Origin of the sequence: Nocardia miyunensis NBRC 108239 (genome assembly GCF_001613065.1) — a bacterium.
GTDB classification, from domain to species: Bacteria; Actinomycetota; Actinomycetes; order Mycobacteriales; family Mycobacteriaceae; genus Nocardia; species Nocardia miyunensis.
On record NZ_BDBQ01000058.1, the window covers coordinates 1 to 93,589 of the forward strand.

Genomic DNA, 93,589 nt, shown 5'->3' on the forward strand with positions numbered 1-93,589 from the left:
GGGGCACTCGGCTGCCGCGCAGGCGCCCATTCGGCATAACTCCGGCATGTGCTGGCAATCTCCTCTCGACGGGCTCCAGTTGTAGCCACGTGGTCGCCTGGTCAGTCAGCGGGGGAGTGCCCAACCGGTGAGCGTCCGATCGTGTGGTCGGCGGGTTCATGACCACAATGCGAATCGCGCCTGGCAGAGAACCGAATGTCGTCGCTGGATCTCGATCCTTCGATTCGCGGGACGATGCGCACGGACTCGCCGACAGCTATATGCAAGCAACAAGTTACTGTGCTGGTTTCGCTAAAGATGTTGGACTGCAACGATTTCCGGTAGGGTTCCCTAGCGTGCCCACACAACGAATGTCAGGCCGTCCCGCAGCAGGCAGAAAAGGACACAACGCGGCACCGCGCGCGAGGATCATCCGTTGAGCAACACAGATCCGGATTCGCAGGGCGAATCGCCGATCGCGTACGGGTCCCCGGTATCCGCCGGCTCACATGTTCGGCTGGATGCCCCCTCGTTCGCAGCCGATCCGCACCACGTCTATGAAGGCATGCGACGTCACGGCCCGTTGGTACCGATCGAGCTTGCCGCGGATGTTCCGGCGACGCTCGTGATCGGCTACCAGGTGGCCGTGCAAATCCTCAACGACGAGGTTCATTTCCCCGCCGATTCCCGCCGATGGGAGAAGAACGCCGCACCGGGCTGTCCGCTGATCCCGATGCTGGGCTATCGCCAGAATGCGCTGCGAACCGCGGGTGCGGAACACAAGCGTTACCGGCGCACCATCACCGCGGCGTTGGAGACCGTCGACCTGCACAAGGTACACGACGCGGTCACGCGGGCCGCCGAGGCGCTGATCAACAGCTTCTGCGAACGCGGTACCGCCGACCTGCGGACGGACTACGCGTTTCCGCTGACCTTCCGGGTCCTGAGTGAACTGATGGGTTTTCCCGAAGACGCCGCGGCCGAGGCTTACCAGGGGATGGCCGCGATGCTCGAGGGAGTAGGCGCCGAGGAGGGGCAGCAGCGTTTCGTCGAGGCTCTGATCGGAGTCGTCCAGCAGAAGCAGGCCGAGCCGGGCGGCGATCTGACCTCGGAGCTGCTGAAGCATCCGGACGGGCTCGACCTCATGGAGATGGTGAATCAGGCGGCACTGCTGTTCTCGATGGGCACCGAGCCACTCTGCAATCTCATCCTCAACGCATTGCTGCTGTTGATGTCCGACGAGCAATACGGCGGTGAGGTCCTCAGCGGCGCCATGGCTACCCGGGACGCCATCGATGCCGTGCTGTTCGAGGACCCGCCGCTGGCGAACTGGTGCGTGAGCTACCCCGTACAGCCGCAACTCGTCGGCGAAATGTGGCTGCCGGCTGATCAACCGGTGGTCATCAGCTTGGCCGCGTGCAACAACGATCCCGTCGTGGGCGGTGACCGCAAAGGCAACCGGTCGCACCTGGCGTGGGGGGCCGGTCCGCACGCCTGCCCGGCTCAGCCGCTCGGCCTGGCGATCGCCTCGCAGGGCATCGACCTGCTGCTCGATGCCCTGCCGGATATCCGTCCGCAAGTTCCTGTGCAGCAACTGGATTGGCGGCCGGGGCAGTTCCACCGTGCATTGGCGACGCTGCCGGTTCGGTTTCCGGCTTGCCCGCCAATGCGTCTCGCCTGACGGTCGAGGCGACGGCGGCGGGGTCCTGTGCGGAAGACCAACGCGCGCAAGGATGTTCCGATAATCTGCAAGGTGTCCCACGGTGACTCATCGAAAGGCGGATCCCACGATGACAACGACCTCGGAGCACTCCACATTCTCGACCGGGCAGGGGGCTCGCGAGATCGACGCAGTCGTCGTCGGAGCCGGATTCGCCGGTCTCCACATGCTGCACAAGTTGCGCGAACTCGGACTCTCGGTGCAGGTGTACGAAGCGGGCGACGGACTCGGCGGCACGTGGTACTGGAACCGCTATCCGGGCGCCCGCGTCGACGTGAAGAGCATGTACTACAACTACTCCTTCGACCCGGAGCTCGAGCAGGAGTGGGAGTGGACGGAGAAGTTGCCGCCGCAGCCGGAGTTGCTCCGCTACATCAACCACGTCGCGGATCGTTTCGATCTGCGTAAGGACGTGCAGTTGCGGACCCGGGTCACCGCCGCGGTCTACGACGAGTCCGCCGCGCGGTGGCGGATCACGACCGATCGGGGCGAGGTCGTCTCGGCGCGGTTCGCGATCATGGCGACAGGCTGTCTGTCGGTGCCGAAAATGGTGGAAGTTCCGGGCATCGACACGTTCCGGGGTCGCAGCTTCCACACCGGCGAATGGCCCGAGCAGGAGGTGGACTTCACCGGCCGACGGGTCGCGGTGATCGGCACCGGTTCCTCTGGGGTACAGGTCATTCCGCTCGTCGCCGAAGCGGCCGAGACGCTCACCGTGTTCCAGCGGACCGCGAACTATGTTCTTCCCGCCGGCAATCACCCGATCGATCCCGAATTCCAACACGGGATCAAGTCGCGCTACCGCGAAGTGCGCAAGGCCAACCGGGAATCGTCGTTCGGCATCGCGCAACCCGAGGCCACCAAGGGGGCGCTCGAGGTGAGCGAGGAGGAACGAAATGCCTTCTACCACAGGGTATGGAACGACAAAAACAGCGAACTGGTAAGCATGCTGGTCGGATTCACGGACCTACTCGCCGACGAGGCCGCCAACGAGACCGCTGCCCAGTTCATCCGCGACCGCATCGCCGAGATCGTGACGGATCCGGCTGTCGCCCGTCTGCTTCAGCCCGCCGGGCTCTTCGGCGTCAAGCGCCCGGTCCTGGGGACGAACTATTACGAGACCTTCAATCGTCCCAATGTCCGGCTCGTGGACGTCTCCGCGAACCCGCTCACCCAGGTCACCGTGTCCGGACTCGAGACGGCCCAGGAGAGTTTCGAGTTCGACGACATCATCTACGCCACCGGATACGACGCGATGACCGGTGCGCTGGACGCGATCGACATTCGCGGCCGGGGTGGTGCGTCGCTACGGGAGAAGTGGGCCGCCGGGCCCGTCACCTACCTCGGTCTCGCCGTGGCGGGCTTCCCGAACCTGTTCACGCTCACCGGCCCGGGTAGCCCGTCGGTCCTGTCGAACATGATGGTGTCCATCGAGCAGCACGTCGACTGGGTGGCGGACGCGATCGATACGATGCGGTCCAATGCCGTCACGACCATGGAGGCCGAGGTCGCCGCGGAGCAGGAATGGACTCGGCACGTCGACGAGGTCGGCAACATGACGCTTTATCCGAAGGTGGACTCCTGGTACGTGGGGTCGAATGTGCCCGGCAAGCCGAGGGTGATGTACGCGTACATCGGCGGCGTCGGAGCATATCGCCAAAAATGCGACCAGGTCGCCGCCGACGATTACGACGGTTTCACTCTGACGCAGTGACCGAGGCGCCGCCGGTGCCGGGGGCCGATCGTCGGTGCGTCGGGTGCGGTGATCATCACTGATTCCCTTGGGAATCAGTCGAATTCGCCGTGTCGGATGTCGGAGGTGAAGGCTGTCCATTCGTCGGGAGTGAAGATGAGTGCTGGGCCGTCGGGGTTTTTGGAGTCGCGGACGCCGACGTGTCCGGCGGCGAGCCAGGCGACCTCGACGCAAGCTTCTTTGGCAGTGCTCATGCTTGATTTGAACCACTGTGCGTCGGTCAGATTGATCATCACTGTTCGTGTCTCCTTGCTACCTGCCTGAGCAGATCTCTCGACGGTTTTTCCTCCAACGCGGCGCTCTTGATGGCCTCATGGATCTCTCGATAGCGTTTCACGTCGTCGCTTTCTTCGAAAAACATTGTGCCGATCGCACCTTCCGTGTAGACGATCGGCGGCTCCGCCGTGAATCCACGACTGTCGGCTGGGAAATCGAGCATGATGTACGGCGGCACACCTACGCCTTCAGGGGGGAGGCTGGCCGACAACGACAGGATGCGCACACTGACATTGGGGCGGGTACCCATATCTGCGACATGTCGCGCCTGTGCGGCCATAACTGCTGGTGATCCGACCACAGTATGGAAGACGGATTCATGGATTATGAACTCCGCGGTAACCGGACTGCGGTGCCGAGTGAGAATCGCAGCCCTGCGGATTCGAAGGTCTACGCGCCGCTGGATGTCATCGGGTGTCTCATTCGGAAGATAGTTTCGCTCAATGGATTTCGCGTAACTCAGAGTCTGCACCAGACCTGGGACGAGGAGCGGCTGATAGAACGACAGCCGTGACGCCCCGGCCTCCAAACCCAGATAGGTGTTGTATCCGGGAAACAACAAGTGCCGCGACGCCTGCCACCACGACTTCGTAGCCATCTGCTGCGCAAGGGCTTTCAACTCCTCCACCCGCTCAGCGGCCAAGCCGTACAGCTCCCCGAGTGTCTCGATATCTCTCAATCGGACTTTGTCGTTCTGCCCCTTTTCAATTCGGCCGAGTGAAGTTTTGCCCATCTCCATGAGTTGGGCGGAACGTTCCAAAGTGAACCCGGCCCCTTCGCGGGCGTCCCGAAGTGCGCGGCCCAATTGGCGGCGCGGAAGTGTCGAACCGGGCTGATCGTCCTTCGTCATGAGTTCCCCTTCCCTCCTCGGTCCGAAACGCAACGTCCGATTCGGACCAGAATCCGGTCCGATTCGGACCTTATTCTAGGGGAGATCGGACCGGATTCTGGTGGTACGGACGTGTTGTTTCAGGCCTGTGTTCGTAACTGTCGCAACGCTGTTCGGGTGACGCACCATTGCCGCATGGTTCGACAGCGTGGATGTCTCTCGATCGCACAGGCCCGGGTGCTGCGGGTGCTGAGTTGTGGCCTGTTCGAGCGCGATTTTATCGTCACCGGGGCGCGCAGGGGGCGTTATGAGATCACTCGACTGGAACGAGACGCGTTGGCGGCCAACAGGTCCGGCCATGGACGACTGGACGCCTGAATTACTCCGGCAAATTCTGTACCGCGCGAGGAATGCGAAAAATGTTGTATTACACAGGAAGTGGGGACGATCTGGTGATTCCGTCGGGGGTGTGCGACCGTGCCGAGCCGGAATTGGCGCATCGGCTCATGCAGCAACATCACATGTGCCGAATGGATCAGTGCGCATGGAAATGGGTCGCCTATGGAACGCTCGTGCGGCACGGCTGTATCGTCGCGCCACAATTCAGTCCGCGTCAGCGCGCCCATGCACGCGGCATCAAATTTCCGGCAGCTCGCTCCGCAACGCCCGCCGATCCCCCTGCGCCGCAGACCTTCCGACAGGTCCTGGACGCCATGGACAAGCTGGCGGCCGAGCTGCGTTCCGGTGGCCGGGGGTGAACGACGTGACCGCATGGGATGCGATATCGAGCGTGGTCACGGTGATCGCGGCCAGCGTGGCGGCACTGCTCGCGGTTGCTTGCGCATGGCCGGACTCCGAACGCCGCCGCAGACCCGTCCGCGACCCCACCCGCGGTGCACAAGTAGTTTGGCCCGCGCACTGGAGCTGTGAGCTCCCGGGCCGCCCGCTTACTCTCGCCGAAGCTCACCGCGCGATGCAGCTCCATCGCGAACACGACTGCGCCAGAAAGCGCGTCGCCTTGGCAATGCTGGTAGCCGAGGGCCGGATAACCCCGGATTCCTCGCGACACTATCGACAATGGGCCTGACCATGGACTCGAATTCCGCCGAACCGTCCTCGGCACAAATACGCGAAGTGAGCGCCCGCGCCGAACGAGCGGGATATCTGCTCGACTGCGACCGATGGTCATCCGCCGAATGGCGCCTACTCGACGCCATCGACGGCGAATTGCTCTACGAGGCAGAGACTCTCGACGAAATCGCCCACTGGCTCGGCACCTGACCAGACCGGCACGGACATTTTTTCCACCAATCGTCGGCCGGCATCAGTCCAATCTGATGCCGGCCCGGACAATCCGCATGGCGCGTCTTCGTGATCGCGCCGGAAATGCGCGAAGAACGACCACATTGCTGCCGACAGTCCGCTCTACGGGATGGTCAACAATGCCCCGCACGCGGATGACATGTGCGGCTGTGCAATTCACGAACTCCGGACCGCGGATGCGCTTCATGCCACCGCGCTCGACGAAGTGGGACGGGCAGATGGCGTGTCGCTGGTCGCGCATACCGGTGATGAAGATCCGGTCGGCTGTCAGAGTCGTGGTGGTTCTACGTCTCCGGTCGCTCACCGACGAGCTGCCTTGCCCGCCGACCGTGGGCCCGGGCGGTTCATCAGGCCTTGCTTTGCGTCGATCGCTGGCGGTAGGCACTGGGAAGCTGGACCTCACCCGTGCACGAATGGTATTGGGCGAGTGTTGCTTTGCTAGTTGGGGTTTTCGGCTGGCAGGGAGATTTCATCAGATGTTGCTTTGCGCGCGGATCGCATGGCGGTAGGTTCCGGGCGCCTGCCCGCGGTCTCGGCGGAATGCGCGGCTGAACGCTGGTACCGAGGTGTAGCCGACCGCGCGGGCGATGACCTCGAGGGTGTCGTCGGTGTCGCGGAGGCGGATCGCGGCGAGGTCCATTCGCCAGCGAGTCAGGTAGCTGCCGGGGGTCTCGCCCGCTACGGTGCGGAAGCGGCGGGCGAGCGTCGTGCGCGACACCGCCAGTTCGGTCGCGAGCAGGTCCGTTGTCCAGGCTCTGGCCGGGTCCTGGTGGAGTTTCGTCATCGCGACGCTCACCAGCGGGTCGCTCAGCACACCGAGCCAGGAACCCTTCTCCTGCACCGGTTCTCGGCACAACCAGACTCGCAGGAGTTGGATGAGCAGAATGTCGACCAGGCGGTTGAGCACCACCGCGGTGGCGATCTGCGGAGTCGCCAGCTCGCGGGCGAGCAGGCGCACGGTGTCGTCCAGGCAGGTGCCGCCGTTGTCCGCCCGGATGTGCACCATCTCCGGCAGTGCGGCCAGGACCTGGGTGGACACCACCGGGTCGTACTCGTAGGAGGCGCCCAGGATGTGGGTGCGGATCTCGCCCTCGCCGAAGCGCAGCAAGCTCGCCTCGGCGCGGGCCCTTTCCGCCGTCGCGATATCGCAGGAATACGCGACGGTCTCCACATCGCTTCCCAAGGTGTGTTCGGTTCCGGTCGGCAGCAGCACGACGTCACCCGGCATCAACTGCTCGGCCTCGAGACCGGGGACACGCAGCCAGGCCGTACCCGCCGTGACGGCGTAGAACACGGCTCGGCCGATGTGCGGCCAGCAGATCTTCCAGGTCTCGGCGGCCTCGATCCGCGCGCCGAGGGCGCCGCGCACTCCGGCGACGGTGAGGACGTCGGCCAGTAGATCCATATATCCGACAGTACCGATGCTCGGTTGGAGATGAAACAAACAGCTATCTTCTCGGCTGTTTCGGTCATCGTCCGTATCAGCTCTCGCCCATATGGTTGGTGCTATGACAGAGGCTATCGATTTCCACGAGATGAACCGCAAGGTCATCGATGAGTTCCGCACCAACGAGGGCAAGGGATCCGGCATCTTCGCGGACGCGCCGCTGATCCTGGTGCACCACGTCGGCGCGAAGTCCGGCATCGAGCGGGTCGCGCCGCTGGTGTACTTCGCCGAGGGCGAGCGGCTGTTCATCTACGCCAGCAAGGGCGGCTCCGACGAGAATCCGGCCTGGTATCACAATCTCGTGGCCAACCCGGAGACGAAGGTGGAGGTCGGCACGGAGACCTTCCCGGTGACCGCGAAGGTTCTCCAGGGCGCGGAGCGTGACGAGTACTACGCCAAAATGTCCGCCGTGCAGCCGCAGTTCGCGGATTACCAGAGCAAGACCAGCCGTACCATTCCGGTCATCGAACTGGTACGCGTCTGATCGCATATCCGTGCTGACGTGCTGACCTGCCCACGTGCCGTCGACGGCTCGGTGAGTTCCGTCGATAGCGTGACAGGCGGCCAAATCGACAGCAGTCACCTTGCATTGCAGGGATTTTCGCGATCGCGGGGCCGACTACCTGCGTACGACGACTCGAGCGGCGTTATTCGTCCGTGCTGCGGAGCCCGCGATCGATGAAGCTGATCATCCACTCGTAGCTGTCCTGCGGATCGCCGGTCCAGTGGAAGCCGCCCGATGCCTGTAGCGTGGCGAATCCGTGGAAGGCGCAGCGCAGGGTACGGACGGCGTGATCCATATCCGCGTCGGGAATTCCGTAGCCGCGCAGGATCGCCGCGATCGAATCGATCACGCGCCCACTGGATTCCAGCAGCGGATCGTCCGGGCCGGTGAAACCGGCGGCGTTGATCGCCGCGTAGCGGCCGGGGTGCGCGGCCACGTAATCGCCGAAGGCGTGGGCGAATGCGCGCAACGCGTCGGCGCCCGAAAGGCCGTGCATCGCATCGCGAATGAGGGTGTCGGCCTGGGCCATGGCCGAAGCCGCGATGTCGTGCTGGAGTTCCGCCAGGCTCGCCACGTGCTTGTAGAGCGAAGGCGTTCGCACACTGAGCTTTTCGGCGAGCGAACCCATGCTCAGGTTGGCGAATCCGATCTCGTCGGCCAGTTCCGCGCCGGCGCGCACGACCTCGGCCCGGCTCAGTCCGGCCCTAGGCATGCTGTTGTCCGGCAAGGAATTTCAGGGTCAGCTCGGCGACCCGTTCGGCGGAATCGGCGTGCGGGTAGTGGCCGGAACCCTCGAGCACGGCGACCTGGCCGAGCCCGGCGGGCATGAGGGCGACGACCGCGTCGGCCTCGGCCTTCGGATCGGCCCAGTCCGGATCCTCGCTGCCCATGACGATCAGCGCGGGGCAGGAGATATTCGGCAGTTGCGCGTGCGCGTCGGCGGGGGTGGACTTGCCGGTCTTCATGAAGTCCGCGAAACGGCCGGGCTCGCGAAGTTTCGCCTCGAGCGCGGCCATGGCCTCGGCGTGGTCGGACGGCTTTATCGGGTAGGCGACGTCCAGGTAACTCATCCACACGCCGAGGCTCTTGAACAGCTGCGTGCCGATCAGCCGGAGCGCGCCGCGCCGGTAGCGCCCGACGGTGAACAGTTTGCCCAGCGGGAAGGTCTGGTTCTTGGTGAACGGGCCGAGCTCGATGACGGCGCTGACCAGTTCGGGGGCCTGAGCTGCGGCGATGGTGGCCGCGCCGCCGGAGAGCGAATGTCCGATGATGACCGCGGGGCCGCCCAGGTGGCGCACGAGCGCGAGCAGATCGCCCGCGACGTCGGTGCGGGAGATGGCCTCGCTGCCATCGTGCGAGGTCCAGTTCATGCTCGATTCGCCGTGCCCGCGCATATCCGCCTTCGCGACGCGGTAACCCGCCGCGACCAGCAGCGGGGCGAGGTGACGGAAGGCATTGCGGTGATCGCCCATCCCGTGGGACAGGACGATCAGCGGTCCCTCGCCGGTCACGTCGTAGGCGATCCGTCCACCGTCGATGGTCAGGTACTCGGTCATGTCAACTCCTGTGGAGCGAGTAGCTAAAGCTGATAGCCATAAAGCTAATCCAATTAGCCGAAGGTGTCAACTGGCTGCTCGCATCCGGTTGGTGACCAGGCTTTCGAGCGGTTCGCAAATGGCGGGTTGCGTGGCTCATCTCCGGTTTCGCGGTGCGGCCGTTGTTCATTGGGATGCGGGGGAAGTTGCCCGGCCGCTCGAATCAGGGTGATCGCAGGGGTTCCGGTGCGGCGGGTTGCGACCGGATGATGGCTGCCGTGCCCGACGATCAGCGACCGTTACGCCCGTCCGCGCCGGGGACCCGGCTAGTGTGTCCGGCTATGGTCCGTTTGCCCCGTTCGATAGTTCGCGCGCTGGTCACGGTGCTGTCCCTGGTTGCCGTGCTGGTCGTGGCCGGTTGCGGATCGAATGGCGGCAATTCTTCGGCTGCTCGTGACCTGTGCTCGCCGCCGGGGCAGGCGTCCGCGTCCGCCGCGCCGACGAATCTGGCGACGGGCGCGTCCGCGGGGGTCGATCGCTTCACGACCCAGACGACCACACCTCTCGATCAGATCGACGTCACCAAGTTGGGTCTGCTGTCGCCGGGTGTGCTGAGCGTGGGCACGCTGTCCGATGCGCCGCCGAGTATCTGCGTGGACTCCAAGGGGCAGTTCACCGGATTCGACAACGAGCTGTTGAAGGCGATCGCCGCGAAACTCGGTCTGCGCGTGCAGTTCTCGGGTACGGAATTCTCGGGTCTGCTCGCGCAGGTGGCGAACCGGCGTTTCGATGTCGGGTCGTCGAGTATCACCACCACGGACGAGCGTCGCAAGCTGGTGGACTTCACCAACGGTTACGACTTCGGATATTTCTCGCTCGTCGTCCCGAACGGCACTGCGCTGCACGGATTCTCGGACCTGCATCCCGGAGTTCGGATCGGCGTCGTGCAGGGCACGGTGCAGGACGAGTACGTGGTGAACACGCTGCATCTGGACCCGGTGAAATTCCCGGACTACAACACCGCGTACGCGAATCTGAAGACCGGGCAGATCGATGCGTGGGTGGCCCCTTCGGCGCAGGCCACGGGCGCGGTGAAGCCGGGGGACTCGACCTCGATCGTGCAGAATACGTTCAGCCTGGACAATTTCACGGCATGGGCTGTGCGGCAAGGGAATCAGCCGCTGATCGATGCGCTGAACTCCGGACTCGACGCGGTCATCGCGGACGGCACCTACGCCGAGCTGTACTCGAACTGGGAGCCGCGGCAGTTCCCGCCGGGGTGGAAGCCGGGCTCGAAGGCGGCCCCGGCGCCGCAGGTGCCGGATTTCGCGAAGATCGCCGCGGAACATCACACGTCGAAGACCACGCAGGCCGCGCCGAAATCGACGTTGCGGCAGTTGGGCGATACGTTCTTCAACTGGTCGTTGTATCGCAAGGCGTTTCCGGACCTGCTCGAGACCGGTTTGCCGAATACGCTGATCCTGGCGTTGGTTTCGGGTGTGCTCGGCACGATCATCGGTATGCTGCTTGCGGTCGCGGGTATCTCCCGGACGCGCTGGTTGCGTTGGCCCGCAAGGATTTACACCGATATCTTCCGTGGCCTTCCCGCCGTGGTGATCATCCTCGTCATCGGCCTGGGCGTCGGTCCCGTGGTGAAGAATCTGACCGGCGGCAATCCTTACTGGCTCGGCGCGGTCGCATTGGCGCTGCTGGCCTCGGCGTATATCGGTGAGATCTTCCGGTCCGGTATCCAGTCCGTGGAGGCCGGGCAGTTGGAAGCCGCGCGGGCCATCGGATTCGGGTACCGGCAATCGATGACGCTGGTCGTCATTCCACAGGGTGTGCGGAGAGTGCTGCCCGCGTTGATGAACCAGTTCATCTCGTTGATCAAGGATTCCTCGCTGATCTATTTCCTCGGCCTGCTCGCCACGCAGCGTGAATTGTTCGCGGTCGGAAGGGATCTCAATGCCCAGACGGGCAACCTGTCCCCGCTGGTCGCCGCGGGACTGGTGTATCTGCTGCTCACGATTCCGCTGACGCATCTGGTCAACTACATCGACCGTCGGCTGCGTACCGGCCGGGCCGAAAAAGTGGACGGCCCCGTGGAACCGGCCGGAGAATCCGTGGCCACGCAAGGACACGGAGCATGAGATGCCGAGGGGCGCAGCGTGAGTGACGAAGGAAGGCGAGGACATGGGTGAAAAGGAGGGAAACGGCGTGAGCGACAACGAGACCGAGCGTGTGGGCGGCGAGCAGCCCGACGCGGGCAGTGCGGCCGCGGGCGAATCGCGGACCAGCTCATCGCTCACCGGGACCGGCCTGCACCTGACCCTGGGCGGCAATCACGTGCTGCGCGGGGTCGACATCCACGTCGATGCCGGGAAGACCACCACCGTGATCGGCCCCTCGGGCTCGGGTAAATCCACCCTGCTGCGCGTGCTGAACCGGCTGCACGAACCCGATTCGGGCGATGTCCTGATCGACGGCGCCTCGGTGCTTCGTGAGGATCCGGACCGGCTGCGCCAGCGCATCGGCATGGTGTTCCAGCACTTCAACCTGTTCCCGCACATGAGCGTGCTGGACAACGTCGCGCTGGGACCGCGCAAGTTGCGCGGACTGTCCCGGGACGCCGCCCGCGCGGTCGCCATGGACCAACTCGAGACCGTCGGGCTGGTCGCTCGCGCCCACACCCGCCCGGCGAATCTGTCGGGCGGACAACAACAACGCGTCGCCATCGCCCGGGCCCTGGCGATGAAACCGGAACTCATGCTGTTCGACGAGGCCACCTCCGCCCTGGACCCGGAACTGGTCAAGGGCGTCCTGGCGCTCATGGCGGATCTGGCCTCGGGCGGTATGACGATGATCGTCGTCACGCACGAAATGGGTTTCGCCCGTTCGGTTTCCGACAGCGTCATGTTCATGGATCAAGGCCAGCTCGTCGAATCCGGTTCCCCCGACCATATTTTCGACGACGCTCAGACTCCGCGCCTGCGCCAATTCCTGTCCCAGGTGCTGTAATCTCTGCCTCCGCTTCGCTCCGGCGGGGCCGCGGCCCCTGAGGGCCGATTCTTCCCTCCCTCCGCTCCCCCGCTTCGCTCCTCCGCTCCGGTCAGTCCAGAATCGACCCGGGCCGCGGCCTCGAGGTCGGCGTTATCGGGGGTGGGCGGAACTCAGGTGACGTTGCGGTTCGGTGGCCCTGATTCGGTTGGTTCGGCATCGACCCGGGCCGCGGCCTTGGAATTGGCGTTGTCCCCGGCCTCCTCCACGGCTCAGTGGCTGCGCTCCCCGCTCCGGCAGCCGGAACCGAGCCGGGCCGCGGGCTTTGGAGTCGGCGTTGTCCGGGGTTGGGTGGAACTCGGGTTGGTGATGGTGGTCGATGCGCCGGGGTTCAGTTACCGCCGCTACTCCCGGATGAGGGGGCGTTGGCGTAGCGGCCGAAATCGCCCTGGGCGCCACTGTAGACATTGAGGTCGGTGCCGCCGGCGATGCCGGGGATCCTGCCGGAATCCGTTGTCTGCCAGAAGGTCCAGGTGGGCCAGTTACCGGGGACGTCGGGTTGGGGTTTGCCGCTGTAGTCGGCGATCCACAGGGGGTAGCGGGTGAACTGGCTCGTATTCGCCATCGCTGTGCGCCAGAAGCGGGGGTAGGTGTAGATGATCGGTACGCGGCCGGTGAGTGACTGAACCGTATTGAGGTAGCGCTGCGTCCAATTGATGAGTCCGGCCGGGGCCAGTCCGCCGGAAGTCTCGATATCCAGCACAGGCGGCAGGTCGAGCGTGCCGTTCTGGCCCAGGACCACCGAGGCGTAGAGCGCGGCCTGCGGTTCGGGCGGGAGGTTGGGGCGAGCGTAGTGGTACGTGCCGCGGGCGACTCCGGCCGCCCGCATCAGCAAGCTGTCCGGGACGAAGTAGGGGTTGACGTAGCTCAGCCCCTCGGTTGCCTTGAGCATGGCGAAGCTGTGGCCCGCGCCTCGCACGGCGAACCAATTGATCAGGCGTCCGTCCACGTGCTGCCACGATGAGACGTCCGGGCCGGTGGGCGCGGCGGTTGCCGGACCGGTTGCCGAAAGTATGCCAACGGCCGCAACTGCCGACAGCGATACAAGTGCGCGACGTACATGGGAACGAGCCGTGATGCGTCGATACATGGTCAAGAGAGTAAGCAAATGTTGCTGCCCTGACCAGAGTCGTGACCGAGTTCTGTGACAGTCGATAGCTCGAGATGTGCTGTTCAGCCCAGCCAGTCCAGTACCGAGGCCGCTGTCCAGGACTGCTGCATACTGCCCAGCGGCGCGCCGCTGAACGGGTCGTAGTACTCGGCGAAACTGCCGTCCGCGGCTTGGCGCAGCCCCTCCGCGCGCAGCATGAACGACCGCTCGGCCCAGCCCCGGCGGGCGAAGACCCAGGAGAACAGCCAGCTCATCACCGGCCAGACCGGACCGCGCCAATATTCGGTTCGGCGGAAATCCTTGGAGACCGGCGAGGTGGACGGCGGCAGGGCGTAGCGCAGATCCGGATGTCCGCAATAGCGCGGTCCCTCGAAGATGCGCAGCAGGTTGCGTTCGGCCTCGCGGGGCAGTCCACCGCACAGCAGCGGCGAGAACATGGCCAGCGTGTCCGTGCTGATCCAGGAGCCCAGCCGCAGGTCGTAGTCGCGCGCGGCGCCCGAACGCGGATCGGTCGTCGCGATCACGCCCGCGCGGAAGTAGGCGGCCCATTCGTAGAGCTCGCGCACATCGGCGCGGGGCAGCCGGTAATCCTCGCCGATCGAGGCGAGAACCTCACAGGCCAGGACGAAGATCGAGGTGACGAACACATCCTCCACAGCGAAACTCATCGACGATGCCAGTTGAAAATCGTCGTATCCACATCGGCGCATCTGCTCGACCAGCCACAGATACCGGTCGTATTCCCGGTCGGTGGGGCGCTGGGCCGGATCCACCAGCGTGTTGTCCGCACGCTCGTAGGGCGGCAGGTCGCCCGGGACGACGTTCTCGTAGGCGCGATCCCAGCGCGGGGAATTGTCCATTCCGGACTCCCAGCCGTGATAGATCGTGATGCGCCCGTTCTGTTTGGGGTCGCGGGAATGCGCCAGCCAGCGGTGCCAGCGCATCAGGTCCGTCCAGCGCCGGTCGAGGAATTCCTCGGCGACCGCGCGGGTGCTGCGGCCGTGGCGGCGCGAATGATCCAGGATGCGCTGCACCGCGATGGCGTGCACCGGCGGCTGGGTGATGCCGGAGGTGTCCGGTCCGTCGGGGGCGTTGGCCGCGAGCTTTCGGCACTCCCAGCGCGCGGGGCCCGGGAAGTATCCGTCCACACCGTTGGCGAACACGATGTGCGGGATCATGCCGTTCTTCCACTGCGCCGACAGCAGGGTGTCGAGTTCGACCACGGCGCGCTCCACACTCAGCGGGGCGAGGCCGACCGTGACGAACGCCGCATCCCAGCTCCACATATGTGGATAGAGCCGGGGCGCGGCGCTGGTCATCGTCCCCAGATCGTTGCCGCGTAACAGGTACGCGGCTCGGGCTGCCAGCTGTGTGGGGGTGAAACCGGGCCCGTTCATCCCCCCATTCTGCGACGACACCTTCAGATACGCGCGTTGCGCACCCCGGCTGTGCTGTGGCCGGTCCGTCAGCGGCTCGTGGTCGGCGATGCTCACCCTGTGCCTCGGTTCGTGAGTTGCGATGGTGAATGCGATGAACGCCACCATTGTGGATAACCATGATGCGTCCCCGCACGCGGACCGCTCGCGAGCCGATTACGGTGGGCCCATGCCCGATGCCGAGACCACCCGGCCGACCGCGCTGATCACCGGTGCCAGCCGGGGACTCGGCGCGGCGATCGCCCGCGAGCTCGCCCCCACGCACCACCTGTTGCTCGGCGCTCGCACGGCCGAAGCCCTGTCCGCGATCACCGCGGAACTGCCCGGCAACACCGCCTGGCCGGTCGAGCTGACCGACTACGGGGCGCTCGCCGACGCCTGCGCCCCGATCGAGCGCCTGGACGTCCTGGTCCACAACGCCGGTGTGGCCGATCTCGGCACCATCGCCGAATCATCGGTGCGGCAGTGGCGAAATACCTTGGAAGCCAACGTGATCGCCGTCTCCGAGTTGACCAGGCTGCTGCTGCCCGCGCTGCGAGCCGCCGAAGGCCATGTGGTCCTGATCAATTCGGGCGCGGGCCTACGAGCCAATCCCGGCTGGGGCGTCTACGCCGCGAGCAAGTTCGCCCTGCGCGCCTTCGGCGACGCCCTTCGCCTCGAAGAACCCGAATTACGGGTAACCTCAATACATCCCGGCCGCATCGATACCGACATGCAACGAGCCATAGTCGCGGGCGAGTCCGGCGAATACCGCCCCGAACAATTCCTCACCGCCGCCACCGTCGCACGCACGGTACGCACCGCGATCGAAACACCCCGCGACGCCCACCCCGTCGAAATCGTCCTGCGCCCGATCGCCCGCAACCCCGCGTAGCTGTTACTCGCTCGAGCGATGCCACTTCCAGATTTCAAGCGCAACAACTGATTTCGTCATCGCATGGTAACTCATCGGATGCGTCCGAAGCTTGCCGATGTTCTGACCCGAAGTCCTCGCGGCACCCGCCGACATGCTGAAGTAGCGGAGAGGCCGGGGAGCTTCCGTCAGCACTGGATAACTCGTCGGATATCTCCGAGACCTGACTACGTCGCCAACTGTCGGCCCGACACGAAAGTCCGGCACGTCGCGCACGGGGCGTTCGATGTCGTCGCGGATGGTGTGCACGACGTCAGGGGCCGGTTGTCGGGATTGGGCGCACATCATCGGAATGCTCAGCGCCGGATGCGTCGGGTGAGGGCTCCGGGCGAGCCAGCCGACGACGAACATGACCAGCAGGACCAGCCACATCGGTGATCGGATGGTGACGAGCGGGAATTCGATGTTCACTCGGTGACGGTTCTCGACGATGAAGATGATCGCGAGCACGGTCAGGATGATCGCCAGCCATTGGGTCAGCGAAACGCGGGACAGCAGCCGCCTCACCGTCATCCGGCATCGTCGCCGCTATGGGGTGACGATGTTGAAGTTCGGATCGGGTGTGTCCAGTACGGCGGTCAGCCGACCCAGCTTGGCCGGGTCTCCGGCCACCGTGATCTGGCCTGCCTGTATGGCCGCGGTCAGGTCCTGGCCTCCGGCGAGGACCGCGATGAGGGTCTGGCGGGTCAGGGTGAAAGTGGCATCCGGTGCGGGGCCGGAGAAGTCCGGCGGGACCACATGGTGCACCAGTACCCCGTTGCGGAGTTCGGCGCGGTAGGTGGTGTTCTCGTCGGTGACGACCCAGTCGTTCACCAAGTGCAGGTCCCACGCCCGGGGGCCGTTGACCAGAAAGGCCGCGGCGTCGAAGACCTGGTCGACCGACAGCGCGGCCGCCATCGACGGCGATGTTGTCCTGGTCGGGGTGCCGAAGTTGCCGTGCCGCAGTTCGTAGGCGCCCGAGAGGTAGAAGTTGCGCCAGGTACCGCTCTCGCTGCCGTAGCCCAGCTGATCGAACGCGTCGGCTTGCAGCGCCTTGGCCTCGACGTTGTCCGGGTCGGCGAAAACCAGGTGGCCGAGCAGCTCGACAGCCCACCGGTAATCGCCCTCGTCGTAGGCGTTGCGTGCCTTCGCCAGCAGAACGTCCGCGCCGCCGATCGCATCGACGTATCGCTTGCCCGCCTCGACCGGCGGATGCTGCCACAGATGCGCGGGATTGCCGTCGAACCAGCCCATGTACCGCTGGTAGATCGCCTTCACGTCGTGGCTGACCGAGCCGTAGTAGCCGTGCGTGTGCCAGGTCTTCTCCAGTGCGGGTGGCATCCGGAGCATTTCGGCGATCTCGATGCCGGTGTAGCCCCGGTTGAGCAGGCGCAGCGTCTGGTCGTGTAGGTAGGCGTACGTATCGCGTTGCAGCGCAAGCCATTCGGTGACCTTTTCGGTACCCCACATGGGCCAGTGGTGTGAGGCGAATGCGACGTCGGTCTTGTCGGCGAACAGGGTGATCGACTCGGTCAGATATTGCGACCAGACGTGTGCGTCGCGCACGACCGCGCCGCGCAGGGTCAGGATGTTGTGCAGGGTGTGCGTGGCGTTCTCGGCCATGCACAACGCGCGGTGATCGGGGAAGTAGAAGTTCATCTCCGAGGGCGCTTCGGTGCCCGGGGTCATCTGGAACACGATCCGCACCCCGTCGATCACCTCCTCCTGCCCGGTTTCGGTGATGTCCTTCGTCGGCGGGATGAGGCTGACGGTGCCGGTCGAGGTGGTCATGCCGAGTCCGGCGCTGATCTGTCCCCGCGGGCTGCGGGGCAGCGCCGCGCCGTACATGTAGGCCGCGCGGCGGGCCATCGCGGTGCCCGCGAACACGTTCTCCGCCACCGCGTGCTCGACGAACCCCGCGGGCGCCAGCACCGGAACCCGGCCTGCCGCAACGTCTTCGACGGTGGTTACGCCCATGACGCCGCCGAAGTGATCGACATGCGAATGGGTGTAGATCACGCCGGTGACCGGCCGATCACCGCGCTGCTGCCGGTACAACTCCAATCCGGCCTTCGCCGTCTCGGTCGAGATCAGCGGATCGATCACGATCACGCCGGTATCGCCCTCGACCAGCGTCATATTGGACAGATCCAGACCACGGATCTGATAGAAACCGGGCGCGACCTCGTACAGGCCCTGCTTGATCATCAGCTGTGCCTGCCGCCACAGGCTCGGATGCACCGAGTTGGGACAGGTGCCCTGAATGTACGAGAAGGAATCGTTGTCCCACACCACTGCGCCGTCCGCGTCGGTGACCACACCCGGTTTCAACTCGACGAGGAACCCGCGGTCCGCATCGGCGAAATCGGTGGTATCCGACTGCGGCAACGACTGCGCCGCTTGCTTCAGCCACTTCTCGGTGTGATCGGTCGGATCGGCCTGCTGAACTCCGCTGCCCATTGTTGCTCCTGTCCTAGAGCGAAAAGGTCTATGCGAAATCACATACTCGGCGGCGCCACCGATTCAATCGGTATCGGTCACGGGGCATGCGCCGACGGTCCGGCGGGCCATTATCGGGAGCGCCCACTTGCCGATCAACCGAAGCGTTCCGCCAGCATAACCACATCCCGTGCACCCGAGGCAATACCTGGAGCCCGCAATCGCATCCCGTCGGTCTCGCAGGTATCAATTCAGTAGCTAACTACTGGCAATCGTATATTTCATGGTGTGGCAATGTAGAGTCCGCCCCGCCCTAGATGGCCGAGGGGACCTCGCGGAGACGGGCTGCACTACGCTGAAGAGTCAGAAATCGTACCGGTCAACGCCGTCCGGTGTTTTCCGGAGAAAATTATACTCGCCGTTTTAGCGCATTCGAAGAATTCTCCGGTTCGGAGTTGAGGGGCATAATTACCATCTGCGAGAAAATTCAATAAAGTGACACTAGCATTAATTGTGCAAATGGACGGATATTTTGTCCGAACAGGTACATGGCAACTGTCGGTCTCGGCCGCGCAACGCGGCCGAGACCTCCCATGAAGCTGTTCCCTGTCCGTTCCGACGTCACGTCGGGCAGCCGACGACGCGCTGAAAAAACGGAGCGTCGACAGGCTCAGGCGACGACGTTCACCAGGCGGCCGGGGACGACGATGACCTTGCGCGGCGTCTTGCCGTTCAGGAACTCCAGGAGTTTTTCATCGGCCAGGGCGGCGGTTTCGACCGCTGCGGTGTCGGCGTCGGCGGGGACGCTGACTCGGCTGCGGACCTTGCCGTTGACCTGGATGGGGTACTCGACCGAATCCTCCACCAGGAGTGCGGGATCCGCGACCGGGAAGGGGCCGTGGGCCAGGGCGGTGGTGTGGCCCAGGCGTTCCCAGAGTTCCTCGGCGATGTGCGGGGCCATCGGAGCCAGCATCAGGACCAGGGGTTCGACCACCGAACGGGGTGCGCCCTCGGGGTGGTTCTTGGTCAGGAAGTTGGTCAGCTCGATCAGCTTCGCGCCCGCGGTGTTGTCGCGCAGGTTGGCGTAGTCGTCACCAGCATCGGCAATCGTCTTGTGCAGCAGGCGAAGTGCCTCGGGCGCGGGTTCGGCGTCGGTGACGCGCGGTGCGCCGGACTCCTCGTCGACCACCAGCCGCCAGATGCGCTGCAGGAAGCGATGCGCGCCGACGACGTCCTTGGTCGCCCACGGACGCGAGGTGTCCAGCGGGCCCATCGACATCTCGTAGAACCGGAAGGTGTCCGCGCCGTACAGATCGCACATCTCGTCGGGGGAGATGGCGTTCTTCAGCGACTTGCCGATCTTGCCGTACTCCTGGAAGACCCTCTCCTCGACGCCGGAAGCGTTGGTCCAGAAGAACTTTCCGTCCCGCTCGACGACCTCCGCGGCGGGGATGTACGTGCCGCGTTCGTCGGTGTACGCGAAGGCCTGGATATAGCCCTGGTTGAACAGCCGCCGATACGGTTCGGGCCCGGATACCTCACCCAGGTCGAACAGCACCTTCTGCCAGAACCGCGAGTACAGCAGGTGCAGCACGGCGTGTTCCACGCCGCCGACGTACAGATCCACCCCGCCCGGGTCGTTCGCGCCGTGTTCGGCCGGTCGCGGGCCCACCCAGTAGTGCTCGTTCTCGGGTGCGCAGAAGGCCTCCGCGTTGGTCGGATCGATGTAGCGCAGCTGGTACCAGGAGCTTCCGGCCCACTGCGGCATCACGTTGGTGTCGCGGCGGTACTTCTTGCGCCCGTCGCCCAGATCCAGTTCGACCTCGACCCATTCGGTGGCCTTGGCCAGCGGCGGGGAGGGCTCGGAGTCGGCGTCGTCCGGGTCGAAGGTGACGGGGGCGAAGTCCTTCACCTCCGGCAGTTCCACCGGCAGCATCGAATCCGGCAGCGCGTGCGCCTGGCCGTTCTCGTCGTAGACGATCGGGAAGGGCTCGCCCCAGTACCGCTGCCGCGCGAACAGCCAGTCGCGCAGCTTGTACTGGATGGTGCCGCGGCCGTGGCCGTCGGCCTCCAGCCGCTCGACGACCTTCGCCTTGGCGGCCTCGGTCTCCAGGCCGTCCAGGTAGCCGGAGTTCACCAGCGTGCCCTCGCCGGTGTACGCGGCCTGTGAAACATCCCCGCCCGCAACGACTTCCACGATCGGCAAGCCGAAGGCGGTGGCGAAATCCCAGTCCCGCGGGTCGTGTCCGGGCACGGCCATGATCGCGCCGGTGCCGTAACCGCTGAGCACGTAGTCGGCGATGAAGACCGGCACCTGCGCGCCGTTCACCGGATTGACCGCGTGCGCGCCCAGGAAGACGCCGGTCTTCTCCTTGTTCTCCTGCCGCTCCAGATCCGTCTTGGCCGCGATCGACTTGCGATAGGCCGCAACGGCTTCGGCGGGGGTCGAGGCGTCGAAGGTCCAGCGCGGGTCCACGTCGTCGGGCCACCGCTCGGCAACCAGCCGGTCCACCAGCTCGTGCTCCGGGGCCAGCACGACATACGTCGCGCCGAACAGCGTGTCGGGGCGGGTGGTGAAGACCTCGATGGTCTCCCCGTCTACCTCGAACCGCACCTGCGCACCGCGCGAACGCCCGATCCAGTTGCGCTGCATGGCCTTGACGTTCTCGGGCCAGTCCAGCAGGTCCAGATCGTCGACCAGTCGATCGGAATACGCGGTGATGCGCATCATCCACTGCCGCAGACGCTTACGGAACACCGGGAAGTTGCCGCGGTCGCTGCGGCCGTCGGCGGTGACCTCCTCGTTGGCCAGCACCGTGCCAAGCCCCGGGCACCAGTTGACCATCGAATCGGACTGGTACACCAGGCGATACGAGTCCACCACGGCGGCGCGCTCGGTCGCGGACAGCTCGGCCCAGACCTTGCCGTCCTCGGGAGTCCTTGCGCCGCTGTCGAATTCGGCGATCAGCTGATCGATCGGACGCGCCTTGCCCAGATCCGTGTCGTACCAGGCGTTGTAGATGCGCAGGAAGATCCACTGCGTCCACTTGTAGAACTCGGGATCGGTGGTGGCGAACGAGCGCCGCCGGTCGTGCCCCAGGCCCAGCCGGTCCAGCTGACGCTGCATGGTCGCGATATTCGACTCGGTGGTCACCCGCGGATGCGCGCCGGTCTGCACCGCGTACTGCTCGGCGGGCAGCCCGAACGCGTCGTAACCCAGCGCGTGCAGCACGTTGCGGCCGGTCATGCGGTGATAGCGGGCGAACACGTCGGTCGCGATGTAACCCAGCGGATGCCCGACGTGCAGTCCCGCGCCGGAGGGATACGGGAACATGTCCTGGATGAACAGCTTGTCGGCGGGGATCGCACCGCTGAGCGGGCCGACCGGATTCGGCGCGTGGAACGTCCCGCGCTCCTGCCACACCTGCTGCCATTTGCGCTCGATACGTGCGGCGAGGTCGGCGTTGTAGCGGTGTGCGGGCACCTCGCCGATGCCCTCGCTCCGTCCGCTCACGGCCGCGTCGGTCGGTTCGGTTGCGCGAGTGTCCTGCACGATCCTGCCTTCTACTATTCGAGCTCCCCGGATTCCACGTTGCTCATCAGCGTAAAGCGTGCGCACGTCAGCGCCCAAAAAGCCCCCGCGTATCCGTCGGGGACGGCCGCGCCACGACAGTGCCGGGTATGTTCCGGCAACCGCGATCGGCTCGCGCGGCCGATCGACCGAAATGAACCGTTCGATACCCGACGGCGCGAGAATTCCCGCTCGCACCCGCTGCCAACTGCGAATTCACCGGGGATCGAGCATCGTGGACCGTCGAGCGGGCCGGAGGCTCGGGCCGTTTCGGCGGCGCCGACAGCCGGTTATCGGGGGATTTCCCGATTGGCGGATACCGCGATCGATCGGGTTCGGGCGGCCGGATGGCTCAGGCGGGCTACCTCGATGTGCGGGCGGATATCCAGCTGGGAAGACGACCCGAGTGCGGTTGTCCATTGGTCCGGATCACAGTACGGCGGGACTCGGTCGGCGGTGTCTCGGTGCGGCATATTCCGAGCGGGAGGGCGACCCGGGTGCGGTCGCCCGTGGCACGCATCACAACCGGGTGGGTCGAGCCGGGTTCGAATCCGGTACGCGAGTACCGTCGTCGGGGTGTTCGTGGTGGCGTTGATCCTGTTCGTGCTGGCGGCGGTGGCCGTCGTCACCGGGGTACTCGGGCTGACCGGCTCACTGCCCCCCAATCGATATTTCGGCGTGCACACCGAAGAGGCCGTGCGCACCGAGGAGGCGTACCTGCTCGCCAACAGGGTGGCCGCACCCACTTCGATCGGCGCGGGACTGCTGCTGATCGCGGGCGGCGTGGTCGCGCTGGTGGCCGGGCCGATCGCCGGAATCATCGCCGCGGTCGTCGCCGCGGTGATCGCGCTGTTCACCCTCGGCGCGGGCGTGAACGCCGCCGGACAGGCCATCGCCCGGCTGGCTCCCGCCCCCGAGGTCGGCAGCTGCGGCAATGCCTGCGGCGCGTGCTCGCTGCGGGACGCCTGCCAGCCCGCGAACTGAGCGGGCTCGACCGTGCTGAGCCGTACCGCATTCCTGTGCTCGATCGGAGTTGCTGAAACCGCGCGGCGGCTGAGCGGCATCCGATCGACATGGGCCGCATCGCATCAGCGGGTCGAGGGTCCGGCCCGTCTGGTGAGCGGCGTCCGATCGTGGTGAGTCGCCTCGCACCGCCGTGCCCGGCCGGGGCCGCGGATCCCGCCCCTCGACTGATCGGTACTCCATCGATATGAATTCCCCCAGGCTGACAGTGGGCTTCGACCTGGATATGACGCTGATCGATTCCCGGCCGGGGATCGGCGCCTGTTATCGGGCGCTGTCGGAGCGCACGGGTGTGGCGATCGACTGCGATCTGGTCGTCACGCGGCTCGGTCCGCCGCTCGAGGAGGAGATCGCGAACTGGTTCCCGGCCGACGACGTCGCGGCGATCGCCGAACTGTATCGCTCGATGTATCCCGAGCACGCCATCGCCGGGACGGTGATGATGCCGGGGGCGCGCCGGGCGGTCGAGGTCGTGCAGGCCGCCGGTGGACGCGCGGTCGTGGTCACCGCGAAATACGAGCCGAACGCGAAACTGCATCTGAAGCATCTGGGCATTCCCGCCGACGCGGTTGTCGGGAACCTGTGGGCCGAGGGCAAGGCCGCGGCGTTGCGTGAATACGAGGCGGATATCTACGTCGGCGACCACACCGGTGACGTGCGGGGTGCGCGGACCGCGGCGGCGTTGTCGGTCGCGGTGGCCACCGGCCCGTGCAGCGCCGAGGAACTGCGCGAAGCGGGTGCGGATGTGGTGCTCGGCGATCTCACCGAATTCGAGAGCTGGCTCGCCGCACACCTTTCGGGGCGGTAGACCGCACCCGGTCCGGCCGAGGCGTCGCGAACTCCGTGGCACCGGGGATCTGCGTGAACCCCCAGGCTCCGGGATCATGCCTGGGGGTTCGTAGCGAGCGTGATCAGCTGGTCTTGCGGCGGAACAGCGATCGGGACCAGAGGTAGCCGACGACGATGAAACCGGCGCACCACGCGACCGCGATGATGCCGTTGTCGCCGATCGGGGTCCCCATCAGCAGTCCGCGAATGGTTTCGGTCAGCGGGGTGAACGGCTGGTACTGCGCGAATTGCCGCACGCCGGCGGGCATCGTTCCGGTGGGGACCAGTCCGCTGCCCAGGAACGGCAGGAACAGGATCGGCATCGGGGTGTTGCTCGCGCTCTCCGGATTCGCCGCGGCCAGGCCGAAACCCACACCGAGCCAAGACAATCCGAAGATCGTCAGCGCGATCAGCCCGAACGCCAGCAGCCATTCCAGCACGGTGGCGTGCGAGCGGAAGCCGATCGCCACGCCCACGGCCACCATCAGCCCCACACCCAGCAGGCCCTGGATCAGGGTGCCGACGACCTGTCCGGTCAGGATCGAGGAGTGATCGATCGGCATGGTGCGGAAGCGGTTCACGATGCCCTTGGTCATATCCGAGGCCACCGAAACCGCTATGCCCGCAACGAGATAGGCCGGAATCATCAGCATCATGCCCGGCACGATGTAGTCGATGTACTTCGCGCCGCCGGTGGCCTTGCCCAGCGCGCCGCCGAAGACGTAGTTGAACAGCAGGAGCAGAATCACCGGCATGAGGATCACGCCGATCGTCATGCCCGGATATCGCTTGGCGTGCAACAGGTTACGGCGCAGCATGGTGGCTGAGTCGGCCAGCGGGTAGGTCAGGGTGCTCATCGTGCGGTTTCCTTTTCGGGAGCGGATTGTCCGGTGAGAGAGAGGAATACGTCGTCCAGGTCGGCGGTGTGCACCGACAGGGCCTCGGGTTCGATGTGGGCGTCGTCGAGTCGATCCAGCACGGCGCGGAGGGATTTCACCGATCCGTCGCTGGGCACCGCGAGGGTCAGCTCGTCGGCGACACCGCCCAGCAGATCGACGGCGACGCTCAGTTCGGATCGGTCGGCGAAGCTCAGGCGGATGTGTCCGCCCGGCACCAGCCGCTTGAGCTGATCCGGGGTGCCCTCGGCGACGATGCGGCCGTGGTCCAGCACCGCGATCCGATGCGCGAGATCGTCTGCCTCGTCCAGATATTGGGTGGTCAGGAAGATCGTGACCCCGTCCGCGACGAGTTCGCGGATGATGTCCCACATGGCGCGACGGCTCCGCGGGTCGAGGCCCGTGGTCGGCTCGTCCAGGAAGATGATGCGCGGCCCTCCGAGCAGCGTCATGGCCAGATCCAGGCGGCGGGTCATCCCGCCGGAGTAGCCCGAGGCGGTCTTGTCGGCCGAGTCCACCAGATCGAACCGCTCGAGCAGCCGCTGCGCGATGCGCCGATTCTCGGTGCGCGGCAGATGGTGCAGATCGCCCATCATCAGCAGGTTCTCCCGGCCGGTGAGCAGCTCGTCCACCGCGGAGAACTGCCCGGTGACGCCGATCGCCGAACGCACCTGTGCGGCATCGGCGGCGACGTCGTGGCCGCCGACCCGCGCCTGGCCGCCGTCGGCGCGGATCAGGGTGGACAGGATCTGCACGGTGGTGGTCTTGCCCGCGCCGTTGGGGCCGAGCAGGGAGAAGATCGTGCCCTGCGGCACGGTCAGGTCGATTCCGTCGAGCACGATCTGCTCGCCATAGGATTTCCGCAGGCCGGAGACCGAAATGGCCGGTGTGCGAGAGCTGTCGCTCATGGTTTCCTCTCATCTATTAATACGCATGAATGCATGCGTCGACTGAGCCGTGTCCGCTGTGATGCGCGGACAAGGGGGTGTGGTGTGCGGTTGTGCGGGGCGGGATCACCGCCCCGATGACGTCAGATGTCGAGATCTTCGATGTGCGGATGGTTGGCGATACCGGCCACCCGCTCGTAGATCGGGTCGGGGACCTTGCCCTTCAGCTCCTCGACCGAGTCGAAGATGTCCATCGTGAAATCGCCCCAGTCCGGATCGTTGACGCCGAGCATGCGCCGCCAGTTCGTCAGATCCTTGATCCAGTTGGTGTCGGTGGGGTACTCCGACCACTTGGAGCCCTGCGTGTGCAGGACGATCTTGCCCTTGCGACTGCGGTAGATTCGGATGCGCTCGAAGGCGTCGTCGGTGTACTCGTGGGCCTCGGTGAGCAGCGAACCGGAGAAACGCACCTGGCGAGCGCCGTTGTGGCCGACGCGCAGCACGATCTCCTCGAAGCCCGCCTGACGTCCCTCCTCGAGCTCGATGAACCGGCGCAACGCCGTCACGATCGCGCCCGACAGGTTGCCGCCGACCAGCTCTTGTGCGCGCTGGAACAGGGGGAGGTCGTCGTCGGAGACGTATACGGTCTTGTTGGGCATGACCCCCACTATACGTAGACGTATACATACACACAAGGCTCTGGGTGGGCGATTCTCGAAACACGACTGAACCGCCCGCGCTCTTGCTTCGTAGTTCGGGGTGAGCGAGGCTGATCGCCCGCTCGGCGCACAGCAGGAAGGAGCGCCGATGTCTGCGACAGCCGTGGGATATCTGGTGCGGGCCGTCGCGGCCCTGGGCGTGCGACATGTCTTCGGTGTCGACGGGGCCAATATCGAGGATCTCTACGACGCGATCTTCGAATCCTCCGGCGAGGTGACCGGGGTGGTGGCCAAACACGAGTTCTCCGCCGCGACCATGGCCGACGGGTATGCGCGGGTCACCGCGGGTCTCGGCGTCGTGGCGGCCACCTCCGGCGGCGGGGCGATGAACCTCGTTGCGGGGCTGGCGGAATCGTTCACCTCGCGGGTGCCGGTGCTGGCGCTGGTGGGGCAGCCGCCGACCGACCAGGAGGGCGCGGGGGCGTTTCAGGATTCCAGCGGAAAAGCCGGGACCATCGATGCCGCACAGCTTTTCGATCAGGTGTCGAGGTATTGCGGCAGGGTGGAGTCGGCTCGGACGTTACCCGCGCATCTGGCGCGTGCGGTCGAGGCCGCGCGGAGTGGCGGACCGGCGGTGTTGCTGCTGCCCAAGGATGTTCAGCGCGCCTCGATGGAATCCGTTCCGGCCTTTCGGCCTGACCCGCTGGTGCGGATACGGGACGAGGCCGGGTTGGCCCGGGTGCGCGATGCGCTGCGGACCGCGCGGGACACCGGCAAGATCACCGTGATCGCGGGCGATCAGGTTGCTCGTGACGACGCGCGGGACGGATTGCGGCGGCTGGTCGCGGCGCTGGACGCCGCTGTCGGCGTGGCGCCGGACGCCAAGGACGTATACCCCTGGGACGGGCCCGGATTCTGCGGGGTGGCCGGGACCATGGGGCATCCGGAACTGCTGGACGCGGCTCGCGGTAGTGCGCTGTGCCTGCTGGTCGGTACCCGGATGCCGGTGACCGCGCGCGCCGGGTTGGAGTCGGCGCTGTCCGGGACGGTGGTGGCCGCGGTGGGTGCGGAGCGACCGTATCCGGACGCCGTCCATGCCACCAGTACGAACCTGGGCGCCGACCTCGCCGAGCTGGCAGCGGATTTCGAGAGTTCCGCGTCGTTGCCGGAGGTTTCGCCGCTGCCGGTGACGCCGCCCGCCGAGCCGTCACTCACCACGCTGTCGGTGCCCGAGGCCACCGGTCCCGGGCTGCGCTATCGCGAGATCGTCGAAATCATCGGCGCCGCACTCGAACCCGGTACCGATGTGTTCGCCGACGCCGGTAACACCGGAGCCGCGGTGGTGCATCATCTGCGGCTGCCGCGCGCTGGGCGGTTCGTGGTCGCGCTGGGCATGGGCGGGATGGGGTACGCGTTCGGAGCCGCGATCGGCTGCGCGTTCGCCCGCGCCCGGCGCGCGGTCGTGATCGCGGGCGACGGCGCGTTCTTCATGCACGGCACGGAGATTCACACCGCGATTCAGTATCGGCTGCCGGTGACGTTCGTGGTGTTCAACAACAACGCGCACGCCATGTGCGTCACGCGGGAGCAGCTCTATTACGGAGACCGATACAGCTTCAACAGATTCCAGCCCTCGGCTCTGGGCGAGGGCGTCGCGGCGATGTTTCCCGGCCTGCCCGCGTATTCGCCGCGCACCATCGAGGAGCTGGAGGACGCACTGCGCGCCTGCGTGAAAACCACCGGCCCGTCATTCATTTCGATCGACTGTGATCCCGACGAGATACCCCCGTTCAGTCCGTTCCTGTCCGTACCGAGGAGGCATTCGTGACCACCAGCCCCCTGCCCGCACTCAGCGATATCCCGGATCGCGAGATCCCGGGGATACTCCGCATCGAGAATTCCGATCGCGAGGAGACCACGCCGATCATCATGGACATGCTCCGGTCGGTCTATCCGCACGACCAGATCTTCGGGCAGTTCTGCCCGGTCCAGTCCTATATCGACGCGCCGCCGCGCGAGGTGTTCGAATACCTCGCCGATACCCGCAGCCTGGAGGAATGGACCTACAGCCTGCGTGGATTCACCGAGACCGAGGAGCCCGGACTGTGGCTGGCCAACGATCGGCTGGGTCCGGAGACCGAGATCTACACCCGCACGGTGGCGAACGCCGACGCGATGACGGTCGACTATCACTGCGCCTGGGATCAGGGCAAGCACCTGTGGATGATCTATCTGATGCGCGTGGTGGACGCGCAGGTGGTGTTCGACAAGCCGGGTTCGGTTGTGCTGTGGGTGAATTGCCGTCATCCGTTCTACGACGAGAATCCCTATCCCGAGGCCGCGCCGCCGAAACGTCCGGTGTGGGTGGGTGATTTCTGGGAGATGTTCTCCGCCGGGCATCAGCTCGAACTCGACAATCTCAAGGCGATCTGCGAATACCGTGCCGCGCACGGGCTTCCGATCAAACCCGACTGGATGAAGTGAGGCTTTCGATGGAATCGACCGACCCCGGACTCGCGCCGGTCAGCCTGATCGATGTGGCGAGCTATCTGCCCGGTGAGCCGGTGGGCACGGAGTATTTCACCCCGTACATGCGCTCGGCGCGGATGGCGAAGAACGTCATGTTCCGCTCCCCCGCGACGCGACATCACGTCGACCGTGAGGAGACCGCGATGGACATGGTGGCCAAGGCCGTCGAACCACTGGTGGAACGTCATGGGGCACAGGCGATCTCCGATGTCGATGTGCTGCTGACGCATACTCAGCTGCCGTACAACCCGATCGTCGGCTGCGGCCCGGAGGTCGCGCGGCGGCTCGGCATGCGGCCCTCGACGGTGCTGGACATCCAGAACAGCGGCTGCGCGGCCTTCGTGTACATGATGCAGCTGGCGCGAATGATCCTGCGTACCACCGACGCTCGGTCCGCGCTGATCGCCACGATCCAGAATTCGGCCGGGGCGGTGTTCACCCAGCCCGATATCCGTAAGCTCGCCCAGGCGCCGGTGCCCGGTGACGGTTGCGGCGTCGGATTGCTCGTTCGCAACGACGACGCGCCGATTCTGGACGTCGAGACGCGCACGTATCCGGAGTTCGCCGGGGATATGGATTTCAACACCGGCTCCGAGCGCAAATGGTGGGAGCCCGGCGAGGGACAGCCCTGCGTGAGCTTCACCGAATCCAAGATCACCAAGGTCTTCGCCCGGGGCAATCGCCTCGTGCCCGAGGTCGCCCTGGCCGTCTGCGACCGCATCGGGGTGAAGGGCCGCGATATCGACACCTTCGTCACCAACCAGCCCAACCGCCTGTTCCTGCGCAACTGGCACGACGCCCTGGAACTGCCGGCCGAACGTCATCCCGACACCTTCGACCGCTGCGGAAACCTTTTCGCCGCAGGCATTCCCGTCACCCTCGACATCGAGAACCAGGCGGGCCGCCTGCGCAACGGATCGATAGTCCTGATGTCCGCCTTCGCCCACGCCGGTGATTTCGCCGGGGCCGCGGCGGTGCGCTGGGGTGCCGCGCGATGAGCGTCGACCGCGCCGAGAGTCTGCCGCGACCGCCCGGGCTGCCGGGGTGCGCCGGGGTCGGCCGGTCGGTGAATGTGGCGGCGCAGGTCGCGTTCGCCCAGGTCCGTAGTTCGGTCGGGGTTGTTCACGGAGGAGAGGTGCGATGAGTACTCCGACTGCTGGGGATGGTATGCGGCCGTTGGTGATACGCGGCGGCGGGAGTTCGGAATGGCCGGTGCGGCACAGGGCTCGGGCCGTGGTCGGGCACGGAGAGGGGGCGCACGGGCGGGGCACCGGGGTTGGGCGGTTCGATCTGACGTTGAGTGAGAACCCTTTTCCGCCCTTGCCTTCGGTGTTGGAGGCAGTGAATTCCGTTCTCGCGCATGCGAATCGGTATCCGGAGTTCTTGCCCGATCGGCTGCCGCGGCTGATCGCGGACCGGGTGGGGGTCGATGCCGATCAGGTGGTGGTCGGCGCGGGGGCTACGGGCGTGATTCTGCAGATCATGCAGACGCTGGCCGGGCCGGCGCGGGGGATGGTGTTCGCCTCGCCGACCTTCGACGGGTATCCGATCATGGCGGCCATGGCGGGGCTGGAAACTTTCGCGGTGCCGCTGGACTCGTCCGGTCGGCAGGATCTGTGGGAGATGTCACGCGCGATCGACGAGCGGACGGCGCTGGTGGTGGTGTGCCGCCCGCACAATCCGACCGGGACCGTGCCCGCTGCCAGTGAGTTGAAGGCGTTCCTGTTCGGTGTGCCCCGGCATGTTCCGGTGATCCTGGACGAGGCGTATGTCGAATTCCTGAGCGTCGAGGAGATGCTGGATCCGCTCGAGCTCGTCGCGCGATATCCGAATCTGCTGATCGTACGGACGTTCTCGAAGGCGTACGGGCTGGCCGGACTGCGGATCGGTTACGCGTTCGGGCATCGGGATCTGGTGCGCCGGGTGCGTCGGCTGCAATTGCCGTTCGGGACGCCGGATACGGCGACCGCCGCCGTGGCGGCGTCCTATGCCGCGGCGACGGAGTTGAGCGAGCGGGTCCTGCGGATCACCGTCGGGCGTGAGATGCTGCGAACGACCTTGCGTCGCAGTGGTATTCGCGTCCCGCGCAGTCGCGCGAACTTCCTGTACCTGCCCGGACCGGGCATGGTCGAGACGCTGGCTCGCGCGGGGATCGCGGCGAAGGGCTATCCCGATGGCAGCGCGCGCATCGCCGTGGGTGATGCGGTCGCGGATCGGGCGGTGGAGCGAGCGCTGTGCGGTCCGGCGCTGGTCCGGGCCGAGCGGGCGGGCCATGAATCCGGTGTGTGGTCGCTGACGGCTCCGGCCGATCCCGGGCGGGCCCGGACCTCTTGAATCTAGCGACGCTAGACAACCTAGCTGCGCACTGTTATCTTTGCTTCAATACCTAGCGTTGCTAGATAGGAAGTGGGAGATTTCGATGCTCAGCACAACAGCCCAGGTCCTGGCCACGATTGCCGTACTCGGCAACGGCGTCGTCTACGGCACGGACGTCCTCGCCGGGATGGTCATGCGATCGGTCTACCGACAGCTCGACGACGAGACGATGACCGTCAGCGCAGGCTGGGGGCACTACTTCGCCGACCGCCGGATGCCCTTCGTCGGCGCCACCGGGATGATCGCCACCGTGCTCACCCTCGTGTTCGCCGCCGTCGCGGGACGCGCGGGCGGCGCGATTGCCGCCGCGACAGCCCTTGTCGCCCTGCTGATCTGGGGCGGCATCTACCTGCGCATCGCCAAACCGATCAACACCGCCCAGACCGCCGCCGCCCGGACCGGCGTCATCCCGGACAACGCCCGTGCACTGCAGGATTCCTGGGATGCCGTCGCCGGGTACCGAATCGCGTTGCAGGGCATCGTGATAGCTGCCCTGTGTGCCGCGATCGCCCTGCTCTGAGCGGTTGCCCTCAGAGCGAGCTGCTGAGGATCACCTGGTTGGTGATCGCATCGCGGATCTGCACCGAACGGATCTGGTCCGGGGGCACGGCGGTGGTTCCGTCGGGGGTGAGGGTCTGGCCCGGGTGGGCCGTCCACTGCGCCACCATCGCCTCGGTGCCGTCGGCGTGCTGCACCCACAGCGCACCCTGCCAGGTGTAGTCGGTCTCCGAAGGTGAATAGGTGCACGACATTTCGATACGCGTCCCGCCGGGCACCTCGACGAGTTTGTAACTCGCGGTGACCGGCGAGGGCAGCACCGGGGCCAGTTGCCGTTCGGCGACGACCTGTTCGGTCGACGGCTGCTCGGGGTGGCGCTCGATCGCGATGGTGATCGGGACGGCGATCACCACCGCCGCGGCGGCCGCCGCCACCGCCGCGCCGATCGTGATCCAGCGGTCCCGGCGGTGCCCGCGGGGTTCGGCGCGCGGCTGCTCGGCTTGTTGCTGATCCTGCTGTACGGCAATGAGTTTCGGTGCGGGGGGCGTATCGATCAGCGCCAGTGCCACTTCGGGATCGACCTGACCGAGAAGCCCCGGCAGACCCGATAATTCGGCCACGGCATCGCGGCAGGACGCGCACTCGGCCAGATGCGCCTCGTAGCGCAGCCGCTCGGCGCGGCTGAGGGATCCCAGGACGTACGGCGCATCCCACATCACGTAGTCGTCCCCGTCCGGGACCACCGCCTCGTCCTCCCCGATCCGGGGGACGTCCGTCACTTCGTCACCCCCATCTCCTGTAATGCCGAACGCAACGCGCGCATCCCGTAGTGCATGCGGGACTTCACGGTGCCCTCGGGAATGGACAGTTCCATCGCGATCTGCTGAGTCGACAGGCCACGGTAGTACGCGCGGACGATCACCTCGCGGTGGTCGGTGCTCAACCGGGCCAGTGCGTCGGTGATCAACCAGCTGTCCAGCGCTCGGTCCGCCTGATCGGGACTGGCCTGCTCGGGCGGATTGTCCGTGCGGAACTCGCGCCGGTTGCGAGCACTGCGATGCTCGTCGACGGCCATGTTGCGGGCGACGGTGAACAACCAGGCCCGCGCCGAGGCGGTCGACTGATCGAGCACATTCGGCCGCTGCCAGGCCCGCAACAGCGTCTCCTGGACGATGTCCTCGGCTCGGCCGGCATCGCCGACCTGGCTGTAGGTGTACCGCCACAGTGCCTGCGCGTGCTGGTCGTACAGCGCTCGCAGCAACTCCGCCTGAGCCTGCGACGCGCCGTCCGGGACCGGCGGCGCAACGCCTCGGAAGGGTTGGGTTTCCGCGCCCTCACTGGCCGCCCGCGGTGAGTTCGCCATCGGCTCAGCGTTTCAGGCGCCGCGGTGGGCGCGCGGATGTCGTGGCCACACTAGCTATATACGCAGTCAATTGCGTTCTAGTTCGATCGGATGTGTCGCTAATAGCGACAACGGTAGCGGCTGGCGGCGCAGCACCTGCGCCCACAGGTCACCGGGCTGCGCGATCGGGTCCGAGGGCAGCGCCGAGAGCACGATCCAGTCGCCGCGCTCGAGTTCGCCCTCCAGCTGGCCGAAGGTCCAGCCCGCGTATCCGGCGAAAATGCGGATGCCCTCGACCAGCGGCGCGATCGTGTCCGGATCCGAATCCAGATCCAGCAGCGCCACCCGGCCGTCCACCCGGCGCAGACCATCGATGCGATTGATCGCGGTACCGACCTTGACAGTGGTCAGACAGAGCGCGGCATCGCGTTTGACCGGCCCGCCGACGTACAGCGTGCGCGGCGAGGCGGCCAGATCCGACCAGCGCGGCAGCACATCCCGCACGGCGGTGTCGCTCGGGCGATTCAGCACGACGCCGAGGCTGCCCGCGTCGTTGTGCTCGACGATGTACACGACGGTCCGCCGGAACGACGCCTCGACCAGGTCGGTCGCCGAAACCAGCAGCGTCCCGGGCCGCACCGCCTGTTCCTCGCGCCGGGATTCCCGTCGAGAGCGGTCGCCGTGTTCCTCTGCGCGTGCCACCAAGCCATCATCGCACCGCATCCCCCCGCGCGCTGTGTTATCTGCCTCCGCTTCGCTGCGGCGGGGCTGTGTCTTTGGCCTCCGCTTCGCTCCGGTGGGCCGGGGCCCTCGTGACCCCGGTGCCTTCCCTCCCTCCGCTCCCCCGCTTCGCTCCTGGCGCTCCGGTCAGTCCAGGACCGGGGCGGGCCCCGGCCAGGAGTCGACGTGTTTCGGGGCGGGTGGAACTCAAGTGCGCTGAAATGTTCTGGCTCATGCACTCTGGCGGGATGGGGCCCTCATGGACTGGTCTTCCCTGCCCGCACAGTGTCTACGTTCCAGTCGATCCTGGACAGGGCAGGCCTCGCTCAGGATTCGGTGGCATTCGCGGTGAGGTGGATACCGGACATGCTGGACGTTCTGGCATCGGTTCGGGCGATATCCGACTCGTTTGTTCCGCTCTGGTCAGTCCGGAATGAATCCGGGCGGCGGCCTTGTTGTCGGCGTTGTCTCGGGCGGGTGGAACTCGGCTTCGCCGGGATGCTCCGCCTGATGCGCTCTGGCAGGATCGGGCTCTGTCGAGACTGCATTTCGCATACCTGGTGCGGCGGGCGCTGTAAGGCTGGCCGCGGGGTGATTCGGAGTGGAGAATCGCCCCGAGGGGCCTGGCCCCGGTAGAGCGAAGCGGAAGCGAAGGTATGGGGCGCGAAGATATGGAACGGCCCGAGGTCGTGCTCGAGAACAGTGATGTCGTGTACGACTTCTATCGGGAGCACCGGCAGAATCGGCTGTCGGCGTGGGGGGCTTATGCGGTGCTCGCGCGGCGGTACCGGCCGCGGATCGGGTATGCGGCGGGGGCTCGGGAGGCGTTGCGGCAGTTGATCTCGCAGCGGCGGCCGCTGTTGATCGTGATCAATCATCTGTCGCAGCAGGACCCGTACACCGTGGCCGCGGCGGCCTGGCGCAGCGGGTTGCGGCCGGTGATCGGGCGGACGCGGGTGCTGGCCAAGGACGAACTGTTCGTCGCGGACGATCTGCGGCGGCGGATCGACATGATGGGCGGAATTCCGGTCTTTCGCGGGAAGGACCACGGATTGCGGGCGGTGAACGCGGCCGGACAGCTGATGATCGACACCTGCGCCGAGCGGATGGCGCGCGGGGACGGTATCGCGATATTCCCCGAGGGCACCTGCAACGACGTGGATCCCACGCAGGTGCAGGCCGTCGGCAGCGGCGTCGGGCACATCGCGTTCCGGGCGATGAAACTGGGCGCGCGTCCGGCGCTGGTCAGTCTCGGGCTCAGCTACGGCCCGCGCGCCGATCCGGCGGTGGAACCGACCAAGCCCGAGGCGATCTCGGCCAGCTTCCACTTCGGGGTTCCGGTGCCCGAACTGCCCGCCCGCCCCGCCGAGGTCGCGCGGCTGGTGCGCACCGAACTCCAGCAGGCCCTGGACGGCGCGGTCGCGGCCTACTGACCCGCGCTCACTGCGGCAATTCGAACCGCGCTCGCGCCCACGCCGGGACCAGCGCCAGATATTCCGGCTGCGTCTGGACGACGTGCCGCACCATCGGGCACAGCGGTAGCACCCCGAACCCCTGCTCCCGCGTGTCGTCCAACGCGGCGTCCACGAGCTGGCGCGCATACCCCTTTCCCGAATAGTCTCCGAACACCTCCGTGTGCACGAAGGCCCGCTCCGAGACGGTGTCCTGATATTCCGCGATACCCGCGAGGTTCCCGTCGACGAACAATTCGAACCGATCCTCGACGGTGTTGTCGCGGACTTCCGGGCCGGATGTCATCGATCGAGCGTAGAACGTGCGGCCCGGCAACGTTGCACGGTACGGCCGATTTCGTCGGAGCAATTCTTGTCGAAGCGCGTTTCGCCTGATTTTTCCGCAGTGCGGTCGGTGTGACTCCGCTGGTGAGGCGATGTGCCCTGTGCTGTTGCGCCGAGATGTAGGTGCGAGGGAATCGGACGACACCCCTGCCATACCCCGGCGGTAAGCCCGCATGGGCTGTGCCCCAGGTCGATCGGCTCGGTGACCTCGCACCGCTGTGCAAACGGCGGCGGGCACGTCGCGGAATGATGCGATGAGCCGGTAATGGCCGGCGGTGCGTCGAACTGTCCGCGAGGTCCGCCCGGGTGCGGAGTGCCTCGCGCCCGCGTGTGTGCGGTTCGGGTGTGCCAGCCGGCAAACGCGCGGGCAGGCGTGCGCTGCCGCAGAATAGCGACATGCGGGAGCCGGAGTGGCGGCGGGTTGTGGTGGCGCCGGACAAGTTCAAGGGGTCGTTGACCGCGCCCGAGGTGGCTGCGGCGTTGGCGGCGGGAATCGGGCGCGAGCCGGGGATCGAGGTCGCGCAGGTTCCGGTTGCCGATGGCGGGGACGGGACCGTGGACGCGTTTCTGGCGGCGGGATGGGAGCGGGTTGCGGTGCGGGCGGCCGGCGCCGGGGGGGAACCGGGCGCGAGCGCTTATGCGGTGCGGGAGGGGACGGCGGTGATCGAGCTAGCTTCGGTCGTGGGACCGGCGACCCTGCCCGATGGGCCCGACCCGCTGCATGCGAGTACCTACGGGCTGGGCCAGGTGATCGCGCACGCGCTGGATCGGGGTGCGCGGGAGATCGTCCTCGGTGTCGGCGGCAGTGCCTCCACCGACGGCGGGGCGGGCATGCTGACCGCGTTGGGGATGCGGATCCTCGACGCGCAGGGTGACGAAATACCCAGGGGTGGAGTGGCATTGGCGCATGCGGTACACCTCGACCGGACCGGGATGCATCCGGGGCTCGCCGCTGCGTCGTTGACCCTCGCCAGCGACGTGGACAATCCACTGCTCGGAACGCACGGCGCGGCAGCGATTTTCGCGCCGCAGAAGGGCGCGAGTCCCCGGGAATGCGTGATACTCGAAGCGGCTCTTGCCAATTGGGCGAAGGTGGTCGACCCGTCGCAGGCCGAACGTCCCGGTGCGGGCGCGGCGGGCGGCACCGGATTCGCGGCCATGGCGGTGCTCGGAGCCGTCGAACGCCCCGGTATCGAGGTGATCCTCGAACTGATCGACTTCCCCCGCTTGCTCGACCGGGCGAGCCTGGTCGTCACCGGGGAGGGTTCACTCGACGAGCAGACCCTGCACGGCAAGGGCCCGGTCGGCGTCGCGGCGGCCGCCCGCGCCGCCGGAATCCCGGTCGTCGCCGTCGCCGGACGCTGCCTGCTCACCGATGATCGCCTGCGCGAGGCCGGATTCGACGCCTGCTACCCCCTCACCGACCTCGAACCCGACCCAGCCCGCTCGATGACGCACGCGGCGGAACTGCTCGAACGCGTCGGGGAACGGATCGCCGCGGACCATTGCTGACCGGATCGGTCCCGACACCGCAGTAGCCTATCGAGAACAACTGCGCGAGAACAGGTTCGGCAACCGACGCAACGGATATGCCCGGACATGCGGTGCTGTTCGTCCGCATCGACCATTGGGATCGCGCGGGGTTCCGCGACGAGCGTCATTGTGGACAGGCGACACCGTGGCGCTCGGTGAATCCGGCGATCACCCGAATATCAACGAGCGCAGAGGAATTCGATGGCCGCGGCGTACCCCTGAATGCCCAGTCCGGCGATGACGCCCGTGGCGATGGGTGAGATGTAGGAATGGTGCCGGAACTCCTCGCGCGCATGCACATTCGAGATGTGCACCTCGACGATCGGCACCTCCGGGATGACCAGCGCGTCACGCAACGCGACCGAGGTGTGCGTGAGTCCGCCGGGATTGATCACGATGGCCGATTCCGCACCGCGTGCGGCATGAATCCGGTCGATCAGCGCGCCCTCGGAATTCGACTGGAACGCGCTGATCTCACGATCGAATCGCTCGGCGGTCCGGCGGCACAGCTCGACCACGTCGTCGAGGGTGTCCGAGCCGTAGACCTCGGGCTGACGAGTGCCCAACATGTTCAGATTCGGCCCGTTGAGCACAAGGATCGGAGCTGGCATGAGGGACACGCTAACTCACAGGCCCTTGGGACCCTCCGCGCGCAGGGTGTCCACCTTGCTCATCGCCTCGCGCAATTCCGCGAGCCATTCCTCGGCGTGTTTACCGGCCAGTTTCACCGTCCAGGCCAGCGCGTCCGAGCGGGAACGGGCCACGCCGGCGTCGACCAGCGTGTCCAGCACCTTGCGTTCGGGTTGACGCAGCCGCGTCATCACCGGAACGGCCTGGTGGGTGAACAGGATTCGCTCGTCGCCGAGCAGCACGCCCCAGGAGACCGTGCGTCCGAACCGGCCCTGCGCCTCCTGCGCGATCCGCATGCGGGCCGGGCGGGTCGACTCGCGGAAGCGGGCGACCTGGCCTTCCTGGGTGGCGCGCGGAATCTGCGCGGTCGGCTGATCGGCGTCGGCCTCGGGTGCGTCGGCGGGTCCCTCGGGTGCGTCGGGCCGGAGAGTGCCGATCACGACGATCTCGTCGCGGTCGATCTCGATGATCGGCGCGCCGCTGAACCATTCAGTTGGCAACCGGCCAGCAAACCAGTCCGGCGCATCGGCGGCGTCGGGTAGATCGGCCTGCTGCCAGCCACCGGGACGGCCGAAGCCGTGCCCGCGTTGTCCATGTCTCATGAGCTCCAACCTCGCTTGCATCGCCTTCTTGTAAGAGTGATTACAAGATTACGCCGATAGTTGTCACCGTGGTTCCGCTGTCCGAGAACGGACTTTGAGCAGACCAGGCGGCGAACACGGGGGGTAATCGGCAGGCGGTGCGACGGTTGTCGGTAAACGGGCATTATTGTGGTCGCTGAGCATGGAGAATGCGGACGATGTCAAGGCGGCCATCGTGAACGAATCTGTCGGGTACGGTTGTTCTCGTTGCTGGAGTGACAAGAGTGAAGAGTGGGCGATATGGATGTGTGGGGATCCCGCCGCATTCGCGTTCGGGGCGCAGCGGCACTTGCAGGGGCGGCTGTCCTGGCGATCGCGATGGGGGCGTGCGGGTTCCAGAGCAACCCGACCGATCCCGAGTCCATCGTCAATCGATTCACCAGCCTGCTGGATGACCGGAACGCCGCGGACGCCGCGGATCTCACCTCGTACCCCAGCGGTGCGCAGGCAACGCTGAAGCAACTGTTCAACGGGCTCAATCCCGGCAAACCCGATTACAAGGTCGTGCAGTACATCGGGCTGGACAACGCGTCGGCCATGTTCAACCTCAAGGCGGACTGGAACTTCGGGCCCGGTAAGGACTGGAACTTCGACCTGCAGGGCAGCATCCGCAAATTGGCGGTCGGCTGGCGGATCTCGTGGGATCCGACCTTGGTGATCCCGCAGCTGGACAACACCCGCACGGTCAAACTCGTGCGCACCGACGCCACCCCGCCGCCCAAGGTGAACGACAACGTCGGCGCGCCGTTGATGTCCGAGCAGAACATCAACACCGTCAAGATCGATCCGGCCAAGACGACCGATCCCGTCGCCACCACCAACGCCCTCGCCGACGCCATCTCACCCGTCGCACCGCTGATCACCGGCGCCGATCTGATGCAGCAGTTGCAGGCCGCCCAGGGTAAGCCGGTCGTCGCGGTCTCGTTGCGGGACGACGATTTCGCGATCCTGGAACCGCGGATGGCCGCGATTCCGGGCGTGGTCATGGAGAAACAGCCGAAACTCGTCGTCTCCGATCGTCGCGTCTGGTCGCCGCTGACCGATGCGTACATCAAGGTCCAGCAGGCCAACAAGGATGCGCACCGCGGCTGGGGCGTCCAGCTGTTCGGACCGGACGGTGCGATGGTCACCCAGCTGGCCGGAAATCAGGGCCCGCCCGGCCCGGACATCGCCGCCACCATGGATCAGAAGTTGCAGCGCGCCGCCGAGGACGCGGTGGTCAGCGTCGGCACCGCGGCCTCGATCGTGGCGATCCAGCCGTCCACCGGCGCGGTCGTCGCCGCCGCGCAGAACAATCAGGCCAGTGCGCAGGGTTCACCCGCGTTCACCACCGCGTATCCGGCCGGCAGCAATATGGACCTGTTCAAAGCGGCCGCCGGAATCATGAAGAACAAGTCCCCGCAGGACGTTTCGGTGCAGGACGCCGCACAGGCCGCGGCGGATCTGGGCGTCGGCATCGGCTTCAAGGTGCCCGGACTGGACGAGACCAGCGGCCGCCTGCCCATCGCCGGACGCGGCTTCGAGCAGGTCAAGGAGGGCGGTTCGGATCCCATCCTGGCCAGCACGTTCGGGATGGCGATCGCGGCGGCCAGCATCGTGCGCGGTTCGGTCGCGCCGCCGATGATCGAGATCGGCCGTCCCGCGACGACCGATGCCCAGCTGTCCCCGCTGCCCGGGCCGGTGCTGGACAAATTGCGTGCCATGCTGCGTGATTCGGCCGCCGCCGGTCCGGATCTGGCCAGCCTGCGCGCCTATCAGGGTGTCAACGCGTTCGAGGCGACCGCGGGGACCAGCGGCTGGCTGATCGGCAATATGGGCGATCTGGCGTTCGCGATCCACATCGACGACATCGACAGCGGCAATGCGACCTCGCGGATGGCGGCGCTCATGCTGAAATCGTTCGCCACACCCGACAAGTGATCAGCCGATCGCTTTCCAGGCCGCCCGCCAGCCGAGCAGGAACAACGCCAGCACCGACGCGGCCACCAGCACGAAACTGAATGCGATGCCCTGACCGCTGATCACTCGCAGCACCATGCCGATGATCAACGTCGACAGCCACACCGTCACACCGGCGGTCCAGAGCGTCCGGGCGTCGAATCGGTCGCGCGCGCCCAGTAGTGCGGCCAGCGCCCAGCCCAGCAGCAGCCCGATCCCGAACGGCCACAGCGTGCGGAACAGTCCGGCGCTGACGATTCCTTCGTGGTGACTGCGTCGGCCGATCACACAGAACACGATCACCAACACCACGTCCAGAATGAACGGCACCAATCTCTTCACGCGGTGAAGCGTAATCGGCGCACGATGCTCATTCGGTCGGCGGCTGCTTCTCGTCCCCGGATTCGGCGTTCGCGGACGGCCGGTTCTCCCCGCGTGATCGTTGATCGGTCAGCAGCGAACGTTCCTCGAATTCCTTCTCGTATTCCGCGTCCCCGGCTTGTCGCCCGCGGAACAGGAACGCGAACACGATCCAGCCGGTGATCGCCACCAGGATGAAACTGACCAGCCGATACACACCCGCCGCCGCGACCGCCTGCGCGGCGGGCAGCCCGGCGACGGCGGTCAGGCTGTAGATCAGCGTGGCATCGACATAGACGATCCCGCCCGGCGCGAACGGGATGCTGCCCACCGCCTTGCCCACGCTGAACACCACCATCAGCGCGGCCACCCGCGGTCCCGCGCCGACCGCGTAACAGGCCGCGCCCAGACACGCCACGTCACCGAGCCGGTGCATCAGCGCCCAGACGGTGACCAGCGCGCCGTCGCGCCGGCTCAGTTCGACCGATTCGAGCTGATGCAGGATCTCCTCGATCCGATCCATCCCCGCCTCGGGCGGATGATGGCGAATCCGGTTGATCAGACGCAGGATTCGACGCAGCAGCGACCGCAGCGAGCCCGGATTGCCGGAGGCATAGTTGCCCGCGACCACGATCAGGACCAGCGCGCCGAGGGACAGCACCACCTTCCACGGGCCGACCCGATCGCCGACCAGAGCGGCACCGCCCAGCCCGAGCAGCACCATGCCCGCCGCGCCGATGACGCCGGAGAACACCAGCTGCCAGGAGGCCACGATCGGGCTCGCACCCCAGCGCCGGGTCTGGCGGTAGGTGAAGGCCGTGGAGAACATCGGGCCCGCTGGCAATGTCACCGACATCGCGGTCGCGCCGTAGACCACCGACAGCGATCGCCGCTGACTCACCTGCACCCCGCCCGCATTCATCAGCTGCTTCTGGATGCGGGCGAATCCGCTCATCGAGATCGCCTGCATGATCACGCAGACCGCGGCCCAGCCCCAATGCAGTTCGGTGAGGTTCTCCCAGGATTCGTGCAGGCGCGGATAGATGTAGATGCCCTCGGCGACCAGCAGGGCCGAGACAGCGGCGCCGAGCAGCCATTTCACCCACCAGAATCGGCCTCGGCGGGCCCGTGCCGGGACCGGCACGGGGTCACCGGCTGGTTCGCGATGGGCCGTCACAGGGGTCAGCCTAATGAGTGCGGTCGATCGGCAGTAGCTCCACCGTCCGCACCGGAGGTGGGCCAGGCCAGCCGCGTCTTGCGGCGGCGGCCGCGCAGCTGCACCTCCTCGCCCGATTCCCAGTGCGCCTGTTCGGCGGCGTCGGCGAAGTACAGGGCGCTGCCCGAGGTCAGCACGCGTTCGGGACGTTCCTTGGCCAGCTCGGTGAGCCGGGACGCCTCGTTCACCGGATCGCCGATCACGGTGTACTCGAATCGGTTGGCCGCCCCGATGTTCCCGGCGACGGCGAGTCCGGCCGAGACGCCGATGCCGATGTCCAATCCGGGCACCTCGCGCAACGCCTCGCGCAGGTCGCGGGCGGCGGCCAGGGCGGCGGTGGGCGCGTCGGGCCGGTCCAGGGGCGCGCCGAAGATGGCCAGTGCGGCATCGCCGACGAACTTGTTGATCAGGCCGTTGTGCCGGTCGATGACATCCACGACGACGCGGAAGAATTCGTTGAGCAGGCTGACCACCTCGGTCGGCGGACGTTCGGCGGCCGTCGCGGTGGAACCGACCATATCGACGAACAGCACTGCCACGAACCGGGTTTCACCGCCCAGTTCGGTGCCGTACTCGAGCGCGCGCCGGGCGACCTCCTCGCCGACGTGCTGGCCGAACAACTCCTGCAGTTCGCGACGTTGCGCGGCCTCCTCCATCATCCGGTTGAACCCGACCTGCAGCAGGCCGATCTCCGAACCGTCGAACACCTCGACCTGCACGTCGTGCGCACCCTCCTGCACCCGGTCGATGGCCCGGGAGAGCTGACGCACCGGATCGGAGATGCTCGCGCCGGTCAGCATCGACAACGCCAGCGCCTGCATGATCACCACGCCGCACAGCAGCAGGATCGACACCGCCAGCGAACGCGAGGAGAAGTGCACCTGCGAGGTGATCTGGGTGGTGCACAGCAGCACGATCGCGATGACCGGCGCGAATGTGCCCATACCCCAGGTCATCGCCATGCGGGTGCCGACGCCGGGGGTGAGGGTGTGGTCGAACGTGCCGGTCGAGAGCGCGTGCGCGGCGACCGGCCGCAGAATCCGCTCACCCAGCATGTAGGTGAAACCGAACACGATGGTCGCGGCCATACATTCGGTGACGATGACCGCGGCCGCGAGCTGCGGTGAGTCCACGATGATCGTCCCGCCCAGGACCGCGCCGCCCACCAGCCACAGCAGCAGATGCACGATCGACTGACGCAGCGGAGCGTGCAGGGCGGCCATCTGCTCCTGACGGCTGGGCGGGCCGCCGCGCACCTGCCAGCGCATCACCGGCCGCAACATCAGGGCCGAGGCGGTCAGGCTGAGAATGCCGCCGATCACGAAGACCGACAGCGGAATCAGCAGGCCCGTGCGGCGCACGCCGGTCGGGTAGCCCTCGGGGGCGGGCAGACCGTACTGGATGAAGGCGTAGACCAGGATCGCGCCGAAGGCGTTGGCGGCGAGCATCGAGGCCAGGTACAGCGGCCAGCGCGTCCGCATGGTCTGTTTGACCGCTTCCAGATGTGTCGAGTCCATGCCTGCTACCGAGATGTGCGAGGTGCGGCTGGTACGGCTCGGGGGGACGCTGACACGATCACCAATCTACAGCGCGTCGTAGGAGCTTTCGCGGGTCCCGTGACGCTGTCCGGACCGGTGTCCCGCCCGGCCGGGGCGTTACTCGAGGCCCTGTTCGATGGCGTAGCGGGTCAATTCCACCCGGTTCGCGAGCTGGAGTTTGCGCAGCGTGGCCTGCACGTGGTTCTCCACCGTGCGGTGGCTCAGGCTCAGCCGGGTGGCTATCTGCTTGGCGGACAGGCCCTTGGCGACCAGGCGCAACACCTCGGTCTCCCGGTCGGTGAGGGCGGGTCGATGCGGCGCGTCGCGGTCGGCGGGCGCACTGGCGATGCGGCGGTACTCGCCCAGGACCAGGCCGGCCAGGCCCGGGGTGAACACCGCCTGACCAGCCGCGGTGGCGCGCACGGCGTCGATCAGCTCGGCCGCGGACGCGCTCTTGACCAGATAACCCGTTGCCCCGGCCTTGATCGCGTCCAGGACGTCGGCGCGTTCGGCCGAGGCCGACAGCACCAGCACCCGGCTGCCGGGCGAGACCCGCAGGATGTCGCCGGTGGCCTGTGCGCCGTTCCCGTCCGGGAGCTGCATATCCATCAGCACCACATCGGGTTGCACCGCCGCGGCCCGGCGCGCGGCCGCCGCCACACCGTCCGCGGTCGCGCTCACCTCGAATCCGGCCTCGGTCAGATCCCGCGACACCCCGTCCCGCCACATCGGGTGGTCGTCCACCACCATCACTGAAATCGGTTGTTGTGCGGGTATTTCCGGTGATGGAGACGATTTCGACTGTGCCGGAGTCTCCGGCGGTGCAGGGGAAGCCGGCGACGCAGGGGCTTGCGATGATGCGAAAGGGCTCGCCGACACCGGATTTGCCGGAGATGGCGGCTCCAGCCGGGCTGCGCCGGTCGCAGTCGATGTCGAGTCATCCGGTGTGGCAGTGGTTTCCGGTGGTGCGGAGTCTTTCGGTGCGGCAGTGGATTGCGATGCGGCGGTGCGGCCCCGAGCTGCCGAGCCCACCGATGCGGGGGATGTCCTGCGAGGTGCGACGTCCTGGCTCATCTCATCCCTTCGGGGTCGGTCGATGGCGCGGGAGGTGGAATTCCCACTCCGTGCCGTCGTCGGTGCGCAGTTCGGCGGTGCCGCCGAGGGCGGCGATGCGGCCGAGGATGGATCGGGACACTCCCATTCTGCCCTGGGCGGCGGCCTCGGCGAGGCGGCCGTCGGGGATGCCGGGACCGTCGTCGCGGACCGACAGGATCACCGCGTCGCCGGTATCCTCCAGCAGGACATAGGCTTTCGCGGCGGACCCGGCGTGCAGCGCGGTGTTGGACAGGGCGGCGGCGACCACGGCGGCCAGTTCCGCGGCGGCCGCGCGGGGGACCGGCACCGGATCCGCGGGGGCGGAGACCGAGACCGAGGGGGATGCCTGGGCGGTCAGCAGGGGACGCAGATCCTGGTCGGCGGCAGGGGAATCCGGGACGTCGGGCACGGGTGCGCTCTGCTCGGACAGCAGCACCCGCAGCGCCACTTCCTGTTCGGCGGCACGCAGCGCCAATTCGGCTGTGGGGCCGCCTATTTCACTGCCGCGACGTTTGATGTAGCTGAGTACCTGCAACACTCCGTCGTGCACCTCGCGGGCGAGTCGCTCGCGCTCGCGGGCGGCCGCGGTGAGCAGGGCCGCGCGCTGCAGCTGACGGTGTGCGCGGCGAGCGGTATCGGCCGCAAGGCCCAGCGCCAATCCGACCGAGACCAGCATCGGCGCGGTCGCGTCGGACCACAGATCCAATTCCCATTGCGCGCGAACGACGATGCTCACCGCCGAGATCAGCACACCCGACAGCACTCCGCCCACCGGACCCGTCGCGATCGCCGCGGAGATCACCGCGTTGGCCGCCCACAACGTCGTCGGCACGGTCTGATGTCCGTGGAACCAGGCGTAATCGGCGACCAGGCGGGTGGCGGCCATCAGCGCGATCACCACCAGGTGATCCCCGATCACCACCGTCGTGCGCACCCGCGGCGAGGTGCTGATCCGCCACTGCGACAACAGCATCGCCGATACGACCGACCAGAGCACGAGCAGTCCGATCAGGACCCAGCTCAGTCCGGGATGACGGTAATACGGCGCCGACGCGATCTCCTGGCCGATCGCATAGAGCGCCGTGACCAGGCGGAATGCCTGCGCCGCACGCCACAGCGGCGCGGTCGCGCCGGTAACCGCCGTGCCCATCAGACGCACCCGTCAGCGTGCATCCCCGGTCCCCGGGGTCGCGCCGGAGTCGGTCTCGCTGGACTCTGTCCTGCCCGAGGCGGATTCGCTGGAGTCGGTTTCGTCGACGCCGGACTTGCCGAACTCGGGTTCGTTCTCCTCGTCATCGCGCTCGTCCGAATCAGCTTCGCGCGCATCGGGATCGGGCAGGCGGTACCGATCCGGATCGGGGTCGTCGGGCCGGGCGTGGAACATCGGCTGTCGCTCCGTACCGCTGTTGAGCTCGTGATACAGCTCCTCGGAACTGCCCGAGAGCAGCGAGTGGATCGCGGTGTTCATCACCGCGGCGAACGGCACCGCCAGCAGACCGCCGACCAGCCCGTACAACACCACACCCGCGGTGATCGCGAGCACGACCGCGAGCGGATGTATCCGCACCGCGCGCCCGAGCAGCAACGGTTGCAGCACATGGCTTTCCAACTGCATCACCGCGATCGTGATACCCAGCACGATCAATGCCGTGACCAGGCCCTTGGTCATCAGCGCCAGGAACACCGCGATGGAACCGGCCAGCAGCGAACCGATGATCGGGATGAACGCGCCGATGAACACCAGGGTGCCCAGCGGCAGCGCCAGCGGCACACCGAGAATGGCCAGGCCGGTGCCGATGCCGATCGCGTCCACCGCGGCCACCGCGACGGTCGCGCGCACGAATCCGACCAGCGTCCCGAAACCGAGCCGCCCGGCCGTGCGCACCCGTTCGCGCTGCGGCGTCGGCACCACCCGGGTGACGAATTCCCAGATCTGATTGCCGCCGTAGAGGAAGAAGATCAGGATGAACAACGTCAGGAAGGTGCCGGTGAGGAATTCGCCGATCGCGGCCGCGGTGGTCAGCGCGCCGTTGGTCAGCGAATCCTGGTTGCGCTCGAGCGTTTTCACGATGGTGTCGCCCGCGTTGCGGATCTGGTCGTTGCTCAGGTGCAGCGGGCCGTTGATCAGCCAGTCCTGAATGGATTGGACGCTGGTCTTGAATTCGTTGGCCAGCTGCGGAACACCGGTGACGAACTGCTCGATGACGAAGGTGAACACCCCGGCGATCACCCCGAGCGAGCCGACCAGCGAGACGAACACCCCGATCGAGCGCGGCAACCCCAGGCGTTGCAGCAGATCCACCAGCGGCACCAGCAGCGCCGCCGCGAGCAGGGCGATCGCGATCGGGATGACCACGGTGGCCAGTCGCCGGGACAGATAGCCGATGACCACGACGGCCAGCACGATCACCAGCAACCGCCAGCACCATTCGGCGCTCACCCGGACGAACGGATGCACCGAGTCGGCCGCGACCCGTCGGCCGGTCCCGCCGCCGGGCGCTCCGGAGTCCCGCGCATCGGATCTGTCCCGGCCCGAACCAACGTGAGTCACGCGGCCGAGCCTAACCGTCGCGCTCGCCGCGGGCACGTGCGCGCACCGACCTCGTCCCGGCATCCGCCCAGGACGCGCGGGCGAAAAGAGTCACACAGCGCCCCGCACATCAGGGATTGCCCTGATGTGCGGAGCCTGTGACGTCGGTAGCCTCGATGTCATGGCTGGTGAAACGGTTTCCGCCGGGCCGGTTCCCGAGACCGGGGGTGCGGCGGGCGATCGGGATCTGCGGGTCTCGGACGCGGAACGCGAACATGTCGGGATGCTGCTGCAGCGGGCGGTCGGGCTGGGGATGCTCTCCCTCGGCGAGTTCACCGAGCGGATGGATACCGCGCTGGCGGCCAAGACCCGCGGGGAACTCAACGCGGTACTGATCGATCTGCCGGGGGTGCGACTGGTCGGGCAGCCCGATCAGCCCGATCCGGCGGGGCGGGCGACGCCGTCGTACGCGAAGGCTCCGGGGCCGGCGGCGACCTCGTCGGCGACCATCCGGTCGCGGATCTCCTCGGTGAACCGCAGGGGCGCGTGGCACGTCCCGCCGACGATGTACCTGAACAACTACTGCTCCAGCGTGAGTCTGGATTTCACGCAGGCGGTGATGTCCACGCAGGTGGTGGAGCTGCGCATGGACGATTTCTGTAGTTCGCTGACCTTGATCCTGCCCGGTGCGGCCACCGTCGACGTGGACGGACTGGAGTTGATCGGGTCCAGTGTGAACAACAAGGTGCGCACCGGGCCGCCGATCGGGCCGCTGCACGTGGTCGTGCACGGTCGGCTGCGGTTCGGTTCGGTGACCGCCAAACAGCCCCTCGCGGTGCAGTGGCGTCGGCTGATGTCGGGGTTCTGACCGGCTGGCGGGCCCGGCGGGTATCGTCACGGCCATGGTGCAGCGTGTCGCGGCCGAACCGGACCCGTATTTCCGAGCCGGTCGAGGTGAGCCCGTACTGCTGCTGCACGGACTGCTGCTCACCTGGCAGTCCTGGGGCGCGGTGATCGACGAATTATCCGGTGATCACGAGGTTTTCGCGCCGACCCTGCCCGGCCACTGGGGCGGCCCTGCGGTGTCCGGGCCCGCGACCTTCACGGCGCTGGCCGATTTCGCGGAGTCCGTCATGGACGAAAAGGGCTGGCCGACAGCGCATCTGGTGGGTAATTCGCTCGGCGGCTGGCTGGCCCTGGAACTGGCGGCGCGAGGCCGGGCGCGCTCGGTCGTCGCCATCGCGCCCGGCGGACTGTGGGATGCGGATGTACCGGTCACCCAGCAGCTGATCCGCAAGTACCGGGCGTTCGGCCCGGTCCTCGGCGTCGGCGCGGGCGCGTCGGCCCCGGCCATGGTGCGCAGCCTGGTGATTCCGCTGCTGGCGCACCGCCCGGCCGCGGTCCCGCACGCCCTGGCCACCGCCTGCGCCGCTGCCCCCGCACACTGCCACGTCGTCGACGACCTGGCCGAAGACTCCACTCTCGCAAGCGGATTCACCGGCCTCGCCGATATCCAGGCCCCGGTCACGGTCCTGCTCTGCGAACACGATCGCCTTCTCCCGCCCCGGTTCCACGGCCGCGGCGCAGCCGCCCCCGGCGTCGAATCACGCACCCTCCCCGGCGTCGGCCACGTCCCCATGCTCGAAGCGCCGGACCTGGTCAGCGCCGAAATCCGTGCGGCCATAGCCCGCGCCACGCCACATCATTAGGGCGAGCGGCGTGGGTGCCGCCGCTGTCTCATCCGCGAATGCCGCACGTGGCGCGCTCATTCGTGGTGGATCAGGATTCGCGCACCTGGCGGGTAGGCCCATCTCGGAGCAACGGCCTGTTTACGCCGGATGGCATAAGTGCGACACACCAACCCTCGCCCGGCTCGGCGACCGCCCGCCTGATCGATTCGAGATTGGTGACGCCGATCTGCGTTGCTCGGGGTCGTGATCGGCAAGATGTGCCGACCGAGGATCACGGCAGGGTTGTGCCCGTACCGAATCTCCACTGTGGTCCGGCGGTCTCGCGAATCTCGCTGCCGACATGCACTGTCGAAACCGGATGCCCTGTGCGGCAGGGCATCCGGCCGAACTTCGTGCTCACTCGCGGTTCTGGCGGCGGAGCAGTTCGTTCACGCTGACCGTGCGGTTGCTGCCGCCGTGGTGTTTGCCCTCTTCGGTGTCGCCGGGCTGGCCGGGGCGCTGGCGGGAGGAGCGCAGGTCGGCCATCCACTGTTCGATACTGCTGCGGCTGGCCTCCTGGCGGGGGTCGGCCGGGTCGGGGCGGGTTGCCGGGGTCGGCGTGGTCTGCGCCTCGCCCGCGTCGCCGCCCGGCGAGACGGCGGATTCGGCCTCGGTCTCGGAACCGTCCTGATCGTGCGACAGATAACGATGGGCGCGGTCGGCCGGATGCGGCGGCACCGCGGACTGTTTCGGGCGTGGCGGCAGGATGCGCGGAGTCGGGTTGACCGGATCGGCCGCCGCATCCCGCGCCGCGCCGGATTCCGACTGGTCCGACATCCCCGAACCCGGCGGCACCGGCGGACGCGGCAGATTGCGCGGCGGCGAGACCTCGGGGGGCCGCGGCCTCGCCTCGGAGGCGGGCGGCGGAGTGACACCCGGCAGATTCAGCGAGGACTGCGGCGGCGTCGACTCACTCGCCGGGGAAGCGGCGTCGCCGTCGCCGGATTCCTGCGAGTCGGGCCGCTGCAGCACGCCCGGCGGCGGCAGGATGCGCGACCTCGGCGACTTCGGCGACTTCGATTTCTTCGACTCCTCCGCGTCCGGCGAGTCCAGCCGCTCGGTCGGCGCTTCCGGATCGGCGTGCCGGATGAACCTGGCGCGCTTGGGTTTACGACCCGGCTTGGCCGGTGTGCCGTCCGGCATCATCGGGATCTGCATGGTCACCGGATCGGTGACGGGCGTGGTCTTGACCAGGTCGACCACCTCACCGCCGCCGGGACGCTCGTCGTCCAGAATCGGCTCGCCCAGACCGATCTTCGCCTGGATCCGCTTCATCCACGCCGGAGCCCACCAGCAGTCGTCGCCGAGCAGTTTCATGGTGGCCGGCACCAGCAGCATGCGCAGCACGGTGGCGTCGATCAGCAGCGCCGCGACCATGCCGTACGCGATGTACTGCATCATCACCAGGTCGGAGAAGGCGAACGCACCCGTCACCACGAGCAGGATCAGCGCGGCGGCGGTGATGATCCGGCCGGTCTGCGCGGTACCGCTGCGCACCGCCTCGGTGGTGCTCGCACCCTTCGAACGGGCCTCGACCATGCGAGAGAGCAGGAACACCTCGTAGTCGGTGGACAGGCCGTAGATGATCGCGATGATCAGCACGAGTACCGGCGACATGATCGGCTGTGGTGTGAAATTCATCAGCCCGGCCCCGTGGCCGTCGATGAAGATCCAGGTCAGGATGCCCAGCGTCGAGCCGAGACCCAGTGCGCTCATCAGCGCGGCCTTGATCGGCAGCACGAGCGAGCCGAAGGTCAGGAACATCAGCAGCGTGGTGACGAAGACGACCAGCACGATCATCAGCGGCATCCGGTTCAGCAGCGCGTCGACGCTGTCCTTCTGCATCGCGGGCGTCCCGCCGATGTACACGTCCACGCCGTCGGGCACACTCATCGACCGCAGATAGTCGATGGTCGGGTTGGCGTTGTCCGAATCGGTCAGCGTGGTGGAGGTCTTCCAGACGTCCGATCCGGTCGGCGGCTGTCCGGGAATCGCGAACTGCCCGACCAGCCCGGGAGCCTGATCCGCCTGCTGCAGAATCGAATAGATCTTCGTGGAGTCCTGGGTGACGATCACCAGGTTGATCGGATCGGTGCGCCGGGTCGGGAACAGCTGATCGAATTCCTGCTGCGCCACGCGAGTCGGATTGTCCGGCGGCAGATAGGTTTCGCTGATCCCGCCGAACGACAGATTCTTCACCGGAATGATCAGCAGCAGCAGCACGATGCACAGTGGAACGGCCACCTTCAGCGGATGCTTCATCACCCACTGCGTACTGCGGCCCCAGAAGCCGTTCTCGATCTCCTCGGTGGTCTTGGTCTTGCGGAACCACTTGAGCCCCAGCATGTCCACGCGCGGACCGAGGATGCCCAGAATGGCGGGCAGAATCGTCAGCGAGGCGACCGCGGCCAGCGCGACCGTCGCGATCGTGCCGTAGGCGACCGATTTCAGGAAGCCCTGCGGGAACAGCAGCATGCTCGCACTGGCCGCGATGATCATCGTCGCGGAGAACGCGACGGTGCGTCCGGCGGTCATGACCGAGCGCCGCACGGCCGCGCGGGTGTCGTATCCGTCGGCCAGCTCCTCTCGGAACCGGCTCACGATGAACAATCCGTAGTCGATCGCCAGACCCAGCCCGATCATCGACACCACCGCGCCCACGAACGAGTTCACCTCGGTGAACTTCGTGATGCCCATCACGATGCCGTTGGCGCTGATGACCGTCAGACCACCCACGATCAGCGGCAGCGCGGCCGCGACGACGCCGCCGAAGATGAAGAACAGCAGCACGGCCACGCCCGGGATCGCCAGGATCTCCATGCGCCGCTGGTCCGAGGCGATGGTGTCGTTCAGCGTGCCCGAGACCGCCTGCAGACCGGCGACCTGAGTATTCACCCCGGGAACGTCGAACGAGTCCTTGACGTCCCGGAAGTTGTTCATCGTCGAGGTGTCGTCGTCGCCCTTGAGTTCGATGGCGGCGAAGGCGACCTTGCGGTCCTTGGAGACGGTGACCGCGGACGAGTACTGGGCCGCGCCCGGCACGTTCCACGGCGAGATGTAGACCTTGTCGATCTGATCCGGATGCTGCTTGGGCAGATTGGTCAGATTCTCGATGATCGGCTTGTTGAACGACGCGTCGTCGACGGTCTTCCCGTCCGGCGCGGTGTACAGCACGATGACGTCACCGGTGTGGTCGCGGCCGTACGTCGAGTCCAGCAGCTCGGCCGCCTGGGTCGACTCGGAGCCGGGATCGTCCCACCCGCTGGAGCTGAGATGTTTGCTCAAACTGAGGCCGAAAGCGCCCAGGCCGAGCAGTGCGCCCACCACCACGACCAGTACGACAAAGCGGAATCGGTAGACCAAATCGCCCCAGCGGGTGAACACTTAAGCGACTCCTTGCGCGGGGCGGGAGGTGAGCAGTGCGGACAGCGGCCGGAAGGGCTGCAGCCAGGCTCCCTCGTCGGGCAACGACTCGAGGCTGACCCGGGGAAGTGGTTCGCGGAACACTCCCGGGATGTCCTCTAGGTCGATGAACTCGAGGATATCGGACGTCACCGCCCAACTCGCATGCTCGCGGAATCCGAGCACCTGCACCGGCACGCCGCCTGCGGCGATCTCCTCGAGAGGTTCGCGGAACGCCTGTCCGTCGGCGGAAGCGACCATGATCCCGGCCAGGCCCGCGCCGCGGCGGCGTAATTCGATGTGCGCCAACATATCGCTGTCGACGTCGGAATCCTCGTCGATCTTCGGTTTGGCGAAGACCGCGTAACCGACGTTGCGCAACGCCTCCACCCACGGCCGCACCACATCGGCCGTGCCGGGGGCGATATTGGTGAACACCGTCGCCTCGGCCTCGACCCGGCCGGTACCGCCGACGGAGAGTTCGGCGGTGCGGGCGAGCAGCCAGCGGCCCAGCGCGTCGAAGCGCGGCCGGTACGCCGCGGTGGGACGCCCGCCCAGGATCGCGCCCAGGCCCATGTCGAGATTCGGCGCGTCCCAGACCAGCAGCACCCGCCGCACGTCGGTACCGCTGCCCTGCGGCGCCGAGCCGGCCCCGGAGCTCGCCGTGGACGGGGCCGGCTCGCCGCCGGAGGGAGTGCTCGGCACCATCTCGGGGACGTCCATCACGTCGTGGTCCATCTCACCGACCGTCATGACAGCGCATCACCGACGGTGGAAATGGCTGAGCTAACTGTTCGCTCGCTTCGCACGCTCATGATCCGATCTTCCCCCAAATCAGCTCGGTGATGGCGCTTCCGGCCCGATGCGCCTTGCTTTCGAATTTCGTCACGGGCCGGTCGAAGCCTATCGGGGCATCCTGCGCGAAGCGGTCGCGATCGCCGCCCGCGGCCTCGTTGAGGCCGATGAGCTGCGGTTCCGCCGCACCCACCTCTGCGATGTGCTCGGCGTAACCGGCATGGTCGGTCGCGACGTGCAGAACACCGCCGGGGCGCAGGCGACTCGCGATGAGCGTCATGGTGGTCGGCTGCAGCAGGCGGCGCTTGTGGTGGCGAGCCTTGGGCCAGGGGTCCGGGAAGAACACCCGGACTCCGGTGAGCGAATCCTTGGCAATCATGTGTTCGAGAACGTCCACCGCATCGCCGCGCAACAACCGGATGTTCTCGATGTTCTCCCGTTCGACGCGCTGCACCAATTGCGCCAGGCCCGGCTTGTAGACCTCGATGCCGATCAGGTCGAACTGCGGTTCGGCCTGGGCCATCGCGGCGGTCGCGGTGCCGGTCCCGCAGCCGATCTCGATGATCAGCGGGGCGTGTCTGCCGAACCAGGCGGGTGCGTCGAGCAGGTCGTCCGAGACGTCGCGGCCGATTCGAGGCCACATCCGCGCCCAGGATTGCTGCTGCGTAGCGGTGAGCGCGCCGCGACGCGAGCGGAAGCTGGTGACCCGGGGGTGCAGGCGCGAGCCCGTCGGGTGGCCCGGTCCGGTGGTCCCCGCGGTGGCCGGGGCCGGTGCGCTGCCCGCACGGCCGACCGCCGTCGATGCCGTGGACCGCGGCCCGGGGACCGGCTCTGCAGTGTGGTTCGCGGCGTCGTTCACGGCGTCCATTGTCCAGTATCGGATGATCAGCACAGCAGGCGACCGCGCAACCCTTCCCGGACGTTCGATCAGGCCGCCAGCGTGCGGGTCGGCCTGGGCGGCGGGCCCGACTCGCCGCGCAACGGTCGTCCCAGCGCGACTCGCGTTGCGGTGAGCGTCATTTCGAGCAGTCCGCGCCAGCTCGACGAATCGGTCACCACCGACCAGACCGTGCGGGTGCTCGGCTCGGGGACCGGACGTCCGGCGATCCGATCGGCGAGCCAGTCCAGGGTCAGCGGAGTGGCCAGGGGCAGCAGGGTGAAATGTTCGCTGAGCCGGTCGCGCAGGTAGGTGACGTTCGCGCCGCCGCGGCGGTAGCGCGCCACTTGCTCGTCTATCGCGCGGACATTGATGACCTGGTCGTTCACCGGCTGGATCATCAGCATCGGGCAGTTCGGGACGTTGCCGCCCAGGCGCAGGTCGTCGAACATCGCGCGCATCTGCGGCTCGGCCAGCACCTCCGCCAGCGGGCGGCCGAGGTAATCGCCCACGTCGCGTCCGGTGAGGCGGGACAGCGCCAGGATCGGCGCGGAGCGGGCGGCCACGTCCAGCAGGCGGCGGCCCTCGGCGTTCAATTCGGTGTCCAGGAGTTCGTCCAGCGCCGGGTAGAGGCGGCGCAGCGCGGCGATCATGATCGGCGGGAATCCGGCGAAGCGTCCGCCGTTGAGCCCGACGAACACCTCTGCGGGATCGCCGACCGGCGCGCCGAGCACCGCGCCGACGATATCGAGTTCGGGTGCGTAGACCGGCGCCATCTCGACCAGCCAGGACCCGGCCATGCCGCCGCCGGAATAGCCCCACACCGCGACCGGGGTCCGCGCGTGCAGGCCCAGCGGGGCGAAGTGCAGTGCGGCGCGGATGCCGTCCAGGGAGCGGTAGCCGGGTTCGCGCGGTGCGCCGAAATTACCGTGCGGGCCCTCGTGATCGGCGATGCTGACCGCCCAGCCGCGCCGCAGCGCACCCGCGACCAGCAGCCATTCCAGCTGGGTGATCGAACCGGGCGCGACCGCGCCCAGTCGCAGGGCGTACGACGGCGCACACTGTTCGGCGGTCGCGTCGATCGCCGATTCGAAGGCCAGCAGCGGCCGCTCGACGTGCGGATCCGCGCCGTCGGGCAGCAGGACCGTCGTGATCGCGGCCTCGGGGTCGCCGTGCATATCGGTGCTGCGGTAGAGCAGCTGCCAGGCCGAGACCCGCTGCGGGACCAGGCCGAACAACCCGATCCGCACCGCGCGGCTGCGCAGGATGGCGCCGGGTGCGTAGCGGGTGAGGTCGGTGGGCGGGACGAGGAACGGATCCTGCGACGGCAGCAGCGGACGTGCCGCGTCGATCGTTTCCCGGACGCCGGACATCGCGTCGACCCGTCCGATGACGTCTTCGATGACGGTCATCGCAACCTCCTCACTGAGCCTGTGACCAGGCCGTTACCCACACCCGCCCGAACGAACCGGCGCTCGGGCACAGCCTTGCCCCACGTCGACGATATGGCCGACGGCCTCAGCGTATGCGACCGGGCATTGGCCCGAAAACCTCACAACACCCGAATTGTGCTGTCTCTCAATGAAACACCCGCCATCCGAGGCTGATTCCTGATTGCGCTCTGTGATCAATGACACAACATGCCCAGGTCCGCGGTCCGCAATCGGAGTCCGTGTGCCGCGGTATCGCGCCGATTTCGGGTCGATGCCGGCATGTGATGTATTCGAGATCTTACCGAGATGGTTGGCGGACCAGGTCCTCGGGTTTCGGGTTGGGCGGATCCGCCGCACCCCGTGCTCGGATCCGCACTCTTTTCGTGGCTCGCGAGCAGGTCGTTGTCGCGGCGTCGGGTGCGGCTGGGAGCGTGTGGTTGACGGGGTGGGATTCAGGTTCGATATTCGGCGGGGTAGATACGGTGGTCCGTGCCGACAATCCGGGTGAGTTCTGCGAGAATTGCCCGCCGGAAGGGGGTAGTACCGTGCCGACAGACTCCGCGGCAACCGGGCTGGTCGCCGAACAGGGCGGACCCGCACCGGCACTCGACCAGTTGATCGCGAATCTGCGCACGGGGCCGGGCACCGATCCGAGGGTGGCCGAACAGGTCGCCGCCGCCGCGGGCATGTGGCGGCGTCCGGTGCGCATTCAGGTCACGGGCCGCGCCGGTGCGGGCAAGTCCACCCTGCTGCAGGCGCTGGCGCTGATATCGGCGGAGGAGACCACGCCGGTGGACGAGCCGGGCCGCCCGGATCCGGTACTCGACGCAGATCTGCTGGTCTACGTGCTGTCCTCGGCCTTGCAGCCGGGGGATCGCGCGGTGCTGGCCCGGTTGCCGCGCGATCGGACCGTCGTGGTGCTGAACAAGGCCGATGCCGTCGGTTCGCGCTGGGGCGATGCGGTGGCCGCGGTGGACCAGTGCGCCTACGAGATGGGCATGGCGACCCTGCCCGTGGTCTCCGAACTGGCCGTGCGGACCAGATCCGGCACACCGTCGCAGGAGGATCTGACCATACTGCGGCGCCACGCCGCGACGACCGATCCGTCCTTCACACTGACCGCGGAACTGTTCTGCTCCCCGGATTTCGGGCCCGATGTCGCCGACCGCGAGACCGTGCTCGCGCACTGGGGCCTGTTCGGGGTGTCGACCGCGATGTCGGCGCTGCAACGCGATCCGGATCTGGGCCCGCAGACGATCCGGCAGATACTTCACGCGGTCAGCGGAATCGACGCCGTCCACGCCCTGCTGCACCGCCGCTACGAGCGGTCCGCCGAGCGGCGCGGCGGCGAATTCCTCGACGAGCTGGCCCGCCTGGCCGCTCGGGCCGGCGGGCCGGGCGCGGGCCGGGCCCGGGACCTGATCGAGGACTATCTGGCCGGTGACGAGGCCCTGTGGACCGGTCTGCGGGCCGGACTGGCCTGCCCGGAGGTCGTCCATCTGGCCGCGGGCTATCCGTCGCCGTATCCCGCCGACGCCGATGACGCGATCGCCCGCGCCCAGCGCTGGCGCGCGGTGGTGTCCAGCGATATGCCCGCCGCGGCCCGCCGTGCGGCGCTGCGCGCGCACAACGGATACGTCCGGTTGTTCGAGCGGATGAGCAGTGCCGGACTCTGACCCGTCCACCGGTTCCGCCCCGACAACGCTCTCGCCGGAAGTGCGGGCGGTGCTCGGGCGCTGGAATCCGCAGGGCGCGGCATTGCTGCGGGCCGCGAGCGGCCCCGCGGACGCCGGTTCCGACACCGTGCTGCCCGCCCCCGAGGCGGTCGCGCTGATCGGCCCCGCCGACGCCAGCACCCTCCTGCTGCGCACCGAACTGGCCCGTTTCGAACCGCGCGTCGTCCTGACCGACCCGATGGCGGATCCCGGCGCCGCGCCCGAGGTGGCGCTACTGCTGCTGGACGCGGGCGCCGCACTCGGCGCGAGCACGCTGAACGTGGTATCCCGACTGCGTTCCAGCGGCACCCGGACCCTGTTCGCCATGAACAACACGCACGCCTACCCGGACTGGCGCGTGGTGCTGGACCGCAACACCGCCCTGCTGACCCCGGTGTTCGGCGGTGATCCGGCCATCGTGCCGGTCTCGGCCCGGTTGTCCGTCGCCGCGCGCCAGTCCGGCGACGCCGCCCTGCTGGACCGGTCCGGTCTGGGCGTCCTGCACGCCCGGCTGACCGCGGCCGCGGGTGCGGACGGCGGACCGGACCGCTTGGCCGCGGTCCTGAACCGGGTGCTGGCCGACACTCGCCGGCGCATCGTCGGCCAGTCCGCCGAGCTGAACTCCGGGGCCGAGGTCGCCCGCCTGCGCGAGGAACGCGCGACGCTGCTGGCCGCGCGCGACGGCGGCCGCACCCAGGCCATGGCCGCCCTGCGCAACCGCATGCACCTGGCGCGGATGGATCTGCTGCACGACGTCGGCGCCCGCATCCGCGCGCTGAACACCGCGGCCCGGTCCGACCTCGACCGCCTCGGCCGCCGCGCCACAAAGGCCTACCCGGCCGATCTACAGCAGTCGGTCGATCAGCTGACCGTCGAGCTCGACGCCGTCCTGGCCCACCGCCTCGCCGATCTGTCCCGGCAGCTCGAGGCCGTGACCGGTCCCACACCCGGCGGGCCCGCCCGTCCGCCGGTGCCGCGCACCGATCCGCCGCCGCGGCTGGGCCCGGATCCCGAACCCCGGCATCGCGGTGTGGAGGACCACCTGATGATCGCGCTGGGAGCCTCGGGCGGATTCGGTCTGGGCCGTCTGGCGGTCGCGCCGTTGACGCTGGTCCCGGCGCTGAACTATGCGACGATCCCGGTCACTCTGTTGCTCGGGGCGGCCGTGGCCTACTGGGTGGTGCGCGCTCGCGGTCATATCGCCGATCGCGCGCATATGCGGCAATGGATCTCCGATGCTCTGGTGAACGTCAAGGCCCAACTCGAGCAACGGGTGTCCACCGCCCTGGTCGAGGCCGAATCGCAACTTACCGATCAGGCGGTCCGCGCGACGACCGCGCGCGTGGTCGAAACGGATCGACGCGTCGCGGAATTGGAGTCGCGAGTGCGTGAGCTGAATTCTCGCCAGCCCGCACAACTGGCCGCCTGCCGACGCGATCTGCAGATCCTCGATTCCGCTCTCACGCAGTGATGACGAACGCGGCCAACGCAGTTGATCTTCTCGTCGCCGTGAGTTCGCTGTAATCTCGGCCATAACTCCTGGGCCTGCATATTTCTCGGAAACAGACGTTTCGTGATATTCCTCGCGGCCGCGGTTGACGAACATGTAGTTCGGGTACCGAGTGAGGAACCCCATTCCGTACTCACCGTCACATCGCGTTAACCTCTTTATCAAGGAACATCGGCATCCGCTCCCTCCTCATATGCCGCCCCTGAAGTCGGCGAGACGGAACGGGTGCCTACCGCCAATGGTGGCCGTTCCGGTGTCGTGAGCTGTTCCGGCTGCTCGCTCACAACACCACCGGCCGCCCATCTCAGGAGAGTTTTCATGACCTCAGTGACCATTCCCGGTCTTCGCGGATCCGATGGCACCGCACCTACCGAGCACGCGGGGTTGCTCGCCTGGGTCGGGGAGGTCGCAGAACTCACCCAGCCCGATCGAGTGGTGTGGGCGAACGGCTCCGACGAGGAGTGGGACGTGCTGACCGCCCAGCTCGTCGAGGCCGGCACGTTCCAGCGGCTCAACGACGCGAAGAAGCCCAACTCCTTCTTGGCGCTGTCGGATCCCTCCGACGTCGCGCGGGTGGAGTCGCGCACGTTCATCTGTTCGCGCACCGAGGCCGAGGCGGGCCCGACCAACAACTGGGTCGATCCGGTCGAGATGCGCAAGACCATGACCGAGCTGTACCGCGGTTCGATGAAGGGCCGCACCATGTACGTGGTGCCGTTCTGCATGGGTCCGCTGGGCGCCGAGGATCCGAAACTGGGTGTGGAGATCACCGATTCGGAGTACGTCGTGGTCTCGATGCGCGTGATGACCCGCATGGGCACGGCCGCGCTGGAGAAGCTGGGCACGGACAAGCCGTTCGTCAAGGCCCTGCACTCGGTCGGCGCGCCGCTGGCCGACGGTCAGGCCGACGTCCCGTGGCCGTGCAACGACACCAAGTACATCACCCACTTCCCCGAGGACCGCGAGATCTGGTCGTACGGTTCGGGTTACGGCGGCAACGCCCTGCTGGGCAAGAAGTGTTACTCGCTGCGTATCGCCTCGGCGATGGCCCACGACGAGGGCTGGCTGGCCGAGCACATGCTGATCCTCAAGCTGATCTCGCCGGAGAACAAGAACTACTACATCGCGGCCGCGTTCCCGAGCGCCTGCGGTAAGACCAACCTCGCGATGCTGCAGCCGACCGTGCCGGGCTGGCGCGCGGAGACCCTGGGCGACGACATCGCCTGGATGCGTTTCGGCGAGGACGGCCGCCTGTACGCGGTCAACCCGGAGTTCGGTTTCTTCGGTGTCGCCCCCGGCACCAACCGCAGCTCCAACCCGAACGCCATGGAAACCCTGCAGGCCGGAAACACCGTCTACACCAACGTCGCGCTGACCGACGACCACGACGTCTGGTGGGAGGGCCTCGAGGGCGAGCCCGATCACCTGATCGACTGGAAGGGTAACGACTGGTTCCTGCGGGAGACCGAAACCCTTGCCGCGCATCCGAATTCGCGTTACTGCACGCCGATGTCGCAGTGCCCCACGCTGGCTCCGGAATGGGACGACCCGCAGGGCGTGCCGATTTCGGCGATCCTGTTCGGCGGCCGTCGCAAGACCACCATCCCCCTGGTGACCGAATCCTTCGACTGGCAGCACGGCGTGTTCATGGGCGCGACCATGTCCTCGGAGCAGACCGCCGCCGCCGAGGGCAAGGTCGGCAACGTGCGTCGCGATCCGATGGCGATGCTGCCGTTCATGGGCTACCACGTCGGTGACTACATGAACCACTGGATCAACCTGGGCAAGAACGCCGATGCCGCCAAGTTGCCGAAGATCTTCTACGTCAACTGGTTCCGTCGCGGCGAGGACGGCCGCTTCCTGTGGCCCGGCTTCGGCGAGAACTCGCGCGTGCTGGAGTGGATCGTCAACCGCATCGAGGGCAAGGCCGGGGCCGAGTCGACCGCGGTCGGCCACGTGCCCACCGCCGCGCATCTCGACCTCGACGGTCTGAATGTGGATCCGGCCGACGTCGACGCGTCGCTGAAGGTCGATCTGGACGAGTGGCGTCGGGAGATTCCGCTCATCGAGGAGTGGTTCGAGTTCGTCGGCGATAAGTTGCCGTCCGGTGTGCGTGACGAATTCGAGGCGCTCAAAGAGCGCCTGGGCTGAGTCCGGCGCGAAATACGTTCCGCCCGTAGCGTCTTACCGACGCTGCGGGCGGTTTTTCGTGTACCAGTACGCCTCTCGCGAGCTGCGCGCCCAGCGGAGTGAGTTTTTTCGCACGATGTGTCCGGTCCGGATGGGTATGAAACGGACTTCGGTGCCTTATTCTTGAATGTGTTCTACATCTCATGTCCGACCGGTTCGATTGCGGGAAATTAACTAATCGGCTGAACTGAATGCCTCGCCGTCTCGGCGGATCATTTCCGTCCCACGTCGGCGCAGGCCGATCATGGAGGTGCATGGGCATGGCCGAGTTGGAGTTCGATTCGCCCGTCGTTCCGCGGGCGCCCGAGTTCGAGTTGCCGACTGCGAGTACGCCGATGCGCCGAGCCGCGCGGCAATTGCAGGCGGCACTGCCGGACGGGTGGGAGGTCGAGGTCGTGGACGCCCCCCGTCGGCCGGGGCAGGTTCCGGCGGCGATGTTGCGAGTGCAGACGCCGAAGTGATGTTCATGCGTCACAGCGATCACGCTGGTTACCCTCAGGCGTCCCGAGTCTCGAAACCCGACCTGCCGGTTCGCTTTTCGTAGAACGCACTATTGCGTTTGGCCCTGCGACGGAGCATGCTGATAGCTAGCTGCTTTGGCCGATTTTTCAGATGCAATTGCAGGGGAGTCCGAGTCGTGGCGGTGCAAGTAGTCGGTAGATCGTTGATGACCAGTGATCAGACGCCGCACCAGGCAAGATCCGTGGGAACCGGCGGGTGGGTCGTATCGTTCCTGCCCGGCCGGACGCTGACGCTCGAACAGGCGACGGCCGCGCTGCAGGCCGCCGAGGCGGTTGCCGCGGTGCGCGAGTTGTCCGGCTCGGTGGGGCTGACGCCGCTGGAGACGGTGGGGTTGGCCATCCAGGAACCGCCGTGGAACGAATTCCCGCAGGCGGCGGGGCGCAGGTTCTGGCGTCGCGGGTGAATGCCCCGGCAACCTTCGCTCGGCCGAGGTCACCGCTTGACGGCGACCACCACCAGGTTGCTGACCAGTAGTTCCCGGATGCCCGGTACGCGGACCAGCCACCAGGCCCAGCGCGGGTGATAGCGCGGGAACGTGGCCAGAATGTCCGCGCGTTCGCTCGCATGCGCCGCCCAGCGCAGGCCGTCGGCGGCGCGCACCGCGAACAGTGAGGTTCCGAAGCGGTTCTTCGGCTCGTGGCCGGTGCGACGCCGATATCTGCGGGCCGCGTACTCCCCGCCCAGATAGTGCCAGGGACCGGTCTCGTGCCCGCCGAACGGACCCGCCCACACGGTGTAGGACAGCATCATCAGACCGCCCGGTCTGGTCACCCGCAGCATCTCCTCGGCCATCCGCCACGGGTGCGGAACATGTTCGGCCACATTGGATGACAGGCAGATGTCCACCGCGTCGTCGCGGAACGGCAGCGCCATCCCCGAACCCCGGACCGCGCCACGCACATTCAGGCCCGCGGCGTGCATCTCGGTCGGATCGGGTTCGACCGGAAGGTAGCGCGCGCCCGCCGCGGTGAACTCGTCGGCGAAATAGCCGGGTCCGCCGCCGACGTCGAGTACCGTCGCGCCGGTCAGCGAACAGCCGGTGAGATCGCGATAGAAGTCGGCGATCAGCTCGGCGGTGTCGACGGCGAGCCCGCCGTAGAACAGCGCCGGATCGGTCTGCTCGAATCGGAAACTGCCCAGCAAACGCAGGGATCGGCGCAATGTTGCGCGCCGGGCGAAGCTCGGGGATTCCCGTCGGCCGAATGCGGCGGCCCGGAGGGCGAGTGACGCCGTGGCACGGTGGGGGACAGCGGCGGTGGCGCGGCGTTCGGGGATGGGACGCGGCCCGGTTCGGTCGGCTCGAAGCATGGCGTGCCAAGTTTTCCACAGTGATCCCTCAGACCCGAGACCGGATCCTGCCGCTAGGGTGGAGCGGATTGTCACCTCATCCGTTCCGAGAACCACTTGGAGTGTGCAGTGCTCGACCCCGGACCTCGCGGGCCGTCCGCGGCGACTCGAGCTGCCGAATCCAGGGCCGACACGAGTGCGGTGACGCCCGGGCCTGCCGCAGCGGGGTCGGCTGCTGATTCCGAGGCTGCGGTGAGTTCGGGTATGCCCGATTCCGGATCCCGTGGGCCGTTCGGGACCATGCGGGCTGCCGCGCCTCCGTTCGATGCGAGTTTCGCGGCCCCCGAGATCAGCTCCCGTGAGCAGCTCGGGGTGGCGCAAGTTGTTGTCCCGGTAGCGGATTCGAGTTCCGGTCTGTCCGGTCCCGGGCGCCGTGTGATGACGCGAGCCGTCGCATCCGGTGCCGTCGCGAGTCCCGGGGCCGGGCTGCCGCCTGCCGATGCGACCGACGGCGTGCGGGAGGTGCTGCTGCTGTGCTGGCGGGATACCGGGCATCCGCAGGGGGGCGGGAGTGAGCGGTATCTCGAGCAGGTGGGGGCGGAACTTGCCGCTCGGGGGGTCAAAGTGACGTTGCGGACCGCGCGGTATCCGGGCGCGGCGCGGCGGGAGCGGGTCGACGGGATCGAGATCAGCCGGGCCGGTGGGCGTTACACGGTTTATCCGCGGGCGCTGGCGGCGATGTTGCTCGGACGGTTGGGGCTCGGGCCGTTGCGCGATGTGCGGCCGGATGCGGTGATCGACACGCAGAACGGCATCCCCTTCTTCGCCCGGGCCGTGACGCGCGCGCCCGCGGTGGTGCTGGTGCATCACGGGCATCGCGAGCAGTGGCCGGTCGCCGGGCACTGGGTCGGCCGGGTCGGCTGGTGGATCGAATCGCGGCTGTCGCCGTGGGCGCATCGGCGCAATCAGTATCTGACCGTCTCGCTGCCCTCGGCGGAGGAATTGGCCTCGCTCGGGGTGGACAGATCGCGAATCGCGGTGGTGCGCAACGGGGCCGAACCCGTCCCGGCGCAGGCGCCGACCGGTGCGGCGCAGACCCGCACGCCGCATCCGAGCATCGTGGTGCTCTCGCGGCTGGTGCCGCACAAGCAGATCGAGGATGCGCTCGCCGCGGTGGCCGCCCTGCGGACCCGGCATCCGGGGCTGCATCTGGACGTCATCGGCGGCGGCTGGTGGGCGGAGAACCTGCAAATCCGCGCGCACGAACTGGATATCGCCGGATCGGTGACCTTCCACGGTCATGTCGACGAGGCCCGCAAACACGAATTGCTCTCGCGCGCATGGGTGCACGTGCTGCCCTCGCGTAAGGAGGGCTGGGGTCTGGCGGTGATCGAGGCCGCGCAGCACGGCGTGGCCACGGTCGGATACCGCAGCTCGCGCGGGCTCACCGACTCCGTCGTGGACGGTGTGACGGGGCTGCTGGTCGATGACCCGGAGCAGTTGAGCGAGGCCGTCGGCGAACTGCTCGCCACCGCTGAGACCCGAACGGTCATGGGGGAGAAGGCTCGTGCTCGCGCTCGGGAATTCTCCTGGGAGCTGACCGCGAACGGCGTGCACGAGGTGTTGTCGGCCGCCGCTCGCGGGGAGTACGTCAGCGGCTTGGTCGCCGCGCGCGTCCGGGAATTCGAATAGGCCATCGGCCGCACGCCGCGGCCGCCACGCCTGCCAGGAGCAGCAGCGCCCAGGCCAGATGTGCGACGATCGCGATGGATCGGTGCGGGCCAGGGGATTTCGCCGGTACGTCGCGTGGATGCGGCACCCGGTACAGACTCAGATCGCGGTCGGAGTACACGGCGGTCAACCGGTCCAGAGTCGCTCTCGAATCACCGAGCGGCCCGGGTGAGGTGTGCTCCACCAGAATCCATCCGACTCCGTGCGCCGCGAGCTCGGTCGGCGTCGCGCCGCCGAGCAACAACCGTTCCACTACTCGCGCCCGCGTACCCTCTCCTGCGACGTTGCCGCCCCGCACCGGCAGCTCGCCGGTCTGCAGCACGTCCCGCGGCAGCATCCGCGGTGCCGGATCGAGTACGGGAACCCTTCCGCTGTAAGGGAATTCGCGGAACATACCGCCGGGCAGCACCGCGACGTCCCCCGGCTCGTCCATCCGTTCGGCGACCTCGTGCCACCCGGCGGGATACCGCACCGCCCGCATCGCACCGCCCGCACCCCACGCCAGATCCGGCAGCGCTGCGATCAACAACGCAATGAACAGCGCCGCAACGAGACCGATCCCGCCGCTACCGGCTCTCGCCGCTTCGAGTCCCTCGGTGCCGTCTGCCGATTCGGGGGCGGGTGCCGAGCCGGGGCCTGCTGCCGGACCGGAATCCGCTGGCGCGCTGAGGTTTTGTGATGCGTCAGGGCCGGGAGCGTTCGTCGCGATCGGCTCGATGGCGTCGGAACGATCGGTGCCGGTGTGGTGATCGGGAGTACTCGGCTCTGTCCGTGCCGATCGGATCCTGGCGGCGATTGCGTGGCAGCCCGCGGCGGCGCACAGCGCGAAGGCGGGCATGGCGAGAGCCACGTATTTCTGTGTGTCGCGGAGTAGTCCGAAGCCGGGGATCCGGGTGACGAGGAATTGCCCGGCGTCCAACCCCCAGCCGGTCGCGCCGAGGGCCGGAAGGAGGATCGCCGCGGCCGCGAGGATCAGCAGCGCCCGCCGGGCATATCGTGTGGCGGCAGCGCCGGGTGCTGCGACGCGGCGGATCCCACCCGCCACGACGAGAAGCAGCGCCACGGTCCCCGCCAGCGCGAACAACGTTGTGCGCGAGCCGGGTACGGCCTGCGAATTCCAGATTCCGCCGAGCCCGGCCAGACTGCCGATCGTGCCGAGTCCCGGTTCGGCACGCGCCGCGAACGCCGTGATCCCCGCCGGATCCGAAGGCTCGGCCCCGGTCCCCGACAGCACGGTCGCCACCAGCCACGGCGCCGAGGCGACACACCACAACCCCAGCGCCCCAACCAGATTCCGCCGCCCGACCACCACCAACGCCACACACCCCGCCAGCAGCGCCCCGGTCGGCGTCAACCCCGCCGCCGCCAGGCAGCCCCCCAAGATCAACCAAGCCCGAACCTTCCGGCCACGCGCGCTCCCCCCGTCGCCCGTGTCGGTCCGATCGCCCGTGTCGGTCCGGTTACGCTCGGTGGCCTGGTCGTGCTCAGCCGTTCTGCCGGATGTGCCTGCTCCGCCACGCGCGCTCCCTCCGTCGCCCGCGCCCCTCCGATCGCACGTGTCGGTCCGATCGCCCGTGTCGGTCCGGTTACGCTCGGCGGCCTGGTCGTGCTCAGCCGTTCTGCTGGATGTGCTTGCTCCGCTGTGCCCGTTCGCCTCGTCGTCCCTGCTCGGCCCGACGTGCTCGCCCATCTGGTCGTGTTCGCTCGCCCCGTCGTGCGTGCTTGTCTTGTCGTGCCCGTTCGCCTCGTCTTCGCTCGTCTCATCGAGCATGTCCGCTGGACGAGCCGCGTTCGCTCTGTCGTGCGCGTTCGCTTCGCCGGGTGCGCTCTTGCCGGCCGCGTCCATCCGGTCCGGTTGTATTGCCGCCGTGGATATTTCACTTGCGCCGAACCGAATTCTCAGGGCCGCCAGTATCGTCCACGGCAGGGCGGCGTATCCGGCCAGCAGGCTCCAATGTCCCTGGAGCAGGCGTTCGGCCACGTAGGGGTTCCAGACGGCGATGGTTGCGGCCACCAGTTGCGGGCCGACCGTGACGTCGAGCAGTCGGCGGGACAGCGCGGCCGCGCCCCATCCGGCGGCCCACAGCGCGGCGACCAGGATCGCCTTCACGACGATTCCGCCGTCCACGACCGAGGAGAGCGTCGCGAGCAACCAGTCCTGCGGCACGGCCCGCGGCGCGGCGTCACCCAGACCCAGGGCCGCGTCGGTCGGATAGGACCGCGGCGTGCTCACCCCGTCCCGCAACAGCAGATAACCCGGCCCGAGCAGCGGCCCCACCACCACCAACGCCAACACCAGGCTGTACCCGGCAGGCCAGATCCGGCCCCGCCGCACCTCGCGCCCAGTCACGCTGAGCCACCCTACGTCCCCACCCCGCATCCGCCGGACCCACCCGCATTCGGCGTCGACTCGGCTCCGGCACCCGCCGAGACCGGTGCGTTCGTTCGCTACAGCATCACGATCGGCCTGAGTCCGTCTCTTCCAGCCGGAACACCGGGATTCATCCGGATTTCGACGATCACCGCACACCTGGCCGGGGCACATTGCATCCGGGTGTCGCCGGCATCGCTGCTCGCGCCGACGGCAGTACCGATCGAGTGCCAGCCGCCCGGGCCGCGAGTGTATCGGCCGGAGTCGTGGCGTCGGGCGATGCGGTCGAGATCCGCGGTCGTGGTACCAGCCCGATCGGTGCAGGTCTCGGACCTCGGCTGCTGATCCGGCGGCTGAAGTGCGGGCAGCGCCCGGTGACGACGGGCCGCGTCGGCGCGGTGAGTGCGGGAGGTGGCAGCATGGCGGGATGTCCGCTGCCCGTCGTCTGCCCGCTGTCGCGGATCTGACTCTGGTCACCGCGGGGGCGATGACGGCGAATGTGGCCGGATATCTGCTGCAGTTGCTGGCCGGGCGGTGGCTGGGGGTCGCGGGGTACGGCGAGTTCGCGAGCCTGCTGGCGGTGCAACTGCTGTGTGCGGTTCCGGCGTTGGCCCTGCAGAACGTCGTGGCGCGGGAACTGGTGCGCGGGGCGCGGGTGGCGACGGTGCGGGCGCTGGGGTGGTGGTGCGCGGCGGTCGTCGCGGCCGTCGCGGTGGCACTGGTGCCGGTGGTGAGTGCGGTGCTGCACGTCGGCGCGATCGCGGCCGCCGGTGCGTTGCTCGCCGCGCCCGCGCAGGTGCTGCTCTCCGGCGAACAGGGAATTCTGCAGGGGGGCCGCAGGTTTCGCGCCCTGGCGACGATTCTCGGCGGTGCGGGTATCGCGCGGGTCGCCCCGGCCCTGGTCATGCTGGCCGCGGGCGCGGGCGCTGCCGCCGCACTGTGGGCCGCGGCCCTCGGCCTGTTCGCCGCCGCCGTCGGTGCTCGCTGGTCCGCCGCTCCGGTCGAGGGTTCCGGTGTTCCCGTTCGTACTGGCCCGGCGAGCGCGAGCGATATGCGGACGGCGTCCGAAGAGGTGTCACAAGACGCCCGGCTGCTCCGGGACGGCTCCGGCCGATCCACGTCTAGAGCGAATGTCGGCAGTTCCGACGTTCTGCTGAGAGCACGAAACCGCCTACGCGGTGTCAGCCGTGCGATCGAACCCGTCGGAGCAGACGACCTGTCCGGTTCGGCCGTATCCAGCGGGCACGCGGCCGCCCCGGCCGATTCCACCGGTGCGCCCGGGAGGCATCTCCGGGGCGGATTGCGGATCCGCGCGGGCGGTATGGCGGTGCTGCGGGCCGTGCAGGCACAGGCGGCGCTGATGGCGATGTCCTCGGCGGATCTGATCGTGGCGCGGATCGTGCTCGAGCGGGACGACGCCGGACGGTATGCGCTGGGCGCCATCGCCACGAAGATCGCGTTCTGGTTGCCGCAGGCGGTCGGCGTGGTGCTGTATCCGAGGATGGCGCAACCGCAGTCCTCGGCCCGCGCGATCCGGGCCGCGCTGGGGGTGCTGCTCGGCGTCGGCGTCGCGGCGGTGGCGGGTGCGGCGGTGCTCGCGCCGCTGGCGCCGCTGTTCGCCGGACACGACTACGCCCCGATCGAGGGCTGGCTCTGGCTGTTCGCCCTCGACGGCGCACTGCTGGCCCTGCTACAGGGCGCACTGCTGTCGGCGATCGCGCTGGATCGCACCGCCCCGGCCGCGATCACCTGGGTCGGACTGGCCGTCGAGGTGTGCGCGATCGCGTTGTTCGCGCACACACTGCCCGCATTGATCGGCACCTCGACCCTGGTCGTGGCGATCGTCGCCGCGGTGATGATCGTCGTCGTGCTGCGGGCCGCAGCGCGCGATCACGATGTGCCGGTTCACCATTCGGTCTGATCAGCATCGGCCGGGCTCCTGCCCGCAATGTCCCGCCCAGGCGGCTCGGCACGACGAAGAACGCCGATGGCTCCCGCGCTGATCGGCACCTCGCGGACACGCGACTGAGCGGCACGGGGAACCGCGCGCAATCATCGCACAACGAAACGCCTGTGGCTCCCCGCATTACGGGGAGCCACAGGCGAATTATATTGCCCTACCGGGGTTTCAGTCTCTCCGCGGCAGTTTGATCTGCGTCGTCGGCTGATCGGTGAGATTCACACCGAATCCCGTACGCGGCTCCGGATTCTCACCGCCCTTGGGATTCTTCGGCCGCACCAGGCGTCCGGGCTTCGCATCCCCGTTGCCGCGCAGGCCGAACACCAGGCCGATGATCAGCACGATCACGCCCACGACGCCCAGGATGATCGGCAGCGTCCGCCCGTACAGCGAGAGCTTGTCCATGTTGTCCTTGGCGATCGCGATCTGCGAGTTCACCGTGTTGTCGTCGAACACCAGCGTCGACTCGAGCGCGGTGACGTCCGGCTTGTCGGCGCTGCGCGCGTAGTACATGTGGATCTGCTCGGAACCCTTGATGATGGTGCCGGTCTCGGGCTCCACCCACAGGTCGCGGGTGTTGGTGTAGTAGCGATCCATCGTGACGGAGGTGTTGCCGCCGGGGATGCCCCACTTGGAGGCGGGCAGGCTCACCTGGTTGCTGGTGGTGCTGACCACCTTCGACAGATCGGTCGCCGGGATCTTCTGCTGGAAGTGGTAGACCTTCAGGTCGTTGACCTCGGTCTGCTCGACGAAGTTCATATCGAACGATTTGCGCGCGTTGATGTCGAAGTACGGATACGTCTTCTTGTCGGTGCCGATCGGGAACCGGTACTGCAGGCCGTCGTGCTGGACCGGGTCGGCGATGCTGTTGCCGTTGCTGTCGGTGTTGACCGCGATCGAACCGTTCGGGTCGTCCTCGACCGGCATGCCGGTCTTGCGGTCGATGGTGACCCGGTCGATGACCGCGGACAGCAGGCCGGTGTCGCCCTGGGCGTCGATATTGCGCAGGGTCTGACCGGCCTGGATCGTCATCTGCCTCTTGTCCGAGGGATCCTCGACGGTCAGATACCGTTGCGAGACGAGCTTGACGTTGGAGTTGACCTTCGCCGCACCGGTACCCGAGGTGAGCGATTTGATGTCCAGGACCTTGCTCGGCGCGTTCGCATCGCTCGGTGCGATCGTGGTGATTTCCAGGTCGAGGGGAGTTTTGGCCAGCTGGCTGAGGGCATACGTCGGGATCAGCGCGGCCGCGACGATCAACAGCGCGCCCAGACCCACGAGCAGGCAGGCCACCGTCCTTCTGGTACCGGCACTGAGTGCCATGAAAACTCTCCTCGTCGTCGTACCAAGCAGTTCCGAGTAACGCTGCGGTCACGGCGTCGCACTCGTGAGCCCCGACACTAACAGTCCGCCCCCCTTCAGCGCCGATCCGAGGCCGGAAACATCCCGAATCCCGGTGCGAAAACGCACGCGGCAGACTGGAGCCCGATGACCACGACCACTACCACGCTCGGCACATCGGCCGCGCCCCGGCCCCCGGCGGCGCGCGGTTTCGTGCCCGCGCTCGAGGGAATGCGCGGGCTGGCCGCGCTGGGCGTGGTGCTGACCCATGTCGCCTTTCAGACCGGTGCGTCCGGAATTCCCCTGCTGGGCCGGGTGTTCGAGCGATTCGACATGGCGGTGGCGGTGTTCTTCGGGCTGTCCGGCTTTCTGTTGTGGCGTCCGCATGCCGCCGCGGCCCGCGGCCTGGGTACCGCGCCGTCCGCGGGGCGTTATCTACTGCACCGGGCCGCGCGCATCCTGCCCGCCTATTGGGTGGTGGTGTGCGCGGTGCTGATTCTGCTGCCCACGGCGGCGGACTCGGCGGGACGGCGGGTGTGGCTGGCGAATCTGGCGTTGATCCAGGTCTTCGTGCCGTTGACGCTGACCGACGGGCTGACCCAGATGTGGAGTCTGTCGGTGGAGGTGGCCTTCTATCTGGTGCTGCCGCTGCTGGCCTTCGCGGTGGTGTGGTTGCGCGGACGTTCGGCGCGGTGGCGTGCGCCGATCGTGCTCGCGCTGGGCCTGATCAGCCTCGGCTGGAATCTGCTGCCCGTGCCGACCCCCAACGCGATCCACTCGGACAACTGGCTGCCCGGCTATCTGCCCTGGTTCGCGGCGGGAATGCTGCTGGCCGAACTGGTCGAGACGCCGGTCGCGCGCCCGTCGCGGTGGCGTCGGATCGCCGCGAACCGCTGGGCCATGTGGTCCCTGGCGGTGGTCGCCCTGGTGGCATCCTCGACCGATCTGGCCGGACCGGCCGGGCTGGACCGTGGCACGCCGTGGCAGTACGTGGCGAAGATGGCGCTGGGCGCGTTGATCGGCTTCGGCCTGCTCGCGCCGCTGATTCTGGGGCAGCACCGGCATCAATGGCTGCGGAGCCGGATGGCCGCGGCGATCGGGCGATGGTCCTACGGCATCTTCATCTGGCATCTGGCGGTGTTGAGCGTGGTGTTCCAGATATTCGGCATCATTCCGTTCCACGGGATGTTCCCGCAGGTGCTGGTGCTGACCGTGCTGTTCACCCTGCCGCTGTCGGCGGCCGGTTACGCGCTGATCGAGGAACCGATACGTCGCTGGGTCCGCCGCCGCGTCGGCTAGCCCTTCCGCCGGCCGCCCACCGCCGCGACCCCCAGGGCGACAACCGCCGCCAGAGCCGGGAACTGGACCCACAGCGATCCGCCCATATACCCGTCCGGCGACCGCCAGGGCCCGGTGGACAGTGCTGTCGCCGACACCATCGTCCCGATCCCGGCGACGCCCACCAGCACCCGCGCCGTGACCCGCGGATACCACCACTGAGCGATGAAACCGATCGCGGCCAGCACGATCGCGACGGGTCCGGAGATCAGGAACACCGCGATCGTCAGCCCGATCATGGCCGGTATCCGGGCATTCCAGGTGCGCGGCGCCGAATCATCCTGCGCTGAAGCAGCTTCCGGCGAACCATCGACGACCGAGCGGTGCACTGATTCGCCTTCGGCGAGAGAGCTTTCGGTCAGATTCGAACCACTCTGTGTGCCGCTATCGGGGCCTGGGGACGAGGGGCGAGAGGGTTTCCACCAGCGGCGGGGGCGGGGAAGGGCCAGGGCGATGAGGGGAAGAAGCAGCAGCAGACCGCCGAAGATGGCCAGGCGGTACCAGCGGTCGATGGGGAAGTCGACGGTGATCGGACCCTGGGCGTCGGGCGGGAGCAGCCATGCCTGTTGCCAGCCGTCGGCGACCACGGGGTTGAGTTCGTTGCCGTCGGCGGTGCGGGCGCGCCAGCCGACGTTGTTGCTCAGGGGCAGGACCAGCAGGCGGGAGCCGGACGGTGCCGCGATCGGGTGGGGAGTGAGATCTGTTCGGGACAAACGCAATTCGTCGACCGAGAACAGGTCGGTAGGCGCCACGGTGACGTCGACGTGTCCGGGCGGCAGTGCGACCGTGCCGGATCCGCTGCCCGGGTGATCGTTCGCGGTGTCATCGGCGGCGGTGACAGCGTCGACACCGCACACCGTCGCGGGAACCGGTGCGCTGGTGAGCAATTGGTGCGCGCTCGCGGTGATCGTGGTGTGCACGATATGTCCCGCCACGGCGACGGTGGGCCCGTGCGCGCAGTCGAGGGTGATCGGGCGATCAGCACGCGCGGGCGGCGGATAGTCCGGCCCGAGGACGTTCACCTCGGCGATTCCCGGCGGCTGCTGCTGATCGAAACCCAATGCGGTGCGGTCCAATACGGCATTCCAGGTGGCGATGCTCAGTTCGATCCGGTCGGTGACGCGCGGGTGCAGGGAGATCCGGATCGGTCGTCCCACCGGTGCGTCGGGGTCGAGTTCGCGGGTCTGCGGTCCGTCACCGAGATTCACCGCGACCGAGGTCGGCCGGGCGGGCAGCGCGCCGCCCGGCGGGGTGACCTCGAGGCCGGTCACCAGGGCCGGCGCGGGCAGTTCGAGGGTCAGGGTCGGCTTGGGGCCCGCGGGATCCCGCACCGTGTCCTGCGGGGCGACCCAGCTGGTACCCGGATCGCCGTCCGTGGCGGCGAAGGCCGATCCGCGCAGGTCACCGACATCGGCCTTACCTCGGGCGATGGGTCGTTCGTGATCGGTCAGCAGCGCCTCGAGCGCCGGGCCCTGCCGGGCGCGCACCATCAGCCGGGGGGTGACGTCCATCGGCGACGGGACGTTCAGCGTGCGTTCGAAGGCGCCCGGTTCCTCGGCGGGCAGGGCGAGCCCGTTACTGCACCGGACCCGATCGGGTGCGTCGAAACAGCCACTGCGTCCGGGGAATTCCTGTCCCAGACTCCAGCCCTGCACCTGTGTTCCGGCGGGGGCCGGGGGCAGCACGGTCCGGTGCCGGATCTGGACCGGTACCGGCGCGTTCCGGTTCGAGTAGTCCTCCAGCGAGACCTCGGAGATGCCGAATTGTCCGCCGAGACTTCCGGTCTCGGTCTCGATCGCGGTGACGGTCATCCATCCGGTCAGGCCGGGTGGAAGTGAAACGGATACGGGCTCACCGGGTTTGGATATTCGAGCCGCGGTCGTGCCGTGAGCCGTGCGCACCTCGACGAGTCCCACCGGATCGCCCAGTGCGGCCGCACTCGTGGTCACCTGTAGCACCCCGGCCTTGACCGGATGATCCAGATCCATTCGAAGCCATTGGCCCACAGCGTGTTCGGCGCTGTTGCTCAGCCATGCGGTGGACGGGTCGCCGTCCACGGCCGCGGCGGTGGAACTGCCCGGGGCCGCACCGCCCAGCTGGGTCGCGTCGGCCGCGGAACTCGAGGCCGTGATCGTCGCCCCCGACCACTGTCCCTCCACCCGAGGCGTTCCCGGAACGGCGTAGTCGGGCACCAGATTACGGGTGCGCCGTGCGTCGGTCGGCGCGCGCAGGGCCGAATTGTGATTGTCGACGCGGCCGAAATCGGTCTCGCGGTCCATCGGGGTATCGGTCAGAGTAGTTGTGTTGCCGGACAATCCGGCCCGCGCCGCATCGGTGGACAGCAGCACCGGTCCATTCGGCACGGAAGTATTGCGCCGCAACCGCTCGAGCACCTCGGGCCCGCCCTGCACCACCGGCACCGAATTCAGCGGCACCGTGTACGCACCCGGGAACGATGCGGGCGCGCCTCGCCCGCTGCGGATATCGGCCTGCTCACCCGGATGCGGTGCGCTCACCCGGTATATCTCGATGGCCGGATAGGACGGCCGCAGATCTCCGTCGGACACCAGCCCCTTGCCGTGCGAGGCGACGATCTCGGCCCCGAACTCGGCCACCTTCGTCAGCCCGGGCGAGCCCTCGATGGCTTCGTGAGCCAGCAGCGGCCGGGTGGAACGCGACGTGTCGGGGTCCAAATCGTTGCGCAGCACCAGGATTCCGATGCCCTGCGCGATCAGCGTCGAGGCGAGACCGGCCGAGGGGCGTCCGTCGGCGATCAGCCGCTGCACCGAATCCATGGCCCGGATCGTGCCCGGCGGGGTGAGCGGGATGGCATCGCGCACCGCCCAGGGCGTTGTGGCCAGCGCCTGCAGCGGTTCGTCACGGGTGAGTCCCCAGATCTGACTGCCGAACGGCGCGCCCGGCACCACCAGGGCGCGGGTGTTCGCGGCATGGTCGGCCAGCCAGTCCGCGGTCTGGGTCCAGTAGGCCGGAACCCGGTCGTACGCGCCGCGCGGGGCCAGTTTGCCGGTCCAGGCCAGCGAGGTGGACAGCGTCAGCGCGCACAGGATCAAGGCCGCGACCGCCACCATCTTCTGACGCTCCGGATGCGCGAACGCGCTGCGCCACACCGGCATCGGCGCGGACCCCGGCAACGGAACGCGATGCAGCAGATGGGCCAGCCCGATGATGAGCGGAATCCGGATCAGCGGTTCGAGCTTGTGCACATTGCGTAGCGGCGCACCACCCGAATCGAGGAATACGCGCACCGACTCGGCGAACGGCCCGCCCAGATCCCCGACGTATCCGGCGCAGATGCCGACCAGCCCGATCACGAGGATCAAGACGAACCGCCCCCGGTGCGGCATCGATCGCAATGCCAGCCCGGTCATCCCGGCCGCGGCCAGCAGTCCGGTCGCCAGCACCGCCGCGGGCTGCGTGACCAGCACCGCCCCCGCGATACGCTCCGGCGAGACGAACGGCGTCCAACTGTCGGTCCCGCGCAGCACCTCGCCCAGCGAAGCCCATTCGGTGGTGACACCCGAGGATTCGATGTAGTCCAGGAAGGGCGGACTCACCTTGCCGAGCACCAGCAGCGGCACCACCCACCACAGGGTCCCCAACGCCAACAGCGGAATCCACGCCCGGGTGAACCGCCACCACGCCCGATTCGGCTTGTACGAGGCCCACCAGAGCACCGCGGGCAGAAATGCCGCCGCCGTCGCGACCGCGTTCACCGACCCCATCAACGCCAGCGCCAGCGCGCTGCCCGCCGGGGAAAGCGCGCCGTAGCGGTGCCCTCGCCCTGTTGTCGGAGAGGCGGCGTCGTTCGCGCCGGCCTCGCGTCCCGGCGGTACGGCGGTCCTCGAATGGCGATGTGGGACAAGCAGAGACGTCCGGGGTGTGCGACGTATTCCCTCGCGCACCTCGGCCACGCGTCCCAATGCCGCCGGCGCGAGCAGCACCCAGGGGGCGAGCATCATCGGAAGCGTCTCGGAGGAGATCGATCCCAGCGTGGTCAGTACCCGTGGCGACAGGGCGAAGGCCAGTGCCGCGACGATTCGGGAACCGCGAGTGCCGATTCCGAGCACCTCGCACAACCGCACGATGCCCCAGAATCCGGCGAGGATCAGCAGCGCCCACCAGATCCGCTGCGTCACCCAGGCGGGCAGGCCGAGCGCATGCCCGAGGGCGAAGAAACCGCCGTGCGGAAAGAAGTAGCCGTAGGCCTGATTCTGCACCTGCCCCATGGGAGCCTGACTGCTCCACAGATGGGCGGCACGTTGCAGGAAGCCCAGCGGATTCTGGGCGAGATCGTATTTGGTGTCGGCGACGGTCAGGCTGGGAGCCTGCAGGAAGGTCAGCAGGAATGCGCCGACCACCGTGCCCGCGAACCAACGCCGCTCCAGCGGCGCCCTCGGATCGGACTCAGTGACGCTCGGCGACTCAGCGGCTGCCGTACTCAACGTTGTTGAGCAACGACGACGACTGGTTGCCGCTGCGATCGATATCGGGCCGCGAATTCTGCGCCGTCGCAGCCGTGACCACGAACACCGCGACCGCACCCAGCACGGCTCCGACGACAGCGCTCGCTACCCCGGGAACGGCAAACTTCATCGCGGAACTCCCATACATCGACCCATGGCGTATCCGGGTCAACGTACCAGAGTGAAAGTAAAGTCAACTATCGGGAGTTGCATGAACCAAATACTGGATACGGTCAGCTCAGCAGCCGGAACAGGGCCTCGACGCCGGGAGTGCGTCGATCGAACAGTATTGGTCGCACTACAGAAACTCGGTTGACCATATCCCGGAGCGTTCTGAACTCGGCGGTGGTCTTGTCGAGTCCGGTGGCGGGAGTCCACCGGATCGATGTGAGATCACTCGACTCGATCGGGTGTTCTTCCGTCGACAGGGCAGTTGAGACTGCCGAGGAACGTCCGAAGCTTGGCGGTCGTCTCGTCGAGTTCGGCGCGGGGATCCGATGCGGCGACGATGCCCCCGCCGCCGAAGGCGCGCACGGTGAGTCCGTCGGCGGACAGTTCGGCGCAGCGGATCGCGACGACCCATTCACCGTCGCCGCGGGCGTCGCACCAGCCGACCGCGCCGCCGTAGAAGCCGCGGTCCTCCTCGGATTCGATGATCGCGTCCAGGGCCTGGCCGGTGGGTGTGCCGCAGACCGCTGGGGTGGGATGCAGGGCGCGGGCCAGATCGAAGGCGGTGGTGCTCGCGTCGCGGACCCGGCCGCTGATCGGCGTGGCGAGATGCCAGACCTCGTGGGTGTTGATGAGTTCCGGGGCGTCGGGGACGGTGAGTCCGCACAGCGGGGCGAGCTGCTCGCGAATCCACTCGATGACGAAGGCGTGTTCCTCGCGGTTCTTCGTGCTGGCCAGCAGCTCACGCGACCGCTCGGCGTCGACGGCGGGATCGGGATGACGCGCGATCGTCCCGGCCAGCGGACGCAACGTCACCGTCTCGCCGTGCCGGGCGACCAGGACCTCGGGCGTGGCCCCGACCAGGGTTGCCCCGGGCCGTCCGGCGGGACTCAGATCGACCGCGAAGACGTTGGCCCGCGGATGCCTGCTCAGCAGATGCGCGGCCACCACCTCCGGATCGAGCGGCTCGTCGGCCCGCACGAGCACCGAACGCGCCGCGACCACCTTGCGCAGCGGCTGCGAAGGATCCGAGAGCTGTTCGACCAGTTTGGCCACCCGCGCGATATGCGCTGCGGGACTGGGGATTTCGCTGATCACCCGAACCTCGGGCAGCGGCGGCACCGCCGCCGGACGCCACGGCCCCGCGGTGTGCCGCGCCCGCTCGGGCACGCACAGCGCGGCGGGAGTGCGCGGATCGAACGGCAGCGCACCGACGATCAGCTCGGCGCCGCCCGCCAATTCGGCCGCCGCGGAATCCGCGTCGTCGAATGCGCGCCGAACCCCGTCGGTCCGTACGACCCCGCCTGGCTGAGCGAGCAGAAATCCGTCCATAGTGCCCCGACGATAGTCCGCTGGACTCGGTGCGGAACGCATGCGGGGATGCAGGTCTCACTGTGATGCGTGGCGAACGCACATCGTGCGGGATGGCGGCCGAGGGCGCAGAAGTCGTGCGCGTGACAACGCGGTGCGCAGGAGAGCGTTGACAGCCGGGCGCGCGGTATCAGGGGCATTCGGGGCGGCCCGGCGGAACCAGCAGGATCGGCCGGTGACAGTGCTTGAGCACGGCCTCGGCGACGCTCGAGTGCAGCAGCGCCCGGATGCCCGTCGCGCCGCGGGTGCCGGCGACGATGATGTCGACGTTGAGGTCGTCGGCGACGTCCACGATGGCGTTCCAGATCGTCGAGGTGCATTCGGCGGTGCGCGGTTCGGCGTTGAGTCCCGATAGTTTGGCCAGCCGCACCCCTTCGGCATTGACCTGTCTGGCGTCGACGTAGGCGATGTCCTCGATCTCCTCGTCGGAGACCCATTCGGGCTGGACGACACCGGACATTCCGGACAGTCGAGCGGTCTGGCGGACCATCGGCTCCCAGGCGGTGAGCACCACCGCCTTGGGTGCGGCCAGGAATCGCCCGGCGTATTCGACGGCTCGCTTGGCGTTCTCCGAGCCGTCGTAGGCGATGAGCATCAGATCGCAGGGCATGGGGGCCTCCCGGGTTCCGGTGCCTGACTATGTGGTGAGAATACCCGCCCGTGCGGTCTGTATCAGGGATGTCAGGCCCTCTTGCCAGCGTGAACGCGCACCGGGTCGACGGCGGGGCGAAGTGATCGGTGGCCGGTTGCCCCGGGGGCGCGGTAGGGTCGGCTCGGCGAGGAGTTCGATTCCGCCGGACAACGCGAACGGTCGGTATGTCGGCGACATGCGCTTTCGTTCTGCATAATTCGCCCACGGTTCACCGAAAGTTGCTCCGGGGCTGCCGGTTCGGGGTTTCACTTGAAATCCGGCGGCCGATCCCGTCGCCGGGAGGTGGACCATCGGAGCCGAGGTCGAATGTGCGATCGGAACAGCTTGCAACTCCACAGGATTGGGCCGAGGCGTACAGGTCGGAGTTCGGCCTGCCGCGAGTGCATGTGACCGCACCGGGATTCGTGGTGCTGCCACTGGTCGATCAGATCGCGGCGGTGAACACGCCCGATCGACTGGGGTCCCCGATACTCGACGAACTGACCGTGCGGGGAGTGCCCGGTCCGGTGCTGGTCCGGGAACAACCGGCGCGCCGCACGTTCCTCGCGGTGTTCGATGGGTATCCGAATCTCGAATGCACCGTCCAATTGGAGCGTCACGGCGTGGATATCGGTCCTGCTCGAAGCAATGTCATCCTGCCCACCGGATTCGGCAGGCGCACCCACGAGGGGCGCTGGTGGGCTCGTCCCCCGCAGCGTGCGGAGTCACTACCGCTGCTGTCCGAGGTCGTCGAGGCGGTCATCACAATCCTGTGAATACTTCTGTGGACATCATGGAGCCGATCGAGTCCGCCTTCTTCGGACATCCCGAGGGCGACCCGCGCGCACTGCTGTACTTCGAATGGCTGCAACGTCGCGAATCAGGTTATGCGGTAGATGTTTTCGCCGAGGAAGTGCGCGAGCTCACGCATACCCGGGTGCCCAATGCGGCGGCCTGCTGGCTGATGCTCGAGCGCATCGAGGCCGCGCCGCACGATCCGGGCTGGCCGTACGACGAGGCGGGCGGCGCGTCCCCGCTCGCCGCGCCGCCGCGTTCGCCGGTGCACCCGACCCATCTCTACGACCGCGTGCACGGCGGCTGGCTGGGCCGCTGCGTCGGCTGCACGCTGGGTAAACCGCTGGAGAACGGTTTCGCCTGGTCGCCGCGGCATATCCGGGCCTATCTCGAGCGCGCCGGGGCGTATCCGCTGGCCGATTACGTCCCGGTGCTCAGTCCGATGCCGGAGGGTTATCGGCTCGCCCCGAGCTGGCCCGAGTCGGTGCGCGGCCGGATCGACGGCTGCCCGCGCGACGACGACCTGGACCATCCGGTGCTGAGCCTGCACATGCTCGAACAGCAGGGCACCGAGTTCACCGCGGCCGACGTGGCCGCGGAATGGCTTGTGCGCCTGCCGTTTCTGCAGACCTACACCGCCGATCGGGTGGCCTACCGCAATCTGATCGACGGTCTGGAGCCGCCCGCCACCGCGACCTACCGGAATCCGTATCGCGAGTGGATCGGCGCGATGGTCCGCGCCGACGTCTACGGTTACGTCTGTCCCGGCGATCCGGCCCTCGCCGCCGAACTCGCCGCGCGCGACGCCTCGGTCTCGCATACCGGCAACGGCGCTTGGGCGGCGATCTGGGTGGCCGCCCTGACCGCCGCGGCCTTCACCGCCGCGACCGCTCTGGAAGCGATTCACATCGCGCAGCAGACGATTCCGGAACACTCCCGGCTCGCCGTCGCGCTCGCACAGGTGATCGCCGATCACGAGCGCGGCATCGGCTACGACCAGGCCGTGGCCACCGTGCACGCCCGCCACGGCCATTACAGCTGGGTGCACGCGATCGGCAACGCCTGCCTCGTCGCGGTCGGATTACTCTGGGGCGAAGGCGATTTCACCCGGACCATCGGCCGCACCGTGCAGGCCGGTTGGGACACCGACTCCACCACGGCCACCGCGGGCTCGGTTGCGGGAATCCTGTTGGGAGCCAGCGCGATCCCCCCGCACTGGACCGGCCCCCTCGCCGACCGCCTGCGCACCGCCGTCTCCGGCTACGACAACGTCCGCATCTCCGACCTGGCCCGCCGAACCTTCGACCTGGCCCGCCGCCAGGTCGCCTCGGGGTAGTCGCTCGCGTCCGAGTACCAGGTGCGCGAGGTCGATCGGTCGGCTCACGCATGCTGTCCGGATGTTCATTCGCGCGGACATCCGTTGTGCCCCGGTCGAATCGGCAGCGAAGAGTCCCGAGGTGCGAGGCGTTCTCGGCTGACCGGACGGCGTCCTGTGCGACGACCATCTCACTCGGTGCGGCGGGGGCGGCCGGGTGAAGTGACGGTTCAGCCGATGTGTCGAGAGCTCTGCGTATACGCCACCAGGCAAGTTGGTCCGCCGCCGAATGAGCTCCAGGGCAATGATCTTGCACGCGCGGCGCTCATCGCCGCACCAGTCGAGCCGGACGGTGAACTGTTGTGCGGCAACAGAGCTCACTAGGAACGGCCCCAATCGGCCGGTGTCACATAGTGGTGCCAGCTGTCGGTGTCGAGGTGTTCGGCGCGGGACAGTCCGGCGCGTTCGGCGACGCGGTGGGAGGCGGCGTTGGTGGGCTGGATGCGGGCGATCACCGGTAGCTCGGGCAGGTGGTTTCGGGCGTAGGCGACCACTGCGGCAGCCGCCTCGGCGGCGAAGCCCTGGCCTCGGGTAGCGGGGTCCAGCCGGTAGAAGAGGTTGAGCGCCGGGCCCGCGGGCATGGTCATCGAGCGGATTCCGCAGAAGCCGAGGATGGTGTCGTCCGCGTGCGCGCGCACCGTCCAGTAGCCGTAGCCGTGCTGCCGCCAGTGTTCGTCCCATTCGGCGTAGAGGCGTTGTGCCGCGGCGAGATCCGGGACGACCGTCACCCACGGTTCGGTGACGCCGCAGATCCGCAGGATGGCCTCGGCGTCGGCCGGGACCGGGCGGAGCAGGGCCAACCGGGTGGTCGGCACCTGCTCGCCCGTCGAGTCCGCACTCACGAGCGGGAGTGTATCGAGCCGGTTCAGCGTTCCAGGATCGCGACCACGCCCTGCCCGCCGGCGGCGCAGATGGAGATCAGGGTGCGCCCGGATCCCTTCTCCGCCAACTGCTTCGCGGCCTGCGCGATGATCCGGCCGCCGGTCGCGGCGAACGGGTGGCCCGCGGCGAGCGAGGATCCGTTGACGTTCAGCTTGGCGCGATCGATCGACCCCAGCGCGCCGTCCAGACCGAGGCGTTCCTTGCAGTACTGATCGGACTCCCACGCCTGCAGCGTCGCCAGCACCACCGACGCGAACGCCTCGTGGATCTCGTAGAAGTCGAAGTCCTGCAAGGTGAGTCCGTTGCGGGCCAGCAGCCGCGGCACCGCGTAGGTCGGGGCCATGAGCAGACCGTCGGGGCCGTGGATGTAGTCCACCGCGGCGACCTCGCTGTCGACCAGATGCGCCAGGGGCTCGAGGTTGCGCTCGGCGGCCCACTCGTCGCTGGACAGCAGCACCGCGGACGCGCCGTCGGTGAGCGGGGTGGAGTTGCCCGCGGTCATCGTCGCGTCGCCCAGTTTGACGCCGAACACCGGCTTCAGCGTGGACAGCTTCTCGATCGTCGAACCCGGACGCAGGTTGTCGTCGCGGGTCAGCCCGAGGAACGGGGTGACCAGATCGTCGAAGAAGCCGCGGTCGTAGGCGGCGGCCATATTGCGGTGCGAGAGGTAGGCCAGCTCGTCCTGCGCCTCGCGGGCGATGCCGAATTCCTTCGCGGTGATCGCGGCGTGCTCGCCCATCGACAGCCCCGTGCGCGGTTCGGCGTTGCGCGGGATCTCGATGCCGACCATGCTCGGGCGCAACCGGCCGACCAGCTTGACGTAGTCGGAGTTCTTCTTGGCGCGGTTGGCGTCGAGCATCCACTCGCGCATCGATTCGCTGACCCCGATCGGCGCGTCGGAGGTGGTGTCGGTGCCGCCGCCGACGCCGACGTCGATGCGGCCCAACGCGATTCCGTCGCCGACCGTGACGATCGACTGCAACCCGGTGCCGCAGGCCAGCTGCAGATCGTGAGCGGGAGTGTAGGGCGACAGCTCGCTGCCCAGCACGCTCTCGCGGATCATGCCGTGCTCGCCGACGCGCTTGAGCACCGCGCCGCCGACCACCAGCCCGAGCCGCTCGCCCTGCAGGCCGAACCGGCTGACCAGACCGTTCAGCGCGGCGGTGAACATGTCCTGATTCGAGGCGTGCGCGTATTTGCCGTCGGAGCGGGCGAACGGGATCCGATTGCCGCCGAGGACGGCGACGGGACGCGCCTGCTTGGCTCCGGTGGCCGGGGCGGGGGTGGCCGAACGGGCTTTGGTTGTCACTCGAGTCTCCAGTGTCTCGTCGGGTTGGGTCGTCGGGGGATTCCGGCGCTCCCGGCCTGCCGAAGTAGCGGCGCAGTCCGGTGCCCCTTCGCTATCGGTTTACATTAAACTTACTCTGGAGTAAGTTCATTGTCGATACGTAGCCCCTGATGGATGCGACACGTCCGGTACGCCCGGGCCGGCGCGACGATGAGACACCTACGACACAAGAAAAGGTAGGAACAGTGGCAGCCAGCAAAAGCAAAGGCGCTCCCAACCTCTACGGATCGTTCGTCAACTCGGCCCCCGGCTCGTTCCTGGCCGGCAAGCTGGGGTTGCCCAAGCCGGAGAAACTGCGCCGCTACAAGAAGGGCGAGCCCGCGCTGCCGGGCCCGGTGCTGCTCGGCGGTAAGGGGCGGGTAGCCGATGCGGTGCGAAACCTGTTGTCGGACTACACTTTCGCCGATGCGCCCGCCCAGGGCGTGAAATTCGGCGCACTGGTCTTCGACGCCACCGGCCTCGGCTCGGTCGAGGAGCTGGCGCAGCTGTACTCCTTCTATCAGCCGGTGATGCGCTCGATCGCCCCCAGCGGCCGCATCCTGGTCGTCGGCACCACCCCGGAACTCGCGTCGAGCGTCGAGGAGCAGATCGCGCAGCGCGCGCTGGAGGGGTTCACCCGCAGCGTCGGCAAGGAGCTGCTGCGCGGAGCCACCTCGAACCTGGTCTACCTGCACCCCGAGGCGGGCGCGGGCGCGACCGGCCTCGAGTCCACGCTGCGTTTCGTGCTGTCCGGTAAGTCGGCCTTCGTCGACGGTCAGGTGTTCCGGGTCGGCAAGGACGATTCGACCGCCCCCGCCGACTGGGACAAGCCGCTGGCCGGGAAGGTCGCCGTGGTCACCGGCGCGGCGCGCGGTATCGGCGCGACCATCGCCGAGGTGTTCGCCCGCGACGGCGCGACCGTGATCGCCGCGGACATCCCCGCCGCCGGTGACGCGCTGTCCGAGACCGCCAACAAGGTGGGCGGCACCGCGCTCGCGGTGGACGTCACCGCCGCCGACGCCGCGGACAAGATCGCCGAATTCGCCACCCAGCGTTTCGGCGGCGTCGACATCATCGTGCACAACGCCGGCATCACCCGCGACAAGCTGCTCGCCAATATGGACGACGCCCGCTGGAACGCCGTGCTGAACGTCAATCTCGCTGCGCCGCACCGCATTACCGAGGCACTGGTCGCCAAGGGCGCGCTGAAGGAGGGCGGCCGCGTGGTCGACGTGTCCTCCATCGCCGGTATCGCGGGCAACCGCGGCCAGACCAACTACGGCGCGTCCAAGGCCGGTGTCATCGGCATGGTCGACGCGGAGGCCCCGAAGCTGGCGGAGAAGGGCGTCACCATCAACGCCGTCGCGCCGGGCTTCATCGAGACCGCGATGACCGCCGCCATTCCGCTGGGCACCCGCGAGGCCGGTCGGCTCATGGCCTCGCTGAACCAGGGCGGGCAGACCATAGATGTCGCCGAGACCATCGCCTACTTCGCCAGCCCGGCCTCGAATGCGGTGAGCGGCAACGTCATCCGCGTTTGTGGCCAGAGCCTAATCGGTGCCTGAGCGGAGCGCGTGATGACCCAGACCATCAAATTGAACGAGCCGCCCAAGACCGGCAGCCTGTATCTCAAGGCCGCCCTGGGAGCCGTTCCGCTGCCACTGGTTTCGGCGCGCAAGTCGCAGATCCCCGACCGCGCGGTGGAATTGAACGGCGTGCGCGTCGACATCGACAACCTGGCCGCGTACTGCCACGCGACCGGGCTGCGGTTCGGTGACGCACTGCCGGTGACCTACCCGTTCGTGCTGGCCTTCCCGACCGTGATGCAGTTGCTGACCGCCCGGGATTTCCCGTTCACGGCGGTCGGTTCGGTGCACATGGAGAACGTGATCGAGCGGCGCCGCGAGATCTCGGCCAGTGAGCCGCTGGACCTGCGCACACACGTGGAGAACCTGCGCGAACACCCGAAAGGTCTTGTGGTCGACGCGATCACGGAGATCAACGTCGGCCGGGAACTGGTATGGCGGCAGACGTCGTCCTTCCTGCATCAGCAGAAGACGTCCCTGTCCGGCGGCCCCCGCCCCGAACCCAAACCGGAAGAGGTTCCCCCGCCCCCGCTGCGCACCCTGAAGGCGGACCAGGCCCTCATCCACCGCTACGCAGCGGCCTCGGGCGACCGCAACCCGATCCACATGTCCTCCCTGAGCGCCAAGGCGTTCGGCTTCTCCCGCTCCATCGCCCACGGAATGTGGTCCGCCGCAGCGATTCTCAGCCTCATCGAGGGCAGAATCCCCGCCGCGGCAACCTATTCCGTCCGCTTCGGCAAGCCGATCCTGCTCCCGTCCACGATCAACGCCTACGCGGACCACGCCGCCGAAGGCTGGGACCTGTCCCTGAAACACCCGAAGAAGGGGTACCCCTATCTCACCGGGGCCCTGCGCTGATCCGGCGCCCCCGGACAGTCGGAGCCGCACGCTCTTTCCGTGAGCCCATCGGATCGCATGGGGGATTCGATGATCACCGGAAAGGCGTGCGGCTCTTGCCGTCGCCGGGTGTCAGCTGGGGTGCCAGCTCGCGAACGGCCGGGCCGGATCGAAAGTAACCGGCAGCGTGGCCAGGGCACGGTGGAAAGGTCCTGGGCGCCAGGCCAATTCGTCGGAATCGATGGACAGTTCGATTTCGGGTAGGGCGTCGAGAAGTTGGTCGACGCCGTCCTGGGCGATCAGGTAGGCCGACTGGCGTGCGGGGCAGGCGTGCGGACCCGCGCCCCAGGCCAGGTGCGATCGGTTGCCGGTGTAGTCGCCGCCGCTGACGGCCGGGTCGTTGTTGCACGCCGCGATGCTGATGATCACGGGCTGGTGGGCGGGCAGCCACACGTCGTCGAGCAGGACCGGCTGGCGCGGATAGGTCATACAGAAATTCGCGATCGGCGGGTCCAGGAACAGCACCTCGTCGAGCGCGTCGCGGGTGGACAGGCTGCCGCCCAGCAGGTTGCCCGCGAAACGGTCGTTGGTCAGGATCAGCAGCAGCGTATTGGTGATGAGGTTGTGCACCGGCTCGACGCCCGCGGCGTAGAGCGTGACGAGTTGCTCGATGACCTCCTGATCGTCGAATCCGGCCGGATGCTGGACCAATCGGGTGGTGACGTCGTCGCCGGGATCGGCGCGTTTGCCCGCGGCGAGCTCGCTCAGCGCCTCGATGAGCATCATGTTCCCGGCCGCGGCGTCGGACCCCTCGAAGAGGGTGATGACGCCCGTCGCGACCCGCTGCCCGATCTCGGGTGAGCAGCCGAGCATCGCGTTGACCACCTGAAAGGCCAGCGGCCGTGCGTAATCCGCGATCAGATCGGCCGAGCCGGTCTCGCAGAACTGCCCGATCAGCGGCACCGCGATCCGCTCCACCACCGCGTGCAGACCGTGCAGGTCCACCGCCGAGAGCGCGGCGACGTTGGCATCCCGGTATCGCCGGTGTTCCTCCCCGGAATTGCGTATCGCGTTCGGCCGCCATGCCAGCATCGGCTTCACCGGGCAATCGTCGGGAATGTCGTTCTGCCAGGTACGTGGATCGACCGGAAAATGCGCGGGATCGTGCAGCACCCGCACGGCCGTGCGGTAGTCGATCACCAAGGTCGCGGGGACTCCCGGGGACAATTCGACCGGCGCCAGCGACCCGTATCGCTCGCGCATTTCGCGGTAACACTCGTGTGGCAGCGCGGCGAATTCCGGGCTGTACAGGGCGATGCGATCGCTGTCGGAATAGGTGGGCGGATGGATCATTCGGTCCTCGTCTCGACCTCGGTCCTGCCGTGCCCCGGGAGCACCCGCGTGTCAGACCGAGAAATAGCGGCGCGGGTTGTCCGCCAGCATCGTGGCGATCTGCTCGTCGGTGACTCCGCGCTCGCGCAGTGCCGGCAGCACGTCGTCGCTGATATGGGTATAGATCCAGTTCGGCAGCGCCGCCGCCTTGCCCTCCGCGGAGAGCCAGTCGATGAAGCAGGCCGCGTCATGCGCCAGGACCATCCTGTCCGCGTAGCCGCGGCGGACGAGTTCGACCACCGTGTCGACCCGGCGTTCGAATGGCAGCAGCACGTCGAGGCCGAACCGGTCCATGCCGAGATACGAGCCGGCGTCGGCGAGCTCGCACAGATAGTCCAGCTCGGTGCTGTCCCCGGAGTGACCGATGACGACCTTGGTGAGGTCCACCCCCTCCTCGGCGAGGACCTTCTGCGCGACAAGGCCGGACCGGGTATGCGGGTTGGTGTGCACGGTGATCGGCGCACCGGTCTCGACCTGGGCCTGCCCGACGGCGCGCATCACCCGTTCCACCCCCGGCGTCAGGCCCGGTTCCTCGATCGCGCACTTGAGGAACGCCGCCTTGACTCCGGTGTCGGCGATACCCTCGCGGATGTCCCGGACGAACAGCTCGACCATGGGCTCGGGTGTGTCGAACAGCAGTCCCGGACCGGTGTAGTGGAACTGGAACGGGACCTCGTTGTAGGTGTAGATGCCGGTCGCGACGATGATGTTGATGTCGACCTGCTCGTTGATCCGCTGGACGCGCGGGATGTAGCGACCCAGGCCGATGACGGTCGGGTCGAGGATCGTGGCGATTCCCCGCGACGCGCACTGGCGCAACTTCTCCACCGCGTCCACGACCCGCAGGTCCTCGTCCCAGCGGTCGGGAAAGTCCGGGTAGTTCTGCCGTATTTCCTCACCCAGCACGAATACGTGTTCGTGCATGAGCGTATTGCCGAGCTGCTCGGCCGGCACCGGACCACGCACTGTCTGGACGTCGGTCATCGTCGATATCTCCTGGAGGCGCACCACGGACGGACTGTTCGGTCAGTGCGAGTCCGACCACACCGAACGCCGTTGCTCAACGCCGCCGCACACCGTTGTGCGTCGCAGGGCTCGCAGGTCGCGCTCTCATCGGCCTGATCGTCAGAGTCACGACAGGACATGATGTCTTTCCTCATGGTGATCGGTGTCATAATTCGACTCCAGATTATGAGTGCGTCTGTGCCCGTTCGACCGCGTGCGCGCATGGAACGCACGCGAACGCGCAAGCCGCTGGAGTGTTGCTCATGAGAGATTCCGAGCCGTATCTCGTACAGGAGGTCGACACCACCGCGGTCTCCATGCGTGAGTCCGCCGACTTCTGGGCCGAGCACATCTGCCGAAATCAGGGCACTCTGCAGTTCCGTTTCGCCGATGCCGCGACATTCCACGGCACTACGAAGGCCCAGCATTACGCGGGTTATCAGTTGATCGGCTTTCGGTCCGACGGCATCACCTACGCACGAACGCGCACGGATGTTCGCCGGGATGATGATGCGAGCCTGCGTGTGGTCGTTCCGACCGGCGGCACAATGAAATTCCGACAGGACGACACCACCGTTCGGGTGGTGCCCGGACAGGCCGCGGTGGTCACCAAGGCACGTCCGTTCGACTTCGCGCAGGCGCAGAGCGCGCACGGGTGGGTGATGAACATCCCCGCCGGTTCGCTGCCTCTCGACGCCGGTGCCGGACCTGCGGTGATCGACTTGAGGCAGGGCGTGGGATCGGTCGCCTTCAACATGATCAGCGAGCTCAGCAAGCAGCGCGCGGCCGTCGATGGACTCGGCTTCGCCACGACGTCCGACATGGCGATCGAACTGCTCAAACTGTGCCTGCGGTCCGGTACGGAGTTGCCCACCACGCTCGGGGCGGTTGACGCCGCGGTCCGCGACTACGTCCGCCGACACGCCACAGATCCCGAACTCACACCGTCAGCGATCGCGCACCACCTCGGTTGGTCCCTGCGACAGGTCCAACTGGCACTGCAGAACACCGGTACGACGCCGAGCCGATTGATCCGCGCCGAGCGGTTGGCCCACGCACGTCGCCTTCTTCGCGAGAGCTCCCCCGACCGAACCGTCGCCCAGATCGCCTACACCAGCGGTTTCCGCTCACTCAGTGCCTTCGGAGCCTCCTTCAAAGCGAAGTTCGGATCGACACCACAGGAAGCACGCAACCACTGAACCCCCGCGGCTGGCCGACCTCCTTCCGGACAGCCGAGAGCCGCACGCTCTTTACCCATCGGGTCGCACGAGGATCCGATGGTCGCCGGAAAGGCTCGCGGCGCTTGCTGTTTCGATGCCCATAAACGGAAGCCGCACTACGCGGCAGGCCGGACCGGCCTATCGGAGAGCGAATGGCATCGGTACATCGACCTCCGGTACCGCAGCGATGCCGAGGACAGAGTAGAACTCGGCTTGCGGAACAACCTTCGTCGGCACCGCTCTCGCGTCGGCCTGATAGGGGAGGTTCACCTGTACCGGCGCTCCACCGGTGGGAGCCGCATTCCCCGGTTGACGAAATGCTTTCCAGCGCAGGCTGACTGACGAGAAAATGCCGTACGAGTCGGGCTCTTTGTCGCAGTAGCAGCAGCCGCACGAGCGGTAGTCGCAAATAGGGCAGCAATCTGCGCATCGGAGGGCGGTCGCGGGAGTGGGCGTCGGTGGGGCTGGTGGCGTTCAGCTGTCGCAGCAGCAACCGTCGCAGCAGCCGTCACAGGGGCAGCCGTCGCAGCTGCAGCAATTGGAACAGCCGTCGCAGCCGCTGGAACAGAATTCACCGCAGCCGTCACAGCATTGGCTCCAGCAATCGCCGCGACTGATCCAGGCGGACTGCTCTACGCCGCTGCAGGGGCGGCGGTGGGTGGCGCAGCAGGCGTAGCCGGTGCAGTACGCGCCGCAGATGATGGCCAGGCCTGTTCCGATGCCTGGGCGTTTCGGGGGGCGGAGGGTCGCTGGGGTCGTGGCGCGGAGCGTTGTTCGGGCGATCGCTGAACGGGGGCGGAATGTCGTATGGGCGTGGGGCATTCGGGTTGTACGGCGTGCCGGGTTGCGAGCCGAAGGGATTCGTCTGATTGGGTGTGCCGGGGACCGGGCCATACGGGTTCGCGCCCGATTGAGGGCTGCTCGGGTCGGGACCGCCCGGGTTCGTACCGGGCTGGGGCCCATAGGGATTCGGTGTGCCGGGTCCGGCGTCGTACGGGTTCGCGCCTGGCTGGGGGCCGGGGCCGTACGGGTTTCTACCAGGTTGGGGCCCATAGGAATTCGAGCCGCTCGGGTTGGGCGAATAGGGAGCTGCCCGGTGTGGATCCGGTTGGTAGCGTTGGTTCGGCCCGGCGCTGTGAGGGCCGGGGTGGTTCGATCGTGCTCAGGGCGGTGGCCGGCTTGATCGAGCGCGGTGCCGCGATGAGTTCGAAAAGGTCTGGTGCCGAACCTGGTTCGGCAGACTCCGTGTGTCGCCTCGCGGCCCGCGCGGCCGAGCCGGATTTCGCGGTGAGATCGATCAGGGCCGGGCGGTGGGGAAGCCTAGTAGCTGGACGGTGTGGGTGGGGTCGGTCGACACGGGAATTCCGCTGTGCTCGTGCGAGGTTCCGCAGCGGCCATGGGAACAGGTGTGTGCCGCGTCCGAGCAGGCTGTGGCGGTCCGGCGCATGCGGCGCACTACTCCGGAAACCGGATCGAGCAGGGCCCAGCGGACGCTCGGGGTGGCCGACAGACCTGCTCGCCACAGGGCTTCCTCGATTCGCGAATTCGATTCGCGCAGTAGAGCATACGCCTGTTTCCGAGTGGTTCCGGTGGCGGTGAGGGGGTTGAATCTGCCGCGTCGGCGGTCTTGTTCACGGTCCTCGATCGCGTCGGCGAGATGGGCGATGCGGCCGAAATGCCATCCGGCATCGCGCAGGGCGGATGCGTTTTCCGGGCGTCCGGCGAGTATTGCGGTGTGCGCGAACAATTCGGCCGTGCACAGTTGCGTGGCCCGGGTCAGTTCGTCCAGTGCTCCGGGACGCGGTGCCGTCGCGATCGTCCGTTCGAGCTGTGCGTGAGCATCGATCGCGGCGATCAGCGGCTCGATGTCGAGACCGATGTCGAGCGCCGGACAACACTTTGTCAGCTTCGCGTTCCGCCGCAACCGTGCCGACGAGGAAACCGGAAAGAGTTGCGCAGTGCTGCAACGTAACCCGCAGGTTATTCGGCCTTCTTCCGGCCCGCCAGACCACGCCAGGCAAGATCGTCGAGGAGGTTGACGGCCTCGGCCACCTCGACCTCCCCGCTGGCGATGCGATCCGCGATGGCCTCGCCCGCGCCGATGACCGCTACCGAGACGATGTCGAAATTCGTACCCGGCTCGGCGTATTTCGCGCTGGATTCGAGGAGTTTGGCGGTCAACTCGATGACGCGCTCGCGGCTGTTGGCGATCTCCGAGGCGAACGGCTGCTGGCCCAGGGCCTGGCGGTAGAGAACCTGCCAGGACAGGCGGTGGTTGTCGACGTAGGACAGGAACGCCTCGAGGCCCGCGCGGAGCTGTTCGTGCGGAGTCAGCGCGGGGTTGCCCGCGACGGCCACGGCCTCGATGAAACGCATACTCTCGCGGGCGATGCAGGCCCGGAACAGTTCGTCCTTGGACCCGTAGTACAGATAGAGCATCGGCTTGGATATCTTGGCCTCGGCGGCGATGGCATCCATCGACGTGTCGTGATAACCCTTGCGGGAGAACACCTCGACGGCGGCGTCCAGCATCTGCTGTTCACGAACCGCCCGGGGGAGCCGCTTCGTACCGCCTGCCATTCACACTCCTAGGCCATGATGAAAGCTTTATCTTACTCCTAGGTAAGTTATGCGAATCGCGCATTGCCGGAAAGTCGCCCGGGAGCGGACGGGCGTCCGCAGCTCACGGGCTCGGTGACCGGATCACTGTCGCATTCGGGCCAGTGCGATCAGCAGTGCGGGGTGACGCCCTTGAACTCGACCATCCGCAGCACCGACGCGTCCACCTGGGCCATCGGCAGGCGGCCCGAGTTCACCTCCTGCTCGAGCTTGTCGAGCACCTGGGGGACCGCCGTGCTGGTCGTCCACAGCGCATTGTCGGCCCCGGCCTCGAGCGCAGCGGCGACCGCGTCCTCGATATTCATCCGGTTGCTGATCGCGGCCATGCCGCCGAGGTCGTCGGTGAAGATCGGGCCGTCGAAAGGCTTGGCGTCGTAACCGGTGCCCTGCCGCAGCAGGGACATCGCCTGCGGGCTGATACTGGCCGGAACGTTCGGCGTGGTCAGCCCGGGAACGTCCAGGTGGCCGACCATGACCGCCGCGCCCGAACCGATCAGATTGCGGAACGGCACCAGGTCGTTGTTCTGCAACTCGGCCAGCGGCGGGGTGTGCACCGCGCCGGTGTGCGAATCGCCGGAACCGTGGCCGTGCCCCGGGAAATGCTTCATGACCGCGCCGAGGCCCACATCGTGCATGGCCCGGATGAACGAACCGGCGAAGGAGGTCACCACATTCGGATCGTCGGAGAACGAGCGGTCCCCGATGACCGAATCGGCGGCCTGATCGCTGACGTCGGCGTCGGGCGCGAGATCGGCGGTGATGCCCAGATCCTTCATCGCCTTACCGCGCGCCAGGCTCTGGGTGTAGAACTCGTCCGCGGTCATGGTCTGCGCGGCGGTCCGGGCCGCGGGGGCCGCGCCGATCAGGTTCTTCAGCCGCGAGACCCGGCCGCCCTCCTCGTCGATGGTCACCATCAGCGGCACCTTCGCCGCGGCCTTGACCTGGTCGATCTGATGGTCGGCCAGCAGCGCCTGATCGGTCCAGCTGCCGACGAAGATCCCGCCGACCTGATCGGTGCCCACCACGTTCTGCGCATCCGCTGCCCCGGTCACCCCGACCGTCAGCAACTGCGCGAGCTTGCGCCGCGTGGTGAACTGCGCGAGGTAACTCGCGTTGCAGTCCGCCTGAGTCCTGGTCGTGGTGACAGGCGTCGTGGCGGGCGCGGGCTTGGGGGCAGCGGTCGTGGAACTCGACGGCGCCGAGGTCGGGGAACCGCTCGAGCACGCGGTCAAACCGACAGCCATCACAGCAAGAACGATCCCGCGAACGTTGCGCATGAGTCCGACGGTAGCCGGTGTCGCCGCCGGTGATCACAGCGGGCACGCCGGGCTCGTGCCGCCGTCCGGAAACGCAACCGCCCCGCATCGAATGACGATGCGGGGCAGCAGATTTCGACGAGTTCTACTTCGCCGGGAGCTCGTTGTGCCCGCCGAAGCCCTTGCGCATGGCCGAGAGCACCTTGTCCGCGTACAGCGCCTCGCCGCGCGAGGAGAAACGGGCGAACAGCGCCGCGGACAGCACCGGCGCGGGGACGCCCTCGTCGATGGCCGCGGAGATGGTCCAGCGGCCCTCACCCGAATCGGACACCCGGCCGCCGAAGGAGGACAGTTCCGGATCCAGCAGCAGCTGCTGCGCGGTCAGGTCCAGCAGCCAGGACGCGACCACCGAACCGCGCCGCCACAGCTCGGTGACCTCCGGGACGTCGATGTCGTACCGGTAGTACTCCGGGTTGTCCAGCGGGGTCTCCTCCGCGGAGTGCGAGGCCTCGAGCTGCGCGCCGATATTCGCCTTGTGCAGGATGTTCATTCCCTCGGCGTAGGCGGCCATGGCGCCGTATTCGATGCCGTTGTGCACCATCTTGACGAAGTGGCCCGCACCGGCGGGACCGCAGTGCAGATAGCCCTGTTCGGCGCGCGAGGGCTCACCGGTGCGGCCGGGGGTGCGCGGGGCCGCGTCGACGCCGGGCGCGATCGAACGCAGCAGCGGTTCGATGTGCGCGACCTGCTCGGCCTCGCCGCCGACCATCAGGCAGTAGCCGCGCTCGAGCCCCCACACGCCGCCCGAGGTGCCGATATCCATGTAGTGGATGCCCTTGGGCGCCAGCGCCTGGGACCGCTTGATGTCCTCGTGGTACCGGCTGTTACCGCCGTCGATGATGATGTCGCCCGGATCCAGCAGCTCGGCGACCTCGTCGATGACCGCACCCGTCGCACCCGCCGGAATCATCACCCACACGATGCGCGGGGCCGCGAGCTGCTCGACGAAGGACTTGTAATCCGTCGCACCGGTGAACTTGTCACCCAGCTCGTCGACGAATTCCTTGATCTGGCTCTCGCGACGAGCGTAGCCGACCGCGGTGTGCCCGTCCTTGACGATCCGGCGCACGATGTTCGCGCCCATCCGGCCGAGGCCGATCATTCCCAGCTGCATACCTTCTCCTCGTGTCGTCCCGGAGCTCCGGCAGGTCCGTCACTTCCACGCCGCAGCCTTCTCGATTGTCCACTCTGTCAGGTCGGAAAAATTCTCAGGCCCGCCCGCACGGTGGTGTAACACTCCGGCGTGGGCCGCGATACACAGATCGGCTCCGTGCAGTTGCCAGACCCCCGACCCGGCAACCGCACGGGGCCCTGTATTTTTGGCCTCCGCTTCGCTCCGGCGTGTTTTCGGCGCCCTGAGGCTCGTCGTTGCGCGGTCGAGACTCGGGCTTCGCCCATGCGCTTCGACCGCGCAACGACGAGCCGCGCCGAAAACCTGCAGGTCTTCTCGCTGAACCTATCGCTTCGCGGG

At 67.5% G+C, this 93,589-nt stretch carries 78 protein-coding genes; 34 read left to right on the forward strand and 44 right to left on the reverse strand.

Features of this window, described 5'->3' with window-relative positions:
* Window positions 1-415: 415 nt before the first annotated feature.
* Complete coding sequence (locus tag NM2_RS25175; protein ID WP_067673497.1) at window positions 416-1,660, forward strand: cytochrome P450 family protein; 1,245 nt, start codon at window positions 416-418, stop codon at window positions 1,658-1,660.
* 109 nt (window positions 1,661-1,769) lie between these two features.
* Entirely contained in the window at window positions 1,770-3,413 is a 1,644-nt protein-coding gene (locus NM2_RS25180) for a flavin-containing monooxygenase (RefSeq protein ID WP_067673501.1), read from the forward strand.
* A 74-nt stretch (window positions 3,414-3,487) separates the two neighbouring features.
* On the opposite strand, the gene NM2_RS25185 is transcribed toward NM2_RS25180, so the two are convergent.
* Complete coding sequence (locus NM2_RS25185; protein WP_067673503.1) at window positions 3,488-3,685, reverse strand: DUF397 domain-containing protein; 198 nt, start codon at window positions 3,683-3,685, stop codon at window positions 3,488-3,490.
* On the reverse strand, window positions 3,685-4,578 hold the full coding sequence (locus NM2_RS25190) for a helix-turn-helix domain-containing protein (protein ID WP_067673505.1): 894 nt from the start codon (window positions 4,576-4,578) through the stop codon (window positions 3,685-3,687). Before NM2_RS25190 ends, NM2_RS25185 begins: the two co-directional genes overlap by 1 nt.
* Before the next feature lie 174 nt (window positions 4,579-4,752).
* On the opposite strand from NM2_RS25190, the gene NM2_RS49325 reads away from it, so the two are divergent.
* The 3 genes from NM2_RS49325 to NM2_RS25200 all read left to right on the forward strand — a co-directional run bounded on the left by NM2_RS49325 (window position 4,753) and on the right by NM2_RS25200 (window position 5,838).
* Window positions 4,753-4,935 (forward strand): hypothetical protein, encoded by a 183-nt coding sequence (locus tag NM2_RS49325; protein ID WP_157121301.1) that lies wholly within the window; start codon window positions 4,753-4,755, stop codon window positions 4,933-4,935.
* A 41-nt stretch (window positions 4,936-4,976) separates the two neighbouring features.
* Window positions 4,977-5,315, forward strand: a complete 339-nt coding sequence (locus tag NM2_RS25195; protein ID WP_067673507.1) for a hypothetical protein — start codon at window positions 4,977-4,979, stop codon at window positions 5,313-5,315.
* Window positions 5,316-5,634: 319 nt separating this feature from the next.
* Window positions 5,635-5,838 carry a hypothetical protein gene (locus NM2_RS25200; RefSeq protein WP_067673509.1) on the forward strand — a complete coding sequence of 68 codons (204 nt, stop codon included), beginning with the start codon at window positions 5,635-5,637 and terminating at the stop codon, window positions 5,836-5,838.
* Between the two features lie 514 nt (window positions 5,839-6,352).
* On the opposite strand, the gene NM2_RS25205 is transcribed toward NM2_RS25200, so the two are convergent.
* Window positions 6,353-7,285 carry an AraC family transcriptional regulator gene (locus NM2_RS25205; protein ID WP_067673511.1) on the reverse strand — a complete coding sequence of 311 codons (933 nt, stop codon included), beginning with the start codon at window positions 7,283-7,285 and terminating at the stop codon, window positions 6,353-6,355.
* 103 nt (window positions 7,286-7,388) lie between these two features.
* On the opposite strand from NM2_RS25205, the gene NM2_RS25210 reads away from it, so the two are divergent.
* Window positions 7,389-7,811, forward strand: a complete 423-nt coding sequence (locus NM2_RS25210; RefSeq protein ID WP_067673516.1) for a nitroreductase family deazaflavin-dependent oxidoreductase — start codon at window positions 7,389-7,391, stop codon at window positions 7,809-7,811.
* Window positions 7,812-7,974: 163 nt separating this feature from the next.
* On the opposite strand, the gene NM2_RS25215 is transcribed toward NM2_RS25210, so the two are convergent.
* Together NM2_RS25215 and NM2_RS25220 are read right to left on the reverse strand one after the other, a co-directional pair.
* Window positions 7,975-8,544 carry a TetR/AcrR family transcriptional regulator gene (locus NM2_RS25215; protein ID WP_067673518.1) on the reverse strand — a complete coding sequence of 190 codons (570 nt, stop codon included), beginning with the start codon at window positions 8,542-8,544 and terminating at the stop codon, window positions 7,975-7,977.
* Window positions 8,537-9,388: an alpha/beta fold hydrolase gene (locus tag NM2_RS25220; protein WP_067673522.1), complete on the reverse strand. Its 852-nt coding sequence runs from the start codon at window positions 9,386-9,388 to the stop codon at window positions 8,537-8,539. Before NM2_RS25220 ends, NM2_RS25215 begins: the two co-directional genes overlap by 8 nt.
* 320 nt (window positions 9,389-9,708) lie before the next feature.
* Here NM2_RS25220 and NM2_RS25225 point away from each other — a divergent pair, with 320 nt between their 5' ends.
* Together NM2_RS25225 and NM2_RS25230 are read left to right on the forward strand one after the other, a co-directional pair.
* The gene (locus NM2_RS25225; RefSeq protein WP_067673523.1) at window positions 9,709-11,517 is read left to right on the forward strand and encodes an ABC transporter substrate-binding protein/permease; all 1,809 of its coding nucleotides are present in this window, start codon (window positions 9,709-9,711) and stop codon (window positions 11,515-11,517) included.
* Between the two features lie 169 nt (window positions 11,518-11,686).
* Window positions 11,687-12,385, forward strand: coding sequence for an amino acid ABC transporter ATP-binding protein (locus tag NM2_RS25230; RefSeq protein ID WP_245718215.1), 699 nt, complete (start codon window positions 11,687-11,689; stop codon window positions 12,383-12,385).
* Window positions 12,386-12,755: 370 nt separating this feature from the next.
* Here NM2_RS25230 and NM2_RS25235 read toward each other — a convergent pair whose 3' ends face one another.
* On the reverse strand, window positions 12,756-13,514 hold the full coding sequence (locus NM2_RS25235) for a glycoside hydrolase family 25 protein (RefSeq protein ID WP_067673524.1): 759 nt from the start codon (window positions 13,512-13,514) through the stop codon (window positions 12,756-12,758).
* Between the two features lie 83 nt (window positions 13,515-13,597).
* On the reverse strand, window positions 13,598-14,932 hold the full coding sequence (ggh, locus tag NM2_RS25240) for a glucosylglycerate hydrolase (RefSeq protein WP_067673619.1): 1,335 nt from the start codon (window positions 14,930-14,932) through the stop codon (window positions 13,598-13,600).
* 208 nt (window positions 14,933-15,140) lie between these two features.
* Here ggh and NM2_RS25245 point away from each other — a divergent pair, with 208 nt between their 5' ends.
* Entirely contained in the window at window positions 15,141-15,845 is a 705-nt protein-coding gene (locus tag NM2_RS25245; protein ID WP_067673526.1) for an SDR family oxidoreductase, read from the forward strand.
* A 3-nt stretch (window positions 15,846-15,848) separates the two neighbouring features.
* On the opposite strand, the gene NM2_RS51855 is transcribed toward NM2_RS25245, so the two are convergent.
* The 3 genes from NM2_RS51855 to leuS all read right to left on the reverse strand — a co-directional run bounded on the left by NM2_RS51855 (window position 15,849) and on the right by leuS (window position 21,816).
* The gene (locus NM2_RS51855) at window positions 15,849-16,391 is read right to left on the reverse strand and encodes a LapA family protein (RefSeq protein WP_245718210.1); all 543 of its coding nucleotides are present in this window, start codon (window positions 16,389-16,391) and stop codon (window positions 15,849-15,851) included.
* A 21-nt stretch (window positions 16,392-16,412) separates the two neighbouring features.
* Window positions 16,413-18,323 carry an alkyl/aryl-sulfatase gene (locus NM2_RS25255; protein ID WP_067673528.1) on the reverse strand — a complete coding sequence of 637 codons (1,911 nt, stop codon included), beginning with the start codon at window positions 18,321-18,323 and terminating at the stop codon, window positions 16,413-16,415.
* Between the two features lie 649 nt (window positions 18,324-18,972).
* Entirely contained in the window at window positions 18,973-21,816 is a 2,844-nt protein-coding gene (gene leuS / locus NM2_RS25260; RefSeq protein ID WP_067673621.1) for a leucine--tRNA ligase, read from the reverse strand.
* A gap of 633 nt (window positions 21,817-22,449) precedes the next feature.
* Here leuS and NM2_RS25265 point away from each other — a divergent pair.
* Window positions 22,450-22,857: an SdpI family protein gene (locus tag NM2_RS25265; RefSeq protein ID WP_067673530.1), complete on the forward strand. Its 408-nt coding sequence runs from the start codon at window positions 22,450-22,452 to the stop codon at window positions 22,855-22,857.
* 226 nt (window positions 22,858-23,083) lie between these two features.
* On the forward strand, window positions 23,084-23,704 hold the full coding sequence (locus NM2_RS25270) for an HAD family hydrolase (RefSeq protein WP_067673532.1): 621 nt from the start codon (window positions 23,084-23,086) through the stop codon (window positions 23,702-23,704).
* Window positions 23,705-23,807: 103 nt separating this feature from the next.
* Here the strand turns inward: NM2_RS25270 and NM2_RS25275 are convergent, their stop codons facing one another.
* The 3 genes from NM2_RS25275 to NM2_RS25285 form a co-directional block, all read right to left on the reverse strand.
* The gene (locus NM2_RS25275) at window positions 23,808-24,581 is read right to left on the reverse strand and encodes an ABC transporter permease (RefSeq protein WP_067673534.1); all 774 of its coding nucleotides are present in this window, start codon (window positions 24,579-24,581) and stop codon (window positions 23,808-23,810) included.
* The gene (locus NM2_RS25280) at window positions 24,578-25,528 is read right to left on the reverse strand and encodes an ATP-binding cassette domain-containing protein (RefSeq protein WP_067673536.1); all 951 of its coding nucleotides are present in this window, start codon (window positions 25,526-25,528) and stop codon (window positions 24,578-24,580) included. Before NM2_RS25280 ends, NM2_RS25275 begins: the two co-directional genes overlap by 4 nt.
* A 122-nt stretch (window positions 25,529-25,650) precedes the next feature.
* Window positions 25,651-26,166, reverse strand: a complete 516-nt coding sequence (locus NM2_RS25285) for an EXLDI protein (protein WP_067673539.1) — start codon at window positions 26,164-26,166, stop codon at window positions 25,651-25,653.
* A 148-nt stretch (window positions 26,167-26,314) separates the two neighbouring features.
* Between NM2_RS25285 and NM2_RS25290 the strand changes: the two genes are divergently transcribed.
* The 5 genes from NM2_RS25290 (at window position 26,315) to NM2_RS25310 (ending at window position 31,591) form a co-directional block, all read left to right on the forward strand.
* Window positions 26,315-27,994: a thiamine pyrophosphate-binding protein gene (locus NM2_RS25290; protein ID WP_067673623.1), complete on the forward strand. Its 1,680-nt coding sequence runs from the start codon at window positions 26,315-26,317 to the stop codon at window positions 27,992-27,994.
* The gene (locus NM2_RS25295) at window positions 27,991-28,650 is read left to right on the forward strand and encodes a DUF8713 domain-containing protein (RefSeq protein ID WP_067673541.1); all 660 of its coding nucleotides are present in this window, start codon (window positions 27,991-27,993) and stop codon (window positions 28,648-28,650) included. Before NM2_RS25290 ends, NM2_RS25295 begins: the two co-directional genes overlap by 4 nt.
* An 8-nt stretch (window positions 28,651-28,658) precedes the next feature.
* The gene (locus tag NM2_RS25300; protein ID WP_067673545.1) at window positions 28,659-29,693 is read left to right on the forward strand and encodes a 3-oxoacyl-ACP synthase III family protein; all 1,035 of its coding nucleotides are present in this window, start codon (window positions 28,659-28,661) and stop codon (window positions 29,691-29,693) included.
* Between the two features lie 343 nt (window positions 29,694-30,036).
* Window positions 30,037-31,029 carry an aminotransferase class I/II-fold pyridoxal phosphate-dependent enzyme gene (locus NM2_RS25305; protein ID WP_245718211.1) on the forward strand — a complete coding sequence of 331 codons (993 nt, stop codon included), beginning with the start codon at window positions 30,037-30,039 and terminating at the stop codon, window positions 31,027-31,029.
* 85 nt (window positions 31,030-31,114) lie between these two features.
* Entirely contained in the window at window positions 31,115-31,591 is a 477-nt protein-coding gene (locus tag NM2_RS25310; protein ID WP_067673546.1) for a DUF1772 domain-containing protein, read from the forward strand.
* A 10-nt stretch (window positions 31,592-31,601) separates the two neighbouring features.
* Here the strand turns inward: NM2_RS25310 and NM2_RS25315 are convergent, their stop codons facing one another.
* The 3 genes from NM2_RS25315 to NM2_RS25325 form a co-directional block, all read right to left on the reverse strand.
* Window positions 31,602-32,348, reverse strand: coding sequence for an anti-sigma factor family protein (locus NM2_RS25315; protein WP_245718212.1), 747 nt, complete (start codon window positions 32,346-32,348; stop codon window positions 31,602-31,604).
* Window positions 32,345-32,932: a sigma-70 family RNA polymerase sigma factor gene (locus NM2_RS25320; RefSeq protein WP_084531537.1), complete on the reverse strand. Its 588-nt coding sequence runs from the start codon at window positions 32,930-32,932 to the stop codon at window positions 32,345-32,347. Before NM2_RS25320 ends, NM2_RS25315 begins: the two co-directional genes overlap by 4 nt.
* A gap of 66 nt (window positions 32,933-32,998) precedes the next feature.
* Window positions 32,999-33,613, reverse strand: coding sequence for a YqgE/AlgH family protein (locus NM2_RS25325; RefSeq protein ID WP_067673629.1), 615 nt, complete (start codon window positions 33,611-33,613; stop codon window positions 32,999-33,001).
* Between the two features lie 689 nt (window positions 33,614-34,302).
* Between NM2_RS25325 and NM2_RS25330 the strand changes: the two genes are divergently transcribed.
* Complete coding sequence (locus tag NM2_RS25330) at window positions 34,303-35,064, forward strand: lysophospholipid acyltransferase family protein (protein WP_067673548.1); 762 nt, start codon at window positions 34,303-34,305, stop codon at window positions 35,062-35,064.
* Between the two features lie 7 nt (window positions 35,065-35,071).
* Here NM2_RS25330 and NM2_RS25335 read toward each other — a convergent pair whose 3' ends face one another.
* Window positions 35,072-35,389 carry a GNAT family N-acetyltransferase gene (locus NM2_RS25335; protein WP_067673631.1) on the reverse strand — a complete coding sequence of 106 codons (318 nt, stop codon included), beginning with the start codon at window positions 35,387-35,389 and terminating at the stop codon, window positions 35,072-35,074.
* A gap of 434 nt (window positions 35,390-35,823) precedes the next feature.
* Here NM2_RS25335 and NM2_RS25340 point away from each other — a divergent pair, with 434 nt between their 5' ends.
* On the forward strand, window positions 35,824-36,939 hold the full coding sequence (locus tag NM2_RS25340) for a glycerate kinase (protein WP_067673633.1): 1,116 nt from the start codon (window positions 35,824-35,826) through the stop codon (window positions 36,937-36,939).
* A 200-nt stretch (window positions 36,940-37,139) separates the two neighbouring features.
* On the opposite strand, the gene aroQ is transcribed toward NM2_RS25340, so the two are convergent.
* Window positions 37,140-37,571 (reverse strand): type II 3-dehydroquinate dehydratase, encoded by a 432-nt coding sequence (gene aroQ, locus NM2_RS25345; RefSeq protein WP_067673550.1) that lies wholly within the window; start codon window positions 37,569-37,571, stop codon window positions 37,140-37,142.
* Between the two features lie 15 nt (window positions 37,572-37,586).
* A complete protein-coding gene (abmR, locus tag NM2_RS25350) occupies window positions 37,587-38,192 on the reverse strand; it encodes an ATP-binding transcription factor AbmR (RefSeq protein ID WP_067673634.1) in 606 nt (201 codons plus the stop codon).
* A 279-nt stretch (window positions 38,193-38,471) separates the two neighbouring features.
* On the opposite strand from abmR, the gene NM2_RS25355 reads away from it, so the two are divergent.
* Window positions 38,472-40,151 carry an NTF2-like N-terminal transpeptidase domain-containing protein gene (locus NM2_RS25355; RefSeq protein ID WP_067673552.1) on the forward strand — a complete coding sequence of 560 codons (1,680 nt, stop codon included), beginning with the start codon at window positions 38,472-38,474 and terminating at the stop codon, window positions 40,149-40,151.
* On the opposite strand, the gene NM2_RS25360 is transcribed toward NM2_RS25355, so the two are convergent.
* The 6 genes from NM2_RS25360 to NM2_RS25385 all read right to left on the reverse strand — a co-directional run bounded on the left by NM2_RS25360 (window position 40,152) and on the right by NM2_RS25385 (window position 46,836).
* A complete protein-coding gene (locus NM2_RS25360) occupies window positions 40,152-40,511 on the reverse strand; it encodes a DUF3054 domain-containing protein (RefSeq protein WP_067673554.1) in 360 nt (119 codons plus the stop codon).
* 28 nt (window positions 40,512-40,539) lie between these two features.
* A complete protein-coding gene (locus NM2_RS25365) occupies window positions 40,540-41,706 on the reverse strand; it encodes a lysylphosphatidylglycerol synthase transmembrane domain-containing protein (RefSeq protein WP_067673556.1) in 1,167 nt (388 codons plus the stop codon).
* Between the two features lie 5 nt (window positions 41,707-41,711).
* Window positions 41,712-43,262, reverse strand: coding sequence for an adenylate/guanylate cyclase domain-containing protein (locus NM2_RS25370; RefSeq protein WP_174575675.1), 1,551 nt, complete (start codon window positions 43,260-43,262; stop codon window positions 41,712-41,714).
* Window positions 43,263-43,400: 138 nt separating this feature from the next.
* Entirely contained in the window at window positions 43,401-44,033 is a 633-nt protein-coding gene (locus NM2_RS25375; protein ID WP_067673558.1) for a response regulator, read from the reverse strand.
* Window positions 44,034-44,358: 325 nt separating this feature from the next.
* On the reverse strand, window positions 44,359-45,528 hold the full coding sequence (gene macS, locus NM2_RS25380) for a MacS family sensor histidine kinase (protein ID WP_067673560.1): 1,170 nt from the start codon (window positions 45,526-45,528) through the stop codon (window positions 44,359-44,361).
* Between the two features lie 12 nt (window positions 45,529-45,540).
* The gene (locus NM2_RS25385; protein WP_067673638.1) at window positions 45,541-46,836 is read right to left on the reverse strand and encodes an AI-2E family transporter; all 1,296 of its coding nucleotides are present in this window, start codon (window positions 46,834-46,836) and stop codon (window positions 45,541-45,543) included.
* A 253-nt stretch (window positions 46,837-47,089) separates the two neighbouring features.
* Here NM2_RS25385 and NM2_RS25390 point away from each other — a divergent pair, with 253 nt between their 5' ends.
* Both NM2_RS25390 and NM2_RS25395 read left to right on the forward strand, forming a co-directional pair.
* A complete protein-coding gene (locus NM2_RS25390) occupies window positions 47,090-47,776 on the forward strand; it encodes a DUF1707 SHOCT-like domain-containing protein (RefSeq protein WP_067673562.1) in 687 nt (228 codons plus the stop codon).
* Window positions 47,777-47,810: 34 nt separating this feature from the next.
* Complete coding sequence (locus tag NM2_RS25395; protein WP_067673564.1) at window positions 47,811-48,617, forward strand: alpha/beta fold hydrolase; 807 nt, start codon at window positions 47,811-47,813, stop codon at window positions 48,615-48,617.
* A gap of 378 nt (window positions 48,618-48,995) precedes the next feature.
* Here the strand turns inward: NM2_RS25395 and NM2_RS25400 are convergent, their stop codons facing one another.
* The 4 genes from NM2_RS25400 to NM2_RS25415 all read right to left on the reverse strand — a co-directional run bounded on the left by NM2_RS25400 (window position 48,996) and on the right by NM2_RS25415 (window position 55,124).
* Complete coding sequence (locus tag NM2_RS25400) at window positions 48,996-52,022, reverse strand: MMPL family transporter (RefSeq protein WP_067673566.1); 3,027 nt, start codon at window positions 52,020-52,022, stop codon at window positions 48,996-48,998.
* Window positions 52,023-52,763, reverse strand: a complete 741-nt coding sequence (locus NM2_RS25405; RefSeq protein WP_067673640.1) for an NYN domain-containing protein — start codon at window positions 52,761-52,763, stop codon at window positions 52,023-52,025. It lies immediately after the preceding gene.
* Window positions 52,764-52,851: 88 nt separating this feature from the next.
* The gene (gene trmB, locus NM2_RS25410) at window positions 52,852-53,703 is read right to left on the reverse strand and encodes a tRNA (guanosine(46)-N7)-methyltransferase TrmB (RefSeq protein WP_067673642.1); all 852 of its coding nucleotides are present in this window, start codon (window positions 53,701-53,703) and stop codon (window positions 52,852-52,854) included.
* A 59-nt stretch (window positions 53,704-53,762) separates the two neighbouring features.
* The gene (locus tag NM2_RS25415; protein ID WP_067673570.1) at window positions 53,763-55,124 is read right to left on the reverse strand and encodes a lipase family protein; all 1,362 of its coding nucleotides are present in this window, start codon (window positions 55,122-55,124) and stop codon (window positions 53,763-53,765) included.
* A 566-nt stretch (window positions 55,125-55,690) separates the two neighbouring features.
* On the opposite strand from NM2_RS25415, the gene NM2_RS25420 reads away from it, so the two are divergent.
* The 5 genes from NM2_RS25420 to NM2_RS25440 all read left to right on the forward strand — a co-directional run bounded on the left by NM2_RS25420 (window position 55,691) and on the right by NM2_RS25440 (window position 61,485).
* Window positions 55,691-56,821 carry a P-loop NTPase family protein gene (locus NM2_RS25420; RefSeq protein ID WP_067673644.1) on the forward strand — a complete coding sequence of 377 codons (1,131 nt, stop codon included), beginning with the start codon at window positions 55,691-55,693 and terminating at the stop codon, window positions 56,819-56,821.
* Window positions 56,808-58,331: a hypothetical protein gene (locus tag NM2_RS25425; RefSeq protein ID WP_067673572.1), complete on the forward strand. Its 1,524-nt coding sequence runs from the start codon at window positions 56,808-56,810 to the stop codon at window positions 58,329-58,331. Before NM2_RS25420 ends, NM2_RS25425 begins: the two co-directional genes overlap by 14 nt.
* A 357-nt stretch (window positions 58,332-58,688) precedes the next feature.
* Window positions 58,689-60,521: a phosphoenolpyruvate carboxykinase (GTP) gene (locus tag NM2_RS25430; RefSeq protein WP_067673574.1), complete on the forward strand. Its 1,833-nt coding sequence runs from the start codon at window positions 58,689-58,691 to the stop codon at window positions 60,519-60,521.
* Between the two features lie 299 nt (window positions 60,522-60,820).
* On the forward strand, window positions 60,821-61,021 hold the full coding sequence (locus tag NM2_RS25435) for a hypothetical protein (protein ID WP_157121302.1): 201 nt from the start codon (window positions 60,821-60,823) through the stop codon (window positions 61,019-61,021).
* Between the two features lie 206 nt (window positions 61,022-61,227).
* On the forward strand, window positions 61,228-61,485 hold the full coding sequence (locus tag NM2_RS25440; RefSeq protein ID WP_439956916.1) for a hypothetical protein: 258 nt from the start codon (window positions 61,228-61,230) through the stop codon (window positions 61,483-61,485).
* A gap of 29 nt (window positions 61,486-61,514) precedes the next feature.
* On the opposite strand, the gene NM2_RS25445 is transcribed toward NM2_RS25440, so the two are convergent.
* Window positions 61,515-62,390, reverse strand: a complete 876-nt coding sequence (locus NM2_RS25445; protein ID WP_084531540.1) for a class I SAM-dependent methyltransferase — start codon at window positions 62,388-62,390, stop codon at window positions 61,515-61,517.
* A gap of 492 nt (window positions 62,391-62,882) precedes the next feature.
* Here NM2_RS25445 and NM2_RS25450 point away from each other — a divergent pair, with 492 nt between their 5' ends.
* Complete coding sequence (locus tag NM2_RS25450; RefSeq protein ID WP_067673648.1) at window positions 62,883-64,061, forward strand: glycosyltransferase family 4 protein; 1,179 nt, start codon at window positions 62,883-62,885, stop codon at window positions 64,059-64,061.
* Here the strand turns inward: NM2_RS25450 and NM2_RS51860 are convergent.
* A complete protein-coding gene (locus NM2_RS51860) occupies window positions 64,021-66,450 on the reverse strand; it encodes a hypothetical protein (RefSeq protein ID WP_067673580.1) in 2,430 nt (809 codons plus the stop codon). The genes NM2_RS25450 and NM2_RS51860 overlap by 41 nt on opposite strands.
* A gap of 448 nt (window positions 66,451-66,898) precedes the next feature.
* On the opposite strand from NM2_RS51860, the gene NM2_RS49335 reads away from it, so the two are divergent.
* A complete protein-coding gene (locus NM2_RS49335; RefSeq protein WP_157121303.1) occupies window positions 66,899-68,392 on the forward strand; it encodes a polysaccharide biosynthesis protein in 1,494 nt (497 codons plus the stop codon).
* A 207-nt stretch (window positions 68,393-68,599) separates the two neighbouring features.
* On the opposite strand, the gene pgfA is transcribed toward NM2_RS49335, so the two are convergent.
* Window positions 68,600-69,754 (reverse strand): cell envelope lipid trafficking protein PgfA, encoded by a 1,155-nt coding sequence (gene pgfA / locus NM2_RS25475; RefSeq protein ID WP_067673584.1) that lies wholly within the window; start codon window positions 69,752-69,754, stop codon window positions 68,600-68,602.
* A 165-nt stretch (window positions 69,755-69,919) separates the two neighbouring features.
* Here pgfA and NM2_RS25480 point away from each other — a divergent pair, with 165 nt between their 5' ends.
* Entirely contained in the window at window positions 69,920-71,071 is a 1,152-nt protein-coding gene (locus NM2_RS25480) for an acyltransferase family protein (protein ID WP_067673586.1), read from the forward strand.
* On the opposite strand, the gene NM2_RS25485 is transcribed toward NM2_RS25480, so the two are convergent.
* The 4 genes from NM2_RS25485 to NM2_RS25495 form a co-directional block, all read right to left on the reverse strand.
* Window positions 71,068-75,573, reverse strand: coding sequence for an alpha-(1->3)-arabinofuranosyltransferase domain-containing protein (locus tag NM2_RS25485; protein WP_067673588.1), 4,506 nt, complete (start codon window positions 75,571-75,573; stop codon window positions 71,068-71,070). The two genes, NM2_RS25480 and NM2_RS25485, sit on opposite strands and share 4 nt — an antisense overlap.
* A complete protein-coding gene (locus NM2_RS47810; RefSeq protein ID WP_084531541.1) occupies window positions 75,554-75,724 on the reverse strand; it encodes a DUF2613 domain-containing protein in 171 nt (56 codons plus the stop codon). The genes NM2_RS25485 and NM2_RS47810 overlap by 20 nt, the downstream gene beginning before the upstream one ends.
* A 263-nt stretch (window positions 75,725-75,987) precedes the next feature.
* Window positions 75,988-77,094 (reverse strand): isochorismate synthase, encoded by a 1,107-nt coding sequence (locus NM2_RS25490; protein WP_067673590.1) that lies wholly within the window; start codon window positions 77,092-77,094, stop codon window positions 75,988-75,990.
* A 169-nt stretch (window positions 77,095-77,263) separates the two neighbouring features.
* On the reverse strand, window positions 77,264-77,743 hold the full coding sequence (locus NM2_RS25495; protein ID WP_067673592.1) for a universal stress protein: 480 nt from the start codon (window positions 77,741-77,743) through the stop codon (window positions 77,264-77,266).
* 428 nt (window positions 77,744-78,171) lie between these two features.
* Between NM2_RS25495 and NM2_RS25500 the strand changes: the two genes are divergently transcribed.
* Both NM2_RS25500 and NM2_RS25505 read left to right on the forward strand, forming a co-directional pair.
* Window positions 78,172-78,540 (forward strand): hypothetical protein, encoded by a 369-nt coding sequence (locus NM2_RS25500; RefSeq protein WP_067673594.1) that lies wholly within the window; start codon window positions 78,172-78,174, stop codon window positions 78,538-78,540.
* Window positions 78,537-79,895, forward strand: a complete 1,359-nt coding sequence (locus NM2_RS25505) for an ADP-ribosylglycohydrolase family protein (protein WP_218025986.1) — start codon at window positions 78,537-78,539, stop codon at window positions 79,893-79,895. The genes NM2_RS25500 and NM2_RS25505 overlap by 4 nt, the downstream gene beginning before the upstream one ends.
* A 359-nt stretch (window positions 79,896-80,254) precedes the next feature.
* Here the strand turns inward: NM2_RS25505 and NM2_RS47815 are convergent, their stop codons facing one another.
* Window positions 80,255-80,776 (reverse strand): GNAT family N-acetyltransferase, encoded by a 522-nt coding sequence (locus tag NM2_RS47815; RefSeq protein ID WP_218025987.1) that lies wholly within the window; start codon window positions 80,774-80,776, stop codon window positions 80,255-80,257.
* Window positions 80,777-80,799: 23 nt separating this feature from the next.
* A complete protein-coding gene (locus NM2_RS25515) occupies window positions 80,800-82,125 on the reverse strand; it encodes an acetyl-CoA C-acetyltransferase (RefSeq protein ID WP_067673596.1) in 1,326 nt (441 codons plus the stop codon).
* A gap of 224 nt (window positions 82,126-82,349) precedes the next feature.
* Between NM2_RS25515 and NM2_RS25520 the strand changes: the two genes are divergently transcribed.
* Both NM2_RS25520 and NM2_RS25525 read left to right on the forward strand, forming a co-directional pair.
* Window positions 82,350-83,708 (forward strand): 3-oxoacyl-ACP reductase, encoded by a 1,359-nt coding sequence (locus NM2_RS25520; RefSeq protein WP_067673598.1) that lies wholly within the window; start codon window positions 82,350-82,352, stop codon window positions 83,706-83,708.
* 12 nt (window positions 83,709-83,720) lie between these two features.
* Window positions 83,721-84,587 carry a MaoC family dehydratase gene (locus tag NM2_RS25525; RefSeq protein WP_067673600.1) on the forward strand — a complete coding sequence of 289 codons (867 nt, stop codon included), beginning with the start codon at window positions 83,721-83,723 and terminating at the stop codon, window positions 84,585-84,587.
* A gap of 111 nt (window positions 84,588-84,698) precedes the next feature.
* Here the strand turns inward: NM2_RS25525 and NM2_RS25530 are convergent, their stop codons facing one another.
* Window positions 84,699-85,919, reverse strand: a complete 1,221-nt coding sequence (locus NM2_RS25530; protein WP_067673601.1) for a cytochrome P450 family protein — start codon at window positions 85,917-85,919, stop codon at window positions 84,699-84,701.
* Window positions 85,920-85,970: 51 nt separating this feature from the next.
* Window positions 85,971-86,942, reverse strand: coding sequence for a phosphotriesterase family protein (locus NM2_RS25535; protein ID WP_067673603.1), 972 nt, complete (start codon window positions 86,940-86,942; stop codon window positions 85,971-85,973).
* A gap of 284 nt (window positions 86,943-87,226) precedes the next feature.
* On the opposite strand from NM2_RS25535, the gene NM2_RS25540 reads away from it, so the two are divergent.
* The gene (locus tag NM2_RS25540; protein ID WP_067673605.1) at window positions 87,227-88,162 is read left to right on the forward strand and encodes an AraC family transcriptional regulator; all 936 of its coding nucleotides are present in this window, start codon (window positions 87,227-87,229) and stop codon (window positions 88,160-88,162) included.
* A gap of 1,318 nt (window positions 88,163-89,480) precedes the next feature.
* Here the strand turns inward: NM2_RS25540 and NM2_RS25550 are convergent.
* The 4 genes from NM2_RS25550 to gnd all read right to left on the reverse strand — a co-directional run bounded on the left by NM2_RS25550 (window position 89,481) and on the right by gnd (window position 93,232).
* Window positions 89,481-90,107: a DUF5685 family protein gene (locus tag NM2_RS25550; RefSeq protein WP_067673609.1), complete on the reverse strand. Its 627-nt coding sequence runs from the start codon at window positions 90,105-90,107 to the stop codon at window positions 89,481-89,483.
* Window positions 90,108-90,163: 56 nt separating this feature from the next.
* Window positions 90,164-90,763 (reverse strand): TetR/AcrR family transcriptional regulator, encoded by a 600-nt coding sequence (locus NM2_RS25555; RefSeq protein WP_067673611.1) that lies wholly within the window; start codon window positions 90,761-90,763, stop codon window positions 90,164-90,166.
* Window positions 90,764-90,912: 149 nt separating this feature from the next.
* A complete protein-coding gene (locus tag NM2_RS25560) occupies window positions 90,913-92,079 on the reverse strand; it encodes a glycoside hydrolase family 3 N-terminal domain-containing protein (RefSeq protein WP_067673613.1) in 1,167 nt (388 codons plus the stop codon).
* A gap of 124 nt (window positions 92,080-92,203) precedes the next feature.
* Window positions 92,204-93,232, reverse strand: a complete 1,029-nt coding sequence (gnd, locus tag NM2_RS25565) for a phosphogluconate dehydrogenase (NAD(+)-dependent, decarboxylating) (RefSeq protein ID WP_067673615.1) — start codon at window positions 93,230-93,232, stop codon at window positions 92,204-92,206.
* Window positions 93,233-93,589 lie beyond the last annotated feature (357 nt).

What these genes read in the sequence shown, in the direction of transcription:
- NM2_RS25180 (WP_067673501.1), top strand. Translation starts at nt 1,770, where the DNA reads ATGACAACGACCTCGGAGCACTCCACATTCTCGACCGGGCAGGGGGCT.
- NM2_RS25185 (WP_067673503.1), bottom strand. Translation starts at nt 3,685, where the DNA reads ATGATCAATCTGACCGACGCACAGTGGTTCAAATCAAGCATGAGCACT.
- NM2_RS25190 (WP_067673505.1), bottom strand. Translation starts at nt 4,578, where the DNA reads ATGACGAAGGACGATCAGCCCGGTTCGACACTTCCGCGCCGCCAATTG.
- NM2_RS49325 (WP_157121301.1), top strand. Translation starts at nt 4,753, where the DNA reads ATGGTTCGACAGCGTGGATGTCTCTCGATCGCACAGGCCCGGGTGCTG.
- NM2_RS25195 (WP_067673507.1), top strand. Translation starts at nt 4,977, where the DNA reads ATGTTGTATTACACAGGAAGTGGGGACGATCTGGTGATTCCGTCGGGG.
- NM2_RS25200 (WP_067673509.1), top strand. Translation starts at nt 5,635, where the DNA reads ATGGGCCTGACCATGGACTCGAATTCCGCCGAACCGTCCTCGGCACAA.
- NM2_RS25205 (WP_067673511.1), bottom strand. Translation starts at nt 7,285, where the DNA reads ATGGATCTACTGGCCGACGTCCTCACCGTCGCCGGAGTGCGCGGCGCC.
- NM2_RS25210 (WP_067673516.1), top strand. Translation starts at nt 7,389, where the DNA reads ATGACAGAGGCTATCGATTTCCACGAGATGAACCGCAAGGTCATCGAT.
- NM2_RS25215 (WP_067673518.1), bottom strand. Translation starts at nt 8,544, where the DNA reads ATGCCTAGGGCCGGACTGAGCCGGGCCGAGGTCGTGCGCGCCGGCGCG.
- NM2_RS25220 (WP_067673522.1), bottom strand. Translation starts at nt 9,388, where the DNA reads ATGACCGAGTACCTGACCATCGACGGTGGACGGATCGCCTACGACGTG.
- NM2_RS25225 (WP_067673523.1), top strand. Translation starts at nt 9,709, where the DNA reads ATGGTCCGTTTGCCCCGTTCGATAGTTCGCGCGCTGGTCACGGTGCTG.
- NM2_RS25235 (WP_067673524.1), bottom strand. Translation starts at nt 13,514, where the DNA reads ATGTATCGACGCATCACGGCTCGTTCCCATGTACGTCGCGCACTTGTA.
- ggh (WP_067673619.1), bottom strand. Translation starts at nt 14,932, where the DNA reads ATGAACGGGCCCGGTTTCACCCCCACACAGCTGGCAGCCCGAGCCGCG.
- NM2_RS25245 (WP_067673526.1), top strand. Translation starts at nt 15,141, where the DNA reads ATGCCCGATGCCGAGACCACCCGGCCGACCGCGCTGATCACCGGTGCC.
- NM2_RS25255 (WP_067673528.1), bottom strand. Translation starts at nt 18,323, where the DNA reads ATGGGCAGCGGAGTTCAGCAGGCCGATCCGACCGATCACACCGAGAAG.
- NM2_RS25270 (WP_067673532.1), top strand. Translation starts at nt 23,084, where the DNA reads ATGAATTCCCCCAGGCTGACAGTGGGCTTCGACCTGGATATGACGCTG.
- NM2_RS25275 (WP_067673534.1), bottom strand. Translation starts at nt 24,581, where the DNA reads ATGAGCACCCTGACCTACCCGCTGGCCGACTCAGCCACCATGCTGCGC.
- NM2_RS25280 (WP_067673536.1), bottom strand. Translation starts at nt 25,528, where the DNA reads ATGAGCGACAGCTCTCGCACACCGGCCATTTCGGTCTCCGGCCTGCGG.
- NM2_RS25285 (WP_067673539.1), bottom strand. Translation starts at nt 26,166, where the DNA reads ATGCCCAACAAGACCGTATACGTCTCCGACGACGACCTCCCCCTGTTC.
- NM2_RS25290 (WP_067673623.1), top strand. Translation starts at nt 26,315, where the DNA reads ATGTCTGCGACAGCCGTGGGATATCTGGTGCGGGCCGTCGCGGCCCTG.
- NM2_RS25300 (WP_067673545.1), top strand. Translation starts at nt 28,659, where the DNA reads ATGGAATCGACCGACCCCGGACTCGCGCCGGTCAGCCTGATCGATGTG.
- NM2_RS25310 (WP_067673546.1), top strand. Translation starts at nt 31,115, where the DNA reads ATGCTCAGCACAACAGCCCAGGTCCTGGCCACGATTGCCGTACTCGGC.
- NM2_RS25320 (WP_084531537.1), bottom strand. Translation starts at nt 32,932, where the DNA reads ATGGCGAACTCACCGCGGGCGGCCAGTGAGGGCGCGGAAACCCAACCC.
- NM2_RS25330 (WP_067673548.1), top strand. Translation starts at nt 34,303, where the DNA reads ATGGAACGGCCCGAGGTCGTGCTCGAGAACAGTGATGTCGTGTACGAC.
- NM2_RS25335 (WP_067673631.1), bottom strand. Translation starts at nt 35,389, where the DNA reads ATGACATCCGGCCCGGAAGTCCGCGACAACACCGTCGAGGATCGGTTC.
- NM2_RS25340 (WP_067673633.1), top strand. Translation starts at nt 35,824, where the DNA reads ATGCGGGAGCCGGAGTGGCGGCGGGTTGTGGTGGCGCCGGACAAGTTC.
- aroQ (WP_067673550.1), bottom strand. Translation starts at nt 37,571, where the DNA reads ATGCCAGCTCCGATCCTTGTGCTCAACGGGCCGAATCTGAACATGTTG.
- abmR (WP_067673634.1), bottom strand. Translation starts at nt 38,192, where the DNA reads ATGAGACATGGACAACGCGGGCACGGCTTCGGCCGTCCCGGTGGCTGG.
- NM2_RS25355 (WP_067673552.1), top strand. Translation starts at nt 38,472, where the DNA reads ATGGATGTGTGGGGATCCCGCCGCATTCGCGTTCGGGGCGCAGCGGCA.
- NM2_RS25370 (WP_174575675.1), bottom strand. Translation starts at nt 43,262, where the DNA reads ATGGACTCGACACATCTGGAAGCGGTCAAACAGACCATGCGGACGCGC.
- NM2_RS25375 (WP_067673558.1), bottom strand. Translation starts at nt 44,033, where the DNA reads ATGGTGGTGGACGACCACCCGATGTGGCGGGACGGGGTGTCGCGGGAT.
- macS (WP_067673560.1), bottom strand. Translation starts at nt 45,528, where the DNA reads ATGGGCACGGCGGTTACCGGCGCGACCGCGCCGCTGTGGCGTGCGGCG.
- NM2_RS25390 (WP_067673562.1), top strand. Translation starts at nt 47,090, where the DNA reads ATGGCTGGTGAAACGGTTTCCGCCGGGCCGGTTCCCGAGACCGGGGGT.
- NM2_RS25395 (WP_067673564.1), top strand. Translation starts at nt 47,811, where the DNA reads ATGGTGCAGCGTGTCGCGGCCGAACCGGACCCGTATTTCCGAGCCGGT.
- NM2_RS25405 (WP_067673640.1), bottom strand. Translation starts at nt 52,763, where the DNA reads ATGGACGTCCCCGAGATGGTGCCGAGCACTCCCTCCGGCGGCGAGCCG.
- trmB (WP_067673642.1), bottom strand. Translation starts at nt 53,703, where the DNA reads ATGGACGCCGTGAACGACGCCGCGAACCACACTGCAGAGCCGGTCCCC.
- NM2_RS25415 (WP_067673570.1), bottom strand. Translation starts at nt 55,124, where the DNA reads ATGACCGTCATCGAAGACGTCATCGGACGGGTCGACGCGATGTCCGGC.
- NM2_RS25430 (WP_067673574.1), top strand. Translation starts at nt 58,689, where the DNA reads ATGACCTCAGTGACCATTCCCGGTCTTCGCGGATCCGATGGCACCGCA.
- NM2_RS25435 (WP_157121302.1), top strand. Translation starts at nt 60,821, where the DNA reads ATGGCCGAGTTGGAGTTCGATTCGCCCGTCGTTCCGCGGGCGCCCGAG.
- NM2_RS25440 (WP_439956916.1), top strand. Translation starts at nt 61,228, where the DNA reads ATGACCAGTGATCAGACGCCGCACCAGGCAAGATCCGTGGGAACCGGC.
- NM2_RS25445 (WP_084531540.1), bottom strand. Translation starts at nt 62,390, where the DNA reads ATGCTTCGAGCCGACCGAACCGGGCCGCGTCCCATCCCCGAACGCCGC.
- NM2_RS49335 (WP_157121303.1), top strand. Translation starts at nt 66,899, where the DNA reads ATGTCCGCTGCCCGTCGTCTGCCCGCTGTCGCGGATCTGACTCTGGTC.
- pgfA (WP_067673584.1), bottom strand. Translation starts at nt 69,754, where the DNA reads ATGGCACTCAGTGCCGGTACCAGAAGGACGGTGGCCTGCCTGCTCGTG.
- NM2_RS25480 (WP_067673586.1), top strand. Translation starts at nt 69,920, where the DNA reads ATGACCACGACCACTACCACGCTCGGCACATCGGCCGCGCCCCGGCCC.
- NM2_RS47810 (WP_084531541.1), bottom strand. Translation starts at nt 75,724, where the DNA reads ATGAAGTTTGCCGTTCCCGGGGTAGCGAGCGCTGTCGTCGGAGCCGTG.
- NM2_RS25490 (WP_067673590.1), bottom strand. Translation starts at nt 77,094, where the DNA reads ATGGACGGATTTCTGCTCGCTCAGCCAGGCGGGGTCGTACGGACCGAC.
- NM2_RS25495 (WP_067673592.1), bottom strand. Translation starts at nt 77,743, where the DNA reads ATGCCCTGCGATCTGATGCTCATCGCCTACGACGGCTCGGAGAACGCC.
- NM2_RS25525 (WP_067673600.1), top strand. Translation starts at nt 83,721, where the DNA reads ATGACCCAGACCATCAAATTGAACGAGCCGCCCAAGACCGGCAGCCTG.
- NM2_RS25530 (WP_067673601.1), bottom strand. Translation starts at nt 85,919, where the DNA reads ATGATCCATCCGCCCACCTATTCCGACAGCGATCGCATCGCCCTGTAC.
- NM2_RS25535 (WP_067673603.1), bottom strand. Translation starts at nt 86,942, where the DNA reads ATGACCGACGTCCAGACAGTGCGTGGTCCGGTGCCGGCCGAGCAGCTC.
- NM2_RS25540 (WP_067673605.1), top strand. Translation starts at nt 87,227, where the DNA reads ATGAGAGATTCCGAGCCGTATCTCGTACAGGAGGTCGACACCACCGCG.
- NM2_RS25555 (WP_067673611.1), bottom strand. Translation starts at nt 90,763, where the DNA reads ATGGCAGGCGGTACGAAGCGGCTCCCCCGGGCGGTTCGTGAACAGCAG.
- NM2_RS25560 (WP_067673613.1), bottom strand. Translation starts at nt 92,079, where the DNA reads ATGCGCAACGTTCGCGGGATCGTTCTTGCTGTGATGGCTGTCGGTTTG.
- gnd (WP_067673615.1), bottom strand. Translation starts at nt 93,232, where the DNA reads ATGCAGCTGGGAATGATCGGCCTCGGCCGGATGGGCGCGAACATCGTG.